Consider the following 111,576-nt stretch of genomic DNA (forward strand, 5'->3'; position numbering starts at 1 on the left):
GCCCGCGAAGAAGGCGACTGTGGGAAAGACGGCCGCCGAGAAGGCCGCCAAACCAGCGGCGAAGAAGGCCACCGCGCAGAAGACAGCGACCAAGTCCGCGACCAAGTCCGCGAACACGTCCCCGACGAAGAAGACGGCGACGGCGGGAAAGAGCGCCTCGGGCGGGCGGCCCTCACGCTCGTCCGCCTGAATCCGCCTGAGTCCGCCTGCCCGCCTGAGCGCGCAGCAACGGCCCCGATGGGGTGGCCCGCCCTGCCGCACCTTCGTACGGCGGGGCGGGGCCGTGGTGCGTCAGGCGATGTCCTCCGGGTCGATCGAGGGGAGGTCCAGCGAGGGCAAGTCGAGGCCGTACGGGTCGTCCTGCTCGACGACGTAGGTGCACGAGGTGTAGGTGTACCCGGGCTCGATCTTCGAACCGTCCGAGTAGCTGTCCACGGTCGAACTGGCCCCGGTCCCGTGCTTGTACAGGAAGTGGTAGTTGCCGGCGGGCAGCCGCAGCCGGGCCTTCGGGTAGCTCTTCCCGCTCGCCTTGCACGCCTGCCGGGACCCGGCGGTCGCGCTGCTGTACCGCTCGCAGTTCCCGCAGGCCTTCAGAGTGACGGTTCCGGTGACCGGGCCGGTGTAGAGCACCTCGACCCCGTTGGGGGCGTCGTTGCTGATGACCAGCTCCATCGTGGCCCCGCCCGGCCGCTTCGCCGGAGGCAGGTGGTCCCCGGCGGCGGGGCGGTCCTCGGCGATCTCGGAGGCTATCGAGATGTTCCGCGCCTGCCCACGCCGCTTGTCGTTCTTGTACGTGTCGGCGAACCCGGTCAGCGTGGAGCGTGCCTCGCTGAACTTCTTCTCCCGGAACTGGTCGACCCCGCAGGCGTACACCCCGTCCTGGACGCCCCGGTCCGCACGCGCTGCCGCGGCCTCGATGTCGTCCCCGGTCAGCGCGCCGACGGTCCCGCTCATGTTGCGCAGGGTCTCCGTCACCGTGCACGGTTCCTCACCGGCCAGCTTCCCGGTCTCCTCGGCGATCCGGGCGTCGACGGCCGGAGCCATCTTCCGCGCGGCGGCCGAGTCCGGGAACGTCCTCTGCAGCTCGCCCAGCTCGGCGCCGCCCGACGCGAGGTCCGCGCGGTACGTGCCCAGCTCCGAGATTCCGCACGCGTAGAGCGACTCGGCGAGCGGCTCGTCGGGCCAGTGCGCGAGGCTGCCCAGCAGCGCGGCGCCGGCGTCCTCCGGCAGGGTGCGCAGATAGCGCAGCGGCTCCAGCGCCACGCAGAACTCCTTCTTGGCGTACGGGGCGGAGACCGCCTCGTAGTAGGACTTCAGCCGGTCCGGCACCTGCTTGCCCGCGCGAGAGTCCGAGTGCTTCTCGCCGAGGTCGCGGTAGACGGCGAACGCCTTCGCGTACCCCGCCTTCGCCGTGGTGAAGGACTGTCCGGACGCCGTGGCGACCGCCTGGTCGGCGGTCTTCAGCCGGTCGAGCAGCACCTTCTGGACGGCCTCGTCGCGCGCGGAGCCGTAGAGCGCCACGCCGCCCACCGGGACGGCCAGCAGCACCAGTCCGAGCACGGCGGCCACCACCGGACGCCAGGAGCCGGCGACCGCCGTGCGCCGCGCGATCCTGGCCGCGTCGGCGGCGGCCACCACGAGCACCACGACGTACCCGACGAGGAGCCCGCCGGAGACCCCGTCGGGCTCGGCGGGCAGGACCGTGAACAGCAGCAGCCCGGTCGCCGCGAGGCAGAGGACGGCGCGGAGCGGACGGCGGACGAGGAGATGGCCGAGCCCGAGACCGCTGAGATTGAGCAGCCCCGCCGCGGCGGCGCGCAGCCCGGCACCCGGCGGCGGCGGGCCGACGGGAGCGGCGGGCGGCGGCTGCGCGGCGAACGGCGGCAGAGGAGGCTCGGGGGGAGGCGGGGGCGGCGGCACGACCGGCGGCCCCGGCGGGCGCGGCGGCAGCGGTGCGTCCACGGGCCCGCCCGGCCCGGCCATGACGCCCGGGCCGGAGCCCGAGGCGGCCGTCCAGCCGGGACCCGGTCCTGACTCCGGCCCAGGTCTCGGTCCCGGCGCCGATCCCGGCTCCTGGGTGCCGTCGTGCGGGTGCGCGCGTCCCTCGTCCGACTCCATACGGTCCCCCCACCGTCGAGCCATTTCTCAGTCACCCCCTCTCTTCCCTCATCCCACCTCATCCACGCATGAACCGGACGGTTCCTCATGGCCGGATGCCATCCGTCCCCTGCGGGAGGCGCGCAGGGCCGGATGCCCCGTCACTCGCGAGGTGGATGTCGCCGGGCGGAGCGCGTGAGCCGTTCGGCGAGAGCTTCGACGAGGGGGCGGAGCTCCTCCGGGCGTTCGATGACGAAGGGCCGGTCCAGCGAGGCGAGTACGGCAGGCAGCCAGTCGAGCCGGTCCACCCGCAGCTCGACGCGGAACCAGCGCTCGGCCGACGGATCCGAGCCGTCCGGCGACGTCAGTTCCTCCACGATCGCCACCCCGGCAGGGAGCCGGGTGCGGATGTGCGCGGCCGTGCCCTGAATCCGCAGGGTCACCTCGTGCCGGTACGGGGCCGTGGCGAGCCCTGTCAGAACGCGCTCGGCCGGGTCGGGCGCGGCGGGTGGTTCGAACGAGCCGGGCAGCGTCCTCACCCCGGTGATGCGATCCAACCGGAACGTCCGGTCCTGGCCGGACGCGAGATCCACGGCCGTCATGTACCACCGGCCCGAGTGGGCGACGAGCCCGTGCGGGTGCAGGGTCCGTTCGCTGCGCCGGCCGTCGGCGGCGGTGTACCGGATCGAGACCGGCCGGTGATGGTTCACCGCGTCGGCGATCGGGAGCAGAACCCCGGATTCCGGGGCGACCGTCTCGCCGGGCGGGGCCGTGAAGGCGAGGGATCCGAGCACGGCGTCGAGGGTGAGGCGCAGCCGCTCGGGCAGCACGCGCCGGATCTTGGCCGCCGCTGTCTCGCCCGCCGTTCCGGTGGCCGTGGTCAGGCCTGCTCGTCGGCCCGCGAGCAGACCGAGCAGCACGGCGAGCGCTTCGTCGTCGCTCAGCATGAGCGGAGGCATGCGGTAGCCGGGGGCGAGCCGGTAGCCGCCGTGGCGGCCGCGTACCGACTCGACCGGCACGTCGAGGTCGAGGAGGTGGCCGGCGTAGCGCCGCACGGTGCGTTCGTCGACGCCGAGCCGGTCGGCGAGTTCGGGCACGGTACGGATGCCGCCCGACTGGAGGAGTTCGAGCAGCGCGAGCACGCGGGCGACGGGGCGAGGCATGCCCAGAAGTTTCCCGCACATACCGGGCGGATACCGCCCGGTATTTTCTCTAGCGTGGGGTCAGAAGCACCGACCCGCACCGACCCCGCCAGGAGAGATCCCAGTGAACTTCGTCTCCGTCCGCATCATCACGGGCGACGTCGCCCGCCTCGTCGCCTTCTACGAGCGTGTCACCGGCGCGTCCGCCACCTGGTTCACCGAGGACTTCGCCGAACTCAGGACCGCCTCGACCACCCTCGCGATCGGCAGCACCCGTACCGTCGCCCTGTTCGCGCCGGGCTCCGCCCGGCCGGCCGACAACCACAGCGTCATCCTCGAGTTCCTCGTCGACGACGTGGACAGCGTGCACAAGAGCCTGACCGGCTTCGTGGAGGACTTCGTCAACGGGCCCACCACGATGCCCTGGGGGAATCGCTCGCTCATCTTCCGCGACCCCGACGGCAACCTCGTCAACTTCTTCACCCCGGTCACCCCGGCCGCCGTCGAGAAGTTCGCTCGCTGAGGGGCCCGCCCGCGCGGCGCCCGGCTTTTTCCCGGGCGCGCAGCGGGCCGAGCGGGTAACGTCCTGGGTGCCGCGACTGGCGTGCGCCCCCAGGGGCGTTGCGTGGAACCGACCACGAGGGAGCGGCGCGCTCCGGCCTGCCGGAGGACCACCGCCGGAGGGCCGTCCGCCTGGGCATCCGGGTCCATGCCGCTCGACGCGGCCGACCCGGGAGAGTCTCATGACCGCCCCCGCACACGCCCCTGCACCCGGTTCCGCCTGCGCTGCCGCAGCGCTCGGCGCCACCCGCCCCGCGCTCGCCGCCGCCGATCCCGTACTCGCCGGGCTGATCGAGGCGGAGGAGCGGCTCCAGGCCGACACCCTGCGGCTGATCCCCAGCGAGAACTACGTCTCGGCCGCCGTACTGGAGGCTTCCGGCACCGTTCTCCAGAACAAGTACTCCGAGGGTTATCCCGGACGCCGCTACTACGAGGGCCAGCAGGTCATCGACCAGGTCGAGACCCTGGCCGTGGAGCGCGCCAAGGCCGTCTTCTCCATGGAGCACGCCAATGTGCAGCCGTACTCGGGTTCCCCCGCCAACCTAGCCGTCTACCTGGCGTTCTGCGCACCCGGCGACACCGTGCTCGGCATGGGCCTGCCGATGGGCGGCCACCTCACCCACGGCTGGGGGGTCTCCGCCACGGGCACCTGGTTCCGCGGGGTGCGGTACGGCGTCCGCCGCGACACCGGGCGGGTCGACCTGGACGAGGTGCGCGACCTGGCCCTCGCCGAACGCCCGAAGGTGATCTTCTGCGGCGGTACGGCCGTGCCCCGCACCATCGACTTCGCGGGCTTCGCCGACATCGCCCGCGAGACCGGTGCCGTGCTGGTCGCCGACATCGCCCACATCGCCGGACTGATCGCCGGTGGTGCGCACCCCTCGCCGGCCCGGTACGCCGACGTCGTCTCCACCACCACGCACAAGACGCTGCGCGGACCGCGCGGTGCGATGCTGCTGAGCACGGCCGAGCACGCGCGCGCCCTCGACCGGGCGGTCTTCCCGGGGCTCCAGGGCGGTCCGCACAACCAGACCACCGCCGCGATCGCGGTCGCGCTCGGCGAGGCCGCTCGCCCCGACTTCTCCGACTACGCCCACCAAGTGGTCGCCAACGCCCGGCTCCTCGGCGAGGAACTGGCCGGGCGGGGCTTCGACCTGATCTCCGGCGGCACCGACAACCACCTCCTCCTGATCGACCTCACCGGCAAGGACGTGCCGGGCAAGGTCGCGGCCAAGGCCCTGGACCGGGCGGGCATCGTGGTGAACCACAACTCCGTGCCGTACGACACCCGCAAGCCCTTCGACCCGTCCGGCATCCGCATCGGCACCCCCGCCCTCACCACGCGCTCCATCCCCGCCTCCGCCATGGCGGACGTGGCGGCCTGGATCGACACCGTGGTCGACGCGGCCCGCACCGGCGACGAGACCGTCGTCGCCCGGGTCCGGTCCGAGGTCAAGGAGTTGATGGACGCCCACCCGGCACCGGGCCTGCCGCTCGCCTGACCATCGAGCGCGGAGGCGGTACGGGTTCCCGGGCGCCCCGTACCGCCTCCGTGGCACCTGCCGGAAAAATCGGTTCGCCCCTCCGCTTGCCGAAGAACCGTCTCTGCGGCCAATGTCCAGACAGGCACGAGCCGTCCAGGAAAGAGACACACCATGCACACGAACCACGGCGACGTCATCGTCGCCCCCCGCACCCCCTCCGAGCACGCCGCCGGCCCCGCCGCGCGCTGTCCGTTCCGGCTCGACCCCGCCGGTACGGACATCCAGGGCGAGGCCGCCCGCATCCGGGCCGCTGGATCGGCCACCCGGATCGAACTGCCGGAAGGCGTCCCCGCCTGGGCCGTCGCCGATCCGGCCGTCATCACCCGGCTGCTCACCTCCCCGGCCGTCTCCAAGGACGCCGCCCAGCACTGGCCCGCCTGGATCGACGGCGAGGTCGGGCCCGACTGGTCACTGGCCCTGTGGGTCTCCATACGCAGCATGTTCACGGCGTACGGCCCCGCCCACACCCGCCTGCGCAAGCTCGTCTCCGGTGCCTTCACCGCCCACCGCACCAAGGCCCTGGCCCCCGTCGTCTCCCGGATCGCGGAGGAACTGCTCGACGAGATCGAGGCGTTGCCCGAGGGCGAGCCGGTGGACCTGCGCGCCCGGTACGCCGGACCGCTGCCCGCCCGAGTCATCTGCGAGCTCTTCGGCGTGCCGCTGGCCAGCCGTGACCGGCTCTGCACCCTGTTCGACGCCCTGTTCAGCACGGCGACCCCGGCCGAGGAGGTACGCGCCCACGCCGGGGAACTCTACGGAATCCTCCACGAACTCGTCGCGATCAAGCGCGAGACCCCCGGCGACGACCTCACCAGCGCCCTGATCGCCATCCAGCGCGAGGGACTCGCCTCCGGCGCACCGGACCCCCTGGAGGACCAGGAACTCCTCGACACCCTCGTCCACTTCCTGTCGGCCGGGTACGAGACCACCATCAACCTCATCGACCACGCCGCGCACGCGCTGCTCACCCACCCCGGCCAGCTGGAACTGATCCGCACCGGCAAGGCCGCATGGGCCGACGCGATCGAGGAGACCCTGCGCTGGGAGCCGGCCGCCGCGAACCTCATGCTCCGCTACGCCGTCGAGGACATCGACCTCGGCGACGTGGTCGTCCCGAAGGGCGACGCCCTCGTGATGGCCGTCGCCGGGGCCGGCCGGGACGAGGGCCTGCACGGACCGGGCGCCGACCGGTTCGACCTCACCCGGTCGACCCGCCGCGACCATCTGGCCTTCGGACACGGCGTCCACCACTGCATCGGGGCGCCCCTCGCCCGGATGGAGGGCGTCACGGCCCTCTCCGCGCTCTTCGCCCGGTTCCCCGAACTGACCCTCGCCGTACCGTCGTCGTCCCTGCGCCCCGTCAGGTCCTTCATCTCCAACGGCCACCAGGAGCTCCCCGTCCTGCGGCACGGCCCCACGGCCGCGTAAGGGCCCTCCCGCGGGCCGGGAGGCCCGTGGCGGACGGGGCCCCGCGCGGCCCGTCCGCCACCGGCCCCGGAGAGCGGCTCACGCCTCCCTCACCCCCGTACGGCGACGGACGAGGCCACCCCCTCCACCACGCTCCGGAACGCGACCTTCCCGCGCTGCGTCCCCGTCACCTCCACAGCGATCCTGTCCCCGGCCTTTCCGCCCCGGGGCGGAAAGGCCGGGGGAATCTCGCGTGCGCCGATCCAGCACGGCACGTCGAACTCGACGTACCGGGAGGTGACCATGTCGGTGGAGAGCGGGCACCACGAACGGGTGCCCCTGCCCGCGACCGCGGCGTACGCCGCCTGTTGGCTCGCCTCCATGATCACGAGCCCCGGCACATGGTCGACCGGGTGGTCCATCAACGCCGGGTTCCCCGTGTCGGCGACCAGCACCCAGTGGTTCGGGTGGTCCGAGGCGCCGAGCACCACTTCGTCCGCCGCGCTCCGCCCGACCAGCGTCCTGCCGACGGGCGAGGGCATGACCCCGGGCCGAGCGGAGAGGAACGGACCGCGAAGTCGCCGGTAGACCCGGTCCGAGACCCAGGAGAATCCCGACTCGCTCGTGACGAAGACGGCCCCGTGCTGCTCCAGCGTGATCGCTATGTGGATGCCGCTGCGCCCCGTCCAGGTGCAGACCGCCTCGGCGCGGACCGGCGACCGGTCGGTCCGGCGACGGGGATCGGCGGAGTAGGACATGCCGCTCATCAGGAACTGGTGTGCTGAACTGATCTTGAACTCGGTGTGTGCGAGGCTGAGCCCGATCTGTCGCAGTGTCTGCGCGATCAGCATGTGGTGGTGCACACTGCCGAGTGCGGGTCCGAAGAAGACGTGACGGCCGGCCCAGTCGATGTCGAGCGTGTACGTGTCCTCCGTGAGTCGGTGATAGTCGCGGATCAGCACGTCGTCCGGCTGGACGCGGTGGGCGTCCGCCGGGCGGATCGCGGGCGCGTGGCCAGGTGCGTCGCCGGGTACGCCCGTCGCGGGCGCCCGGACCGGGCTGGTCGTGTCCGCCCCGATTGCCGGGACGGGCGGGGTGTGGTGGACCTTCACGATGTTGTGCATGTGCTCCCCCCAGGGATGAAATGCGCACGTGTGCGGTGGTGTTCGAGCGCGAATGCGGAGCAGGTCGCCAGGTCCTCGAAGAAGTGGACCCCGAGGGTCGACGAGGGCGGGGAGCGCGGCCGGGCACACGGTCGTCGGCGCCGTCTCAACGGGAGGCCGCCGCGAGCAGTGCCATAGAATACGGACCAGCCGGTTTCTTGAGGGGAACGTGCCGGAGACACTGAGCCCCGTCAGGCGCATCGTCAGGAGATCTCGAATGGCACGGCAGGAGCGCGCGATCAGGACGCGCAACGCAGTACTGACAGCCGCCGCAGCGGTCTTCGCGGAGCGCGGCTACGAGGCCGCGACGATCCAGGAGATCCTGGAACGGGCGGCGGTGACGAAGGGCGCGCTCTACTTCCACTTCCCCTCCAAGGAAGACTTGGCACGAGGCGTTCTGGACCACGCGGTGACCGAACCTCCGCCCGAACAACCGCTGAAGCTGCAGTCCTTCGTGGACATGGGGCTGATCCTCGCGCACCGACTGCCGAGAGAGCCACTGTTGAGGGGTGCCGCGCGCATCGCCGCCGACCAGAGCAACCAGCGCTTCTTCGGCAAGCCGTGGCACGACTGGACGCAGCTGACGAGTCAACAGATCGTCGCAGCTCAGGGACAGGGTGAGGTGTTGCCGCACGTCGACCCCGAGCGGACCGCCCAGACGATGGTCGGCTCCTTCACCGGAATCCAGCTGATGTCCCAAGCCGCCACCGAGATGGCCGACTTCGAGGAGCGCATCTCCCTCCTCTACGACCTCGTGCTGCCCAGCATCGCGGTACCCGGTGTCCTCGGCCGGCTCGACACCCGGCCCGAGCGCGGCGCCCGCGCCTTCGCGGAGGCCCGCGCCCGTGCCGAGGACCAGGAGCTCGAGGATTCCGGACAGCCGGGCACCTTCGGCGCCGGCCGGCCGGCGGCCCGTACGGCCTGACCCGGACGCCACCCGGCGGCCGCCACCCGCCGCAGGTTCACCTTCCGCTCTCCGCGCCGCGGTCGGAGGGCGGCCAGACGTACGGGAGATCGTCGGGCACCCCCGGGAAGAGCGGCCGGTAGTGGTCGGGGTCCTTGCGGACGAGTGCGGAGCGGTGGCTCAGGTGGAACCCCTCGTCACCGAGCCAGGGGGGCAGCTCACCCGCCTCCGCGAGACCCTCACCGTCCCGTACCCGTACCCGGGCGCGCCCCCGGAACGCGGCGAGGTCCACCAGCAACGTCGCCGCGCAGGTGTCCGCCCGGCCCGTCTCCGTCCACGCCTCGCAGACGTCGAGCCCGTACCGCACCAGCGCCTCCTCGTACCCGGCCCACATCCGGACGGCGGGATGGTGGCGCCAGCCGTAACCGGGCACGGTGAGCCCGCGCAACACCTGGATCACCTCCACCCGCTGCTTCCCGAGCCGGCGGGCGTCGAGGACACGGGCACTGCGGTGGAAATCCGGGTAGGGCAGAAACGTCTGCATGAAGAGCGTCTACCGCACCCGGAGCTCCGGGGACCCGTCACCGGGGCGTTTCATCCGACTGCGGGGCGACGGGGGCCCTGACCTGGCGACCTGACATCGGCGTCACCCTGACCGCCCAGCCGCACGTGGGCATCCTGGTGCCCCACCTCTCCTGCACCGTCACCGCGAAGAACAACGGCCCGGGAAGCGTCACGTCGGCCACCCTGCCCGGTGGGAAGGCCGCCACGAACCTCTCGGCCGGCTGCACGTCCAGCCCGGGAACGGTGACCTGCACCTACGCCTCCCTGGCCAACGGCGCCTCGGCCACGTCCACGTTCCGCCTGCCCATCGGCATCCTGAACATCGGCCACGTCGCGGTCACCGCCACCCGCACCGCCTCCGCACCCACCGACCCGAACCCGGCCAACGACTCCGCGACAGCGCAATGCACCGTCATCTCCATCATCCTCGCCACCTGCTGAAGACCCGGCTCCTCCCCACCCCCTGAGACACGCGTGACGGGCCGCCGCCGGGCAACCCGACCGGGCGGCGACCCTCGCCGTTCCAGCCTTCCGGACCAGTGCCGGAAGTGGAGCGGGCGACCTGCTTTTCGGCGCGGTCCCCCGTCGGCTCCACAGGATTCGCCCGGGGCGGCCCGGGTACCCGAAGTGGCGGGGCGTCCACGCTCCGGCAACCATGGGCACGTAGAACGGAGAACTCAGATGACCGACCGCAGGCCGGAAGGCCCCGCGTACACCGGCGCCAAGGGAAGCCCGCCGCCGATACCCGCCGACATGCCCGACCAGCAGGTGCAGGAGGGCGAGGACGCCCTGGACGTACCCGCGCCGCCCTGGGTGGAGCGAGCCGACGACGGCGCTGACGGTGTTGACGCCGGCGGCCCCGACGAGGCCGACCCGGACGAGGCAGGCGCGGGCACGCACGCCGCCCGCAACGCCGGCGTACACCCGGAGCACCCCACCCCGGACGAGTCGACGGACTGACGCTCCCGCGCGGCGCCCCGGCCTCTCTCGGCCGTCCGGCCGCCGCAGCCGGGGCCCGGACGTACGAGAAAGGGCCCGACCAGCATTTCTGCTGGTCAGACCCTCTGTCCGGAAGTGCCCCCGGCAGGATTCGAACCTGCGCACCCGGCTCCGGAGGCCGATGCTCTATCCCCTGAGCTACGGGGGCGTATCGCGGTGTTGCTCTGCGACGGGTGAAACACTACCAGCTCCCCAGGGGTGTCCGTGAACGGGTATTTCCGCGGCACTGGGCGATTCGCGTACGCGGAGAGGCGGCCCCCGGGGGCGGAAGTGGGCAAAACCCGGACGCGGCCCCGGGGGCGCACCTACTCTCGAAACGTGTCAGGGGCGTACGGCCGCGTGCTTGTTGTGGACGACAACAAGGTCATCCGGCATCTGATCAGGGTCAACCTGGAGCTTGAGGGCTTCGAGGTCGTGACCGCGGCCGACGGTGTCGAGTGCCTGGACGTCGTGCACCGCGTGCGGCCCGATGTGATCACCCTCGACGTCGTGATGCCCCGGCTCGACGGCCCCCGGACCGCCGCACGGCTGCGTGCGGACCCCCGTACCAGCGCCATTCCGCTCGCGATCATCAGCGCCTGCTCCCCGTACGAGGCGGACCAGGGCGTCGCCGCCGGGGTGGAGGCGTTCCTCGCGAAGCCGTTCGAGCCCAGTGAGCTGGTGCGTCTGGTGCGCCGCCTCGCGCTGCCCCGGGAGCCCGCCGCCGCGGACGGCGGCCTCGGCGCCGGACGGGCCGGCAGCGCCGCCCGCTGAGGCCCCGCCGCCCGCTCGGCACCGGCGGATGCCCGCATGGCGAAACGCGGTCGCGGAGGGCCCCCCTTCCTCCCCTAGGCTGGTCCCGTGACCCCCGCCGACCTCTCCATGACCGTGCTGCACGCCGTGCGCCGTGCGGTCGACGAGGACGCCCTGCGTGTGGCGGTGCCCCCGCGCGTACGGGTGGAGCGGACGCGGCCCGGCGGCAGCGGGGAGTACGCCTGCGCCGTCGCGCTCCAGCTGGCCGGTCCGGCTGAGCTGCCCGCGCGCGAGGTGGCCCGCATCCTGAAGGAGCGCATCGCTGCCGAGCCCGGCATCGGACGGGTCGACATCACCGGGCCCGGCTTCCTCTGCCTCACGCTCGACGCCGGTGCCGACGGGGCCGCACGGGTCGCCCTCGTACGAGAGGTGGCGGCGCGCGGGAACGAGTACGGCCACGGGACGGCGCTGCGCGGTGAGGCGCCCCTGCTGACGCACGCGGCCGAGGTCCGCGCCGCCGTCACCGCCGACGCCGTGGCCGCGCTGCTCCGGTCGCAGGGTGCCGCCCCCCGCACCGCCCCGACCGGACCCGTCGACCCGGCCTGGAGCGGCCTCGGGGTCGCCGCCACCGGTACGGCCTCCGGTCCGGCGACGGCCGGGACGGACGGCAGGGACGGCACGGCCGAAACGATCCGGCCGGTGCCCGCCGGTGCTGCGGCCGCCGACCTGCTCGTACGTCTAGGGTCCGACGCCGCCCGCTGGGGGCTGCTGCGGGCTGCGAACCACGACCGGGCGGCGCTCGGTGACGGTCTCCTCGTCCAGAGCGCCGGCAACCCGCTCTTCCTGGTCCGCTACGCCCGCGCCCGCGCCCACGCCGTCACCCGGTCCGCCCGCGCGCTCGGCGTCCACGAGGCGCCCGGACCGAACGGTGAGCCCGCCGCGTACGACAACGCCGCGTACGGCGAGCCCGCCGCCCTCGCGTTGGCCGCGCTCCTCGCGGACCACCCGGCGGTCCTCCTCGCCGCCGCCCGGCACCGCGCCCCCGACCGGCTCGCCCGTCATCTCGAAGCCGTCGCGCACGCCTTCTTCGACTTCCACGACGCCTGCCCTCCGCTCCCCGCCGGCGACGAGAAACCCTCGGCCGCCCACCGCTCCCGGCCGGCCCTCGCCGAAGCCACCGGGACGGTGCTGGCCGGCGGCCTGTCCCTGCTCGGTATCAGTGCACCGAAACACCTGTGAAAGACCCGAGAGACCCGAGAGAGCCGAACGATGAGCCGATCCGCCCACCCCGCCGGACCCCGTCACGCCGATGTCGTCCCCGAGGGGCACTACGCCGCCCCGCCCGCCGACCTGAACGTCCTCGACGAGAAGGTCTGGTCGCGCACCGTCACCCGTGACGCGGACGGCGCCCTCACCGTCGGCGGCATCGAAGTCGCGCGGCTCGCCGAGGAGTTCGGCACCCCCGCGTACTTCCTCGACGAGGCCGACTTCCGGGCCCGCTGCCGCGCCTGGGCCGATGCCTTCGGCACCGAAGCCGACGTCTACTACGCGGGCAAGGCGTTCCTCTCCCGCGCGATCGTGCGCTGGCTCCGCGAGGAGGGGCTCAACCTCGACGTCTGCTCCGGCGGCGAGCTGACCACCGCGCTGGACGCCGGGATGCCCGCCGAGCGCATCGCCTTCCACGGCAACAACAAGACGGACGACGAGATCGAGCGGGCCGTGTCGGTCGGTGTCGGCCGGATCGTCCTCGACTCCTTCCAGGAGATCGTCCGCGTCTCGCACGTCGCCCAGCGCCTCGGCAAGCGCCAGCGGGTGCAGATCCGGGTCACCGTCGGTGTGGAGGCACACACCCACGAGTTCATCGCCACCGCCCACGAGGACCAGAAGTTCGGCATCGCGCTGGCCGGCGGTCTGGCGGCCGAGGCGGTGCGCCGCGCCCTCACCCTGGACGGCCTGGAACTCACCGGCATCCACTCCCACATCGGTTCGCAGATCTTCGACATGGCCGGCTTCGAGGTCTCCGCCCGCCGTGTGGTCCAGCTCCTCGCCGAGGTCCGCGACGAGCACGGCGTCGAGCTCGCCGAGATCGACCTCGGTGGCGGTCTGGGCATCGCCTACACCTCCGACGACGACCCGCGCGAGCCGCACGAGATCGCCAAGGCGCTCGGCGACATCGTGACCCGCGAGTGCGAGGCCTCGGGTCTCGCCACTCCCCGTATCTCCGTCGAGCCGGGCCGCGCCATCGTCGGCCCCACCGCCTTCACCCTCTACGAGGTCGGCACGATCAAGCCGCTCGAAGGGCTCCGCACCTACGTCAGCGTCGACGGCGGGATGTCCGACAACATCCGCACCGCGCTCTACGACGCCGAGTACAGCGTCGCGCTCGTCTCGCGCAGCTCCGACGCCGAACCGATGCTGGTCCGGGTCGTCGGCAAGCACTGCGAGAGCGGTGACATCGTGGTGAAGGACGCGTTCCTGCCGGCCGACCTGGCGCCCGGCGACCTGATCGCCGTACCGGCCACCGGTGCGTACTGCCGGTCGATGGCGAGCAACTACAACCACGCACTCCGCCCGCCCGTCGTCGCCGTGCGCGACGGGGAGGCGCGCGTCATCGTCCGACGCGAGACGGAGGAAGATCTCCTGCGTCTCGATGTCGGCTGATGAAATAGATGTCTCAGAATCCGGACGGGTGACAGAATCGCCCGTCCGGTGAGTGAGACTGTTCCACACATCAAACGCAGGAGAAACGAGGTCGGATGATGCGTACGCGTCCGCTGAAGGTGGCGCTGCTGGGCTGCGGTGTGGTCGGCTCAGAGGTGGCGCGCATCATGACGACGCATGCCGACGACCTCGCCGCGCGCATCGGTGCGCCGGTGGAGCTCGTCGGCGTCGCCGTCCGCCGGCCCTCGAAGGTGCGCGAGGGGATCGACCCCGCGCTCATCACCACCGACGCCGCGGCCCTGGTCAAACGCGGTGACATCGACGTCGTCATCGAGGTCATCGGCGGTATCGAGCCGGCCCGCACCCTCATCACCGCCGCCTTCGAGCACGGCGCGAGCGTCGTCTCCGCCAACAAGGCCCTCCTCGCCGAGGACGGCTCGGCCCTGCACGCCGCCGCCGGCGAGCACGGCCGCGACCTCTACTACGAGGCCGCCGTCGCCGGGGCCATCCCGCTGGTGCGTCCGCTGCGCGAGTCCCTCGCCGGCGACAAGGTCAACCGGGTGCTCGGCATCGTCAACGGCACGACCAACTTCATCCTCGACAAGATGGACACCAGCGGCGCCGGCTACTCCGAGGCACTCGACGAGGCCACCGCCCTCGGCTACGCCGAAGCGGACCCGACCGCCGACGTGGAGGGCTTCGACGCCGCCGCGAAGGCCGCGATCCTCGCCGGTATCGCCTTCCACACCCGGGTGAAGATCGGCGAGGTGCACCGCGAGGGCATCACCGAGGTCACCGCCGCCGACATCGCCTCCGCCCGCCGCATGGGCTGTACCGTCAAGCTCCTCGCCATCTGCGAGCGGGCGGCGGACGGGCAGTCGGTCACCGCGCGCGTCCACCCCGCGATGATCCCCCTCAGCCACCCGCTGGCCTCCGTCCGCGAGGCGTACAACGCCGTCTTCGTCGAGGCCGAGGCGGCCGGGCAGCTGATGTTCTACGGCCCCGGCGCCGGCGGTTCACCGACCGCCTCGGCGGTCCTCGGCGACCTCGTCGCCGTCTGCCGGAACAAGCTCAACGGGGCCACCGGCCCCGGTGAGTCGGCCTACACGCGCCTTCCCGTCAGCCCGATGGGCGAGGTCGTGACGCGCTACCACATCAGCCTCGACGTCGCCGACAAACCGGGCGTTCTCGCCCAGGTTGCCACGGTCTTCGCCGAACAGGGTGTGTCGATCGATACCGTCCGTCAGCAAGGCCGGAATTCAGGCAGCGGTGACGATGTCGCCATCGAGCAGGGTGGCGCCGGGCGACGGGCGGGCGGTGGCGGCGAGGCTTCCCTCGTCGTCGTCACCCACCGTGCGCCCGACGCCGCCCTCTCGGCGACCGTCGAAGCGCTGCGCAAGCTCGACACCGTGCGCGGTGTCGCCAGCATCATGCGTGTTGAAGGGGAGTAAGGACCCATGACCAGCAAGGGCACCCACCAGTGGCGCGGCATCATCGAGGAGTACCGGGACCGTCTTCCGGTGACGAGCACGACGCCGATCGTCTCCCTCCGTGAGGGTGGCACGCCGCTCGTTCCGGCGCAGGTTCTCTCCGAGCGCACGGGCTGCGAGGTGCACCTCAAGGTCGAGGGCGCCAACCCGACCGGTTCGTTCAAGGACCGCGGCATGACCATGGCCATCACCCGGGCCAAGGAGGAGGGCGCGCAGGCCGTCATCTGCGCCTCCACCGGCAACACCTCCGCCTCCGCCGCGGCGTACGCGGTGCGCGCCGGGATGGTCTGCGCCGTCCTCGTACCGCGGGGCAAGATCGCACTCGGCAAGATGGGCCAGGCACTCGTGCACGGCGCCAAGATCCTCCAGGTCGACGGCAACTTCGACGACTGCCTGACGCTGGCCCGCTCGCTCTCGGACAACTACCCGGTGGCGCTGGTCAATTCGGTCAACCCGGTCCGTATCGAGGGCCAGAAGACCGCGGCGTTCGAGATCGTCGACGCGCTCGGCGACGCCCCGGACATCCATGTCCTGCCGGTCGGCAACGCGGGCAACATCACGGCCTACTGGAAGGGCTACTCCGAGTACGCCGGTGACGGCCTGGCCACCCACCGGCCGCGCATGTGGGGCTTCCAGGCCTCCGGTTCCGCGCCCATCGTGCGCGGCGAGATCGTGAAGGACCCGGCGACGATCGCCACCGCGATCCGGATCGGCAACCCGGCGTCCTGGAACTTCGCACTGGCCGCCCGGGACGAGTCCGGCGGCTTCATCGACGAGGTGACGGACCGTCAGATCCTGTCCGCCTATCGTCTGTTGGCGGCACAGGAGGGTGTCTTCGTGGAGCCCGCCTCGGCCGCTTCCGTGGCCGGCCTGCTCAAGGCCGCCGAAGAGGGCAAGGTCGACCCCGGTCAGCGGATCGTCTGCACCGTGACCGGCAACGGCCTCAAGGACCCCGACTGGGCCGTCGCGGGCGCGCCGCAGCCCGTCACCGTCCCGGTCGACGCCGCCACCGCCGCGGAGAAGCTCGGCCTCGCCTGAGCGAGTCCCAGGGCCGTGTCTGACACCGCCCGCCCGGCGGGAATGGTCAGAAACGGCCCAGCCCGTCCGGACCAGAGGGAACGGGTCGGGGCCGACGCACCCACACCGCACCGCTCGCGGGAGGAACATCCGCGGGCGGTGCGGTGCACATGGGGCGCGAGCGGCTCAACCACCCTTTCCCGGGCGGAGAGCGCAGGGGACCGCGCGCGACACGCATCGTGCGCCTCCCATGCGCCCTATGTCGCCACAGAACCTTCCTTCGATAAGCTGTACGTGACCGGCAGCGCCGTCAGGACCTGTATGGGCCCTGTCCTGGTCGCCGTGGGGTGGCCCCGGGGTCCACCATCGGAGCGCCGCCGTCCGGAAGCCGTGTCCCGGCCGACCGGAATCCCGTGTCACCACCCCGCCGCCGCAGAGCCACCCGCACGCACCGCATCCCCGCCCCAAGGAGTCCACCAGCCGATGGCCGGTCCCGCGTTCCGAGCCGCCGCCGTCAGGGTGCGCGTCCCCGCCACCAGCGCCAATCTGGGGCCGGGCTTCGACGCCCTCGGCCTCTCGCTGGGCCTCTACGACGACGTGGTCGTCCGGGTCGCCGACTCCGGTCTGCACATCGACATCGCCGGTGAGGGCGCCGACAACCTGCCCCGCGACGAGTCGCACCTGCTCGTACGCTCCCTGCGCACCGCCTTCGACCTGCTCGGCGGACAGCCGCGAGGGCTGGAGATCGTCTGCGCCAACCGCATCCCGCACGGCCGCGGCCTCGGCTCCTCCTCCGCCGCCATCTGCGCCGGCATCGTCGCCGCCCGCGCCGTGACGACCGGCGGTGAAGCCCGTCTGGACGACGCCGCGCTGCTGGAGCTGGCCACCGAGATCGAGGGCCACCCGGACAACGTCGCGGCCTGCCTCCTCGGCGGATTCACCCTGGCCTGGATGGACGGCGGAGCCGCCCGCGCGATCCGGATGGACCCGGCCGCCGCGGTCGTGCCGGTGGTCTTCGTACCGGGCAGGCCGGTGCTCACCGAGACCGCCCGCGGACTGCTGCCGCGCCAGGTCCCGCACGTCGACGCCGCCGCCAACGCCGGCCGCGCCGCGTTGCTCGTCGAGGCGCTCACCCGCCGCCCCGAGCTGCTGCTGGCCGCCACCGAGGACCGGCTCCACCAGGACTACCGGGGACCGGCGATGCCCGAGAGCCTCGAACTGGTCCACCGGCTGCGCGCCGACGGCGTTCCGGCCGTCATCTCCGGTGCCGGGCCCACGGTCCTGGCTCTCACCGAGGAGGGCGCCGCCGACAAGGTCGCCCGGCTCGCCGGTGAGGGATGGGCCGCCAACCGGCTCGCGCTCGACGGTCCCGGCGCCTGCGTGCTGCCGCTCGCACCGTAACCAGAGGGATTGCCGGTGACAGAGAGGGGGAATATTTGTTGGAGCCGGTAGTGTTAATCTCAAGTCGGCAATCGACGTCCCAGCGACGCGTTGCTTCGTGTCCCCTTCAGGGACCACCTTTCTTCCGGGAGCCTCCCCAACTGCCTGATCAGCCTGTCTGAGCAGTTTCGAGCACGCTCCGGAACCGGCACGACACCCCTCGTTCGTCCATGAGTGGGCCGAGCAGGGGGAGCTCGAGTCGGACCCCGCACGTTCCTCTCTCCGCCGCACCCGGCGGACCACCGCCCCGGCACGGTCCGCGATCGAAAATGATCACCTACCGAATGTCGGACAGCACAACCGGTCGCCGAGCCAGAAGGCCGACGTCCGCTCCAGGGAAGGACCCTTCGTGAGCGACACCACCGATCTGATGGGCGTGACTGCCGACAAGAGCGTCGACAGCGCCGCGCCCGCCGAAGGTGCTGCCACTGGCACCACCGCACGGCGCCGCCGCTCCGGCACCGGCCTTGACGGCATGGTCCTGGCCGAGCTGCAGCAGGTCGCGTCCGGCCTCGGCATCAGGGGCACCGCGCGCATGCGCAAGAGCCAGCTGATCGAGGTCATCAAGGAGGCGCAGGCCGGCAAGGCCCCCGCCACCAAGGCCGCCGCCAAGGCGCCCGCCGCCGGTACGGAAGCGGAGACCAAGCCCAAGCGTCGCGCCACCTCCAAGGCGCGTACGGGCGACGAGGCCGCCGCCCCGGCCGAGAAGCCGGCCGCCCAGCAGCAGATCGACATCCCCGGCCAGCCCGCCAGCGACGACCAGCCCGCGGGCGAGCGCCGCCGCCGCCGTGCCACCGCGCAGGCCGGTGCTCCCGAGGTGAAGGCCGAGCCGAAGCAGGACGAGCGCGCCGCCGAGAAGCAGGACGACCGCGCCGAGGCGAAGGCCGACGCCCGTGCCGAGTCGGCCGCCGACACCGCCGAGGGCCGTCGCGACCGGCAGGACCGTCAGCGCGGTGAGCGCGGTGAGCGCCGGGAGCGCCAGCGCGACCGCCGCGGCAAGGGCGAGGACCAGGGCCAGCAGCGCCAGGGGCAGAGCCAGTCGCAGCGTCAGGGCCAGGGCCAGAGCCAGGGGCAGGGCCAGAGTGGCGGCCAGGGCCAGGGCCAGGGTCAGGGCCAGCAGCACCGGGACAACGGTCCGCAGGACGACTTCGACGACGACGGTGGCCGTCGCGGCCGTCGCGGCCGCTACCGCGACCGCCGGGGCCGTCGTGGCCGCGAGGACTTCGCGAGCGACGTGCAGGTGGCCGACGACGACGTCCTGATCCCCGTCGCGGGCATCCTGGACATCCTCGACAACTACGCGTTCATCCGGACCTCCGGCTACCTCCCGGGACCGAACGACGTGTACGTCTCGCTCGCCCAGGTCCGCAAGAGCGGCCTGCGCAAGGGCGACCACGTCACCGGCGCCGTTCGCCAGCCCAAGGACGGCGAGCGCCGCGAGAAGTTCAACGCGCTCGTGCGTCTGGACACCGTCAACGGCATGGCGCCCGAATCGGGCCGCGGCCGTCCGGAGTTCCAGAAGCTGACGCCGCTGTACCCGCAGGACCGGCTCCGCCTGGAGACCGACTCCAACATCCTGACGACGCGGATCATCGACATGGTCGCGCCGATCGGCAAGGGCCAGCGCGGTCTGATCGTGGCCCCGCCGAAGACCGGTAAGACCATGATCCTCCAGGCCATCGCGAACGCGATCACGGTCAACAGCCCGGAGTGCCACCTGATGGTCGTCCTCGTGGACGAGCGTCCGGAGGAGGTCACCGACATGCAGCGGTCGGTGAAGGGCGAGGTCATCTCCTCGACCTTCGACCGTCCCGCCGAGGACCACACCACCGTCGCCGAGCTGGCCATCGAGCGTGCCAAGCGCCTCGTCGAGCTGGGGCACGACGTGGTCGTCCTGCTCGACTCGATCACCCGCCTGGGCCGCGCGTACAACCTCGCGGCGCCGGCCTCCGGCCGCATCCTGTCCGGTGGTGTCGACTCGACCGCGCTGTACCCGCCGAAGCGCTTCTTCGGTGCCGCGCGCAACATCGAGGACGGCGGCTCGCTGACCATCCTGGCGACCGCGCTCGTCGAGACCGGCTCGCGCATGGACGAGGTGATCTTCGAGGAGTTCAAGGGCACCGGCAACATGGAGCTCAAGCTCGACCGGAAGCTCTCGGACAAGCGCATCTTCCCGGCGGTCGACGTCGACGCGTCGAGCACCCGTAAGGAAGAGATCCTGCTGGGCAGCGACGAGCTGGCCGTCATCTGGAAGCTGCGACGGGTGCTGCACGCGCTCGACCAGCAGCAGGCGATCGAGCTCCTGCTGGACCGGATGAAGAAGACCTCGTCCAACGGCGAGTTCCTGCTCCAGATCCAGAAGACGACGCCGTCGCCGGGCAACAACGACTGACGTCCGTACGGCAGTTGCACGAAACCGCCCCCCTCGCGCCCGCGACGGGGGCGGTTTCGTCGTCTCCGAGACGTTCACCACACGCAGGGTGACCCTCCGGAGGGTCCGCAGAAGCGTGCACGAGGAACGAAACCGCAGGTGAGCGCCGTGTCACGGGGCGTTCTCCAGGTCCTGTCGCCACCCGTTCGGCCGTACGGTGGTCACAGGGCGTCGTGGCACCCTTCTTGGTGCTTCGGCGTCCATCCGAGAGACGACCCGACCGTGCCGGGACCACCCCGGCAGGGGGGAGCAGGGAGCAGCGGGGCCAGGGAACGAGGGCACACCCATGAGCGAACAGAGCAGAGGTACGGGCCGCATATCCGGCACCGGCGGCCGGCGCAGAAAGCCGCCCCGCCGACGCCGGGCGAAGACCGTGGTGGCCTGGACGGCGGCGGGGATCGTCGTCCTCGGCGGATCGGGCCTCGCGTACGCGTACTTCGCGCTCGACGGCAACCTCAAGGGCGTCGACATCAACGCCGCCCTCGGCACCGACCGCCCCGACGACGTCGACAACGGCTCCGAGGACATCCTCGTCCTCGGCTCGGACTCCCGCTCCGGCGCCAACTCCGCGTACGGCCAGGACCAGGGCACGGCCCGTTCGGACACCGCGATGGTCGTGCACGTCAACAAGGGCCACAAGTCCGCCTCCATCGTCTCGATCCCCCGCGACACCCTCGTGGACCGGCCCGCCTGCACCGACCCCGCCACCGGGCGGCAGACCGCCGCGACCACCGGCCAGATGTTCAACTCCGCCTACCAGGTGGGCGGTCCGGCCTGCGCGGTGAAGACCGTCGAAGCGATGTCCGGCATCCGCATGGACCACTACGTCGAGGTCGACTTCACCGGCTTCAAGAAGCTCGTCGACCAGCTGGGCGGTGTCGAGATCACCACCGACGAGGCGATCGACGACCCCGGCAGCCACCTCCACCTCGCCCCCGGCACGCACACCCTGGACGGCGAACAGTCCCTCGGCCTGGTGCGTACGCGCAAGAGCGTCGGAGACGGCAGCGACCTCGGCCGGATCCAGCTCCAGCAGGCGTTCGTGAAGGCGCTGATGGCACAGGTCAAGTCGGTGGGAGTGTTCACCAGCCCCACCAAGCTCTTCGGCATCGCGAACACCGCCACCAAGGCGATCACCACCGACTCCGACCTCGCCTCGGTGACCAAGCTCACCGGCTTCGCCAACGGGCTCAAGAACCTCGGCGCCGATGACGTCGACATGGTCACCCTGCCCGTCCGGTACGACCCGGCGGACCCCAACCGGGTGCTCCCGCTGGAGGAGGACGCGCAAGCGGTCTGGAAGGCCCTGCGCGCGGACGCCGCGATCCCGGCCGCCGCCACCGCGAACTCGGCCGGCGACAAGGGCCCCGCGGCCGCCGTCGTCGGCTGAGCGCGGTCCCGCCGGGAATAGACCGGCCCGTACCCCGGTTTTGGGAGATACGGCCGGTCCTGGCAGACTGGTACGTCGGCCCCGGTTCACGGCCGCGCAATCCGCGCGGACGACCCGGAGCCCTCCCGAAACTAGGAGACACCTTGAAGCGCGACATTCACCCCACGTACGTCGACACGCAGGTCAGCTGCACCTGTGGCGCGTCGTTCACCACCCGGAGCACCATCGACAACGGCACCATCCGTGCCGACGTCTGCTCCGAGTGCCACCCGTTCTACACGGGCAAGCAGAAGATCCTCGACACCGGCGGCCGCGTGGCCCGCTTCGAGGCCCGCTTCGGCAAGGGTGCAGGCTCCGCCGCCAAGTAGCGAGCCACAGCGCCGGTTCTCGGGCGCCCTCTCGGGGGCGCCGGGAACCGGCGTTTTTTCCGGTCGGGTCCTGGGGAGACCCGCGGACCCGACCGGCACCTCCCTCCAGCAGGCCCGTAGCAGTCACCCCCACCCAGGAGCCCGAAGATGTTCGAGGCGGTCGAGGAACTGATCGGTGAACACGCCGATCTCGAGAAGAAGCTCGCCGACCCGTCGGTCCACGCGGATCAGGCCAACGCGCGCAAGCTCAACAAGCGCTACGCGGAGCTGACCCCGATCGTCGCCACGTACCGCTCCTGGAAGCGCACGGGTGACGACATCGTCACCGCCCGCGAGTTCGCGGCCGACGACCCCGACTTCGTCGCCGAGGTCAAGGACCTGGAGAAGCAGCGCGAGGAGCTCACCGAGCGCCTGCGCCTCCTCCTCGTTCCGCGCGACCCGAGTGACGACAAGGACGTCCTGCTGGAGATCAAGGCGGGGGCGGGCGGCGACGAGTCGGCCCTCTTCGCCGGTGACCTGCTGCGCATGTACCTCCGCTACGCCGAGCGCATCGGGTGGAAGACCGAGATCATCGACTCCACCGAGTCCGAGCTCGGCGGCTACAAGGACGTCCAGGTCGCCGTGAAGACCAAGGGCGGCAACGGCGCCACCGAGCCCGGCCAGGGCGTCTGGGCCCGGATGAAGTACGAGGGCGGCGTGCACCGCGTGCAGCGCGTGCCCTCCACCGAGTCCCAGGGCCGCATCCACACCTCCGCCGCCGGCGTCCTCGTGACCCCCGAGGCCGAGGAGGTCGAGGTCGAGATCCACGCGAACGACCTGCGCATCGACGTGTACCGGTCCTCCGGCCCCGGCGGCCAGTCCGTCAACACGACCGACTCCGCCGTCCGCATCACGCACCTGCCGACCGGTGTCGTCGCCTCCTGCCAGAACGAGAAGAGCCAGCTCCAGAACAAGGAGCAGGCCATGCGCATCCTGCGGTCCCGGCTGCTCGCCGCCGCCCAGGAGGCCGCCGAGCAGGAAGCCTCCGACGTGCGCCGCAGCCAGGTGCGCACCGTCGACCGGTCCGAGAAGATCCGTACGTACAACTTCCCGGAAAACCGGATCTCGGACCACCGTGTCGGCTTCAAGGCGTACAACTTGGACCAGGTCCTCGACGGGGATCTCGACGCGGTGATCCAGGCCTGCGTCGACGCCGACTCCGCAGCCAAGCTCGCCAACGCCTGATCCCTTCCGCCCCGCCCGTGAACCCGTACGGAGATCCGCGATGAACCTGCTGCTCGCCGAGGTGGCCCAGGCCACCCAGCGGCTGGCCGACGCCGGTGTCCCCTCGCCGCGATTCGACGCCGAGGAGCTCGCGGCCTACGTCCACGGGGTCAAGCGGGGCGAGTTGCACCGGGTGCCGGACGCGGACTTCGACGCGCGCTACTGGGAGACCATCGCGCGCCGCGAGAACCGCGAACCGCTCCAGCACATCACCGGCCGCGCCTTCTTCCGCTACCTGGAGCTCCAGGTCGGCCCCGGGGTGTTCGTACCCCGCCCGGAGACCGAGTCGGTCGTCGGCTGGGCCATAGACGCGGTCCGCGCGATGGACGTCGTCGAGCCGCTGATCGTCGATCTCTGCACCGGCTCCGGCGCCATCGCCCTCGCCATGGCCCAGGAGGTGCCGCGCTCGCGCGTGCACGCCGTGGAGCTGTCCGAGGACGCGCTCACGTGGACGAGGAAGAACGCGGAGGGGTCCAGGGTCACCGTGCACCGCGGAGACGCCCTGAGCGCCCTCCCCGAGCTCGACGGCCAGGTCGACCTGGTGATCTCCAACCCGCCGTACATCCCGCTCACCGAGTGGGAGTACGTGGCGCCCGAGGCCCGCGACCACGACCCGCAGATGGCGCTCTTCTCCGGCGAGGACGGCCTCGACACCATCCGCGGCATCGAGCGCACCGCGCACCGCCTGCTCCGCCCCGGCGGTCTCGTCGTCATCGAGCACGCCGACACCCAGGGCGGCCAGGTCCCCTGGATCTTCACCGAGGAACGCGGCTGGGCCGACGCGGCCGACCACCCGGACCTCAACAACCGGCCGCGCTTCGCCACCGCCCGCAAGGCCATGCCGTGACCGGCGCAGCGGCCCCGTGCCCGCACCACCCGCATCATCCGTACCAGCCCTACCCGTACACGCTTGAGGAGGCCGGCTGATGGCACGGCGATACGACTGCAACGACGCGACCGACCGTACGACCGGGCTGCGTGAAGCCGCCTCGGCGGTACGTCGCGGCGAACTGGTCGTGCTGCCCACCGACACCGTGTACGGGATCGGTGCGGACGCCTTCTCCTCGGAAGCCGTCGCGGACCTGCTGGACGCCAAGGGCCGCGGGCGCAACATGCCCACCCCGGTCCTCATCGGCTCCCCGAACACGCTGCACGGCCTGGTCACCGACTTCTCCGAGCAGGCGTGGGAGCTCGTCGACGCCTTCTGGCCCGGCGCCCTCACCCTCGTCGCCAAGCACCAGCCGTCGCTCCAGTGGGACCTCGGTGACACCCGCGGCACCGTCGCCGTCCGGATGCCGCTGCACCCCGTCGCCATCGAGCTCCTCACCGAGGTCGGCCCGATGGCCGTCTCCAGCGCCAACCTCACCGGCCACCCGTCGCCGGAGACCTGCGACGCCGCCCAGGAGATGCTCGGGGACTCCGTCTCCGTCTACCTCGACGGCGGCCCCACCCCGGGCAACGTCCCGTCCTCCATCGTCGACGTCACCGGCAAGGTCCCGGTCCTGCTGCGCGCCGGCGCCCTCTCCGTCGAGGAACTGCGCAAGGTGGTACCCGACCTCGAGGTGGCCAATTGACCGCCCCTGAGGGGCGTGGCATAGCGGGGCAGACCGACCACTTCCGCATTCTCCACGTCAGCACCGGCAACGTCTGCCGCTCGCCCATCACCGAGCGGCTGACCCGCCATGCCCTGGTGGACCGCCTCGGCGATCCGCTCATCGGCGGTCTCATCGTGGAGAGCGCCGGCACCTGGGGGCACGAGGGCGCCCCCATGGAGGCGAACGCCGAGATCGTCCTCGCCGATTTCGGCGCCGACGCCACCGGCTTCGTCGGCCGCGAACTCCTCGACGAGCACGTCATCCGCGCCGACCTGGTGCTCACCGCGACCCGCGACCACCGTGCGCAGGTCATCTCGATGGGCCACTCCGCCGGCCTGCGCACCTTCACGCTCAAGGAGTTCACCCGGCTGGTGCGGGCCATAGACCCCGCCACCCTGCCGGACGCCCACGACGAGGGCGTGGTCGAACGTGCCCGCGCGCTGGTGCGCGCCGCCGCCGCGCTCCGCGGCTGGCTGCTGGCCCCGACCGCCGACGCCGACGAGGTCTACGACCCGTACGGCGCACCGATCACCTTCTTCCGCTCGATCGGGGACGAGATCAACCAGGCGCTCGACCCGGTCGTCACCGCGCTCACCGGCGTGCCTGCCCACCACTGAAATGCGCCCCGGCCGAGCCCCCGCAAGCGGTCACAGCTTTTCCGCCGACCGGCTCTTTCGCGCGGGCGCGGGACCGCGTTCCGGCCTACCTTTGATCTGACGCCCCACCCCGCACCCCTCAGGCCCGGAGCCGTCAGATGCCGGTCAGCACCCCCACCGCACCCCTGCCGCACGCCGCCCCGACGCAGGACCTCGGGCCGCTCTTCCGGACCGACCCGGAGATCGCCGAAGTGCTCAGGGCGGAGGCCCGCAGACAGGCCGGCTCGCTCCAGCTGATCGCCGCCGAGAACTTCACCTCGCCCGCGGTCAAGGCCGCGCTCGCCTCTCCGCTCGCCGACAAGTACGCCGAGGGCTATCCCGGCGCCCGCCACCACGGCGGCTGCGAGCAGGCCGACGCCGCCGAACGCATCGCCTGTTCCCGCGCCACCGCCCTCTTCGGCGCCGAACACGCCAATGTCCAGCCGCACTCCGGGTCCTCCGCCGTGCTCGCCGCCTACGCCGCGCTGCTGCGCCCCGGCGACGCCGTACTCGCCATGGGGCTCACCTCCGGCGGCCACCTCACGCACGGATCGCCGGGCAACTTCTCCGGACGCTGGTTCGACTTCACCGGCTACGGCGTCGACCCCGCCACCGGACTGATCGACTACGACCAGGTACGCGCCCTGGCCCGCGCCCGGCGGCCCAAGGCGATCGTCTGCGGCTCGATCTCCTACCCGCGCCACCCCGACTACGCCCTCTTCCGCGAGATCGCCGACGAGGCCGGTGCGCGCCTCATCGTCGACGCGGCGCACCCGATGGGGCTGATCGCCGGGGGAGCGGCGCCGAACCCGGTGCCGTACGCCGACGTGGTCTGCGCCACCACGCACAAGGTGCTGCGCGGACCGCGCGGCGGGATGCTGCTCTGCCGGGAGGAGCTGGCCGGACGGATCGACCGCGCCGTCTTCCCCTTCACCCAGGGCGGGGCGCAGATGCACACCATCGCCGCGAAGGCCGTCGCGTTCGGCGAGGCCGCGACCCCGGCGTACGCCATGTACGCGCACCGGGTCGTCGCCAACGCCCGGGTGCTCGCCGCCGCCCTGGAGGCGGAGGGGTTCGACGTGGCGACCGGCGGCACCGACACCCACCTGGTGCTCGCCGATCCGGAGCCCCTCGGCGTCGACGGACGTACCGCGCGCGACCGCCTCGCCGCAGCGGGAATGGTGCTGGACACCTGTGCCCTGCCGCACGCGGGAACCGCCGCCCTCACGGAGGGTCACGGCCGGGGCGTCCGGCTGGGCACGGCCGCGGTCACCACCCAGGGCATGGACGAGGCGGACATGGCACGGATCGCCGTCCTGCTCGCGGACGCGGTCCGGGACGGGGCCGACCATGATCGTATCCGCGATGAGGTGCGGGGATTCACCGAGCGGTATCCGCTGCCCCGGGGATAGGGACTTCTGCCCGGACGCCCCGTGCGGAACCTGTGGAACCGTCACCCGTTCCGTCGAGTCCTCACTCTTGGGGCTAGGGTGTGGGGCTGAGATGGCCGGCGAAATCTGTGGGGCAGCCCGTGCGTGATTACCTGCTGACGCTGTGTGTCGCGGCCGCAGTGACCTATCTGCTGACCGGACCGGTGCGGAAGTTCGCCATCGCGATCGGGGCCATGCCCGCGATCCGCGCGCGCGACGTGCACCGTGAACCGACACCGCGGCTCGGTGGCATCGCCATGTTCGGCGGACTGTGCGCGGGGCTGATCGTCGCCTCGCACCTGTTCAACCTCGGCGGAGTCTTCGAACTCTCCAACGAACCGAGGGCGCTGCTCTCCGGGGCGGCGCTGATCTGGCTGATCGGCGTCCTGGACGACAAGTTCGAGATCGACGCCCTGATCAAGCTCGGCGGCCAGATGATCGCCGCCGCCGTCATGGTCATCCAGGGCCTCACGATCCTCTGGCTGCCCATCCCCGGTGTCGGGACGGTGGCGCTCACCCCCTGGCAGGGCACCCTGCTCACGGTCGCGCTGGTCGTCATCACGATCAACGCGGTGAACTTCGTCGACGGCCTGGACGGTCTGGCCGCCGGCATGGTCTGCATCGCCGCCGCCGCGTTCTTCCTGTACACCTACCGCCTCTGGTACGGGTACGGCATCGAGGCCGCCGCCCCCGCCACCCTCTTCGCCGCGATCCTCATGGGCATGTGCCTGGGCTTCCTGCCGCACAACATGCACCCGGCCCGGATCTTCATGGGCGACTCCGGCTCCATGCTGATCGGCCTGGTGCTCGCCGCCGGCGCGATCTCGGTGACCGGGCAGGTCGACCCGGACGCGATGAAGCTCTTCGAGGGGAGCGAGCGGCAGGCCACCCACGCGATGCTGCCGGTCTTCATCCCGCTGCTGCTGCCGCTGACGATCATCGCGATCCCCGCCGCCGACCTCGTGCTCGCGATCGTGCGGCGCACCTGGAACGGCCAGTCTCCGTTCGCCGCGGACCGAGGCCACCTGCACCACCGCCTGCTGGAAATCGGCCACTCGCACAGCCGGTCCGTGCTGATCATGTACTTCTGGTCGGCGCTGATCGCGTTCGGCGCGGTCGGGTACTCGGTGCACTCGGCGTCGATGTGGATCGTCCTGGTGGTCGTCTTCCTCAGCGCCATCGGTCTGGTGCTGCTCCTGCTGCCGCGCTTCACGCCGCGCGCCCCCCGCTGGGCCAACTCCCTGGTGCCGCCCCGCTACCGCCGCCGCCGTCCGGTGGCGCTCACCGAGGAGTCGCCAGAGGAGCTGCCCGAGGAGGGGACGGTCGCCCCGGAGGCGCACGGCTCGCACCTCGCCGACGAGGACGCGGACACCCCGCCGGTCGCGGTGGGAGTCTCCGGCGTCAACGGAGCGACCGCGATCGGCACTCGTTCGCGGTTCTCCGATCGGCGGAGAGCCAACTCCTCGCGCTGACTTTTCGGACGCCGTCTCTCTTAGCAGACAAGTCGTCAGGTTTTGCGTCGCCACGCGGGCGACTAGTCCTTACGTGTGACAGTGGGCACACGTTTGAGGTAAAGACCTCATCAAATAGTTTGTGATACCGTTCACGAGACCCGGTGACAGAGCCGAAGGACCCCAGCACGTCGGTCCATTGGCCTCAGGCATCGACTCGGACCGGGCCTACGCTCGTCCGTGACGACACCTTTTGCCCACCCCAAGCAAGCGGAGCTGCCGCCATGCCGACCAACGACGCCCGGACCCTCCTCCAGACCGCCCTGCCCACCGCTGCCGCCGGCGCGATCGCCGTCGCCATCAGTGCCGGCGTGGCGGGCGGCAAGGGGGCCCTCGGCGCGCTCGTCGGGACGCTGGTCGTGATCCTCTTCATGGGGATCGGACTCGTCGTCCTGCAGCGGACCGCCCGGTCTCTCCCGCACCTGTTCCAGGCCATGGGGTTGATGCTGTACACCGCGCAGCTTCTGCTGGTGTTCATCTTCGTCGCCGTGTTCAAGAACACGACCGCGTTCAACCCGAAGGCGTTCGCGATCGCGCTGGTCGCGCTCACCCTCGTATGGATCGGTGCCCAGGCACGAGCGCATATGAAGGCCAAGATCCTCTACGTCGAACCCGAGTCCAGCAAGGCCCAAAAGCCCGAAAAGACCGGCTCCCCGACGTGAAGGGTAGGGGCGGAATAAATGCCCGTTCCGGACCCTGCTATCGTCCGGTTCCAACTGCGGCACTGCGGGCGCGGGCATGTGAGCTGACGCCTGCCCGATCGCGAGGCTCACATGCCTGACTGCCGCTCTCACATCCGAAACACCAGTCCAGTGCCGAACCGCGGCTGCGCGCCGCGCCGACACAACGAGGTTGCCGTACCTATGCGCCACGCTGAAGGAGCCCGCGGTGAGTGCTGACCCGACACAGGTGCTCGCCTTCGAGACCGATTGCCACATCTTCGACGGTTGTGGTTTCCCGGCACCCGGCCTGCACTCGTTCCTGTTCGAACCCCTCTGGGGCGACGCGGACAGCAACCTGTACTTCAACAAGCCGATGCTGCTGGCCCTGCTGGGCTCGGTCATCATCGTCGGTTTCTTCTGGGCAGCCTTCGCCAAGCCCAAGATCGTCCCCGGCAAGCTGCAGTCCGTCGCCGAGATGGGCTACGACTTCATCCGCCGCGGCGTCGTCCACGAGACCATCGGCAAGCGCGAGGGCGAGAAGTACGTCCCCCTCGTCGTCTCGCTCTTCTTCTTCGTGTGGATGATGAACCTCTGGTCGATCGTTCCGGTCGCCCAGTTCCCGGTGACGTCGATCATCTCGTACCCCCTCGTGCTCGCCCTGATCGTCTACGTGCTCTGGGTGAGTCTGACGTTCAAGAAGCACGGATTCGTCGGCGGCTGGAAGAACATCACCGGCTTCGACAAGTCGCTCGGCGGAGTCGCCTATCTGGCAGCCTTCATCGAGCTCTTCTCGAACCTGCTGGTCCGGCCGTTCACGCACGCGGTGCGACTCTTCGCGAACATGTTCGCGGGCCACACGCTGCTGCTGCTGTTCACGATCGCCAGCTGGTACCTGCTCAACGGCATCGGTATCGCCTACGCCGGCGTCTCGTTCGTGATGGTCATCGTGATGACCGCGTTCGAGCTCTTTGTCCAGGCGCTGCAGGCGTACGTCTTCGTACTCCTGACCTGCACCTTCATCCAGGGCGCGCTCGCCAAGCACCACTGAGCCTCACGCACCCGACCCTTATTCGTCCGATGGCCAACCCCCATCGGTCCTTGAAAGAGAAGGAAGACTGGCATGTCCCAGACCCTCGCCGCTGTCACTGGCGACCTGAAGGCTCTCGGCTCCATCGGTTACGGCCTCGCCGCCATCGGTCCCGGCGTCGGCGTCGGCATCATCTTCGGTAACGGCACCCAGGCTCTCGCCCGTCAGCCCGAGGCTGCCGGCCTGATCCGCGCCAACCAGATCCTCGGCTTCGCCTTCTGTGAGGCGCTCGCCCTCATCGGTCTGGTCATGCCGTTCGTCTACGGTTCCTGATCTTCAGGCCTGACGACCAGCAACCAAGACGAAAGGCACTGATGTGAACCCCCTGGTTCAGCTCGCGGCCGAAGAGACGGAAAACCCTCTCATCCCGCCGATCCCCGAGCTCGTCATCGGCCTCATCGCCTTCCTCATCGTCTTCGGTCTCCTCGCCAAGAAGCTCCTCCCGAACATCAACAAGGTTCTGGACGAGCGCCGCGAGGCCATCGAAGGCGGTATCGAAAAGGCCGATGCGGCCCAGACCGAGGCGCAGAGCGTTCTTGAGCAGTACAAGGCTCAGCTCGCCGAGGCGCGTCACGAGGCCGCTCGACTGCGCCAGGAGGCGCAGGAGCAGGGCGCCGTCATCATCCAGGAGATGAAGGCGGAAGGCCAGCGGCAGCGTGAGGAGATCATCGCTGCCGGTCACACCCAGATCGAGGCAGACCGCAAGGCCGCGGCCGCCGCGCTGCGTCAGGACGTGGGCAAGCTCGCCACCGACCTGGCCGGCAAGCTCGTCGGCGAGTCCCTCCAGGACCACGCCCGGCAGAGCGGCACCGTCGACCGGTTCCTCGACGAGCTCGAGGCGAAGGCCGAGGCCGTCCGATGAACCACGCGAGCCGCGAGGCCCTGGCTGCCGCGCGCGAGCGGCTCGACGCGCTGACCGACAACACGTCGGTCGACGCGGAGAAGCTCGCCGAGGAGCTGGCATCCGTCACCGCGCTGCTCGACCGTGAGGTCTCGCTGCGTCGGGTCCTCACCGACCCGGCGCAGAGCGGCGAGGCCAAGGCCGAGCTCGCGGGCCGGCTGCTCAGCGGTCAGGTGAGCGGCGAGGCCGTGGACCTGATCTCGGGCATGGTCCGCTCGCGCTGGTCCTTCTCGCGCGACCTCGTGGACGCGGTCGAGGAGCTGGCGGCCACCGCCGACCTCACCGCGGCCCAGCGTGCGGGTGCGCTCGACGACGTCGAGGACGAGGTGTTCCGGTTCGGCCGGATCGTCTCCTCCGACACGGCGCTGCGCTCCGCGCTCACCAGCCGGACCGCCGGCACCGCTGCCAAGGGTGCGCTGCTCCGCAGCCTCCTGGGCGGCAAGAGCCGGCCGGTCACCGAGCGTCTCGTGACGCGCCTCGTCACCCAGCCCCGTGGACGTAGCCTGGAGGCGGGACTCGAGTCCCTGTCCAAGCTCGCCGCGGAACGCCGGGACCGCACGGTCGCGATCGTCACCTCCGCGGTGCCGCTCAGCGATCTGCAGAAGCAGCGCCTCGGCGCGGCGCTGGCGAAGATCTACGGCCGGCAGATGCACCTGAACCTGGACGTGGACCCCGAGGTCCTCGGCGGAGTTTCGGTGCGCGTCGGTGACGAGGTCATCAACGGCACCATCGCGGACCGCCTCGACGAGGCGACCCGTCGCATGGCCGGCTGACGCCGGCCCGCCTTCGTACCAACTGAACGAGCAACACCTGCGGCCCGGTTGGGCCGTGCAGAAACTGCAGAAGATTCCTGGGGGTCGGCCCCCAGACCCCCTTAAGAAACTTCGGGCCCAACAAGGAGAGCAGGGAACCCAGATGGCGGAGCTCACGATCCGGCCGGAGGAGATCCGGGACGCACTGGAGAACTTCGTCCAGTCGTACCAGCCGGACGCGGCCTCGCGCGAGGAGGTCGGAACGGTCAGCGTTGCCGGCGACGGCATCGCGAAGGTGGAGGGTCTGCCCTCCGCCATGGCGAACGAGCTGCTGAAGTTCGAGGACGGCACCCTCGGTCTCGCCCTCAACCTCGAGGAGCGCGAGATCGGTGCGATCGTCCTCGGCGAGTTCAGCGGTATCGAGGAGGGCCAGCCGGTGCAGCGCACCGGTGAGGTGCTCTCGGTCGGCGTCGGCGAGGGCTACCTCGGCCGCGTCGTCGACCCGCTCGGCAACCCGATCGACGGTCTCGGCGAGATCGCGACCGACGGCCGGCGCGCCCTCGAGCTGCAGGCCCCGGGCGTCATGGTCCGTAAGTCGGTCCACGAGCCCATGCAGACCGGCTACAAGGCCGTCGACGCGATGGTGCCGATCGGCCGTGGCCAGCGTCAGCTGATCATCGGCGACCGTCAGACGGGTAAGACCGCTCTGGCCGTCGACACGATCATCAACCAGCGCGACAACTGGCGCTCGGGCGACGTGAACAAGCAGGTGCGCTGCATCTACGTCGCCATCGGTCAGAAGGGCTCCACCATCGCCTCGGTGCGCGGTGCCCTCGAAGAGGCCGGCGCGCTGGAGTACACGACCATCGTCGCCGCCCCGGCGTCCGACCCGGCCGGCTTCAAGTACCTGGCGCCGTACACCGGTTCGGCCATCGGCCAGCACTGGATGTACCAGGGCAAGCACGTCCTGATCGTCTTCGACGACCTTTCGAAGCAGGCCGACGCCTACCGCGCCGTGTCGCTTCTGCTGCGCCGTCCGCCGGGCCGCGAGGCCTACCCGGGCGACGTCTTCTACTTGCACTCGCGTCTGCTGGAGCGCTGCGCCAAGCTCTCCGACGAGATGGGTGCCGGTTCGATGACCGGTCTGCCGATCGTCGAGACCAAGGCGAACGACGTGTCGGCGTTCATCCCGACCAACGTCATCTCCATCACCGACGGCCAGTGCTTCCTGGAGTCCGACCTGTTCAACGCGGGTCAGCGTCCGGCGCTCAACGTCGGTATCTCGGTCTCCCGAGTCGGTGGCTCCGCCCAGCACAAGGCCATGAAGCAGGTCTCCGGCCGACTGCGCGTGGACCTCGCCCAGTACCGCGAGCTGGAGGCGTTCGCCGCCTTCGGTTCCGACCTGGACGCGGCCTCCAAGTCGTCGCTGGAGCGCGGTAAGCGCATGGTCGAGCTGCTGAAGCAGCCGCAGTACGCCCCGTACCCCGTCGAGGAGCAGGTCGTCTCCGTCTGGGCCGGCACCACCGGCAAGATGGACGACGTCCCGGTCGAGGACATCCGTCGCTTCGAGAGCGAGCTGCTGGACTACCTGCGCCGCGAGCGCAAGGACCTCCTCACCAGCATCGTCGAAGGCGGCAAGATGTCGGACGACACGCTGCAGTCGATCGCTGACGCCATTGCCGCGTTCAAGCAGCAGTTCGAGACCTCGGACGGCAAGCTTCTGGGCGAGGGCTGATCGATGGGCGCTCAGCTTCGCGTTTACAAGCGCCGCATCCAAGCCGTCACCGCGACCAAGAAGATCACCAAGGCGATGGAGATGATCGCCGCCTCGCGCATCGTCAAGGCGCAGCGCAAGGTGGCGGCGTCGCTGCCGTACGCCACCGAGCTCACCCGCGCGGTGACCGCGGTGGCGACCGGCTCCACCACCAAGCACCCGCTCACCACCGAGGTCGAGGCTCCGACCCGGGCCGCGGTCCTGCTCCTCACGAGCGACCGCGGTCTGGCCGGCGGCTACTCCTCCAACGCCATCAAGGCGGCGGAGCGCCTCCGGGAGCGTCTTGGCGCGGAGGGCAAGGAGGTCGACACCTACATCGTCGGCCGCAAGGGTCTCGCGTACTACGGCTTCCGTGAGCGCACGGTGGCGGAGTCCTGGACGGGCTTCACCGACAACCCGTCGTACGCGGACGCCAAGGCGATCGCCGCCCCCCTCATCGAGGCCATCACCAAGGACTCGGCCGAGGGCGGTGTCGACGAACTGCACATCGTCTTCACGGAATTCGTGTCGATGATGACGCAGAACGCCGTCGAAGGCCGGATGCTGCCGCTCTCCCTCGACCAGGTCGCGGAAGAGAACAGCACCAAGGGGGAGATCCTTCCCCTGTTCGACTTCGAGCCGTCGGCCGAAGACGTCCTCGACGCCCTTCTGCCGCGCTACGTCGAAAGCCGCATCTACAACGCACTGCTGCAGGCCGCTGCTTCCGAGCACGCTGCCCGCCGCCGCGCGATGAAGTCGGCCACCGACAACGCCGGGGATCTCATCAAGAGCCTCTCCCGGCTTGCCAACGCGGCCCGCCAGGCCGAAATCACCCAGGAAATCAGCGAGATCGTCGGCGGTGCCAGTGCGCTGGCCGACGCGACCGCGGGGAGTGACAAGTAATGACGACCACAGTTGAGACGGCCGTTGCCACGGGCCGCGTCGCCCGGGTGATCGGCCCGGTCGTCGACGTGGAGTTCCCCGTCGACGCGATGCCGGAGATCTACAACGCGCTGCACGTCGAGGTCGACGACCCGGCCGAGGCCGGCGCCCGTAAGACGCTGACCCTCGAAGTCGCCCAGCACCTGGGTGACGGCGTGGTCCGCGCGATCTCGATGCAGCCGACCGACGGCCTGGTCCGCCAGGCCCCGGTGACCGACACGGGTGCGGGCATCACCGTCCCCGTCGGCGACATCACCAAGGGCAAGGTCTTCAACACCCTCGGCCAGATCCTGAACCAGCCGGAGGCCGAGGCGCAGATCACCGAGCGCTGGCCGATCCACCGCAAGGCTCCGGCCTTCGACCAGCTCGAGTCCAAGACCGAGATGTTCGAGACCGGCCTGAAGGTCGTCGACCTGCTGACCCCGTACGTCAAGGGCGGCAAGATCGGTCTGTTCGGTGGTGCGGGCGTCGGCAAGACGGTCCTCATCCAGGAAATGATCATGCGTGTGGCGAAGCTGCACGACGGTGTGTCGGTGTTCGCCGGTGTCGGCGAGCGCACCCGTGAGGGCAACGACCTCATCGACGAGATGACCGACTCGGGCGTCCTGGACAAGACCGCGCTGGTCTTCGGCCAGATGGACGAGCCGCCGGGCACCCGTCTGCGGGTCGCGCTGTCCGCCCTGACCATGGCGGAGTACTTCCGCGATGTGCAGAAGCAGGACGTGCTGCTCTTCATCGACAACATCTTCCGCTTCACGCAGGCCGGTTCCGAGGTCTCCACGCTGCTCGGCCGCATGCCGTCCGCAGTGGGTTACCAGCCGACCCTGGCCGACGAGATGGGTGTGCTCCAGGAGCGCATCACCTCGACGCGTGGTCACTCGATCACCTCGATGCAGGCGATCTACGTTCCCGCGGACGACCTGACCGACCCGGCCCCGGCCACCACGTTCGCCCACCTCGACGCGACGACGGTTCTCTCCCGTCCGATCTCCGAGAAGGGCATCTACCCGGCCGTGGACCCGCTGGACTCCACGTCCCGCATCCTGGACCCGCGCTACATCGCGCAGGACCACTACGACACGGCCAGCCGCGTCAAGGGGATCCTGCAGAAGTACAAGGACCTCCAGGACATCATCGCGATCCTCGGTATCGACGAGCTGGGCGAAGAGGACAAGCTCGTCGTCCACCGTGCCCGTCGTGTCGAGCGCTTCCTGTCGCAGAACACCCACGCCGCCAAGCAGTTCACCGGCCTGGACGGTTCGGACGTGCCGCTCGACGAGTCGATCGCCGCGTTCAACTCGATCTGTGACGGGGAGTACGACCACTTCCCCGAGCAGGCGTTCTTCATGTGCGGTGGCATCGAGGACCTCAAGGCCAACGCCAAGGAGCTCGGCGTCTCCTGAGCCTCCGGCTCACCGAGGGGGGTGGGTGTGTCCCACCCCCCTCACCACGCCCCGTAGAATTGACCCAACACCCGGCAGCTGCTGCCGGGTGGTGACCCGAGGAGCCACCCATGGCTGCTGAGCTGCATGTCGAGCTGGTCGCCGCGGACCGCAGTGTCTGGTCCGGCGAGGCCACCCTGGTCGTCGCGCGCACCACGTCCGGCGACATCGGCGTCATGCCCGGTCACCAGCCGCTTCTCGGTGTGCTGGAATCGGGCCCGGTGACCATCCGCACGAGCGAGGGCGGCACCGTCGTCGCCGCCGTGCACGGCGGATTCATCTCGTTCGCGGACGACAAGCTGTCGCTGCTGGCCGAGATCGCCGAGCTTGCCGACGAGATCGATGTCCAGCGTGCCGAGCGCGCGCTGGAGCGAGCGAAGTCGGACACGGACGCCGGCGCGGAGCGTCGCGCGGACGTACGACTGCGCGCGGTGTCGGCGCACTAGTGCGGCGACCGGAAGTGTGACCCGGGAGGGGCGTCAAGGCGCCTCCCGGCAGAAGTTTTTACTCAGCCGCGGCCCGAGCTGGAATCATCCAGACCGTGTCGCGGCTGAGGCGATGCAGGTGCGGTTCGTTTTCTGGTTACTCGACGATGCGAGGAGGTCGGTGGAGATGGTCCTCGCGTTGTGGGTGGGCGGAGTCGTCCTCGTACTGATCCTGGTGGGACTCTTCGTCTTCGGTCTGCGCCGACGCCTCATCCAGCGCTCGGGCGGGACCTTCGACTGCAGTCTGCGCTGGGACGTTTCCACCGAACCCGACCCCACCGGCAAGGGCTGGGTCTACGGAGTCGCCCGTTACAGCGGTGACCGCGTCGACTGGTTCCGGGTGTTCTCCTACTCCCCGCGCCCGCGCCGCTCCCTGGAGCGCGGTGCCATCGAGGTGGTCGACCGCCGGCTTCCCGAGGGCGAGGAGGAGTTGGCACTGCTCTCCGACTCCGTCGTGCTCGGCTGCACCCTGCGGGGGATCCGTCTGGAGCTGGCGATGAGCGAGGATGCGCTGACGGGATTCCTCGCGTGGCTGGAGGCGGCGCCGCCCGGCCAGCGGGTGAACGTGGCGTAGTCGGTACGCCCGCGGGATCTCTCCCGCAGGCACGTGTGTCCCCGGGGCTCCTCCCGGGCAGGGCCGGTGATTCTTTCCCGGCCTTCTTCTCGTTCCCAGTCCCAGTCCCAGCGCGGGTGCGGGTGCGGGTGCGGGTGTCGGTGGCGGTGCTGTGGGCACTCGGTGGAGTCGTTCCTGCGGGCGCGGTGGTAGCCGGGGGTGCCCGCCCGGTGCTGCGAACCCCCGTCCTCTCCCACACGGCCCGTACAGCCCCGCCGTGGAGCTCCGCCGTACAGCCCCGCCGTGGAGCTCCGCCGTACGACGCCCCGAACATGCGAAAGACCGGGGAGACAGGGGGCGGACCTGTCTCCCCGGCGCTTTCGGGGGTGGTGCTGGGTGGTGCTGGTCAGAGGGGAGGGGCCCCTGCCGGCTTACTTGAGGCTGTTGCCCATCGCCTTCACGAGCTCACCGTTGCTGGTGTCGCCGCTGAACTCCCAGAAGAACGCGCCGCCCAGACCCTGGGTCTTCGCCCAGGCGATCTTGGAGGCGATGGTCGCCGGGGTGTCGTAGCTCCACCAGTTGGTGCCGCAGTGGGCGTAGGCCGTACCGGCGATGGTGCCGGTGACCGGGCAACTGGTCTTCAGGACCTTGTAGTCCTCGATGCCCGCCTCGTAGGTGCCGGGCGCCGCGCCGGTCGCGGTACCGCCGGGGGCGTCCTGCGTGACGCCGGTCCAGCCGCGGCCGTAGAAGCCGATGCCGAGGAGCAGCTTGGCCGCGGGCACGCCCTGGGCCTTGAGCTTGGCGATGGCGTCGGCGGTGGTGAAGCCGGCCTGCGGGATGCCGGAGTACGAGGTCAGCGGAGAGTGGGGGGCCGTCGGGCCCTTGTCCGCCCAAGCTCCGAAGAAGTCGTACGTCATGACGTTGTACCAGTTGAGGTTCGCCGAGGCGCCCGCGTAGTCGGTGGCCTCGATCTTGCCGCCGGCGGAGCCGTCCGCCGTGATGGCGGCGGTGACCAGGTTGGAGGTGCCGAACTTGGTGCGCAGCGCGGAGGTGAGGTTCTTCAGGGCCGCCGGGCCGCTGGTGTCACAGGTGAGACCGCAGGCGTTGGGGTACTCCCAGTCGATGTCGATGCCGTCGAAGACATCGGCCCACCGCGGGTCCTCGACCAGGTCGTAGCAGGACTGGGCGAACGCGGCCGGGTTCTTCGCCGCTTCACCGAAGCCACCGGACCAGGTCCAGCCGCCGAAGGACCAGAGGACCTTGATGTTCGGGTACTTGGCCTTCAGCTTGCGGAGCTGGTTGAAGTTGCCGCGCAGCGGCTGGTCCCAGGTGTCGGCGACCCCGTCGACGGCCTGGTCGGCGGTGTACGCCTTGTCGTAGTCGGCGTAGGAGTCACCGATGGCGCACTTGCCGCCGGTGACGTTGCCGAAGGCGTAGTTGATGTGGGTGATCTGCTCGGCGGAACCCGAGGTGACCAGGTTCTTCACGTGGTAGTTGCGTCCGTAGACGCCCCACTCGGTGAAGTAGCCGAGGTTGACCTTGCCGGCCGTGGGTGTGCCGGGATCGGTGGTGCCGCCGCCACCGGTGGTGGTGACCTTGACGGCGCCGGAGACCGGGCCCGTCACGTCGGAGGTGTCGCGCGCCTGCACGCTGTACGAGTACGCGGTACCGGCGGTCAGCGCGGTGTCGGTGTACGTCGTGGTGGTGACGGTGGCGACCTTCGCGCCGTCGCGCAGCACGTCGTAGTTCTTGATGCCCGAGTCGTCGGTGGCGGCGGTCCAGCTGAGCTTCGCCGAGGTGTTGGTGATGGCGCTCGCGGTCGGGGTACCCGGCGCGGAGGGGGCGCTGTTGCCCGGCACCGTGGTGCCGCCGTCACAGGAGGCGCCGTTCAGCTTGCAGCTGCTGGGAGAGCCGGTGCCCGAACCGTTGAAGCCGAAGCTGATGCTCGCGCCGGCGGCGAGGCTGCCGTTCCAGCCGAGGTTCTTGGCGGTCCAGTGGGTGCCGGAGTTGGTGACGGTGGCGTCCCAGGCGGAGGTGACCGAGGTACCTGCGGGGTAGTCCCACTCGATCGTCCACGAGGAGAGCGCGGTGGTGCCGGTGTTCTTCACCGTCCACTGGCCCTCGAAGCCGGTGCCCCAGTCGGACTTCTTGACGTACGCGGCGGTGGCCGAGGTGGCCGCCGACGCGGGAGAGGCGAGGCCGACCATCGCGGCGATCGGCAGCAGCAGTGCGGAGAGGCCCGCTATCGCTTTGGTCCTGCCGCTTCTTCTGAGCGTCCATCCGAATCTGGTCCGGCGTTGGGGGGTCTCGGTGCTCAACGGTGCTCCTCGGGTGAGGTCCGACAAACGGGGGGTGGTTCGTGGACTGCAGACCCTGCGCCGCCCTGAGTGCGCTTTGTCATGTGCGCGCTCATCGCAGTGTGTTGCGGTGAGACTAGGAAGGTCTGGACCAATCGTCAAGAGGTCTGGACCAGATGAAGTCGGCAGCGCCGGTGAGCGTGATCACGGGCTCAACTCCCGCGCGGGAAGCACCCGCTCGGGCCCGAAGTCGCCGACCCGCCCGGTCGGCAACCCGCTGACGTGCGGCTTCGCCGGCCGCGTCGCTCCTGGAGCGGGTCACGCCGCCCCAGGAGCGGGCCGCGCCGCGGGCGCCGCCGGAAGGGGCGCGCGACCGGGACGCTCTGTCTCTCCCGCGACCCACGGCTACGCTCGTCGCCATGCCGAACCGACTGCCCTTCGACGGAGCGCCGTTCTCCGGCGTGGGTGTCCCCGAGCGGGCCAAGCTCCTGGACAGCAGCCCCCGATCGCGGGTGTGGCGGGTGCGGCTGACCGACCGACGGCTGGTGGTCGTCAAACAGATCGTCGACGGCGGGGACGAGGGTGCCGACGCGGACACGCGCTTCGCGCGCGAGGTCACCGGGCTGCGCCTGGCGGCGCGGGCAGTCGGACCTGCCGTGGCCCCGGCGGTCCTCGCTGCCGACCCGCTCTCGCGCGTGATGGTCCTCGAACACCTGGAGGACCTCGGCAGGACGGACGACTGGTTGCCCGGGTACGCCGAGTCGCTCGCCCGCCTGCACGCGCAGACCGGGCCGGCCGACGCCGGCGCGCTCCCCGCCTGGTCGGGGCCCACGGCGACGGACGCGGAGTCCTTCCTCGCCCTGGCCGGGGCCCTCGACGTGTCCGTACCGTCCACGGCTCACGGCGAACTCGGTGATCTGCTCCAGCGGTTGGACCCCGCGCCGCACCACGCGCTGCTGCACGGCGACCCCTGCCCCGGCAATGATCTGCGTACCGCCGAGGGTGTCCGTTTCGTCGACTTCGAGCGGGCCTCACTCGGTAATGGGCTGGTGGAGCTCGCCTACGTCCGCATCGGATTCCCCACCTGCTGGTGTGCCATGTCGGTCACCGGCGCCCCGCTCGCGGAGGCCGAGTCGGTCTACCGGTCCACCTGGCGCGACCTCACCGGGAAGGATGTGCCGGGCGACCTCGCCGACGCGTGCGCGGGCTGGCTGATCCAGGGCGACGCACTCGTCGAGCGGGCCCACCGCGGCACAGCCGACCAGCTCGCCCGGGTGGCCGTCGAAGACTTCGACTGGGGTTACGTCTCCGCCCGCGAGCGGCTCGTCCACCGCCTGGGCGTGGTCGCCGAGATGACCCGCGACCACGATCACCTGCACGCGGTCGGCCGGCTCGGCTCCGCCATGGCCGACCGACTGCTCGCCCACCGGCCGGCACCGCGTCCGCTGCCCACCCAGGCCGTCAGGCCCTGGTAGTGGCCTGCGGGCAGCGGTCTTCGGGCGGCGATCCCGCGGTCTGCGGTCTGCGGGCAGCGCCCGACCGGCCCCGGCGGGACAGCCCTCAGCGGTCCCCGCCCGGCACCCAGAGCACGTCGCCGACCTCCTTGTTCGCCGTCCTGGCCAGGATGAACAGGAGGTCGGAGAGGCGGTTCAGATACGTGGCGGTCAGCGCGTTCATCACGTCCCCGTGCACCTCCAGCGCCGCCCAGGTGGAGCGCTCCGCGCGCCGGACGACCGTGCACGCCTGGTGGAGGAGCGCGGCGCCCGGGGTGCCACCCGGAAGGATGAAGCTCCTCAGCTTCTCCAAATCCTCCAGGAAGCGGTCGCAGTCGGCCTCCAGCTTGTCGACGTAACTCTGCTCCACCCGCAGCGGCGGGTACTTCGGGTTCTCCACCACGGGCGTCGACAGGTCGGCGCCCACGTCGAAGAGGTCGTTCTGTACCCGGACGAGGACCTTCACCACGTCCTCGGAGAGCCGGCCGAGCGCCACCGCCGTCCCGATGGCCGCGTTGGCCTCATTGGTGTCGGCGTACGCCGAGATCCGGAGATCGGTCTTGGCGGTACGGCTCATGTCACCGAGGGCGGTCGTGCCGGTGTCGCCGGTACGGGTGTAGATACGCGTCAGATTGACCATGCGGCCAGGCTATGCGGATCGCGGCGGCCCCGGACTCCGTTCCTCGCGTGGCCGTGGTCACGCGGCAACTGCCGCCCGGGCGCCGCCGCCTGACGCGAGGCGGTGTGATGTCCGTCATGTGAGACGTGACGCGCATCTCTTAGCGGTCACACCGCCCCTCACGAGTACTAATCTCCGCCGGAGAGCACATGAAGGACCGTCGGAAAGAGTGCGTCAGAACTGCCGCACGGGCGACGAGACAAAAGGGGTGTGACGTGGCCGGGAAGCTCGCCGTCATCGGGGCCGGACTCATGGGGTCCGGTATCGCGCAGGTCTCCGCCCAGGCCGGCTGGGACGTCGTGCTGCGGGACGTCACCAACCAGGCCCTGACTCGCGGGCTGGACTCCGTCAAGGCGTCGTACGAGAAGTTCGTCGCCAAGGGGAAGCTGACGGCGGACGACGCCGGGGCCGCGCTCGCCCGCATCAGCACGACCACCGATCTGGACGCCGTCGCCGACGCGGACATCGTGGTCGAGGCCGTGTTCGAGAAGCTGGAGGTCAAGCACGAGATCTTCCGCGCCCTCGACGAGGTCGTGCGGGAGGACACCGTCCTCGCCTCCAACACCTCCGCCATCCCGATCACCAAGATCGCGGCGGTGACGAAGCGCCCGGAACGGGTGGTCGGGGTGCACTTCTTCTCGCCCGTACCGATGATGCAGCTCTGCGAACTCGTCCGGGGCTACAAGACGAGCGACGAAACGCTCTCCGCGGCACGGCAGTTCGCCGAGTCGGTCGGCAAGACCTGCATCGTCGTCAACCGGGACGTGGCGGGCTTCGTCACCACCCGGCTGATCTCCGCGCTCGTGGTCGAGGCGGCGAAGCTCTACGAGTCGGGTGTTGCCACCGCCGAGGACATCGACACCGCCTGCAAGCTCGGCTTCGGCCACGCCATGGGCCCCCTCGCGACCGCCGACCTGACCGGCGTCGACATCCTCCTGCACGCCGCGTCCAACATCTACACGGAGTCGCAGGACGAGAAGTTCGCCGCCCCCGAGCTGATGCGCCGGATGGTCGACGCGGGTGACATCGGCCGCAAGAGCGGGCAGGGCTTCTACACCTACTGAGGAACCACCCCGCTTCCCCGGGGCCCGCGCCGCGCCGTCGGCCGGGTCCCGGGTGCCCGGGACACGGGGGCCGTGCCCGGCCCCGGAGGAAGCCGGACCGGAAACGGTGCCGGACCCGCGGACCGGGATCACCCCACAGGGTGAATTCGATCTCGGTTCGCTCACAGGCGGCAACTTCCCCGCTCCCGCCACAGTCACTTGTGGCAAGAGCGGGCAGCCACACGGACTCTTGTACGAAGCGATACGGGGAGCGCATATGCACATCAGGGGCGACCACGCCGAGCTGGTCGTCGGGGGCCGCCTCGACGTCCGGAGCGCGGCGGACGCCCGTACGGTTCTGCACGCCGCCGTCGACGACGGCGTCGGTGACCTCGTGCTCGATCTGTGCGAGCTGGACTCCTGGGACGCCACAGGACTCGGCGTGATCATGGGAGTGCACCGCAGGGCGGGCCGTGCCGGACGTCGTCTGGTGCTCCGCGGCGTACCTCCGCAGATGCAGCGCCTGCTGGTGGCGACCCGGTTGCACCGCATCCTAACCATCGAAGGCGGGATCGCCGCCGAATCCCTGCCGCGGGTCTGAGGGCCTGGCGGGCAGTGTCCGGCCGAGGCCCGGCATGACCAGCGACCGAACCGGGCAATACACCTGAGAACGGGATGTCCCGGGCGCCTTCCACCCCCGCCGACGCGACGGGACCAACGAAGGATTAGGGTTCGGCCCGTCCGCCGATCGACCGAACCCGCAGGCGGACACCACGAGCAACAGCGGCACGTGCGCGCCGGACGGGCAGCAGCGCGACGCGTCTGGGGGACTTGACGATGAACCCGACAGCACGGGACCCGGAGCAGTACGGCGGTCACGACAAGGACGGGAGCGGCGAGGCACCCGCCCGGCGCCGGCCGTCCCGCGACGTCCTGCCGACCGAGCTCGTACCCCAGGCGGGGGCCAAGGCCCGCGTCGTGCGACTCATATCCGGCGACCTCCTGATCACGGTCAACCCCGTGGACGGCAGCGAGGCCGAGCCCTGCCCGCCCGGTATGCGGCCGGAGGCCCCGCTCCGGCGCACCGCCGAGGAACGTGCCACCCGCGAGCGTGCGGCCGAGCCCCCCGTACCGCCGGGACCGCCCGCTCCGCAACTGCCGCTGCTGGAGCGCGAGGAGGAGCGCGGACGGCTCGTACGCCTGCTCGCCAGGGGCCGTTCGGTCCGTCTCAGCGGCCCGGCCGGCTCCGGTCGTACCGCCCTGCTGGACGCTGTGGCGGCGGACTGCGCCGAACTCGCGCCCGACGGTGTCGTCCGGCTCTCCGGCCACCGGCGCACCGCTCCCGACCTGCTGCACGCGCTCTACGAGGCCGTCTACGACGCCCCCCTGCGCCGTCCCGAGCGCGAGGAGCTCCTGAGCGCGCTCTCCGGGATCGGCGCGGTCGTCCTCGTGGACGACCTGGAGTTCGACGGTGCCGCCCTCGATGAGCTCCTCGACGCCACCCCCGAGTGCGCCTTCCTCTTCGGTACCACCCACGACGTGGCCGCGGAGGCCGGACTCGACGAGGTCTCCCTCGCCGGGCTGAGCCGTGCCGCCGCCACCGATCTGCTGAGCCGGGTGGCCGGACGGCCGCTCACCGACGAGGAGTCGAACTGGTCGGGCGACCTCTGGTTCGAGTCCGAGGGGCTCCCGCTGCGGTTCGTCCAGGCGGGCGCCCTGCTGCGCCAGCGCGACCAGCTCCGGGAGATCCCGGAGGACTTCGACGAGTACGGCGCGTTCGAGGAGCGGCCCGCGGGCGCCCCGCCCGTCCCCCTCCTTTCGGTCCCGGACGACGAGGTGCCGCTGCCCAGCATCGGCGAGGCCGCCGCGCCCGCCCTGCTGCTCGCCTCCCGTCTCAGCGAGGCCGCCCGGGAAGCCCTGCGGTTCGCCGTCGCGCTCGGCGGCGAGGTGCCGCACCAGGCACACCTCCCGGCGCTGATCGGACACACCCACGCCGATGCCGCGCTCGGCGAACTCGCCGGCGCCGGGCTCCTCTCCCCGGCCGGCTCCCGTTACCGGCTGGCCGCCGGAGTCCAGGTCCAGCTGGAGCTGGGCGGCTACGCGGAGGGCGCCGAGGAGCGCGCCCGTACCGTCGCCGACCACTACGCCTGGTGGGTCAAGCACCCCTCGGTGACCCCCGCCCGCACGGTCGCCGAAGCCGACGCCGTACTCGCGGCGATGACGGCCCTGCTCCCCGGCGACAGCCCGGAGGCGGCCCCGGCCGCCGTCCGGCTCGCCCGGAGCGCAGCCCCCGCGTTCGCCGCCGCCCTGCAGTGGGGCGCCTGGGAGAAGGCCCTGCGGGTCGGCCAGGAGGCGTCCCGGCTGGCCGGCGAAGTGGCCGAAGAAGCTTATTTCCACCACGAGTTGGGCGTCCTCGCGCTCTGCGCCGGGCATCTGGACCGGGCGCGGGCGGAGCTGGAGGCGTCGATCGGGCTGCGCGGCGCGCTCGCCGACCGGTCCGGTACCGTCGCCGGACGCCGCGCGCTCGCCCTGGTCACCGACCGTTCCGGCACGCTGCTGCCGGGAGCACTGCTGCCGGGGGTGATCCCGAGCGGGGCGGTCCCGAACCGGGCGGTGCCGAACGGGACCGCTGCGGGCGGCCGGGGCGACGGTGCCGCGACGGAGGTCCTGCCGGCCCTGCCCCCGCTGCCCGCTCTGCCGCGTCAGACGCTGGTGGTGGAGGAGCCGCCCGTGGTGACGCAGGCGGTGCCGGCACTCGGCAAGGCCGGGCGTCCCACCGGCGTGAAGGCCCTGGGCCGGACCGTCGTCCACGGGGCCCGGCGCAACCTCGTCGCCGTCGGCGCCGGCGCGCTGCTGGTCGCGGTGCTCGGTACCGTCGTGACGCTCGGCGCCACCGCGGGCAGCGAGGACACCGGCAACCGGAGCGTCACCCCGGGGCACTCCGCCGAGGAGGGCGACGAGGAGAGCTCGGCCCCGGACGGGGGCACCCCGGCCGACGGCGGGGGCACGGGCAGCTCCGTACCGACCGGCAGCGCCTCCGCCCAGCCCGGCGCGTCGGGTACGCCCACTCCGGAGAGCACCGGCACACCCACCCCCGGCAGCAGCGGTGCGGCGCAGAGCCCGACGCCGGACACCTCCGCGCCCACCCCGTCGCGCACCGGCGGTCCGGTGTCCTCGCCGCCGGCCGGCGGGACCGTGCCGACCTCGCCCACCGGCTCCACGAGCACCAGCCCCTCGCCCTCGCCGTCGAGCGCCACCCCGTCCCCCAGCAGCTCGACGCCCACGGCGCCACCCTCCACAGAGACTCCGGGGGGCGGGGGAGGCGACACAGGCGGTACCGGCGAAGGCGGTGAAGCCACGGCCACCGCGTCCGGCACCGCCGAAGCGAGCCCCTGGGGGAGCCCCGGGACCGCGACGGCCACTCCGGACGGCGCCTGAGCAGTCGATTTCCGGACGGCGCGACGTTTCCGAGACACTCGGCGCCGCCCGAAACATCGATAACCGGACGGCTTGTCGATCAGATCGTCAGGTTGTCCGGTCCCGGCGCGGGCCGGCGAGAAACTAGTGCCGCGCCCGGCAGTGTTTGCCCCATGAGGAGCGGTGGTCGGTGCGTGTGATCGCCGGGCGGGGGGGGGGGGGGGGGGGGGGGGGGGCGCGCCGCCCCCCCCCCCCCCCCCCCCCCCCCCCCCCCCCCCCCCCCCGCCGCATCGCCGTCCAGTCGGCCGGTGACCCCGTTACGGGGCCCCGGCCCGTGTTCGTGTCAACTCCGCGGAGGGGGGCGCGGCTCTGGATCAGGTGGCCTTGTGCCCGTCGGGAACCTCGGCGGACAGTTTCGCCTCCGCGCTGCAGCCCAACTCCTGGGCGAGGGCTCGGGACAGGGAGTTGAGTATGGTCAGTGCGTCCTTGGGTGTGCTGCCGCGACTGGTCTGCCCGTGGTCGGTGTACATCTCGCCGGTGACCAATCCGGCGCCCTTCACCCCGGGGCACGCGAAGTACAGGGAAGCCGCGAGTCTTCTGTCCGTGGATGCGAACGCGCCCAAAGGGTAGTAAAGGCTCCCGTTGGGTCATCGGTTTTCTCCGCGTCGGAGAGGTCGGTGGCGGCGGGCAGGGAGTCGAACCTGATGATGATCAGCGGCTTGTCGACGTCCTCCAGGTAGATCCTGCAGTCCCCTGCGGCGGCCCCCTCCCGGCGGAGGTCCTCGGCTGCCGACTTCAGGGAGAACTTGTACGGGTTCCCGTCCGGGTCGGAACTCCCTCCCCGCTCCCAGTACCGGTCGGTGTCGGCCATCTTCCGGAGTGTGGACGCGCCGGCCCCGGCGAGTGTCCCGTCGCAGATCTCGGACGACGACTCCGCGGGAGGGTTCTTTGCCGCAGAGCCGTCGTCGCCGCTGCCGCAGGCGGTGGCACCGGCCATGAGCAGCGCCCCGCACACGACCCAGCACTTCTTCTTCATCGGTTTCCTCGATCGCGATCCAGTGAACCTGTGGTTGTCGGTCGGCCACACGGCCTGGTACGGGGCGATTCCGCGGTAATCGTCCCGTCCGGCACCCGTGCCGTAGTAGCTGTATCCGAGCGCATCGGACCAGCGCTCGTTACGGGACTGTGCCGCCACGTTCGGATTGGCCCCGAGGTAGCTTTCGTACGCCGTTCCCAGCCGCTGTTCGCCCTGCTCGTAGAACTTGGTGCTGGTCATCCGGGACTTCTGGGAGGCGTCGGCTTCGGAGCCGTCGATGCTCTGGTCGACCTCGTGTCCTGGCCCAGCACGCTGAGGAAACTGATCGCGCCCTGCTCGCCGAATCGGGCCCGGCCCTGGTAGGCGGCGGGAAACGCGTCGTCCATCCTGTCGCTACCGCCGAGCCGCGCGTCGAGCCCGGAGAAGTTTCCGCAGCGGAGTGCGTCGAGGTCCATCAGCGGGCCTCCCTCTCGTCGAATCCCGCGTCGAGGGTGCTGATGCTGCTGAGGGTGCCGGCGACGAAGACCTCGTCGCCGGCGTGCGCGCCCTTGGCGTAGTCGAGGTGGTGGGATATGTGCGCCGTCGCGTCGAGCAGACTCTGCACCTGGGCGACCCACCGTGCGGACACGTGGTCCAGAGCGCCGCCGAGCGCGTACCCCTCGGACTTCAGGCCGGAGGCTGCCTTCTGGGAGGACCCCCGGCATGGCCGCTGCACCTGGCTAAATCCTGGTGCAGTGGGAAAGCCGCGTCGCCCACTGCGGCCATGTCGTGCTGATTGACCCTCAGATCGCCCTGGGTGCCGACCGGAGGCTCCGACGGCAGATGGTTCAACCGCATCCGCGTGGAGTGATCTTCGGCCGCCTCGATCTTCAGCCGCTCCCATTCGTCCCATGCCATCGGCGGGCCGCCTCCCCGTGATTCCGTCCTCCGGCTGGAGGCCGTTCGGCCAGAAAACCTACCAACCGGACGGGTTGCTCGTGTCGCTGAATCGAACGGATGGCGGAAATGGTCATCCGGGACGGTGAGAACCATGATTTTTTGTCACATGCTGTTAACGCTGGTTCACCACAGGTGGCCGTGGTGACGCTCCGCGTCGTACGACATGGACGCGCGTAGACGTCCGTTTTCCGGACGCTTCCGCGCTGACCGGCGGTTATGGGGCGGAGGATCGGCGAGGGACCGGATTCTGGACGAGGCCTTCCGCTCAGCGGACTGCATCGCTACTGTCCGTCCATATGTGAACGCCCCGTGGCAAAGCCGCCGCGGAGCGCAGCCGGTTTCAGGTCGTATCCGCGCACACCATGCCCCTTCGGGCGACTGGTGCACCTTTCGGACACGGCCCGGACCAGACCGGCGGCCTCTCCGTGCGTCGCCGCTGGGACCGGCGTCGTATGTGCGCGGAGGCGCTGTCGTCGCTCACCTTCGGAGGGGACGGGTTGTGACCGCGGAGACTTCCCAGACACTCGACAGAGGACTACGTGTCCTCAAACTGCTCGCCGACACCGACCACGGGCTGACCGTCACCGAGCTGTCCAACCGGCTCGGCGTCAACCGCACGGTCGTCTACCGCCTGCTCGCCACACTCGAACAGCACACCCTCGTGCGCCGGGATCTCGGCGGCCGGGCCAGGGTCGGACTCGGCGTGCTGCGCCTGGGCCGCCAGGTGCACCCCCTCGTACGGGAGGCGGCACTGCCCGCCCTCCGCTCGCTGGCCGAGGACATCGGGGCCACCGCCCACCTGACGCTGGTCGACGGTTCGGACGCGCTCGCCGTCGCCGTCGTCGAGCCGACCTGGACCGATTACCACGTGGCGTACCGGCCCGGCTTCCGCCACCCGCTGGACCAGGGCGCCGCGGGGCGGGCCATCCTCTCCGCCCGGCAGCGCACCCTGGTGGACCACCCCGGCTACACCCTCACCACGGGGGAGTTGGAGGCGGGCGCCAGTGGGGCCGCGGCACCGCTGGTCGGTGTCTCCGGAGTGGAGGGGAGCGTGGGTGTGGTCATGCTCGCGGACTCGATCCCCGACCGGGTCGGCCCCCGCGTCCTGGACGCGGCCCGCGAGGTCGCCGACGCCCTCCGCTGAACGGGAGCCGACGACCGCCTCTCACTGACAGGTTCACGATCCTTCGGCCCCGTACGGTCCGGAGGTGCGGCGCCCCGCCCGTCCCCGGCCACCGGGCCCGCCCGCCCCGCGCCGTCGGGCCCATGGGCCCGACGCCCGGGGCGGGGCTCACCGGCAGATAGATTGGGCGGGTGCCCCTTCGTCTCTCGCGCCCCCGCACCCTCGCCCTCTGCGCGTTGCCGGTACTCGCCCTGTTCGGGACCGCCGCCTTCGCCCCGCTGCCGTTCACCGTGGCCCAGCCCGGCACCACGGCGAACGTCCTCGGCTCGGCGGACGGGAGGCCGGTGATCACCATCACCGGCGCCCCCACCCGCACCACCGAGGGCCAGCTGCGGATGACGACGATCGTCGCGACCGGGCCCAAGGCGGAGGTGCGCGCCGGTGACGTGATCGACGGCTGGTTCCGTACGGACCGGGCGATCATGTCCCGCAACTCGGTCTACCCGACCGGAGGTTCCGAGAAGCAGATCGAGCAGCACAACCTGAACGACATGAAGGAGTCCCAGGACGTCGCCGTCGACGCGGCCCTGAACTACCTCCACCGCGAGCAGGGCTCGATGACGTTCTCCCTCGACCTCGGTGACATCGGCGGCCCGAGCGCCGGCCTCTTCCTCGCCCTCGGCATCATCGACAAGCTCGACGGCAACGGCTCCGGCGGCGACCTCACCGGCGGCCGCACCATCGCCGGTACGGGCACCATCGCGGCGGACGGCACGGTGGGCGCGGTCGGCGGGGTCTCCATGAAGACCCAGGCCGCCCGGCGGGACGGGGCGACCGTCTTCCTGGTGCCGAAGGACGAGTGCGGCGGGGCGGAGGCGGAACTCCCGAAGGGGCTGCGGCTGATCCCCGTCACCACCCTCAAGGGGGCGGTGTCCGCGCTCGACGCCCTGGACAAGGGCGGCAGCGTCCCCAGCTGCTGAGCCTCGCGCCCGGCCGGGAACGCGGCCGTCGCCCCCGACCGGCCCGACCGGCCCGAGCACCCGACCGACTACACCTCAGCCGTCCTTGATGAACCCCTCCTGGAGCAGCCACTCCAGCGCCACCTCGTGCGGGTCCGCGCCCTCCACGTCGACCTTGGCGTTGAGCTCCTGGGCGACCTCGGTCGTCAGCTTCGCGCTCACCGGGTCCAGCAGGTCCGCGATCACCGGGTACTTGTCGAAGGTCGCCGTGTGGATGACCGGCGCCGCGTTGTAGTTCGGGAAGAAGTGCTTGTTGTCGGCGAGCACGTCCAGGTTCATCGCCTTGATCCGGCCGTCCGTCGTGAAGACCTCGCCCAGCAGGCAGGAGTCCGACTTGGACACCTGGGTGTAGATGATCCCGGCGTCCATCTTGCGGATGTTCGAGGCCGGCACGGACATCCCGTACGCCTTCTCCATCCCGGGCAGACCGTCGTCGCGGGAGGCGAACTCGTTCTCCACGCAGATCGTCACCGCGGACGGGTCCCTCTTCGAGAGCGCCGCCACGTCGGACAGGTCCTTCAGCTTGTACTTCTCGTTCTTCTTACGGCTGATGGCGAGCGCGTAGGTGTTGTTGAGGGTGGACTGGGGGAGCCAGGTCACCCCGTTGCGCCGGTCGACGTCACGTACCGCCTTCCACTGCTCCTGCGGGTCGTCGATCGGCTCCGCGTTGCCGAGGTAGGTGATCCAGCCGGTGCCCGTGTACTCGTACATCGCGTCCGCGTCGCCCTGCACGATCGCCTCGCGGGCGCTGATCGAGCCGGGGAGGTTGGTGCGGTCCAGCACCTCGGCGCCGGCCGCCTGGAAGACCAGGCCGATCATCTGGCCGAGGATGATGTTCTCGCTGAAGTTCTTCGAGGTGACCGTCAGCGAGGCGCCCTTCAGGGGCTCGCCGGCGCCCACCGACCCCGGCGACACGTCGTCCACCATCACCGAGCCGCTCTTGAGTCCGCACCCGCCGAGCACCAGCACCAGCCCCACGGCCCCGGCCACCCCCGCCCGCACCCTGGCCGCACCCCTGCGCGCTCCCACCGCCCGCGTCCTCACGGTGCCTCCAGTCCGCGCGGCGTCAGCACCACTTCCACCAGCGAGGCCAGCCAGTCCACCAGCAGCGCCAGCACCACGGTCAGCACCGACCCCAGCACCAGCACCGGCATGCGCTGCGTCTGGATGCCCGAGGTGATCAGGTCGCCGAGCCCGCCACCGCCGCCGAACGTGGCCAGCGTCGCCGTCCCCACGTTCAGCACCAGGGCCGTCCGCACCCCCGCGAGGATCAGCGGGACGGCGAGCGGCAGCTCCACCTTCGCCAGCGTCCCCGTACCCGACATCCCGATGCCCCGCGCCGCCTCCACGAGCGTCGGATCGATCGACCTGAGCCCCGCCACCGTGTTCGAGAGCACCGGCAGCACCGCGTAGATCACCATGCCGGTGATCGCCGTCGACGGCCCGATGCCCAGCCAGATCACCAGCAGGGCCAGCAGCCCGATCGCCGGGGTGGCCTGACCGATGTTGGCGATCGCGGTGAAGAGGGGTGCGGATCGCGACAGCCCCCTGCGGGTCAGCGCGATGCCCAGCGGAATGGCGATGATCAGCACCCAGAACGTCGAGATCGCCGTCAGCCGGACGTGCTGCCACCAGCGCAGTTCGACCGTGTCGCCCGCGATCGAGTTCTCCGCGATCGAGTCCAGGGTGACGTTGTTGATCCAGAAGTACGTCGCGACCAGCACCGCCGCCAGCACCAGCGGCAGCACCACCAGCTTCTGCCAGGTGATCCGGCGCGGCTGACGCGCCGGGGCGGGGGGCGGCTCGCTCTCCTCGTCCCGGAACGCCTTCCCCTTCACGTCGTGCTCGCCCGGCGGCCGGGTCGGCGCCGCTTCCCGGCCGGACGGGTCGCGCCCCTGACGGCTGCTGGGGGTCATGCGCCGCCACCCCCCTCCAGCTCCTGCTCCGTCTGATGGCTGCGCAACTCCTCCAGCTCGTGCTGGTGCTCCATCGCCGTGAGCCGGTCCGCCTCCAGCAGCTCCTGCACGTTGTCCATCAGGGTGCGCATGTCCACCACCCCGACGAACTCCCCGCGCCGCCCGGTCACCGCGGCCCGTCCTCCGCTGTCGGTGAGCACCGCCTCCAGCGCGTCGTGCAGCGTGGCGTCCCGGGTCACCGTGTCGTGCACCAGCTGCCCGGCCCGTGCGAGCGAACCGCGCGCCCGCATCAGGTCGCCGCGCCGCAGCCACTTGTAGGGGCGGTTCTTGCGGTCCAGCATCAGCAGTTCGTTGTGCGGGCCGCTGCGCAGCTTGTTGAAGATGTCCTGGAGCGGGTCGTCGACGGTCACGGTGGGGAAGTCCGCGACGACCACGTCCCGGACCCGGGTGAGGTTGAGCCGCTTCAGCGCCGCGCCCGCCCCCACGAAGCCGGAGACGAAGTCGTCCGTCGGGTTGGTGAGGATCGCCTCCGGGGTGTCGAACTGCGCGATGTGCGAACGCTCCCGCAGCACCGCGATCCGGTCACCGAGCTTGATCGCCTCGTCGAAGTCGTGGGTGACGAACACGATCGTCTTGTGCAGCTCGTGCTGGAGCCGGATCAGCTCGTCCTGGAGGTGGTCGCGGGTGATCGGGTCGACGGCCCCGAACGGCTCGTCCATCAGCAGCACCGGCGGGTCGGCGGCGAGCGCCCGCGCCACCCCCACGCGCTGCTGCTGGCCGCCGGAGAGCTGCCGCGGGTACCGGCCGTGGAACTCCCGGGGGTCGAGCCCGACCAGGTCGAGCATCTCCTCGACCCGGTCCTTCACCTTCCGCTTCGACCAGCCGATCATCTTCGGCACGAGGGCGATGTTGTCGGCGACCGTCATGTGCGGGAAGAGCCCGGAGGACTGGATCGCGTACCCGATCTTCCGGCGCAGCTTCACCGGATCCATGTCGGTGACGTCCTCGTCGCCGATCCTGATCCGGCCGGACGACGGCTCGATCAGCCGGTTGATCATCTTCAGCGTGGTCGACTTCCCGCAGCCGGACGGGCCCACGAAGATCACCGTCTCGCCCGCCCTGATGTCCATCGAGACGTTCTCCACGGCCGGGTTCGGGTTGCCCGGGTACAGCTTGGTGAGGTTCTCCAACTGGATGGTCGCCCCGGAGGTCTCCGGCGCCGCCTCCGGCTCGGCCGGCTCGGCGGTGGTGTCGCTAGCGGTCTCAGGCACGAATCCCCCTGGGAATGGTCAGCCGGCCGAGCAGGACGTACGCGGCGTCGAAGAGAAGGGCGAGGATGACGATGCCGAGCGTCCCGGCGAGTACCTGGTTGATCGCGTTGGCGCTGCCCAGCGAGGCGATGCCCCGGAAGATCTCGTTGCCGAGCCCCGGCCCGGAGGCGTACGCGGCGATGGCGGCGATCCCCATCAGCATCTGGGTGGCGACCCGGATGCCGGTGAGGATCGGCGGCCAGGCGAGCGGCAGCTCCACCCGGCACAGCCGGGCGATCCGTGACATCCCGATGCCCTTCGCCGCGTCCACCAGGGACGGGTCCACCCCGCGCAGCCCGACGATGCAGTTACGGACGATGGGCAGCAGCCCGTACATCGTCAGAGTGATCACGGTGGGCGCCACCCCGAGCCCCACCAGCGGGATCAGCAGACCGATCGCGGCCAGCGAAGGAATGGTCAGGATCGTCGCCGTGGACGTGATGGCGAACGCGCCGCCCCAGCCGCTGCGGTAACTGACCACCCCGATCAGCACCCCCAGCACCGTCGCGATGACCATGCACTGGAAGACCGCGCTGACGTGCTGGAAGGCGTCGGTGAGCAGTTGCTGGTGCCGGGTCGTCACGTACTCCCAGAAGCTCAACGCGCACTCCCTCGGATCAGTCGGTGTCCCTGGCGGCCTGCTCGACGAGCGGGATGACGCGCAGCGGAACGGGGTTCTCCATGACGATCGCCGTGGAGGCCCGGACGATCCCATCAAATCCGACAACCCGGTCGATGACGCGCTGGAGATCGGCGTTCGACCGCGCCACCAGCCGGCACAGCATGTCCCCCTGCCCGGTCGTCGTGTGCAGCTCCAGCACCTCCGGCACACCCATCAAGTGCGCCCGGATCTGGACTCCTTGGCCCTGCTTGATCTCCAGCGTCGCGAAGGCGGTGACGGGGTACCCGAGCGCCGCCGGGTCCACTTCCGGCCCGAACCCCCGGATGACTCCATTCGACTGAAGACGGTCCAGCCGTGCCTGCACCGTCCCCCGCGCCACCCCCAGCCGCCGCGACGCCTCCAGCACCCCTATCCGGGGCTCCCGGGCCAGCAGCACGATCAGTTCCCCGTCCAGACGGTCGATCCCCACGGTGCGCCCCGGCCCTTCGGATGTGATGGTCATCATGTACAGACAGGCCGCCCATACTGGCGGAGCACTGAGCGGATTGTTCAGCGAAAACGCAAACTGTTGCGCACCTTGCCCCGCGGGGGGAGCCTCGGACCATGACAGAGACCCTGCACACCGCTCCCGACACCGCACGGCAGGCCGACCCCTTCCCGGTCAAGGGGATGGACGCGGTCGTCTTCGCCGTGGGCAACGCCAAGCAGGCCGCGCACTACTACTCGACGGCCTTCGGCATGAAGCTGGTCGCCTACTCCGGACCGGAGAACGGCAGCCGCGAGACCGCGAGTTACGTCCTCACCAACGGCTCAGCCCGCTTCGTCCTCACCTCCGTCGTCAAGGCGTCCACCGAGTGGGGCACCTTCCTGGAGGAGCACGTCGCGGCCCACGGCGACGGTGTGATCGACCTCGCCATCGAGGTCCCCGACGCCCGTGCCGCGTACGCCTACGCCGTCGCGCACGGCGCGAGCGGCATCACCGAGCCGCACGAGCTGAAGGACGAGCACGGCACGGTCGTGCTCGCCGCCATCGCCACGTACGGCACCACCCGCCACACCCTCGTCGAGCGCGGTGGCTACGACGGCCCCTACCTCCCGGGCTTCACCGCCGCCGAGCCGATCGTCCAGCCCCCGGCGAAGCGCACCTTCCAGGCCGTCGACCACTGCGTCGGCAACGTCGAACTCGGCCGGATGAACGAGTGGGTCGCCTTCTACAACAAGGTCATGGGCTTCACCAACATGAAGGAGTTCGTCGGCGACGACATCGCCACCGAGTACTCCGCCCTGATGTCGAAGGTCGTCGCGGACGGCACCCTGAAGGTCAAGTTCCCGATCAACGAACCGGCCGTCGCGAAGAAGAAGTCGCAGATCGACGAGTACCTGGAGTTCTACGGGAGCGCGGGTGTCCAGCACGTCGCGCTCGCCACCAACGACATCGTCGGCTCCGTCCGCGCGATGCGCGCCGCGGGGGTGCAGTTCCTGGACACCCCCGACTCCTACTACGACACCCTCGGCGAATGGGCCGGCGAGACCCGCGTCCCGGTGGAGACCCTGCGCGAACTCAAGATCCTGGTCGACCGCGACGAGGACGGCTACCTGCTCCAGATCTTCACCAAGCCGGTCCAGGACCGGCCGACCGTCTTCTTCGAGATGATCGAGCGGCACGGCTCGATGGGCTTCGGCAAGGGCAACTTCAAGGCGCTCTTCGAGGCCATCGAGCGCGAACAGGAGCGCCGCGGCAACCTCTGAGCGACTTCCGGGCACCCCCCGACCACGCCACGACGGCCCGCGCCCCACCTCCGGGGTCGCGGGCCGTCGTGTGTCATGGACAGCGCTCCCCGGGGAAGACGGCCCCCATGAACGCCACTTCCTCCCGCCGGGTACGCCGGCTGGCACCCCTGCTGGTGGTCCTCCCCCTCCTCGCGGCGTGCGGGGGACACGACGGGGACTTTCGTACGCGCCCCGAGGCCGGGGCGGCCCCTGAGCTCTCCGGGGACACCCGGCTGGTGATCACCACCGAGAACGGGGTGCGGCTGCGTCCGGCCGACGGCGAACACGCCGTCACCGACCGTCAGGTGCGCGCCGACTGGACGCACCGCGGCGACACCTGGGTGCTCGACCTGACCTGCCGCGACACGGACGGCGACGGCGACCGTGACGGCGACGGTGACGGTGAAGACGGCGTCCGGGACGGCGACCGGGCGTGTCCCCGGATGCCGGTCGTCGACGTGCCCGCCGTCTCCTCCGTCACGGTCACCGCGCGGAACGCGGGCATCGACGTGGCCGGGATCGGCTCCCCGCTGAACCTGACCACCGTCAACGGGGACGTCACCGTCGTCCGGTCCGGCCGGGACGGCGCCACCGTCCGCCTCGCCACCCGCAACGGGTCCGTACGCACCACCACCCTGCGCTCCGGCCGGCTGCACGCCGAGACGGTGAACGGGGACGTGACCCTCGGCAGCACCACCTCGCCGTCCCCGCTCTCCGCCGCCACCACCAACGGCTCGCTCCGGGTGTCGCTGCCGCACGCCGCCCCCGCCTACCGCGTCGCCGCCACCACCCACAACGGCACCACCTCGGTGACCGTGCCGACCACCACCGAGCCGGACGGTCCCGCCATGACCCTCACCACCGTCAACGGCGACGCCACCGCGACCCGCGACTGAGCACGCCCGCGACTGAGCGCGCCCGACCGCGCCACGTGCCCGGCCGCGTCAGGCGGCCGGCCCGGCGGCGGGCGCGGAAGGCGTCACGGGTGCGGGAGCGGGTGCGGGCGCGGCGGAGGCCTTCGGCGCCGGTGCGACGGGTGCGGCCGGAGCCGCAGGCGCCACCGCCGAAGGCCTCGCGGGCGCGGCCGACGCTTCGCGCTGCGGTTCGGGAGCCGCCTTTGCCGGGTCCGGGCCCGTCCGCAGGTCCTGCGGTCCGCCCCCGGCCGGCTCGCCCAGCCCGTCCAGCGCCGCCCGGGCCGCCGGGGCGTCCAGCGGCGAGAAGGCCGGGTCGGTGCGCAGGGCCTCCGCCAGATGCCGGCGGGCCGCCCCGACGTCGCCCACCTCCGCCTCCATCATGCCGAGGTGATAGGCGTACGAAGCGCTGCGCACTCCGCTGTCGGCCGCCTTCAGGGCGAACTCCATCCCCTCCTCCGACTTCCCGGCCCGGTGCAGGGCCCAGCCCAGTGCGTCCGCGACCTCCGCGCCGCGCCGCTGCCCGTCCCACGCGGCACGCAGCCGCTCCACCGCCGCCTCGGGTTCGCCGTGGTCGCTCTCGTAACGGCCCAGCGGCAGCGTCTCGTCCACCCCGTTCCGCTCCGCCGCCGAGGCCATCCCCAGGAACGTGCCGTACTCGCTGGCGGCGTCCCCGTCGAGATCCAGGGACTCGTACAGCTCGGCGAGTTCGAGGGCGTACTCGGGGCGCGGGAGACGTTGCAGCACCCTCTGGTACTCCGCCATCGCCTCCTCACCACGGCCCAGCGCGGTCAGCGCGCGGGCCCGGCCGACGAGTGAGGCGTGGTGGCCCCGGTCGACGCGGAGCGCCGCGTCGTACTGCGCCAGCGCCTCCCCGGCCTCGCCGCGCTCGCGGGCCAGGTCGCCGAGGCGGTGCAGCGCCTCCGCCTTCTGCGCGGGGGTGACGGAGCGGTCGGCCGCCTCCTGCGCGGTGGCCAGCGCGTCCTCGCGCCACCCCTGGTTGCGGTACATCTCCGCGGTACGCCCCAGCGAGGGGGCGCCCTTGCGCAGGGCGGCGAACTTCCCGGTGGCCGTGCCGGCCGCCGCGTAGTCGCCGAGCCCGTTGTACGCGTCGATCAGCGCCGGGTACACCGCCCAGGCCGCGGGGGAACGGTCACGGACCGTCTCGCCCCACTTCTTCGCCGCCAGGAAATCGTGGCGGGCGTCGGCGAGTTCGGCCAGCCCCACCCAGGCGGCGGTGTTGCCGCGCTCTCCCGGCTCCGCCGCCAGCGAGCGCTTCAGTGCCTGCTCGGCACGGGGGTAGTACCCGAAGTCCGCGGACCGCCGGGCCCACTCCACGTACGCCGAGCCGAGCGCCGCCCAGGCCGGGGCATCCGCCGGGTGGCGCCGCACCCAGCCCTGCCGGTCGCCGATCAGGGCCGTCAGGTCGGAGAGCGAGGCGGGTGCCCCGGCCGCCGCCGCCGACCGGGCCCGGTCCGCCGGTCCCGGCGCCGCGGTGGCGCCCGGGTCGTCCTCCGGCACGGCCACCAGCGCGCCCGCCACCAGCACCCCGGCGGCCACCGCCCCGACCGCGGCGCGCCGCAGCGACGTCCGCAGGGCGGGCGGCGGGGACTGTGCGTCGGACCCGGCGGGCGGCACGGCCGTCGCCCCGGAAGGGCCCCCCGCGCCGCCCGGGGGAGACTCGTCGGCCGGGTCGCCGGGCGGTCCGCCCCCGGGCGGCACCTCCCGGCCGGCCCCGACCTGCGGGGACGGCGGTGCGGACGGCATCGTGCGGGCATCCGGGTCCTGCTGCGGCATGACATCCATACGATCACTCTGCGCCAGTACGGAGAGCGCACCGCGCTCCGGAACAGCCGCCGCAGACGGGTTCACACCATTGGCCGTCGGGTGCCAGGCTGGAGGCATGGACCACCGGGACGATCTCCTCGCACGGCTTCGGGCGGGCCTGCCCCCCGAGGCACTCCTCACCGACCCCGACATCACGGCGTCGTACGCGCGCGACATGGCGAGCTTCTGCGACGCCGGAGCGCCCCTGGCGGTCGCGCTCCCGCGCACCGTCGAACAGGTCCAGCACGTCATGCGCACCGCCCACGCCCTGCGCGTACCAGTGGTGCCGCAGGGTGCCCGTACCGGCCTCTCCGGCGGCGCCAACGCCTCGGAGGGCTGCGTCGTGCTCTCCCTCGTGAAGATGGACCGCATTCTGGAGATCAGCGCGGTCGACCGGATCGCCGTGGTCGAACCCGGCGTCATCAACGCCGCCCTCTCCCGCGCCGTCGCCGAACACGGCCTCTCCTACCCGCCCGACCCCTCCAGCTGGGAGATGTGCACCATCGGCGGGAACATCGGCACCGCCTCGGGCGGACTGTGCTGCGTCAAGTACGGCGTCACGGCCGAGTACGTACTGGGCCTCGACGTCGTCCTCGCCGACGGGCGGCTGCTCACCACCGGCCGCCGCACCGCCAAGGGCGTCGCCGGATACGACCTCACCCGGCTCTTCGTCGGCTCCGAGGGCAGCCTGGGGATCGTCGTCAAGGCCGTCCTGGCGCTCCGCCCCAAACCGCCGCGCCAACTCGTCCTCGCGGCGGAGTTCCCCTCGGCGAAGGCCGCTTGCGACGCCGTCTGCCGGATCATGGAGCGGGGACACGCCCCGTCACTCCTCGAACTGATGGACCGTACGACGGTGCGCGCGGTGAACGCGCTGGCCCACATGGGCCTGCCCGAATCCACCGAGGCACTCCTCCTCTGCGCCTTCGACACGCCCGACGCCCCCGCCGATCTCGCCGCGGTCGGGGAGCTCTGCACGGAGGCCGGAGCCACCGGGGTGGTGCCGGCCGACGACGTCGCGGAGTCCGAACTCCTGCTCCAGGCGCGGCGGATGTCCCTCACCGCACTGGAGACCGTCAAGCCCGCCACGATGATCGACGACGTCTGCGTACCGCGCTCGCGGCTCGGCGCGATGATCGAGGGCACCGCCGCCATCGCGGAGAAGTACGGCCTCACCATCGGCGTCTGTGCCCACGCGGGCGACGGCAACACCCACCCCGTCGTCTGCTTCGACCCCGCCGACCCCGACGAGTCCCGAAGGGCGCGCGAGTCCTTCGACGCGATCATGGCGCTCGGTCTCGAACTGGGCGGCACCATCACCGGCGAACACGGCGTCGGCGTCCTCAAGAAGGAGTGGCTCGCCCGTGAACTCGGCCCGGTGGGGATCGAGTTGCAGCGCGGGATCAAAGCGGCCTTCGACCCGCTCGGCATCCTCAACCCGGGCAAGCTCTTCTGACCCGCCCGGTCCGCGGGCCGTCTCCCGCGCGCTCCCCTCACGCCTCGTCGGTGTCCTGGGGCGCGTCGTCGGGGCCGAACGGGTCGGCGAGCCACAGGTCGTCGGCGGCCAGCGGGGAGAGCAGCTCGGCGAGCTCCCGGTCGACCGACTCGCCCCAGGGGCCCTCGTTCTCCGTACCCGGCGGGACCATGCCGAGGGTCCGTTCCAGCCACGCCGACACCGAGGCGGACGGAACCTCCAGCAGGGCGTTGCCGTCGGGGGAGTTCAGCGCGACGCAGATGACGTCGCGCTGCCCGACCTTCGTCGGCCAGATCCGTACGTCCCCCTGCCCGCACGGCCGGAACACCCCCTCCATCAGCAACTCCCGCGCGAACGTCCAGTGCACCGGCGACTCGGACCCGATGTGGAAGACGATGTGCACCGCGTACGGGTCGTCCGCCCGGTACGTCAACCGCGCGGGTACGGGAATGGAGCGCTCGGGCGACAGGACCAGCTTCAGTTCCAGCTCACGTTCCACGACGTTGCGCATGGGATGCACGACCTTTCGATGCCCAGGGACCGGTCCCGCGACCGGCCCGCACAAGGAGAGAGCGCGCTCCCCGGCCGCGATGACGCGACTTGAAGAGAAAATCTCCGGCGGGACCTGAAAGTGGCCCAAACACCAGGACCGGCCCGGGGGAAGGCGGCGGTCTGATAGATGTTGACTCTTGTGTTGCGGCTACGAAGAGATACGGGACCCGCTGATGAGCGCGCCAACTCCGGCACCCGGTGACGACCGCCCCCGTGAGGGGTACTACCCCGATCCCTCCATCCCCGGCTACGTCCGCTACTGGAACGGCGCTTCCTGGGTTCCCGGGACGAGCCGCCCCGCACCGGGACAGGACGGGACGTCCTCCGCCGACCCGGCCTCCTCCGCCGACTCCGCCTCCGGAGCGGACGTGGAGAGCCACCACCGGAGCGCGGCCCCGGCCGCCGCGCCCGTGGAGGAGACCGGACCGGTCTTCTTCGACGAGGAGGAGGCGGCCGAGGAGGCTGCCGCGGCGGCCCGGTTCGACCCGTCCCAGCAGGCCCCGGTCCACCCGGGCGGCCTCCCCGTCGAGCGTGCCACCCACCCCGAGCCCGCCTCCGCGTGGCGGGCCGACACCTCCCGGCAGGCCGGCTTCGGCAACGACGCCGACCGCCGTGTCGCCTGGGGCGGCGGCCGTCCGGGCGAGGGCCAGGTGCCCGGGCAGGGCGCCCGCGGAGCCGATCCGCGCGTCCCGGCCGAGGCGGCCCCGGACCCGGGCCGCCCGGCGCTGCCGCACGGCGCCGCCGCTCCGGCCGCGCTGCCCGCCGGACGCGACGGTGGCCACGACGGCCCGGTCCCCGCAGCCCCCGACACCCGCTCCGCCGCCCCGTCCGCCGACGGGGCGGCCCTCCGCCCGGCGGGCCGGGACACGGCCGCTCCCGCCCCGTCCCCGTACCAGCCGCCCGCCGGCCCCCAGCGCCAGCAACCCGTACCGCAGCAGGGCCCCGCTCATGTACGCGAGCCCTTCCGCGCCCCGGGCGCGCAGGCCGGACCCGGACAGGGCGCCACCTCCTGGGCGCACCAGCAGCCGCAGCAGGCCCAACAGCCGCAGCACCCCCACCAGCTGCAACAACCCCACCAGCTGCAACAACCCCAGCAGTCGCAACAACCCCAGCAGTCGCAGCAGGCCCAGCTGCCACAGGGACAGCAGTCGCAGCAGGTCCGCCCGGCGCAGCGCCCCCCGCAGGCGTACCCGCCGCAGGCCGCCCAGCCGTCCCCGCAGGCGTACCAGCAGCCGCAGGCCGCCCAGCCGCAGGCCCTTGCCGGGCCTTACGGCGGCCCCGGACCGGCCGGGCCGCAGGGCGCGGAACAGCCGGTCGTGCCGTGGAAGCCGCCGGTGGACGACCCGTTCCAGCAGATGGCCCGCGCCCAGTCCTCGGGCCGGCCCGCCGGGCTCGGGCGGCGGTTCGTCGCCCGGGTCCTGGACACGGTGGTGCTGGGCGCGCTCGTCGGCGCGGCCGGGTTCCCGCTGGTCACCGGGGCGATCGACCACATGGACGCGAAGATCGAGACCGCGAAGCTCTCCGGCCGGACGGTGACGGTCCATCTGCTGGACTCCACCACCGCCGGACAGTTCGGTGGAGTCCTCGCCGCCTTCCTCGTCGTCGGATTCCTGCTGGAGGCCCTCCCCACCGCGAAGTGGGGCCGGACGCTCGGCAAGAAGCTCCTCGGCATCCAGGTGCGCGACGTCGAGTCCCAGGACGTGCCCACCCTGGGTGCCGCGCTGCGGCGCTGGCTCGTCCACGGTCTCCTCGGACTGCTGGTGGTCGGAGTGCTCGACGTCGCGTGGTGCCTCTTCGACCGCCCGTGGCGCCAGTGCTGGCACGACAAGGCGGCCCGTACCTACGTCGCGGGCTGACCGCCTGTCACGTACGGGCGGGTGGCGGACCGGGTGCGCCGGGCCGTCGGCCGCCCCGTCGGCTGACGACCCGTCACTCGAAAGCACCTGAGCCGTTGCGGGGCGGTGCGGGCCGGGGTGCACTGCCCGCATGAGCAACGACGCGCCGACGCCCGGCCAGCCGCCCGAGGACGACGATCCGTTCCTCAAGAAGCCCCAGGACCCCCCGCCGTCGTCGGGCTCGCCGTACGGCAGCGCGCCCCCGCCACCCCCGCCCCCGCCGCCCTACGACCCCGGGCCGTACGGCGGCGGCCCCTACGGCGGCGCGGACCCGCTCGCGGGGATGCCGCCGCTCGGCGCCCCCGGGGTGCGCATCCTGGCGCGGCTGATCGACTTCCTGATCATCTCGATCCCGCTCTACCTGATCTCGCTGCCCTTCGGCGGCGCGGTCGACGTCACCTCCGACAACGGCGACAGCGACGTGGGCAACGCCGTCACCAACACCTACAGCGGACACCAGTTCGTCTGGTCGCTGATCGCGCTGGTCTGCTACGTCGGGTACGACACCTACTTCACGCACAAGGACGGCCGCACCCCCGGCAAGAGGCTGCTGAAACTGCGCGTCGCGATGCTGAGCGACGGCAGCGTGCCCCCCACCAACGCCTCGCTGATGCGCGCAGTGGTGCTCTGGCTCCCGGCGCTCCTGTGCTGCCCGTGCCTGTGGTGGCTCATCAACATCGTGCTGATGTTCACCGACAAGCCGTACCGGCAGGGCCTGCAGGACAAGGCGGCCAAGACGGTCGTGGTCAGTGCCCGCTGAGCGGTGCGCCGCCCGTACGAGAGGGCCCGGCGCGCGGGGGTTCAGCGCCGCGCGTGGCCGCCGACGCGGTCCTCGGCCGCGGCGTCGTCCGCCCGGGTGGTGCGGGTGGGGGCACGGTACGAGCGGGGAGTGCCGGCCGGGACCGGACCCCGGGCCCGGCGGGGCGTGGGGGCGGTCACCGCCACCAGGACTCCCATCGCGAGCGCCGCGAGGCAGACGACGCCCACGGTGGCCGACGACGAGGCGCCGGACACCAGCAGCAGGGCGAGAGTGACGAGGACGACGGTGGCGCAACCGTAGGCGAGTTGTGCGGCAGTCGGACGCGGCATGGCGGTATCCGTCCTGGAGGTCGTCGGAGGGGGACCCGCCCGCGCATCGGGACGGCCCTACGACGGTGGATGCCCGGGAGGGACGCGAATAAGCACGACCTAACCCCCAACGCCGGTGCACGGGGGGCGCATCGGCTCACGACATGTGCCAAGACGGCTGATGGACGCGCCGGTTGCCCATACATCAGCTGTCCGGATAACGGAAGGCGGCTCCTGCATAGTGCACTTGGCCGGTACAAGTCAAGACCTGTCTTTTCTCCCGCAACTCCGATCGAATGTCGTCACTTGTGACGCGTCCACGCGCGCGCGGCCCCCAGTCACCCCCTGGCCGCGCACGCGAACGCCCGGGGAGGACATCAGGTGACCAGTAAGAGAAGCAGCCTCCGTGCTGCCGCAGTCGTCGTGGCCATGGCCACGAGCGCGGCAACCGCGTCGACGTTCTTCGTCGCGCAGGCGGCGCAGCCGACCGCACCGGCAGGCACGTCCATCACCGAGAGCCGTGACCCGGCTCCGGAGAGGGGCGAGGAACACAACCTCGAAGGCCCGTTCAGCGAGAAGCAGAACAGCGAGCGCCAGGCTGCTCTGGAGCAGGTCATCTCGGGCGACAAGAAGGTGACCGATCGCGGCGGTTCCAAGGTCGTCAAGCTCGACAACAAGAAGTACGTCGAACTCGGCCGCGAGAAGACTGACAAGATCTTCACCATCCTGGTCGAGTTCGGTGACCAGGTCGACAACTCGACCATGTACGACCCGGACGGCTCCGGCCCCCAGGCGCCGGTCGTCAAGTTCGGCGGCACGCCCGGTCCGGCGCACAACACGATCGCGAAGCCCGACCCGAAGAAGGACAACAGCACCGCCTGGCAGGCCGATTACAACCAGGCCCACTTCCAGGAGCTGTACTTCGGCACCAGCGCCACCTCCAACTCGCTGACCAAGTACTACGAGAAGACCTCGTCCGGCCGCTACTCGGTCAACGGTGAGGTCTCCGACTGGGTCAAGATCCCGTACAACGAGGCCCGTTACGGCTCCAACTACTGCGGCGCGAGCAGCTGCGCCAGCGTGTGGGACGCCGTCCGTGACGGTGTCAACGCGTGGGCCGCGGACCAGAAGGCCAAGGGCTCCACCCCGGAGCAGATCAAGGCCGACCTGGCCCAGTACGACCAGTGGGACCGTTACGACTACGACGCCGACGGCAACTTCAACGAGCCCGACGGCTACATCGACCACTTCCAGATGGTCCACGCCGGCGAGGACGAGTCCGCGGGTGGCGGTGTCCAGGGCGCCAGCGCCATCTGGGCGCACCGCTGGTACGCGTACGGCACCAACGCCGGGGCGACCGGCCCGGCCGGCAACAAGGCGGGTGGCGCGCAGATCGGCGACACCGGCATCTGGGTCGGCGACTACACCGTCCAGCCCGAGAACGGCGGACTGGGCGTCTTCGCCCACGAGTACGCCCACGACCTCGGTCTGCCGGACCTCTACGACACCTCCGGCGGCGGCGAGAACTCGGTCGGTTTCTGGTCCCTGATGTCGGCCGGCTCCTGGCTCGGCCGCGGCCAGGGCGAGATCGGCGACACCCCCGGCGACATGACCGCCTGGGACAAGCTGCAGCTCGGCTGGCTGAACTACGACACGGCGAAGGCCGCGACCAACTCCAGCCACAAGCTGGGCGTTTCGGAGTACAACACGGCCAACAAGCAGGCGCTGGTCGTGAACCTCCCCGACAAGGAGGTCACCACCGCGGTCGTGACGCCCGCCCAGGGCACCAAGCAGTGGTGGAGCGGCAGCGGTGACAACCTCTCCAACACGCTGACCCGTTCGGTCGACCTGACCGGCAAGACGTCCGCCTCGCTCGACCTCTCGGGCTGGTACGACATCGAGGCCGAGTACGACTACCTCTACACCGAGGTGTCCACCGACGGCGGCGCCAACTGGACCGCGATCGACGGCACGGCCGACGGCAAGGAGCTGCCGCGCGACGCCAGCGACAAGCCGGCCCTGACCGACGCGTCCGGCGTGTACAAGAAGCTCTCGTACCCGCTCGACGCCTACGCCGGCAAGAAGATCGACCTCCGCTTCCGCTACGCCTCCGACGGCGGAGTGGCCGGCAAGGGCTTCACCGCCGACGCCCTCACCATCAGCGCCGACGGTGCCGTCATCTTCTCGGACGACGCCGAGGGCGACGACAACGGCTGGACGTCGAAGGGCTTCTCGCGGATCGGCGGGTCGTTCACCAACGACTACCCGCAGTACTACATCGCCGAGAACCGCCAGTACACCTCGTACGACGAGACCCTCAAGGTCGGCCCGTACAACTTCGGCTTCTCCACCACCCGTCCGGACTGGGTCGAGCACTACGCGTACCAGAACGGCCTGATGGTCTGGCTCTGGGACACCTCGCAGGCCGACAACAACACCTCCGCCCACCCGGGCCAGGGCCTCATCCTGCCGGTGGACTCGCACGCCAAGCCGCTCAAGTGGACTGACGGAACGATCCTGCGGAACAAGATCCAGCCGTTCGACGCGCCGTTCAGCTGGTACCCCAACCAGGGCTTCACGCTGCACAACGCGGACGTGGCGCTGAAGATCAAGCCGACGCTCGGCGTCCCGCTCTTCGACGACCACAAGGGCACCTACTGGTACGCGGAGAACCCGACCGGAAGCGTCAAGGTCTCCGACACCAACACGCGCCTCACCATCGTCAACGAGCCGCTCAACGGCTCGACGATCACCGTGAAGGTCGGCCCCTCGACCAAGTAATTCGCATCACCGCAGTCAAACCATGATCGGTCGCCGTCCTCAGCACCACGGCAGCCAAGGTCCGCCCGTCGCGACGCCCGGCACCCACTCTCGCCGCGTCAGCCGGAAGCCCGAGTACATCCCGTACGAGGGCTTCCGGCCGACACCCCGAGAGCACGCACCGGACGCCGCTCCTTACGGGTAAACCTTGGCTGACCTGGCACTGGCGGACGGCGGCCGATCGTGTTTAGGTGCCTCTTGTTCCGATCCTTATTGACACGACGTCTCACGGGGGAGCGCGAAACATGGCAGGCGGAGGATTCAGCAGATTGCCGGACGGCTCGGTGGTGGTGGCACTCACCCTGGCCCGTCCGCCCTACGGAGCCGGTCCCGGCGCCCCCGTACGCGTACTCGTCCACGCGGCGAACCGGGCCCGCGCCCTCACCCGGCTGCGCAACCTCGGGCTGCGCGCCGTCTACCTCCGGGGCAACGCCCAGCCGCCCACGCCGGACGAGATCACCGCCGTGCTGCACCACCCGGACGGCCTGCTCTGGCGGACCGCCCCACAGGCGGCCCAGGAGCTCTGGCACCCCATACGCGCGCTGATGGGCCCGGCCGGACAACCCGCCCCGGCCAGGCCCGCCACCTAGGTCGCGTCCGGCGGTTCACTCCCGCCGTCTCACTCCCGCCGTCCCAGTCCGGCCGTCTCACTCCCGCCGTTTCAGTCCCGCCGTCTCACTCCGGCCGGGCGACGACCGGCTCGCCGGACAGCTCCACACCCGCCGCGCGGAGCTCCGCCAGGGCACGCACGGTGGTGGGCGCCGCGACACCCGCCGTCAGGTCGAGCAGGACATGGGTGGCGAAGCCCTCACGGACGGCGTCCAGCGCGGTCGCCCGCACACAGTGGTCGGTGGCGATGCCGACCACGTCGACCTCGGTGATCCCGTGGTCCCGGAGCCACTGGGCCAGCCCCACCTCGTTCTCGTCGAGCCCCTCGAAACCGCTGTACGCCGCCGCGTACGCCCCCTTGTCGAACACCGCGTCGATCGCCCCCGAGGCCACGGCGGGCGCGAAGTTCGGGTGGAAGCCCACCCCCTCCGTACCGGCGACGCAGTGCACCGGCCACGAGTGCTCGAAGTCGGGCGTCGCGGAGAAGTGGTCGCCCGGGTCGACGTGGTGGTCACGGGTGGCCACCACGTGGCGGTAACCGGCCTGGGCCTCACCGATCAGATCGGTGATCGCGGCGGCGACGTCGGCGCCGCCGGCCACGGCGAGGCTGCCGCCCTCACAGAAATCGTTCTGAACGTCCACGACGATCAACGCGCGGTGCATGGCGGGTGCCCTTCGGTGGGGGAGCGGATGACGGGCCGAGCCTAGTGCCGCGCCCGGCACTGGAGCCTCGCCGGACCGGGCCGTCAGACGTACTCGGTCGGCAGCACCGGCTCGCCCCGGGAGAGCTGCAGCGCGGACATCGGGAGCCCGCCACGTGCCGCGACGTGACGCTCGCGGGCCGCGTCCAGCGACTCCCGGGCCACCACCTCGCCGCCGCGCACCAGCTCCACCAGCAGCTGCCTGTCGGCCAGCTCCGCCGGTACCGGACCGGTACCGATCACCTCCGCCTCGGCGACACCCTGCGCGTCCACCCGGCGGGCCGCCCACTTGCGCCCACCCATCGACGACTTGGCGCCCAGCGACTTCTTCGCCACCGGCAGCAGCGGATCCGCCGGATCGGCGGACTCGGCACGCGCCACCAGCTTGTAGACCATCGAACACGTCGGCTGGCCGCTGCCGGTGACCAGCTGCGTACCCACCCCGTACGCGTCCACCGGGGCGGCGGCCAGCGAGGCGATGGCGTACTCGTCCAGGTCCGAGGTGACCACGATCCTGGTCTCCGTCGCACCCAGCTCGTCCAGCTGCTGCCGCACCCGGTGCGCGACCAGCAGCAGGTCCCCGGAGTCGATGCGCACGGCCCCCAGCTCGGGCCCGGCCACCTCCACGGCCGTACGGACCGCCTCGGTGACGTCGTAGGTGTCCACCAGCAGCGTGGTGCCCCGGCCCAGCGACTCCACCTGCGCCCGGAAGGCGTCCCGCTCGGTGTCGTGCAGCAGGGTGAAGGCGTGCGCACTGGTGCCCACGGTCGGGATGCCGTAGCGGAAGCCCGCCGCCAGGTCGGACGTGGTGTGGAAACCACCCACGTACGCGGCACGGGCGGACGCGACGGCCGACAGCTCGTGCGTCCGGCGCGCGCCCATCTCGATCAGGCGCCTGCCGCCGGCCGCGGCGGACATCCGGGACGCGGCGGCGGCGATGGCCGAGTCGTGGTTGAGGATCGACAGGACCACCGTCTCCAGCAACACGCACTCGGCGAAGGAGCCCTCCACCCGGAGCACCGGCGAGCCCGGGAAGTAGACCTCGCCCTCCGGGTAGCCCCAGATGTCGCCCCGGAAGCGGAAGGCGGCCAGCCAGTCGAGGGTCGGCTCGTCCACGATCTCCTGCTGGCGCAGGAAGGCGATCATCTCGTCGTCGAAGTGGAAGTTCTCCACCGCGTCCAGCACCCGGCCGGTCCCCGCGACGACGCCGTAGCGCCGCCCCTCGGGCAGCCGCCGGGTGAATGCCTCGAAGACGGAGCGCCGGTCGGCCGTCCCCGCCTTGAGGGCCGCCTGCACCATCGTGAGTTCGTACTGGTCGGTGAAGAGTGCGGTCGACGGCACACCGACCCGTCGCCCCAGGTCCGCTGAGTTCATGGCAGGGATGCTACTCCACATCTCGTCAGAGTGACGAGATGTGGGTCCCGTTTGTGCGCGGGGCCCCATCGAGTGGCAGCATGGGACGGGTGAGCGTCGCTTCCCCCGTAGAGATCGAACGTCCCGAGTCGGCCGAGGAGACCTTCGCCGTCCCCGAGCCCGACGTCCCCTGGGTGACGCTGGTGCACAACGACCCCGTCAACCTCATGAGCTACGTGACGTATGTCTTCCAGGCGTACTTCGGCTACTCCAAGGACAAGGCCCACAAGCTCATGCTCGACGTGCACCACAAGGGCCGTGCCGTCGTCTCCAGCGGAAGCCGCGAGGAGATGGAACGGGACGTCCAGGCCATGCACGGCTACGGACTCTGGGCCACACTCACCCAGGACCGCAACTGACCCCGCCGCACACCGGCCCGTCCACCGCCGGACCCGCCCGCCTCCCCGCCCCACCCACCATCGGAGACCCCATGGCCGGCCACTTCGAGGCCACCCCCGACGGCGGCGCGGCCGTCGCGCTCGACGAGGTGGAGATCTCCATCCTGCGCTCCCTCGCCGTGCAACTGCTGGAGCTCGTCGGGCCCGGCGACGAGGCCGCCGACGGAGCGGACCCGCTCGCGGCGCTCTTCGCCGAAGGCCCCAGCGAACCGCCCGCCGACCCCGCCCTCGCCCGCCTCTTCCCGGACGCCTACGGCGACGACGACAAGGAATTGCGTGAGGCGTCCTCGGAGTTCCGCCGCTTCACCGAGATCGACCTGCGCGCCCGCAAGCGCGAGGACGCCCTCGCCGTCGTCCGCTCCCTCGACTCCCTCTCCACCGAGGGCGACGAGGGCAGCGACGGCGGGGACGCCGACGCCGGCGCCAATGCCGACGAAAAGGGCGGCCGGGGTGGTGGCGGAGAGCTGCGGCTCACCGCGGACCAGGCGCGCCAGTGGCTCGGCACCCTCAACGACCTGCGCCTGACCATCGGCACCCGGCTGGAGGTCGGCGACGAGGACCAGGACCAAGGGGGCTCCCTCTACCGGCTGCCCGACAGCGACCCGCGCAAGCCGATGGTGCTCGCCTACCTCTGGCTCGGCGCCCTCCAGGAAACGCTCCTCGAAACACTGATGCGGTAGACCCCGCATCCGCCCGCCGGAAGGGCGGCCGCCCTTCACCGGCTCAGACGAGGCTCAAATCCGCATAACGATCCCGTCACCCGGGCGGCCGCATTTGTGGAGTCCGGAAACGCTTGTCCGCTTTTTCCTGTGGTCTGCGCCACAGAATGTCCCAGGGTGTCCCGACATGGCCGTGATAGATCTTCACGACCGCCGGGGGCACCATCCCTGTTCCCGGAGGCGCTGTCCGCCGGCCGACCGTCGGCGGGCACTCCATCCGATTCCGGGGGGAACAGGACACGGATCACGGCCCCGCACGGCCGCGGTCCGTCGTGGAGAAAGGCGCAGCCACATGACATCCGCAGAGGTCGACAGCGGGCAGCCCGAGCGGGATGCCGCGGACGCCCACGGGAACAGCGAGGGGTACCAGCGCGGCCTGGGCGCCCGCCAGATCCAGATGATCGCCATCGGCGGAGCCATCGGCACCGGGCTCTTCCTCGGCGCCGGCAAGGCCATCGCCAAAGCCGGCCCCAGCCTGATCCTGGCCTACGCCGTCGCAGGTCTGGTCATCTTCTTCATCATGCGGGCCCTCGGTGAACTCCTCATGTACCGGCCCGTGTCGGGCTCCTTCTCCGAGTACGCACGCGAATTCATCGGCCCCTTCACCGGATTCGTCACCGGCTGGACCTACTGGCTCTTCTGGGTCGTCACCGGAATCACCGAAGTGACCGCGGGCGCCCAGTACATGACGTACTGGTTCGACATTCCGCAGTGGGTGTCCGCGCTGCTCTTCACCCTCATTCTCTACGCCGTCAACCTCATCTCCGTGAAAGCCTTCGGAGAGCTCGAATTCTGGTTCTCGATGGTCAAGGTGACCGCCATCGTCGGCATGATCCTCATCTGCGCCGGAATTCTCACGCTGGGATTCTCCGACGCCGGTGACACCGCCTCCGTCACCCACCTCTGGTCCGACGGCGGCTTCTTCCCGCACGGCATCAGCGGCACGCTCATGACCCTCCAGATCGTCATGTTCGCCTTCCTCGCCGTCGAGTTGGTCGGCGTCACCGCGGGCGAGTCCAAGGACCCGAAGACCGTCCTGCCCAAGGCGATCAACACCGTGCCCTGGCGCATCGCCGTCTTCTACGTCGGCGCGCTGATCATGATCCTGTCGGTGGTGCCGTGGTCCGAATTCCAGCCCGGCGTCTCCCCGTTCGTCGCCGCCTTCGAGAAGATGGGCCTCGGCATCGGCGCCGGGATCGTCAACTTCGTCGTCCTCACCGCCGCCCTCTCGTCCTGCAACTCCGGGATGTACTCCACCGGGCGCATGCTCCGCGACCTCGCCCTCAACGGCCAGGGCCCCCGCGCGTTCACCCGACTCACCCGCAGCGGCACCCCCCTCGTCGGCACCACCGTCTCCGCCGCGCTGATGCTGGTCGGCGTCTGGATCAACTACCAGTGGCCCGGCAAGGCGTTCACCTACGTCGTCTCCTTCGCCACCATCTCCGGCATGTGGGCCTGGATCGTGATCCTCGTCTGCCAGCTCCGCTACCGGGCCCGCGCCGACCGGGGCGAACTCCCGCACTCCGCCTTCCGGGCCCCCGGCTCCCCGTACTCCAGCGTCTTCTCGCTCGCCTTCATCGGTCTGGTCGTCGTGATGATGGCCGTCGACAAGGACGCCCGGATCTCGCTCTACTGCGCCCCCTTCTGGGCACTCCTCCTCGGCGTCTCCTACCTGCTGCTCAGGTCGCGCGACCCGCAGAACGCGGCCTTCGCCAAACGCTGACCCCGCGTCCGGACGAGCCCCGGACCCTCTCCCCCGACCTCTCGACTCCCTCCCACGGACCGCCCGGCCGCCCCAACGGCCCCGGCGGCCGGCCGGCCGGGTCCCGGCCCACCGCACCTCGGTGGGCCGGGACCCGCCTGCTTATCCTGGGCGCCATGCTGACCCTCACCCAGGCCCTGTACGACCACATCGTCGCCCACGCCCGCGCCGACCACCCCGACGAGGCGTGCGGCGTGGTCGCGGGACCGGCCGGCACGGGCCGCGCCGAGCGCTTCATCCCCATGCTCAACGCCGCCCGCTCGCCCACGTTCTACGAGTTCGACTCGGGCGACCTCCTCAAGCTCTACCGCGAGATGGACGACCGCGACGAGGAACCGGTCGTCGTCTACCACTCGCACACCGCGACCGAGGCCTACCCCTCGCGCACCGACGTGACCTACGCCAACGAGCCGGAAGCCCACTACGTCCTGGTCTCCACCGCCGACACCGACGACGCCGGCCCGTTCCAGTTCCGCTCGTACCGCATCGTGGACGGCGTGATCACCGAGGAAGACGTGGAGATCGTCGCAGCGTACTGAGCCGGTGCGCAGGGGACGGTGCGCAGACCGCGTGCCGGAACGCATGGGGCGGCGGGGCCCGAAGGCTCCGCCGCCCTCGTGCGTCCGGCCCCCGACGGAGGCCCCGCAGAGCCGCGCAACAGTCCCAGTCCGCATGGTGGACGGTCGAGTTCCGCAATGTGGGATCGCACTCGGGTTTCCCGAGCGGGAATCGATACGATGAGCGCATGGTTTCCCATGACGTGAGCGAAATGACGCCGGGCGCACTGCTCGTCGCGCGGCTGCACGTCGACCTGTGCAGGCTCTCCAGCGCGATCTGTCCCGGTCGCACCCTGCCCACCGGGCCCACGGCCTGAGTCCCGGCCCAAAGCGCCCCACCCACGTACCACCACCCGCGCGGGTGCTGAAACGCGCGCCACGCCACCCCGCTTCCGACAGGAGCCCACGCCATGGCCATCGAGGTCCGCATCCCGACCATCCTTCGCACCTACACCGACGGCGCCAAGGCGGTCGAAGGCAGTGGCGAGACCCTCGCCGACCTCTTCAACGACCTGGAGAGCCGGCACCACGGCATCCGTGAGCGCATCGTCGACGGCGAGCAGCTCCGCCGGTTCGTGAACGTCTACCTCAACGACGAGGACGTCCGCTTCCTCGACGGCATCACGACCAAGCTCAGCGACGGCGACAACGTCACCATCCTCCCGGCCGTCGCCGGCGGCATGCGCTGATGCGGTACGACTCCGCACTGGCGGCCGTGGGCAACACCCCGCTGGTCCGCCTGCCGAGGCTGTCGCCCTCCGACGACGTCCGGATCTGGGCCAAGCTGGAGGACCGCAACCCCACCGGCTCGATCAAGGACCGCCCCGCGCTCCACATGGTCGAACAGGCGGAGAAGGACGGGCGTCTCCGGCCCGGCTGCACCATCCTGGAGCCGACCAGCGGCAACACCGGCATCTCGCTCGCCATGGCGGCCAAGCTCAAGGGCTACCGCATCGTCTGCGTCATGCCCGAGAACACCTCCTCGGAGCGACGCGACCTGCTCGCCATGTGGGGCGCCGAGATCATCTCCTCACCGGCGGCCGGCGGCTCCAACACGGCCGTCCGGGTCGCCAAGGAGCTCTCCGCGGAACACCCGGACTGGGTGATGCTCTACCAGTACGGCAACCCCGACAACGCCGGTGCCCACTACGCCACCACCGGACCCGAGATCCTCGCCGACCTCCCGTCCGTCACCCACTTCGTCGCGGGCCTCGGCACCACCGGCACCCTCATGGGCGTCGGCCGGTACCTCCGCGAGCAGAAGCCCGACGTCAAGATCGTCGCCGCCGAGCCCCGCTACGACGACATCGTGTACGGGCTCCGCAACCTCGACGAGGGCTTCGTGCCCGAGCTCTACGACGCCTCGGTGCTGACCACCCGCTTCTCGGTCGGCTCCGCCGACGCGGTCGCCCGCACCCGCGAACTCCTCCAGCAGGAAGGCATCTTCGCCGGTGTCTCCACCGGTGCCGCCCTCCACGCGGCCATCGGCGTCGGTCAGAAGGCCGTCAAGGCGGGGGAGAGCGCGGACATCGCCTTCGTCGTCGCCGACGGTGGCTGGAAGTACCTCTCGACCGGCGTCTACACGGCCCCGACCACGGAAGCCGCCATCGAGACGCTGCACGGCCAGCTCTGGGCCTGACCCACGGGGCCCACCGCCCGGAGCCGGTCCGCCACGGCCACCCGGTACGCGGCCCCACCCGCTCGACCCGCTCCACCGAACGCCGACGCCCGCACCCGGGCGCCGGCGTTCCGCGTACCGGCGTTCCGCGTACCGGCGTTCCGCGTACCTGCGTTCCCGGTGCCGTACGCGCCGCCCGCCGTCGGCCCTCAGCCCTTCAGGCCCCGCACCCGCCCCCACAGCTCCGCGTCCACCCGGCCCGCCCGTCGCCGGAAGTCCGCCAGCGGGACCTCCCGCAGCTCGTCCGTCTCCAGGAAGCTCCGCCGCCCCCGCGCGTCCTCCACCGTGCCGGCCGGCAGCGCGATCACCCCCGGCCGCTCCTCATGATGCTTGCTGGTGATCTTCGCGACGACCGCGCGGCCCTTCCGTACCGACAGCACCAGGCACGGCCGGTCCTTCGACCCCGGCCCGTCCTCGTACGGCACCTCGGCCCACCAGATCTCGCCCGGCTCCGGGACCCGACCCGCCCCACGGCCCCGCCCAGGCTCCGACGGACCGCCCGACGGACCGCCCGGCGGCCTCGTCCGACCACCCGGACGGCGCCCCGTACCCCGCCCGCCACCACGCTCGCCGCCACGGCGCCGCGCACCGCTCCGGCCCCGGCCGTCCACCACCGACGCCACCAGCGCCAGCACGACCAATACGGCCAGAATCACCCACCAGTACGTTTCCATCCCCCGACCGTACCGGCGCCCACCCCACGGCCGCAGGGCCCCGGCACCACCTCCCCCACGCACGCGCGCGGCCGAAGTCCCCCCGGCTTCCATCGAACCGGTGACACCACAGGTGAGTTCCCCCACAACGGCAGGCCGCAGAGGAGCGACCGGAAGATTCCCGCCTTACGCTCGACGGACCGCACCCCCGAACCCACCCGCCGCACCGTCGCCACGTCTCGGAGGTTCACGCTCCATGAAGCTCACTGTCGTCGGCTGCTCGGGCTCCTTCCCGTCCGCGGGATCGGCCTGTTCGAGCTACCTCGTAGAGGCCGACGGCTTCCGGCTGCTCCTCGACATGGGCAACGGTGCCCTCGGCGAGCTGCAGCGCCACGTCGGCCTGTACGACCTCGACGCCGTCTTCCTCAGCCACCTGCACGCCGACCACTGCATCGACATGTGCGCGTACTTCGTGGTGCGCTACTACCCGAACAACGGCACCCGCCCCGCCGCCCTCCCGGTGTACGGCCCCGAAGGCACCGAGCGCCGGCTGACCACCGCCCACGCCGACACCCCCTCCGAACGCGCCATGGGGGAGGTCTTCGACTTCCGCACGCTCAAGGCCGGCTGGTTCGAGATCGGCCCCTTCACCGTCCGTACGGAGAAGCTCTCCCACCCGGTGGACACCTTCGGCATCCGGATCGAGCACGGCGGCCGCTCCCTCACCTACTCCGGCGACACCGGAGCCTGCGACGCCCTGGACGAACTCGCCGAGGACGCCGACCTCTTCCTCTGCGAAGCATCGTTCATCCACGGCAAGGAGGACATCCCGGACCTCCACCTCAACGGCCGGGAGGCCGGGGAATGCGCCGCCCGCGCCCGCGCCGGACGGCTGGTACTCACCCACATCCCGCCCTGGACCGACGCCGAACGCAACATCGAGGACGCCCGCGAGGTCTACGCCGGCCCGGTCGAACTCGCCGTACCGGGCGCCGTCTACGAGATCTGAGCGAGGCCCGACCCCTGCCCGGACCCCCGTCCGACCCCCGGCCGCGATCCCCGGCCCGGAGTCCGGTCCGGAGTCAGGTCCGGCGGCCGCGGCCGCCCAGCGCCATCCTGTTCCAGGTGTGCCGGCGCCCCCGGATCGCCACGGAGTACGCGTACAACAGCTCCGGATCACCCATGCCCGGCAGGAACGCGTCCCCGATGTGATGGGCGTCGACCCCGATCTCCTTGGCGTTCAGGGCCAGCTGGGGCACCACGTCCGTGTGCGCGCCCTCCTGGCTCGTACCGATCGCCCCCATCACCACCGCCCCCGCGTCCTGCACCGCCGCCACCGCCTCGGCCGCCAGCTCCCTCGTCACCCCCGGCATCGTCCCCGGCAGCGGCAGCACCACCCCGTCCGCACCCGCGTCCACCAGCGCCGTCAGCCGCGCCACAGTCAGCCGCTCCGGACGGCCCGCGTGATGCATCTTGCCGCTCCAGAGCGCCACCTCGTCGCCGAGCCCGTTCCGCAGCTCCTCGGTCACCCGCGCCAGCCCCTCGTACGAACCGCCGGTTCCCGGATTCGCCGTCAGACAGAGCATCGCCGCACCCATACCGACCAGCCGCCGCGCGAACTCCGGCTCCGCCCGCCGGATCTCCGGCACGTCCCCCGGCTCCAGATTGATCCCGACCGGCCGCCCGACGCACCGGGCCAGCTCCGTGATCGACGTGAAGACGCCCAGCCCCGGCAGCACCAGACGCTCCCCGTCCCAGGCGCGCTCGATCATGTTCAGCACCACGATGTCCGCGCCGAAGGCCGCCATCAACTCCGCGTTGTGCACCCCGTGGTCACCGGGGTGGGCGGAGAGCACCGCCCGGTCCGCGAACACCTCCGCCACCATCGTCCGCCCCTCGGCGGCCGCCACCGAGGCGGTCAGCTTCCGCCCACGCAGGGCGGCGAGCTGCTCACGGTCCAGATCGAGGATGCGGGGCGTCGGAGAAGTCATGGAGCGAGCCTAGGGGCAAACCAGTCAAAATACTCGAAAGGGATACGGGTGAGTGGCTGCCGGTGCGAGTGGCTGCGGACGGACGGGAGAGGGCCCCGGACCACATGGTCCAAGGCCCTCCCGGTGCCGCGCACCGCTACTTCGTCATGTCCCGTTCGATGTCCTTCTCCACCTCCTCGGGCTCCCGCCCGGGTGTCTGGAGATTGAACTTGGTGATCGCGAACCGGAAGATCACGTAGTAGATCACCGCGAAGCAGAGTCCGATCGGAATCAGCAGCCAGGGCTTCGTATCCAGATGCCAGTTGACGACCAGGTCGATCAGGCCGGCCGAGAAACTGAAGCCCGCATGGACCCCGAGCGCCCAGGTCACACCCATCGACACACCGGTCAGGATCGCGTGCACGCCGTACAGCAGCGGTGCGACGAACATGAACGAGAACTCCAGCGGCTCCGTCACACCGGTCACGAACGAGGTCAGGGCCACCGACAGCATCAGGCCCGACACCTCCTTACGGCGTTCGGGCCGTGCGGTGTGCGCGATGGCCAGCGCCGCCGCCGGCAGACCGAACATCATGATCGGGAAGAAGCCCGAGGTGAACTGCCCCGCCGACGGGTCCTCCGCGAAGAACCGCGAAATGTCGCCCTGGACCGTGTGGCCGTCCGGATCGGTGAAGTCGCCCGCCTGGAACCAGAAGAAGGTGTTCAGGAACTGGTGCATACCGATCGGGATCAGCAAGCGGTTGGCGAAACCGAAGATGGCCGCACCCCACGCACCGAGATCGATCAACTGCTTGGCGAACCACGTCAGCGCGTCACCGACCGGCTGCCACAGCAGACCGAAGATCACACCGAGGATCACGCAGATGAACGCCATCAGGATCGGCACCAGCCGGCGCCCGTTGAAGAACCCGAGCCAGTCCACCAGCTTCGTGCGGTGGAACCGCACCCAGACCATCGCGGTGAGGAGACCGATGAGAATGCCGCCGAGCACGCCCGGGTTCTGCGGAACACCGTCCGGCGTCGCCTTCGTGATCGTGCCGTCCACCGGGAAGGCCCCCAGTACACCCCGGTAGACCAGGAAACCGACCACCGCCGCCAAGGCGGTCGAACCGTCCGCCTTCTTGGCGAAACCGATCGCCACGCCGATGCAGAAGAGCAGCGGCAGCCCGACCGTGCCGTCCAGGATCGCGTTACCGCCGTTGAGCAGGACCTTGGAGACCTTGTTCCAGAAGTCCCCGTGCAGGTACGAGTCGAACAGGTTGCCGAGGCTGACCAGCAAACCCGCCGCTGGGAGAACGGCCACCGGGAGCTGAAGACTCCGACCGATCTTCTGCAGGCCCGAAACCGGACCGTTCCACCACTTTGGCTGCGGACCCGCAGCCGCGGTCGTACTCATCGGCATCCTCCCGGAACACGGTCACGTTCGGCGGTCGTCGCACCCGAATCGGGCCAGGCGCGACGGACGGTGCGGAGCCCGCCCCGACGGCAGAGCGCCGGTGATCGTCATCTTTGGCGATGGTCCGACCGGGCGCCCGCGAAGTTGGGCCAACCGTGCGTTAGCGTGACAAAGCGGACCCATGGCGGGCCCGCACGCTGCGACAGGGAGAAGGACATGGCCAGCAAGGCTGAGAAGATCGTCGCCGGGCTCGGCGGTATCGAGAACATCGAAGAGGTCGAAGGCTGCATCACCCGCCTCCGCACCGAAGTCCACGACCCCAGCAAGGTCGACGAAGCCGCCCTCAAGGCCGCCGGAGCCCACGGCGTCGTCAAGATGGGCACCGCGATCCAGGTCGTCATCGGCACCGACGCCGACCCGATCGCCGCCGACATCGAAGACATGATGTGAGCGACGGCGAAAGGGGCCCCACCGTGGCAGCGGACGCGACCGGCACGGCGACCCGTGCAGCGACCGGCACGGCGACCCGTGCAGCGACCCGTGCAGCGACCGGTGCGACGACCGGCGCGACAGTCACCACCGGCCGCTGACCGCACGCCCCGTCACCCGCACCGCCCGCACGACCCGCACCGCCCGCCGGGTGCAGGTCCCGACCGGACCCGCACCCGGCAACCCGCGCCCGCCCCCACGCCCGGCGACCCCGCCCCCAACCCCGGCCCCCACCGCCACGCCACGCCGCGACGACACCCGAACGGCGCCCCACCGCACCCGAACGGACCCGCCCCCACCAACGGATAAAGTCGACGCCATGTCTCGCATCGACGGCCGCACCCCCGACCAGCTCCGCCCCGTCACCATCGAACGGGGATGGAGCAAGCACGCCGAAGGCTCCGTACTCGTCTCCTTCGGCGACACCAAAGTCCTCTGCACCGCCTCCGTCACCGAAGGCGTACCGCGCTGGCGCAAGGGCAGCGGCGAAGGCTGGGTCACCGCCGAGTACTCCATGCTCCCCCGCGCCACCAACACCCGCGGCGACCGCGAATCCGTACGCGGCAGGATCGGCGGACGCACCCACGAGATCAGCCGGCTGATCGGCCGCTCGCTCCGCGCCGTCATCGACTACAAGGCCCTCGGCGAGAACACCATCGTCCTCGACTGCGACGTCCTCCAGGCCGACGGAGGCACCCGCACCGCCGCCATCACCGGCGCCTACGTCGCCCTCGCCGACGCCATCACCTGGGCCCAGGGCAAGAAGATCATCAAGGCCGGCCGCAAGCCCCTCACCGGCACCGTCTCCGCCATCAGCGTCGGAATCGTCGACGGTACCCCCCTCCTCGACCTCCGCTACGAAGAGGACGTCCGCGCCGAAACCGACATGAACGTCGTCTGCACCGGCGACGGCCGCTTCGTCGAAGTCCAGGGCACCGCCGAAGCCACCCCCTTCGACCGCGCCGAACTCAACGCCCTCCTCGACCTCGCCACCGCCGGCTGCGCCGACCTCACCGCCATCCAGAACGAGGCACTCGCCCGCACCCTCGGCGCGTAACACCCACCTCTCCCCGGGTAAAGAAGCAACCAAGTACGCACCGCACGGCGTCATCACCCATACGGGCGCACGGGTCGAACCGTGCGCCCGTCCATGTGACGACCGTCCATGTGACGACCCCCGGGGAGGGACCGCACCATGGCTCTGCGCCACCGCCACCACCGCACCGCACTCGCCGTCGCCGCCGTAGCTCTGGCCCTGACCGCGGCGACCGGATGCGGCGCCGTCGACAAGGCCCTCGACTGCGTACGCACCGCCGACGCCATCGCCACCAGCGTCGGCAACCTCAAACAGGCCGTGTCCAACGCCTCCAACGACGTCACCCAGGCCTCCGAATCGCTCGACCGGATCGACCAGGAACTCGGCGACCTCAGGGACGCCACTGACAACGCCGACCTCGGCAAAGCCGTCGACCACCTCCAGGCCGGAGTCACCCAGGTCCGCGCCTCCATCGAAGCGGGCGACGCCACCCCCGACATCAGCCCGGTCACCGACGCCGCCGCAGAGATCGGCACGTTCTGCTCGTCCTGAGGCATGTGGGGCCTGTGGGGCCTGTGGGGCCTGTCGGACGGTCGGGCCGGAGACCGCCTCCCCGGCAGGCAGGGGTGACAATCGATCCATGACCCGCCTGATCCTCGCCACCCGCAACGCCGGGAAAATCACCGAACTCCACGCGATCCTCGCCGACGCCGGCCTCAGCCACGAACTCGTCGGCGCGGACGCGTACCCCGAGATCCCGGACGTCAAGGAGACCGGCGTCACCTTCGCCGAGAACGCCCTCCTGAAGGCCCACGCCCTCGCGCAGGCCACCGGCCACCCCGCCATCGCCGACGACTCCGGCCTCTGCGTCGACGTCCTCGGCGGCGCCCCCGGCATCTTCTCCGCCCGCTGGGCCGGCAAGCACGGCGACGACCGGGCCAACCTCGACCTGCTCCTCGCCCAGCTCGGCGACATCGACACCCCGCACCGCGCCGCCCACTTCGCCTGCGCCGCCGCCCTCGCCCTCCCGGACGGTACGGAACGCGTCGTCGAAGGCCGCATGCCCGGCACGCTTCGCTTCGCCCCCGCGGGCACCCACGGCTTCGGCTACGACCCGATCCTCCAGCCCGACGGCGAGACCCGTACTTGCGCGGAGCTCACCCCGGCGGAGAAGAACGCCATCAGCCACCGCGGCAAGGCGTTCCGGGCACTGGCACCGGTGGTGCGGGAGCTGGTGGGCTGAGACCGGGACAGCAGAAACGGCCTGCGCATCGATCCTTCGTTGCGCAGGCCGTTCAGGGTGCGGCGGAAGGGATTCGAACCCTCAAGCCGTTTCACGGGCCACAGATCCTAAGTCTGCTGTGTCGCCAGTTGCACCACCGCCGCCAGTCGCCCGTCATCGTACGGGCGCAGAGCGAGACCAGCTTACTTGGCCTGAACGGACGCTGGAGCCTGCCCCGGCGGGAACCAGGATGCGATCATGTGGCAGCCGACCGGGCGCCTCCTCGACACCATGTGCTGGTGATCGCGTGACAGTTGGGACAGAGCATCCGCAGGTTCTCGCGGCGATCGTCGTAGGGGTCGCCGTTGATGTGATCGATTTCCAGGGTCATCGGCTTTCCCAGCCAGACCGCTCCCGTGCCGCATCCGGCGCACTTCTGCGGCGTTCCCAGATCGAGCAGCGCCCGGCGCAGCTGGGTCGCACGGCTTCGCGGGCCCGTGTGGTGTACGAGAACCTCCTCTGCGCGCCTTTTGGGCATGTGCGAGGGTTTTGAGCGCTGATGGGCCTGTCCCAGGAAATGTGATGTGTCGATTCCCTGTTCGGATACCCATGTACGGAGCAGTGCGCGTTGGGCTCCGTTGTCGGGTCTTCCGAGGCGTCGCAGTGTCTCCGCGATGCTGACGGAGTGTGCGACCGCCTCGACGACCTGGTCGGGGTCGGGGCGTGGGCGCCTGCCCACGGACTGGAAGTGCGAGACGTCGATGGCGTAGTGGGTGAACCGCCCCATCAGGTAACGGCCGAGCCGTTCGTACGGAGGCGTGCCGAGGTGGGCGATGACTTCTTCGATGGTGTGGCATCTGGCGGCCGCGTCGGCGAGGGTCGCCCGGTCGTACGTGCGGGACGCGCTCACCGTGCTGCTGCCGACTTGCGCGAGGAAGTCCTGCGGTCGGCTCGGGAACGCTTGTTCCGGCCCCTGTACGTGTCAGTGGTGGAGTGACAGTTGGGGCAGAGCATCCGGAGGTTCTCCACCCGGTTGTTCCGCCAGTTTCCGTCGATGTGGTCGACCTCCAGCGGCAAGGGATGTCCCTGCCAGGTCCCCGCGGCACCGCACCCGGCGCAGCGCTCATCGGTTCCGAGGAGCATCAGGGCTCTCTTCAACCGGCTGCTCTGCTCACGGCGGGCCGTGGCAGGGTCCTGTTCGACGAGCAGCTCCTCCAGAGTGCGGTGCCGTCGGCCCTTCGATGAAGGGGGTGTGGAGGACTCGAAGTGGGAGGTGTCGATCCCCAGGGACCTGACTCGGCGACTGATGTGGGAGTGGTTTCCCCCCACCGCGTTCAGTCCCAGAAGGCGCAATACGCCCACCATGGTCGTCGAAGCGGCGACAGCGGGTTCAAGCACATCCTTGGTCCACCGGGTGCCCTCCCGCTCGAAATGCGAGGTGGCGATGCCCATCTTTCTCATGCGATCCAGAAGGTAGCGCCGGGAGCCGCTCCAAGGCTCCAGCCCCAGCCTGATCATGGCCTGGGACATGTTCCGTGACGATGCGGCTGCCTCCGACAGCATCTGATGCGTGTAGGGACTGTCCGGCATTGCTCTTCCTCCCCGTCCGGCCGCGCGTTCGCGGCCCCGTATGGAGTAACGAGCCGCTCAGCGGGGCGTCACGTCCGGAATGCGGCGAGATGTGGAACGGTTCGTACCGCTTCGGCGGGTGCCGTGAAGCGGTACGAACCGTTCCGTGGGGAGTGGGGAGCCGGGGCGGCCGTAGAGGCAGGAGAGGCCGGAGAGGCCGGAGAGGCCGGGGGGAACCGGGACCCGAGGTGTCAGAACTTCGGGTCGGGGCTCTGCGCGTGGACCAGTTCCGCCGCTTCCTCCGGGGTCTCCACCGAGGGCGGGGAGCCGTCGAGGGGCTTCTGGGCGGTCTCCTTCATGCAGGCCACGGAGATCACGCCGACCAGGGCGGCGGCCATCGCGTAGTACGCGGGCATCAGGTTCGTACCGCTCCAGCTGATCAGGGCCGTGATGACCAGCGGGGTCGTGCCGCCGAAGAGCGAGGCGGAGAGGTTGTAGCCGACCGAGAGGGAGCCGTACCGGACGTTCGTGGGGAAGAGGGCCGGGAGGGCGGCGGACATGGTGCCGAGCATGCAGACCAGGGAGAGGCCCAGCATCAGCATGCCGATGACGATGGCGGGAACGCTTCCCTGCCGGATCAGGAGGAACGAGGGGAGCGAGAGCACCAGGAAGCCGAGCATGCCCGCCATCAGCAGCGGCTTGCGGCCGAAGCGGTCGGAGAGCTTGCCGACCTGGCTGATGATCAGCATGAGGAAGACCATCACCGCGAGCAGGATCAGCAGCCCGTGGGTCTCGCTGTAGCCGAGTTCGTCGGAGAGGTACGTCGGCATGTAGGAGAGCAGCATGTAGTCGGCGATGTTGTACGCGCCGACCAGGCAGATGCAGAGGATCAGCGTCGGCCAGTAGGTGCGGAAGATCTTGGCGAGGTCGCCCTTGGTGGTGGTCTCGACGCTGTCGGCCGCCTCGGAGGCGTGGGCGGTGCCGCCCTCCAGTTTCTGGAAGGCGGGGGTCTCGTCGAGGCGGAGCCGGAGGTAGAGGCCGACCAGGCCGAGGGGGCCCGCGACGAGGAAGGGGATGCGCCAGCCCCAGTTCTCCATCTGGCCGGTGTCGAGGAGCGCGTAGAGCGCGGTGACCAGGCCGGCGGCGCCGACGTATCCGGCGAGGGTGCCGAATTCCAGGAAGCTGCCGAAGAAGCCGCGGCGCTTGTCGGGGGCGTACTCGGCGATGAAGGTGGAGGCGCCGCCGTACTCGCCGCCGGTGGAGAAGCCCTGGAGCATCCGGAAGAGGATCAGCAGGGCGGGTGCCCAGACGCCGATCGTGTCGTGGGAGGGGATGAGGCCGATGGCGAAGGTGCCGATCGCCATCATGATCATCGTGAGGGCGAGGATCTTCTTGCGGCCGATCCGGTCGCCCATCGGGCCGAAGAACATGCCTCCGAGCGGCCGGACGAGGAAGGCCACGGCGAAGGTGGCGAAGGAGGAGAGCAGCTGGGTGGTGTCGTTCCCGGAGGGGAAGAAGACGTGGCCCAGGGTGACGGCGAGGTAGGAGTAGATCCCGAAGTCGAACCACTCCATCGCGTTGCCGAGGGAGGCCGCCTTCACCGCGCGCTTGACGGCCTGGTCGTCGGTGACGGTGATGTCGGTGCGGCGGAGTCTTGGGTTCTGGCGTTTGCGGATCGCCCGGAAGAGCGTGGGGTGGCGCTTGACCGCGTCGGGGTCGGCCGCCCGGTGGGGGTCGGTGGCCGCCATGGCCGGGTCCTTTCCTCGGGGGATGTTCCAGGGAAGGGCTTCTGTGCGGTCATGGCGGTCGCAAACCGGATCGCGGGGGTATTGCGAGGTCCCTCACAGCATCCCCGCACAGCGTCACGAGAGGTGCGTTTCCGTTCCAGCGGCTGTTCCAGCGGCCGTTCTGGCGGCCGTTCCCGAGGGGCGGGGACGCACCTACGGTTTCCGGAGGCACCCCGGCCTCCGGCGGATCAGATCTTGAGGTCCTTGATGATCTTCGCGACGTGGCCGGTGGCCCGGACGTTGTAGAAGGCGTGCTCGATCAGGCCCGCCTCGTCGACGACGAAGGTCGACCGGATGGTGCCCGTCACCGTTTTGCCGTAGGACTGCTTCTCGCCGTACGCGCCGTACGCCGCGAGGACCTCCTTGGACGGGTCGCCGACCAGGGTGACCTTGAGGTTCTCCTGCTCGCGGAACTTCGCCAGCTGCTCCGGCTTGTCGGGTGAGACGCCGATGACGTCGTATCCGGCGCCGGCCAGCAGGTCGATGTTGTCGGTGAAGTCGCAGGCCTGCTTGGTGCAACCGGGGGTAAGGGCCTTGGGGTAGAAGTAGACGATGACCTTGCGGCCCTTGTGGTCCGCGAGCGACACGTCCTTGCCGTCGGCGTCCGGAAGGGTGAAGGCGGGGGCGGTGTCGCCGGGCTGGAGTCGCTCGCTCATGGTTCTCCTCGGATGGTGCGGGGGATGTACGCGACCGAGCGTAATAGGGGTGCCGCCGGGTGTGCGGGCGGTCGAGCTGACAGACTGTCGATGAAGGTTTACCGGACGACGACCACGGAGGCGGCGCAGTGTCGGATACGAGGACCCCTGCGCAGATCGAGGCGGACATCATCAGCAGGCGTGAGCAGCTGGCTGTCGTCCTCGACGAGATCGGGGTGCGGGTGCACCCGAAGACGATCATCGGTGACGCGAAGGCCATGGTGGCCGAGAAGGTGGACCGTACGGCGGGCCGCGCGTATGTCGCGGTGAACCGTTCGGTCTCGGACGTGAAAGCGCGGTTCGTGGCCGAGGACGGCTCGCCCCGGCTGGAGCGGGTGGTGCCGGTGGCGCTGCTGGCGGTCGGCGTGGTGGGTCTGCTGGTCGTCTCGTCGCGGCGCGGCAAGAGCGGTCGGGGCCGGCGCCGGAGGTAGTCGGTTCGGCGGCCCCGGAGCGGGCCGCCGCGCCGCCGTGGCGCGCGGAGGATACGCGGCGCGGCGCGGACGCGGGTGGACGTACCCCTACGACGTACGGGCGGTGGTCCGGCGGGTAGGTTGCGGGGCGTGAGCGACAACATCCAGGACGACAAGCTGCCCATCCGCATGTTGCACGACCGTGTGCTGGTCCGGTCCGATTCGCCGGAGGGCGAGCGGCGGTCCGGCGGCGGCATTCTGATTCCCGCGACGGCGGCGGTGGGCCGTCGTCTGGCGTGGGCCAGGGTGGTGGCGGTGGGCCAGAACGTGCGGACGGTCGAGCCCGGGGACCGGGTGCTGTACGACCCCGAGGACCGTGCGGAGGTCGAGGTGCGGAGCGTGGCGTACGTACTGATGCGGGAGCGGGATCTGCACGCGGTGGCGGCGGACCGGTTCGAGGGCTCGGTCGATTCGACGGGGCTGTATCTGTAGTTCTGTTCCGTTCTTTCGTACGGGGAGCCTGGTGACCGCAGTCACCGGGCTCTCTCGCGTTTGTTGCTACGGTGGGATCACCCGACGAGACGCGCCGTACCGGGCTGGCAAAGACGACGCGGTCCGTGTTGTTGTTCCGTGTCTCTCTCGTCGGAGGTGGCCGTCGTGGCCTGGGTTCTTTTGATCGTCGCCGGTCTGCTCGAAGTGGGCTGGTCGATCGGTATGAAGTACGCGGACGGGTTCACCCGGTTGTGGCCGAGTGTGTTCACCGTCCTCGGGATCGTGGCCAGCATGCTGCTGCTGGCGCAGGCGGCGAGGTCGCTGCCGATCGGTACGGCGTACGGCGTGTGGGTGGGGATCGGGGCCGCCGGTGCGGCGGTGCTGGGCATGGTGGTGCTGCACGAGCCGGTGACCGCCGCGCGGATCTTCTTCGTCTGTCTGCTGCTGGTGTCCGTGGTGGGGCTGAAGGCGACTTCGGGTCACTGAGGGGCTGTTGGGCGGCGTGCGGCGGCTTGCTGCGGCCTGTTCGGGAGGTCTGTGGCCGGTGTCGGCGCCGGGGTCTGCGCCGGCGTCAGCGCCAGGGGAACGGAAAGGCGGAGCCCCGGGCGCCTTCGACCGGGCCGCCGGCGGTGGTCCCGCCGGAGCCGCCGGTGTCGGGCGTGGTGCCGCCGGTCTCTCCGCCGGTGGTGGCGCCCGCGCTGCCCCCGCTCGCGTTGCCTCCGTTCCCGTTGCCTCCGCCGGTGGGGCCCTGGCCCCCGTTGCTACCGCCGCCTCCGTTGACCCCGCCGCCCGTGGTGCCGCCCGCGCCGGTGTCGGTCGGGCCGGGGGTGGCCGGGGTCGTGCCGGCGGGGGTGGTGGGGGTGGAGTCGCTCGGGGTGTCCGAGGGGGAGTCGGGGTCCTCGGACGTGTCCTCGTCGGTGGGTTCCTCGGGTTCCTCGCTGCCCTCCGCCACGTCCAGGTCGAACTCCCGGACCTCGGAGCCTTCGAGGGCGGCGGCGGTGTAGTCGGCCCAGGTCTCGGCGGGGGCACCGCCGCCGTTGACGCGGGACTGGCCGAGGGCCCCGTACAGGGACTCCTGGCTTCCGGTGTCCGGGTCCTGGCCCATGACGGCGACGACGGTCGCGAGGTCGGGGGTGTAGCCGGCGAACCACGCGGCCCTGTCCTCCTCGGCGGTGCCGGTCTTTCCGGCGGCGGGGCGGCCCGCGGCCCCGGCGGCGGTTCCGGTGCCACCCTCGACGACGCTCCTCAGGATCGCGGTGGTGGTGTCGGCGGCCTGCCTGCTGACGGCCTGCCGGGTGGTGCGGCCGGGCAGCGGGAGGTTCCGGCCGTCCTTGGAGACCTTCTCCACCAGGGTGTAGGTGCCGTGCCGCCCGTGGTTGGCGAGGGTCGCGTACGCCTCGGTCATGTCGAGCACGCTCGCGGTGGCCGGGCCGAGCGCGATGGACGGGGAGGCGGTCAGATCGGGCGTGTCCCCGGGGATGCCGAGGTCGATCGCGGTGTCCTTGACCTTCTCGGGGCCGACGTCCCCGGCCATCTGCGCGTACACCGCGTTGACGGACCTGTCGGTGGCCTCGCGGACGGTGATGGAGCCGTAGCTGACGTCGTCCTCGTTGGCGGGGGCGTAGCCGGTGTCCCCCTGACGTCCCTGCACCGGGCGCTTGTTGGTGCCGTCGTAGCGGGTGTTCGGGGTGATGGGCCGGCCGTCCTGGGTGGTGGAGTCGTGGGCGACGGCGGAGGTGAAGACGAAGGGTTTGAAGGTGGAACCGACCTGGTAGTCGCGGCGGGTCGCGTTGTTGACGTACTGGCGGGTGTAGTCGATGCCGCCGTAGAGGGCGACGACCTTGCCGGTGGCGGGATCGATGGAGGCACCGCCGACGCGGACGTTGCGGTCGGCTTCGTTCCCGTCGTCGGTCCGGGAGGTGACGTTCTTCTCCACGGCGGCCACGAAGGCGTCCTGTTTCTCCTTCTCCAGGGTGGTGGTGATCCGGTAGCCGCCGGTGGCGAGGGTCTCCTCGTCGACGATGTCGTGGCCGGTGAGGTAGTCCTTGACGGCGTTGACGAGGTAACCCCGTTGTCCGGAGAGGCCGGTGGAGGCCTTCGCCCCGTCCGGCGGCGGGAAGGTGAGCGCGGCGCGCGCGGCGGGGCCGAGCCACTTCTCCTTGACCATGCCGTCGAGCACGTAGTTCCAGCGGGCGAGGACGGCCGGCTTGTTCTCCGGGTGGGCGACGACGTCGTAGGCGCTGGGGGCGTTGAGGAGGGAGGCGAGGTACGCGCCCTCGGCGACGTCCACGTCGGTGATGTCCTTGCCGTAGTACGCCTGGGCCGCGGCCTGGATGCCGTAGGCGTTGCGGCCGAAGTAGCTGGTGTTGAGGTACCCCTCGAAGATCTGGTCCTTGGTCTGCTCGCGGTCCAGCTTGATCGCGATGAAGAATTCCTTGATCTTGCGGACGACCGTCTGTTCCTGGTCGAGGTAGTAGTTCTTGACGTACTGCTGGGTGATCGTCGAACCGCCCTGTCTGCCGCGGCCGGTGGCGGTGTTCCAGGCGGCGCGGACCATGGCGCTGAGGTCGACGGCGCGTTCGGAGTAGAAGTTGCGGTCCTCCGCGGCGAGTACGGCGTGCTGGACGTCCCTGGGGACCTGGGCGAGCTGGACGTTCTCCCGGTTGACGTCGCCGTCGCGGGCGATGACCGTCCCGTCGCGGTAGAGGTAGACGTTGCTCTGCGCGGTGGCGCTGGAGTTGGCGGCGGGGATGTCGACGAGCCGGTACCCGGCGATGAAGCCGCCGACCAGCAGTACGGCGATCAGCAGGACGGCGCCGAGGACCATCCGCCAGGTCGGGACGAGACGGCGCCATCCGGTGCGCCGGGGACGTCTCGTGCGGCCCTTGCGACCCCCGCTCCCCTTCTTCCCCTCCGTGCCGCCGCCTTCCGCCGCCCCTTCCCGCGGGTCGCTCTCCCCGGCGCGCGCGGCGTCCTCGTCACCGGGGACGTCGGCGGTGCCGGAGGGGTCCCGGGGGGCCCAGCGCTGTGGCTCGTCGCTCATGTCGGTGGAGCCTCCTCGGCCGCGGACAGTTCTCCCATACTGCCCGTTTCGCCCCGATAACCCTCGGAACGCACCTGGATGTGCTGCCGTACGCCCGCCTGGATGCCTCGCACGCCCCCGAAAACAGGTCGCGGGGTTCCGGACACCCGGACTAGAGTCGTGCGCTTTGGTGCCCGTGGGCGGGTACGCCCCGGTCGTCCCGGCCGGGCGGAGCACAGGGCGGAACACAGGGGGGAACGTGCGGGTCTATGCCGTGGTGGCGGCGGGCGGGTTCCGCCGGCATGCCACCTACCGGATGGCGACGGTGGCGGGGACCTTCACCAACACGGTCTTCGGTTTCATCGTCGCCTACACCTACACCGCGCTCTGGGCGGAGCGGCCGGACCTCGGCGGTTACGACACTTCGCAGGCGCTGACCTTCGTCTGGCTCGGCCAGGGGCTGCTGATGACGTGTTCGATGATGGGCGGCGGCTTCGAGAACGAACTGATGGAGCGCATCCGGACCGGCGACATCGCGATCGATCTCTACCGGCCGGCCGACCTCCAGCTCTGGTGGCTGGCGGGGGACCTGGGCCGGGCGGCCTTCTACCTCGTGGGGCGCGGCATCGTGCCCATGGGGATCGGCGCGCTCGCCTTCGATCTGACCGTGCCCGCCTCGCCGTGGACGTGGCTGGCGTTCCTGGTGTCGGTGTTCCTGGGGGTGGTGGTCAGTTTCGCCGTCCGGTTCCTCGTCGCGCTGGCCGCGTTCTGGATGCTGGACGGGGCGGGGGTGCTGCAGATCTCCTCGCTGACGGGGCTGTTCTTCTCGGGCCTGCTGCTGCCGCTGAACCTGTTCCCGGGGCTGCTGGGCGAGGTGGCGCGGGCCCTGCCGTGGTCGGCGTTCCTCCAGGTGCCCGCCGACGTGTTCCTCGGAGAGCGCGCCGGATGGGACCTGGTGGGGGCGTTCGCCTTCCAGGCCGGCTGGGCGGTGGCGCTGCTGCTGGCGGGCCGGCTCCTCCAGTCGGTCGCGACGAGGAGAGTGGTGGTGCAGGGTGGCTGACACGGTGCTCGCCCCGGGCGGCGGTACGGACGGGGACGGCTCGGGCGGCGGCGGTACGGGCGGGGAGGTGCGTGCGGGGGCGCGGACCGGTACGGACTGCTTCGCCCGGCCCGACCAGGGCCTTCGCTCGCCGCTGGTGGAGGGGCTCCGCGCCTACCGCCTCATCGGGGGGATGTGGATCCGCTCGACGATGGCGTACCGGGCGTCCTTCGCCATGACCACGCTCGGCAACTTCCTCGCGACGGTCTTCGACTTCGTCACGATCATGCTGATGTTCGGCCATGTCGACGCGCTCGGCGGCTACTCCCTGCCCGAGATCGCCCTGCTGTACGGGATGGCGGCCACCGCCTTCGGCCTGGCCGATCTGCTGCTGGGGTCGATGGACCGGATCGGCGCGCGGGTGCGGGACGGCACGCTCGACTCGCTGCTGGTGCGCCCGGTGCCGGTGCTGGTCCAGGTGGCGGCCGACCGGTTCGCGCTGCGCAGGATGGGCCGGATCATCCAGGGTCTGACGGTCCTGGGGTACGCCCTGGTGGTGCTGGACATCGAGTGGACGCCGCTCAAGGTGCTGCTGGTGCCGCTCGCGGTGGTGAGCGGCGGGGCGGTCTTCGGGGCGGTGTACGTCGGCGGGGCGGCCCTCCAGTTCTTCGCCCTGGACGCGGCGGAGGTGCAGAACTCCTTCACGTACGGCGGACAGACCCTGTTGCAGTACCCGCCCACGGTCTTCGCCCGGGAGCTGGTGCGCGGGGTGACGTTCGTGGTGCCCCTGGCCTTCGTGAGCTGGCTGCCCGCGCTGTACGTGCTGGGGCGGGAGTACCCGGTGGCGCTGCCCGAGTGGGTGGCGTTCCTGCCGCCGGTGGTGGCGGCCGGGTGCGGGCTGCTCGCGGGCCTGGCGTGGCGCCGGGGGCTGCGGGCGTACCGCAGTACGGGGAGTTGAGCGGGACGGGGCGCCACTCCACGGGGCGTTGTCCCCCGGGGGCGCCACTCCCCCGGAGGCGGGGACGGGATCGGGCACGGAGACGGAACGGAAGCGGGTACGGGTATGGCGGGGAACGCGGGTACGGGCATGGCGGGGAACGGGGGTACGGGGGTGCGCACGGCGGTGGAGGACGCTCGCGGCCCGGTGGCCGAGGACGCGTTCATCGAGGTGGACGGGGTGGAGAAGGTCTTCGAGGTGCGCCGCAGAACAGGCTTCCTGCGGCGCGAGCGGCGTGAGGTGCGCGCGGTGGACGGGATCAGCTTCCGGGTGGGGCGCGGGGAGATGGTCGGCTACATCGGTCCGAACGGCGCCGGCAAGTCGACGACGATCAAGATGCTGACGGGAATCCTGACCCCGAGCGGCGGCCGGCTGCGGGTCGCGGGTGTCGACCCGTCGCGGGAGCGCACCCGGCTGGCGCACCGTATCGGGGTGGTGTTCGGGCAGCGCACCACGCTCTGGTGGGACCTGCCGCTGAAGGACTCGTACCGGCTGATGCACCGCATGTACCGCATCCCGGACGCGCGTTACCGCGAGAACCTGGACCGTTGCGTCGAACTGCTCGACCTGGCTGACCTGTTGGACACTCCGGTGCGGCAACTCTCCCTCGGGCAGCGGATGCGCGGAGACATCGCGGCCGCGTTGCTGCACGATCCGGAGGTGCTGTACCTGGACGAGCCGACGATCGGGCTCGACATCATCTCCAAGACGAAGGTGCGGCAGTTCCTCAAGGACCTGAACGCGGAGCGGTCCACCACCGTCCTGCTCACCACCCACGACCTCACCGACATCGAGCAGTTGTGCCGCCGGGTGATGGTGATCGACCACGGCCGGCTGATGTATGACGGCGCGCTCGCCGGGCTGCACGAGGCGGGGGAGAGCGAGCGCGTCCTGGTGGTGGACCTGGAGCGTGAACTCCCGCCGATCGCAGTGGAGTCGCAGGGGCCGTCGCGGGCGCGGGTGCTCAGGACCGAGGGGCCGCGCCAGTGGCTGGCGCTCCCTGCGGACGCCTCCGTGGCACCCCTGGTGGCGCGGATCGCCGCTGAGTATCCGCTGAAGGACCTCTCGGTGCGGGAGCCGGACATCGAGGACGTGATCGCCCGGATGTACGCGGCGCGGCCGCACCCCGCGGCGTAGCCGGTGCCGGGCGGGGCCGCCCCGCGCGGGCCCTGGTCCGGTGGGGTGCGCGGTGCATAGGGTGGGCGCCATGACGAGTGAACTCCCCGACATGCGCGCCTCCGACGCCGAGCGGGAACGGATCGCCGAGATCCTGCGGGACGCCATGGCCGAAGGGCGCCTGGACATGGGGGAGTTCGAGCAGCGCCTGGAGGTGGCCTACGCGGCCCGCACGCGGGGGGAGCTGACCCCGCTCGTCCGTGATCTGCCGGTCTCCGGGACGCCGTTGCCGGACGTGGGCGGGGCGGCGGTGACGGGGTGGTCGGAGCGGATCGGCGGGGATCCGACGTCCAAGGGCGGCTTCGCGTTCTGGGGCGGCTTCAGCCGTAAGGGGCGCTGGACCGTGGGCCGGACGTTCACCTCGTTCGTGATGTGGGGCGGCGGGGCCGTCGATCTGCGCGAGGCCCGGTTCGCTGAGCGCGAGGTGACGATCCGCTGCTTCGCGATCATGGGCGGAGTGGGCGTCACCGTGCCGCCGGACGTCCATGTGCGGGTCAACGGGACGGGCTTCATGGGCGGGTTCGACCAGCGGGCCAAGGATGAGGGCGAACCCGGCCCGGACGCGCCGAGGGTGACCGTCACCGGCTTCGCACTGATGGGCGGCGTCGGCGTGGAACGCAAGTGGAGCAGGGCGGAACGCCGTCGCCGCAAGGAAGTCGAAGCGGAGGCGAAGGCGGAAGCGGTGGCCCGGGCGGAAGCACTCCGGGCGGTGGACGGGCCGGGTGAGGCGCGCGGACCGGGCGGACCGGGCGGCGGCAAGTTGCTGCGCTGAGGCAGGCGGGGAGAGCCGCGCCCGGCGCGGAGGGCCGCACCGAGGGCCGCACCGAGGGCCCGCACCGAAGGCTGCCCCGAAGGCCGCCCCCAAGGCCGCCCCGAGGGCCGCTTACGGTCCGGTACGGGCAGGGGCCCGGCCGGGTGCGCCTACTCCTTCGGGTGGCCGCCGGTCAGAAGGCCGAGGTCGATGCTGTCGGCGAGGGCCTGGTACCCCCGGTCGTTGAAGTGCAGATGGTCGCCGCTGTCGTAGTCCGCCCGGATGCGTTCCGGGACGGCGGGGTCGCGGACCACCTCGTCGAAGTCCACGTACGCGTCGAACACCCCGCCGGCCCGGATTTCTTCGTTGACCCGCTGCCGGATGGCCTCGCGGGAGGGCGTGAAGCTGCCGATGCCCTCGAAGGGGGTGAGGGTCACTCCGATCACCCGCACCCCACGGGCGTGGGCCTGTCCGGTCAGGCGGCGCAGGGCGTCCACGATCCGCTCGGGGTCGAGCCCCCGGCCGGCGGTCTGGGCGTCGTTGATGCCGAGCGCGACGATCACGGTGCGCACCCCGGTGACGCCCAGCACGTCCCGGTCGAAGCGGGTGGTGCCCGCGATACCGCCCCGGCCGTCCGACAGCAGACGGTTCCCCGAGATGCCCTGGTTCGCCACGCCCCAGCTGCCCTTCAGCCGGTCGGACAGGAGGTCCGGCCAGCGTCGGTCGGCGTCGGGGGTGGAGCCGCTGCCCGCCGTGAGGGAGTCGCCGAACGCGACGACCGTGCCCGACGCGGCCGTGCTGAAGACGTCCACGGCCGTCAGATAGCGCCACTCGTCGATGGGCCGGGTGGTGCGCGCGTCGACGAGGTACGAGGTCTGCAACGCGGCCGGGTGCTGGGTGATGTGGCCGCCGGTCAGCGGCGTACGGAAGGACACGACGAGGTCCGCGTCGGCCGCGATCCTCGTCCGTACGGTGTCGCTCACGACCTCTCCGCCCGCCGGGACGGTGACCTTGCCCGTGCCGCCGAACGTCACCGGGCGGGAGTTCACCCGCGCCCGGTCGACGACGAGCGCGCCGGTGCCGAAGAGGTTCGAGAGGGTGATGCGCGCCGCGCCGCCGCCGGTGCTGCTGTGCACGGAGTTGCGTACGGTCGTGCCTGCCGGGTCGTGCGTGAGGGCCGGGGCGGCGCGTACCGGCGCCCCGGTCCAGGTGGCGACCCACCGGCCGCCCGCTCCGGCGGACTCGCGGCCGGCCGGGTGCTCGCCGGACGCCCGCACGCTGGTGTCACGGGGGTCGGTGAGCATCGCCGTACTGAGGGCGAGTGCCGCGGCGATCACGGTGGTGCCGGCCAGGAGGGCCGGCAGCAGGGCGCGTCCGCGGCGCCCGGAACCCGCCCCGGAGCCGCGGCCGGGCGCGCGGGAGCCGAACGCGCGGGGGCCGGGTTCGTGAAGGCCGGGCTCTTGGGGACGGGGGCCGTCGGGGCCCGGGTCCGGTCCGGGCTGGTCACTACGGGCGACCCTGGACATGTGCGGTGCGTCTCCTCGTACTCGGCCCGGGGATGCCGGGAACAGGTCGTGCGACGGGCCGCCGGGAACTGGGCGGGCGGCCCGGGAGTAGGACAGTGGGAACAATGCGTACAGCGGGGGAAGACGTGTACGCGAACGGGTTGCGCGGTCGGAGGGACCGGGCGCACGGCGGACCGGTACACGGCAGGAAAGCGAGGCGGGACGCGGTGGATGGTAATGAACCGGGCGCGGGCAAAGGGCCGGAACACGGGAGAGAAGCCGAACCGGATCATGGCGGGAGGCCGGGAGCCCCGGCCGGTGTGACGGAGGACGGGGGCGCTCCGACGGGCCCCGGCTCCGACGGTACGGTACGGGCTCCGCGCGACGACGGACGGGCAGCCGCCCCGCCGGCCTCGTTCGCGTACACCGCCGCCGACGAGGAGAAACGGCAGGGGGTGCGCCGGATGAAGATCACCGCCACCGGTCTGCTGCTGCTGGTCGCGGTCGTCTACACGCTCGCCACCTGGGCGAAGAACTCCGGCGTGGGCGGCTGGCCCGGCTATGTCGCCGCAGCCGCCGAGGCGGGCATGGTGGGCGCGCTCGCCGACTGGTTCGCCGTGACGGCCCTCTTCCGCCGCCCGCTCGGCCTGCCCATCCCGCACACCGCGATCATCCCCACGAAGAAGGACCAGCTGGGGGAGTCGCTCGGCTCCTTCGTGGGGGAGAACTTCCTCTCCGCGGACGTGGTGCGCGGCCGCATCCACGCGCTGGGCATCGGCGGCCGGGTCGGTGCCTGGCTGGCCGAACCGGAGCACGCCGACCGGGTCACCGCCGAGCTGGCGACGGCGCTGCGCGGGGCGCTGACCGTGCTCCGGGACGCCGATGTGCAGGCCATCGTGGGCGAGGCGATCACCCGGCGGGCCGACGCGGTGGAAGTCGGACCCGGGCTCGGGAAGATGCTGGAGAAGGTGGTCGCCGACGGCAGTCACCGCAGGGTCGTGGACCTCGTCTGCGTCCGTGCGCACGACTGGCTGGTTCTCCACGGTGACGCGGTGATGGACGCGGTGCAGGGCGGGGCGCCCGGCTGGACGCCGAGGTTCGTCGACAAGCGCGTGGGGGAGCGGGTCTACAAGGAACTGCTGCGGTTCGTCGAGGAGATGCGGGACATGCCCGGCCACCCGGCGCGCGACTCCATCGACTCGTTCCTGACGGACTTCGCCGCCGAACTCCAGACGGATCCGGACACCCGGGGACGCGTGGAGCGGCTGAAGTCGGAGATCCTGGGGCGCCGTGAGGTGCAGGACGTGATCGCCTCGGCCTGGTCGTCGGTACGGACGATGATCATCACGGCGGCCGAGGACGAGCGGAGCGAACTCCGGCTGCGGGCACGGGCCTCGCTGATGTCACTGGGCGCCCGCCTCGCTTCGGACGAGCGACTTCAGGCCAAGCTGGAGGGCTGGCTGGAGGACGCGGCGGCCTACGTCGTCACCACGTACCGCACCGAGATCACCTCGCTGATCAGCGACACCGTCGCAGGCTGGGACGCCGACCAGACGTCGAGGAAGATCGAGGCCCACATCGGTCGCGACCTCCAGTTCATCCGGATCAACGGCACGGTGGTCGGCGCCCTTGCCGGACTCGCGATCTACACGGTGTCGCGGGCCCTGGGGGGTTAGGTGGCGGCCGGCGGATCATGACCGGCGCCACCACCTGCCCGACCTTGTTCCGCCGGCCACCACCCGGCCCTCACCGATCGACCTCCCCCTCCCGGACCCGGCCGCAGGAGCGGCCGGGTCCGGCTCCCTCTTCCGACGCTCGGCCGAACGGCACGGAGGCCGGTTTTGGACCGTGCCCGATTCGGTCTCCGGGGCGCCTGATGCCCGACATCCCGAAACCGGGCGCGGTCAGCAGTGGTGGAGCGGCACGTGCACCTGGGTCGCGGCCCTCTGCAGCATGCCGACCTTCTGCTGGAGGGGGCGCTGCTGTTCGCCGTGCAGGGCGTTCAGCACGACGATGGCCCCGGTGAGGGCCGGGATGGTCCACTGCATCAGCGCCAGCTGGCTACGGGCCTTGTCCAGGTCGACGGGGTGGCTCGCCGCTTTCTCAAGATCGGTCGGGTCGTCGGAGGTGGACAGTTCGAGCTTCTTGCCCAGCACCCGGCTGTACGCGGTCGCGGCCAGCGCCGCCCCGGTCAGCACGGCTTTGGCCAGGGTCGAGGCGGCGACACCCTGCTGGTTCTGGACGCGGGCGGCGTTGGCGGCCAGCAGGCCGGTGCCGCCGATCAGGTGGGCGCCGATCGCAACGGCGTTCACCGGTGTCCACTTCGCCCAGCCGACACTGGCGACCCTGGACGTCTCCGTCGCGGTCCGTCCCTCGCTCCCGGCTGCGCCGTTCAATCCGACGGCGCCCATCAAGGAGCCGCCGAACCAGGCTGCCAAGCCCAAGTCGTGGATGCTGCGCAAGGCGGTATTACGTTCAGTCACTGTTGCTCCCTGTCGCGAGAAGGCCCTCTGCCTTCCGGGCGACTCCCACGCTCGCCGCAGAGGATCCGAGGCACCACAGGGGCGACGCATCCGGAGTACGCGAACCCCGGCGGGGCGACCGACGAGGGGTTCGTCATCCGTACGTCGTGACCGAGGTCGTCCCGTTCGACCTCGTGTCCTCGTGTCCTCGTGTCCTCGTGTCCTCGTGTCCTCGTGTCCTCGTGTCCTCGTGCCCTCAGGCCCGGTCAGCCGACGAACCCTCACCCATGCCCCACCCGCCCCCTGCCGCACACCGTCCCGGTATCCAGCACCACGAGCGGCCCGGCGAAGGTCTCCGGTCACCGCGTGGGGAGTGCCGGGAAGCCCTGTCGGGGCAGGTGGCCCGGATGGGTCCCCTGCCCCGACAGAGCCCGGTCGGCCGGGCGGTGGGTCACCGGCGTACGGCAGAGGCCGGTGCCGTGTGCGGCGCTCCTCGGCTCAGCCGAAGTTCACGTCGCTGCACCACATGTAGGCCTGGTCGAGGTGCGAGGCCTGCCAGATCACGAACAGGACGTGGCGTCCGGTGTAGCCGGAGGTCTGGACGGGGAACGTGACGTCCTGCGCCGGGGCGAAGCGGCCCGTCTGCGTGAGGAAGTCGAGGTTGCCCCAGCCCAGGGTCTGGGTCACGGGGTTGAAGCCCTGCTTGCTCACGTAGACCTTGAAGTAGTCGGCACCGTGGGACGCCTGGTCGTGCAGGTGGACCGAGAAGTTGTTGCTGACGGTGGTGGTCTTCCACTGCCCGGGCTTGTCGAGACTGGCGTTCCTCGAAAGGTTGTTGCTGCAGAGCGTCCCGTCGGGGGTCTTCGCCTGGAACTGGCCACCGAGGCCGTCGCGGAGCGCGCTCATCCAGTTCCACATGGTGTCGGGGTTGGCCTGGAAGGCCTGCCAGCACATGGGGTCTTCGGTCTGCATGGCCGGGTTCGTGTGGTTGCTGCCCCACGTCTGCCAGCACTGGTAAGCGCGGGAGGCGGGGTCGACGATGGTGCCGTGAGCCTGGGCGGGGGCCGACCAGGTCAGCGCGCCGGCGACCACGGCGAACAGCATGGTGAGCGCCTGGAGAAGTCGGCGGACGGACGACCGCGGACGCCCGGCTAAGGGACGTTGTTTGCTCATGGGGGGACTCCTTTTGCAGTGTAAAGCTGTTGTGGGAGCGCTCCCAACGCTACGACTTCGGAGTGAAATGTCAACGAAACAAACGGAGTTGACTTCCGAGGCAGGCGACGAGCAGGGATTATGCCGTGCAGTCGGGAGTCAGAACCGGCCACGAAGACCGGAACGCTGCCGCTGACGTGGTCCGGACGGTCCGGGGCCGACCGCCGGACGGTCCGGGGCCGACCGCCGGACGGCCGGGAGACCCGGAACCGGTTGAGGTGAAAACGTGCAGGTCAGGTCAGCCCGGGACAGTCCAAGCCCTTCATCGGGCCAGTGGTGCCGGAATCGTCCCTTTCCGAAGCCCGGCTGCCGTCTGGCGGGTGGCCGCCGCGTGCTGATGAGCCCCGCAGGGCGTCGCACCGACGCCGGCCATTCGACCGGCCGATCCGGCCCGCCAGGTCCGCTGGTGACCTGATGCTCCGGAGTCCGGGGGCCCGGGTGCTCAGGCCGCGCGGCGGGTGACCGCCCAGGACGCCGCGGCGATCCCGCCGGCGACGGTGAAGACGGCGGGCCAGGCGCCGAGCTTCTTGGCGAGCACGTGCGAGCCGGCGAAGGCGGCGACGTACGCCGTGGTCAGGCCGGTGGCGGCACGGGGGCCGGCCGTCCGGTTCCACTCGTACGCGGCGACCGCCCCGGCGACCGCGAGCGCGGCGCCGCCCAGGGGCCGCTTCCGGGTCCACCGGGCCACCCCGTAGCCGCCGACGAGCCCGCTCGCCGCAACCGCCGCTGCCGGAATCTTCGCCATGGCAGGCACCTCCGCTTTCGTGTCGTCGATCCGGGCCCCGTCGCGAAGCGTCCCGCGTCCGGGATTCCGAGGCTAACGCGCCGGGTGCGTGCCCGAACCACACACCCCGGAGACAGGGGGGTGTACGGGCGTTTACCCTCAGGGTGAACGCCTGTGCACCCGTCGGGCGTGCCCGCCCACACCCGCCCTCACGGAGATCGCATGCCAGCGGACATACCCACCCCGCCCCCGGCGCCCGCCGCACCGTCTGGAGGCGGGGGCGGGGGCGCCGGAGTTGCGCCGTCCCCGAGCCTGGCGATGGGCATCCTGGCCTTCTGCGGTGTCGTCGTCGCGGTCATGCAGACGCTCGTCGTCCCGCTGCTGCCGCACGTCCCGGAACTCACCGGCGCCACCCCGGCCGCCGCGAGCTGGCTCGTCACCATCACCCTCCTGACCGGCGCGGTCTGCACCCCGGTCCTCGGCCGCGTCGGCGACATGTACGGCAAGCGGCGCGTCCTGCTCGCCTCGCTCTGCTCGCTCCTCGCCGGGTCGGTGCTCTGCGCGATCAGCTCGCACATAGGCGTCCTCATCACCGGCCGCGCGCTCCAGGGCGCCGCGCTCGCCGTCGTTCCGCTGGGCATCAGCATCCTGCGCGACGAACTCCTCCCGGAGCGCGTGCTGCCGGCGGTCGCCCTGATGAGCTCCACGCTCGGCATCGGCGCGGCCGTGGGTGTACCGGTCGCCGCGTTCGTCGTGGAGCACTTCGACTGGCACACCATGTTCTGGGTCTCCGGCGTGATCGCCCTGGTGGACATCGTGCTGGTCTTCCTCTTCGTACCGGAGTCACCGCTGCGCAGCCGCGGGCGCTTTGACGCCGTGGGAGGGCTCGGGCTCGCCGCCGTACTCGTCTGCCTGCTGCTCGCCGTCACCCAGGGCGGCGACTGGGGCTGGACCGCACCGCCCACCCTCGGCCTCCTGATGGCCGCCGTACTCGTCGGGCTGCTCTGGGGGGCGTACGAACTCCGGGTGTCCAGCCCGATGGTCGATCTCCGGGTCTCCGCCCGCCCCGCCGTCCTCTACGCCAACCTCGCGGCGCTGCTCATCGGGTTCGCCTTCTACGCCAACTCCCTGGTGACCGGGCAGATGGTGCAGGAGCCGAAAGTCACCGGGTACGGGCTCGGCGCCTCGATCGTCGTCAGCGGGCTGTGCCTGCTGCCCGGCGGCGTCACGATGGTGCTGCTGTCGCCCGTGTCGGCGCGCATCTCCGCCGCGTACGGGCCGAAGGTCAGCCTGGCGCTGGCGTCGGTGATCATCGCGGTCGGATACGGGGTCCGCTACTTCACCAGCCACAGCCTCTGGATGATCGTCGCCGGTGCCACCGTCGTCGCGGCGGGCACCGCCATCGCCTACTCCGCCCTCCCCGCCCTGGTGATGCGGGCGGTCCCCGTCAGCGAGACGGGCGCCGCGAACGGCCTCAACACCCTGATGCGCTCGGTCGGCCAGGCCTTCTGCAGCGCCGCCGTCGCCGCCGTGCTGAGCCATGTGACCTTCCGGATCGGCGGCCTCACCGCGCCGACGCTCCACGCGTACCAGCTGGTCTTCCTGATCGCCGGAGCCGCCGCCCTGCTCGCCCTGCTGGTCACCCTGCTGCTGCCGGGAGCGGGCGGCAGCGCGAAGACAGGTACGGTCGAAGGGAAGAAGAAGCGGGCGGACCGGAAGGCAGGTGCGCCGGCCACAGCCATTCAGGAGGGTGCATGACCGGCCGGGCCACAGCGCACGCCGTACCGCCGGGAGCGCACGGATCGCCGGGGCCGGCGGAGTCCTCCTCGGGGGCGGAGTCCCCCTCGGGGGCGGAGTCCCCCTCGGGGGTGCCGGAGCCCTCTTCGGGGGTGCCGGACGCCGGTAACGGCAAGGCGGCCATCCTGCTGGCGGCGCGGCGGGCGTTCATGCGCAACCCGTACGCCGAGGTCACCATCCGAGGCATCGCGGCCGACGCCGGAGTGAGCCCGTCCCTGGTGGTCAAGCACTTCGGCCGCAAGGAGGAGCTCTTCACCACCGTCGCCGACTTCGGTCCCGAGGCCGACGCGATCTTCGATGCGCCGCTCGACCGGCTGGGCCGCCACATGGTGCTCACCCTGGTCCGCCGCCGCCGGGCCTACGGCTCGGACCCGTTCCTGCGGGTGGTCTTCTCGCTCGGCAACCGCGACGAACGCGTCCTGCTGCGCCACCGCTTCCACGAGCAGGTCACCGGGCGGCTGGCTGCCCGGCTCCCCGGACCCGACGGCGCGCTCCGCGCCGAACTCGTCGCGGGCCAGCTGATCGGCCTCGGTGCCGCCCTGAGCCTGCACCCCGAGGGCGAGGGCTCCCGCGCCACCCCGGAACGGCTCGCTGACCTCTACGCGCCGGCGCTCCAGGCCCTGGTCACGGGGGTCGCCCCGGAGGTGGTGTCCGGGACCCGGAGCTCCCGCGCGTACCGGGATCAGGCCGGGTACGGGTCGTAACAGTCGGGCACCGGGTAGTACAGCGCCTCCCACGTCAGGGCGCCGATCACGCCGTCCTTGGGCAGGCCGTGGCACCCCTGGATCCACTTGATCTTGGTCTCGGTCGCGGCCCCGAACTCCCCGTCGACCTCGAGCTTCGGCACCAGCCCGCCCCACACGTTGCTCAGGCACTGCGCCTGCTTCACCGCGGCCCCGCTGCTGCCGGACCGGAGCACCGGCCGACTCGTCGCCGAGGTGTACGCGCACCCGCCGGGTACGGCGGCCACGGACGGAGCGGTACCGGCCGACGCGGCGGCCCCGGGCGCGACCGCGAAGGCCCCCAGGGTCAGCGCGGCGGCTCCCGCGAAGGCGACGACGCGGCGCCTGAAGGCGGAGGGAGCCGCGCCGGGAACGGACGAGGAGGCGGTACGGGAGACGGTCATGCCGGAACCTCCGGTTCGGGGTACGACGGGCTCCGACGGACCGGCCAGCGACCGGCCCGGTGGAGCGCGCACCACGATCCGGACCGGAGTTCCCCAGCGGAGCCCCGGCGGTCCGCGGTGCGTCCATCCACGTAACCACAGGTGAGCGCGGTGAGCAGGGCGTGCGGTGGGACGCGCGACGGGGCGTGTGGTGGGGCGGGGAGGGCGCGGGGCACGCGACGGGGTCGCTCCGGCGGCGCCGAGCGCCCCGAGCGCCCCGTTTTGGCCTCGGGCGCCCGGGGGCGCCGGTGCGCCCGAGGCAACCGACCGCTCGGCTCTACCTCAGACCAGGCTCTGGATCACGTCGCTGCGGTCGGCCGTGTGGACGACCCGGGTCAGAGCGCCGTTCACGAACGGCATGTGCGGGTACACATGGCCGCACTCGACATCGGCGACGATCGGGACGCCCAGCGTGCCGAGGGCGTCCAGCACCGCCTCGTGCTGGGTCATGGTGGCGTCGTCGGGAGCCGAAGTACGCGCTACGACAACGGCTTTGGCGTGGTCGAAGAAGCCGTTGATCCGCATTCCGTGGAGGTTGCGGCAGATGGTGAAGGCGTTGTCCTCGCACGCCTCGACATAGACGACGAGCCCCTCCGGCGCATGGGAGCGGGCGAAGCCGCGCACGTCCAGATACGGGCTCCCGGCCAGGTTGCAGAGCGTCTCGATGCATCCCCCGACGAGCCGCCCCGTTACGTCCACGTCCCCCGCGCCACCGTCGAGCCGGGTCCACCGGCCGTCCCGGTCGAGGCCGAGGTCCTGCTTCCCGGGACTCGCGGCCCAGTCGTCCCAGCCGGGGGACCGGTACCGTCCGGGTGAGGACTGGGTGAACCGGCTCCCGGTCTCCAGCTCCACGATGTCGAGCCAGGAGAGCAGCCCCTCAGGCGTCCGGTAGGGCGTGTCCATGAGGTTGTCGCCGTGGAGGGTCGCCGTCCCGGACAGCAGCGTCAGCGGGGTGATGAGCGTCGCCATGTCCGAGTACCCGACCACCCACGTCGGCTCGGCCGCGGCCACCTTCTCCCAGTCGATCAACGGCACCACGTCGATCGCCGTCTCCCCGCCCCACGGCGGCACCACCGCCCTGATCCCGGGATCGGTCAGGAACGCCTCGAACTCGGCCGCCCGTTCACCCGCCGGCGCGCTGACATGCCTAGCCCCGTCCATGCACGCCCCGACCACCACCTCGTACCCCCGCGCCTCCACCACCCGCACCGCGGCGTCGAGCCGCCCCCGGAGCCTCTCCGGAACACCGGACGAGGGAGAGGTGACGGCCACGCGGTCACCGGGGCGGAGGGGGCGGGGATATCGGATGGTCATGCGAGGAGCCTGGCACGCGGCTCACGGCTGTGGCCAGGGGGTTTGCGGTGGTCGGAGCTCGGCTTCCCGTCTCGATATATGTAATTCCGTTCAGTCTCGAGGTCATTCTCGACAATATGGCTGCATGGAGAAGCGATATAGGCCCGTCTTTGGGCACGTGAACGGGATAGAGCCGGGTGCTCTCTTTGCGTCACGAAAGGATGTTAAAGCGGCCAAACTGCACAAGGCTGAGGAGGATGGAATCTCCTGGGGGCGAGACATAGAGGGGCGATATGGGGCAGACGCAATTGTCCTCAATAACGGGTACGAGGATGATGTCGACGACTGGACCGAGATCACGTATACGGGAGTCGGTGGGCGGACGCGGGACTCGCAGCAGCAGGTCTCTGATCAAGACTGGGGCAAGCCGGGAAATGCGGGGCTCAGTGAGAGCTGTGCGGCAGGTCACCCTATCCGTGTCATCAGGGGCAGTTCGGGCGAAAAGGACTACTCGCCTCCGAAGGGCTATCGATATGATGGCTTGTATCAAATTGTAAAAAAGTGGGATGAAACCGGCAAAGCTGGTTTTCTGATCTGCCGTTTTCTGCTTCGGCGACTTCCTTCGGTTGAGCAGGAGCTGATTCCTCTGGAGGATCAGCTTCGGAGCATCCTGAAGGATGTCAACCGAGGAACTGGCGATGGGCGGCGACACAAAGAAGGCTCGGACGGCCCGGCTCCCAGGCGTACGACCACGGTTGAGAGGATTGTTCGCGACACTGAGGTGGCGCGGCGGGTGAAGAGGTGGCATAACTTCACCTGCCAGTTCTGCAGCGTTGCGCTAGCCGTGGGTGAAGGAGGCAGGAGCTACGCGGAAGGTGCTCACATACACGCTCTCGGCGGCCAGGATGGCGGACCTGACGTGGACGGCAACGTGCTGTGTTTGTGTCCTAATTGCCATGTTCGGTTTGATCGAGGCGCCCTTTATCTCACCGACAGCCTCCGTGTCATAGACCGATTCCCGGCAGCCGGTGCTCACCGTAGCGCTCCCCTCAGGCAGGTTCCTGAACATCGAGTGCGCGAGAGATTTGTCCGTGCGCACCGGCGTCGCTGGGGCATTGAGGACGAGGTCGTCGCAGAACGTATTTTCTAGTCGACATATATACCGGTAATCTCTGGCCGGTTCATGGTTTATTAGGGACGATCCGCGAGAGATTTTGGTGAATATTTAACCGGCCGCGATGGCCGAGTATGTCAGCACGTCGGCGGGAATTCCATGATGCAATTTCCATGTAATGCCCATGGGTTTGCTTCCGGCGTGCTCGACGTACTCTGCTGGCCCCAGTAGCATCCATGGTTGAGGTCCACCAATATCCGTCTTTTTGTAACGGCGCACAAAGATAAGGATTTGGCTTCCTTTTTCCCTGTGTGTTCGGTATCGAACGCCGGTAGGTGAGGCCTCGGATGTCTGGTTCTGAGACTCCCAATGGAACCGAAAGTCACTCAGTGCGTAGTCCTTATAGCGCGTCTCAGGTGAGAAATCTTTCTCATCTTTTTCGAGGGTGATGAATAGGGCATCGGTCGTGATGCTCTCGCACCACTTGACGCCTTCACGAAAGTTTCCGGGCATAAAGCCGCCCACTGTGGACTGTCCCAGAGCTGGCAGGATTTCTTCACGACTGTAAGAGGCGTGAATGGACATCGGAAGACTGGCGTGAGTTCCCAGGAGGGGAATCGGAACGTGATCGACTTTTTCGAGAACGTGTTTAATTACCTGTCCTGCTTCGTCACGAAACGCATGTTGTTCGCGGAGGGTGTCAAAACCCTCTTGGTAGCTCGCAAAGCCGCCACCCAACGGCCACAGTGAGAAGAAGAGCATGCGCGCAAATGCTTGCTCCTGCTCTGTCAGCTCGGCATACGCAGGCGGGTTCTCCATGAGCAGCTTTGAGTAGGCTTGGGCCCGCAGCGGGTCGTCGACATGCAGAAACGCTGTGACCCGCTTAAGTAGTGCAGCTTCACCTTCCGGTCCATTTGAGGGCAGGAGGTGAGCCTTGCGCAGAAGGCCCGTCCACGAGTTGCCGCTGCCGCGGTACAACTCCTTGATCTCGCGTCCGCTCGCACGTAGGTATCCCGCGAGGCGGAGATCGGCGTAGGAGGCCACCTCGCGTGCAAGTTGCGTGACGTTGACGGAAATCTGACTTCGGATGTTATCTATGATCAAGTTTTTGGCCTTGGGCTCCAGGATGATCTGACAGCCGGAAGGCAACTGCGGAAAGTCCTCCTCGATGTGATGCAGAAGTCTGTTTCGTGTCAAATTAGTGAGCGCCCTGAACTGTTCCTCGAATCGGAATTCCTTGCGATGCTGACCGATGAAGTCGAGAACGGTGAGTACGGCCTTGCCCTCCGTGCGTCGCAATCCGCGGCCCAGTTGTTGCAAGAAGACAGTTGCGCTCGAAGTGGGTCGCAATAGGATAAGGGTGTCGACGTCGGGGATGTCGAGCCCTTCGTTAAAGAGGTCCACAGAGAAAATGATTTGAAGTGAACCCGAACGCAGTTCATTGAGTGCCCTCTTGCGTTCTTCACGCGGCGTTTCTCCGGAGAGTGCCACCGCGTTGAGGCCTGCTCGCTTGAAGAAGTCAGCCATGAAGTGCGCATGCGCGACCGTTACGCAGAACCCAAGGGCACGCATATTCCTGGGATCGGTCACCTTATCCCGTACGGCTTGCACCACGAGTCGAGCGCGGGCCTCGTTGCCGGTGAACAGATCGCCGAGCGATGTTCGGTCGTATGCTCCGGCCTTCCATGCGACGGCTGTCATATCTGTGTTGTCGGTGATGCCGAAGTAGTGGAAAGGGCTGAGAAGATCGTTCTCCAGTGCCTCCCAGAGGCGCATCTCCGCCGCGATACGTCCATCGAAGAAGACGTCCTGGATGGTGAGGCCGTCCATGCGTTCGGGGGTGGCAGTCAAGCCGAGAAGTTCGCGTGGGGTGAAGTGGTCGAGGATCCGGCGGTAGGTGGGGGACGTGCCGTGGTGAAACTCATCGATGACGATGACATCGAAGTGAGCTGGGTCAAGTCCTTCAAGTACCCGTGGAGTCAGGGACTGGACGCTCGCGAAGACGTGCGTCCAATTCTCGGGAATCTCGCCGCTGAAGAAGAGCTCACCAAAATTGGCATCTACTAGCACATTTTGATAGACCCGCAGGGATTGCTCCAAGATTTCCTTGCGGTGAGCAATGAACAGGAGGCGCGGGTTATTTCCCAACCGCTGGCGCAGACGCTTGTAGTCGAGCGCAGCCATGACCGTCTTGCCTGTGCCGGTCGCGGCAACCAATAGGTTGCGGTGTCGATCGTGCACGGTGCGTTCGACTTCGAGGCGTTCGAGCATGTCTCGCTGGTGTGGGTACGCCCGTACTTCCAGCCCGGAGAGAGAGATGGTGTTGCGTGCGGGCTGGGTCGATCCACTGGCATGTGACAGTGCTTCGTCGAGTCGCTGTGCGTCGTTGTCAGGGTTGTAGGTCTCGAAGGAACGGTCACTCCAGTAGGCGTCAAAGGTCGCCTCAAACTTGCGAAGGACCGCGGGGGTTGCGACTGAGGAGAGACGTACGTTCCATTCGAGGCCTTCGAGTAGCGCCGCTTTAGAGAGGTTGGAGCTGCCGACGTAGGCCGTGTCGAATCCGCTGCTCCGCCGGAACAGCCAGGCCTTTGCATGCAGGCGAGTGGAGCGTAGCTCGTAGTTGACCTTCACTTCGGCGCCAAAGTCGCGCACCAGTCGGTCAAGCGCGCGTCGTTCGGTGGCGCCGATGTAGGTAGTCGTGAGAACGCGGATGGGTACTCCGCGCTGGTGGGCGGTGGAGAGCGCTTGTTCAAGGACGCGCAAGCCGTGCCACTTGACGAAGGCGCAGAGGAGATCGACACGATCCGCGGTGGCGAGTTCGGAGCGCAACTCGAAGCCGAGACTGGGATCTTCGGGCGCGTTAGTGATCAGCGCCGTGTCAGACAGGGGCGTTGCAGGCCGGATGGAGTAGACGCCCGGAGCCGTTTGCTCAGCAATAGCAAGTAGTTGCCGCGGCCCCTCCGTGATGAGGTCGATCCATGGGGTAGCGCCCTCAATGGAGTTGAGTGACTCCAGTATGTGGTTCGCTGCGATGACCTGTTCTGAGGGCGTCAGACCCTGGAGGACCTGCCGTACCGTCGTGGCGATATGCCGGGTGAGGACATGTGGGACAGACTCCTTCCCCACCTCCGCTTCAACAGAGCGATGTCCGGAGGCTTCTAGCTCCCCCATGCGCTGCTGGAGGCGTCTGGTGATGAGTGTCTCGTACAACCCCACTACCGGAGCTGCCTCCGAGAAATCCTTGGGCATGGCCGACTTCCCCCTGTCTCGTCGCTCACTACCGAAGTAGTTGTATCAAGCAGGGCAGACAACTTCTGTCGGTAGTCGCGTTGCCAGGGACGGCCGCGTGGTCCCGTACCCGAAAGGCGCGAGCCCCCTGTGCCGGGGCACCGCGCCTATCGTTGGTCCTGCGAGCATGCGTCGTTAGGGCTGGCAACCTCACCCCACCCCGTGGCACGCCCCATAAGCGTCCCCCGACCCGCACCAGCAGGCGCCCGACCGGGCCGGGGGCCAGGGGAGGGCTCGGCCTCGGGCGGCGAGGGTGGTGGCGTAGAGGGGGAGGAGGTTCGGGTCGGCGGGGGAGGTGGCCTCGGAGGCGGCGAAGGCCTCGTAGGAGGGGATGGTGCCGGTGACGATGCCGAGGTTCGCGGTGCCCGCCGCGTGGAGGTCGCGCAGGGCGGTCTCCACGGCGGTCAGGTGGGCCGCGTGGTCGGGGTACTCGGCGGCCAACGCCGGGTACGCGGTGAGCAGTTCGGCGAGCTCCGCCGCGGGCCAGTGCAGGACGGCGACCGGGAAGGGGCGGGAGAGGGCCGTGCGGTAGGCGCCCAGCTCCGCGCGGAGGCGGGTGATCTCCGCTTTCAGCTCGCCCGGGTCCGAGGAGCCGAGGGACCAGAGCCGCTTCGGGTCGTGGAGCTCGTCGAGGGGGACGTCGGCCGTGTGCAGGGTGTCGGCGAGCCGGTCCCAGTCGTCGTGGTCCATGCCGCGCAGCCGGCGGACGCGGTGGCGGCCGGTGAGCAGGGACTGCGTGGCGTACGGGACTTCGTCACCCGGCGTCAGCAGCAGCGTCAGCGCGGTCGAGAAGAAGTCGTGGGCGGCCTCCAGCTCGTCGTGCGCCTCCAGGGTCTCCGCGGCGATCGTCCACGGGGCCGCCGCGCGGGGGGCCGCGACGCGCAGGCCGTCGATGATCGCGCGGGCCTCGGCCTCGTGCCCGTACTCCCACAGGTTGGCGGCCTTCAGGGCCTTCACCAGGTGGGGGTCCTCGGCGGGGTCGCCGTCCGCGGTGAGCAGGTCGTCGTAGAGGGTCGCGGCGCGGGCGCGCTCGCCGGCGAGCTCCAGGTGGGCCGCGGCCTGGAGGAGCAGCGGCTCGCGGTCCTCCGGGTAGCGCACCGCGGTGCGCAGCAGTCGCTCGGCTTCGGTGATGTGCTCGGCAGGCGTGTCGGGGCGCATGTCCCACACGGTACTGCGCAGAGGTGGGCCCGCGGGAGAGACCGGCGAGAGGGGGCGAAGGGCGCCAGGACACAGGGCTGTGGGCCACAGGGGTGCAAGACACAGGTGGTACATGGGGGGTGCAGGACACAGGTGGTACATGGGGGGTGCAGGACACAGGTGGTACCGGACACAAGGGGTACAGGCCACGGGGGTGCAGGACACAGGGGGCGCAAGGCGCAGGCTGCGTACCCCGCACCCCGCGTGCGGCTCGTCCCCGCCCGTACGCGCCACGGCGCAGGCGCCCAGGGGCGTGCCGGACGGGGATAAAGTCCCTGAGTGCTGAGAAGACGTCCGCAGGTGCTGTGGTTGCTGGTTCCGTACGTGCTGTACCTGGGGGCCCTGCCGTGGGTGAACCGGGTGGAGCCCGTCGTGTTCGGGTTGCCGTTCCTCTTCGTCTGGATGCTCGGCGCGACCCTCTTGACGCCCGTCGCCGTCTGGCTGACCCGGCGGGGGGACCGCCGGTGAACGCCGTGGTCGCCACCTCCGTCTTCGCCGGCTTCATGGTGCTCACCGTCGCGCTCGGCCTGCTCGCCATGCGCGGACGCGGCGGCGGAGGGGGCGGGCTCGCCGAATGGTCCGTGGGCGGACGCAGCCTCGGCGCCGTCTTCATCTGGGTACTGATGGCCGGCGAGGGCTACACCAGCTTCAGCTACCTCGGCGCCGCCGGCTGGGGCTACAACTACGGCGCGCCCGTGCTGTACGTCGTCGCCTACATGTCCTGCGGGTACGCCCTCGGGTACCTGGTCGGCCCCACCCTCTGGGGGTACGCGCGCCGGCACGGCCTGGTCGGCATCACCGACATGGTCGCGCACCGCTTCCGGCGGCCCTGGCTCGGCGCGCTCGTCGCCGTCCTCGCCACCGTCTGTCTGCTGCCGTACATCCAGCTCCAGATCACCGGCATGGGCGTGGTCGTCTCGACGATCTCGTACGGTGCGATCAGCCTGAACTGGGCCTACTTCATCGCCTTCGCCGTCGCCACCGGCTTCGTCGTGGTCAGCGGGCTGCGCGGCAGCGCCTGGGTGTCGGTGCTGAAGGACGTCATGGTCATCGGGACCCTCGGCTTCCTCGCGTTCTACGTACCGGTCCACTACTTCGACGGGTACGGACCCTTCCTGGACCGGCTCGTCACCGAGAAGACCGACTGGCTGACGTTCCCCGGGCACGGCGACAGCGGGCTGGGCGAGGCGTGGTTCATCAGTACGTCGTTCCTGAACTCGCTCACCGTGGTGATCTTCCCCACCACCGTCGCCGGTTACCTCGGCGCGCGCAACGCGGACGTACTGCGGCGCAACGCCATGTGGCTGCCCGCCTACAACGTCCTGCTCTTCGTCCCGATGCTGCTCGGCATGGCCGCGCTCTTCGTCGTACCGGGGCTCGTCGGGGCGGACTCGAACCTCGCGCTCTTCAAGCTGGTCACCGACTCGCTGCCCGCCTGGGCTGTTGGCGTCATCGGGGTCGCCGCCGCGCTCTCCTCGATCGTGCCGATGGCCGTCTTCATGCTGGTCATCGGCACGATGTGGGGGCGCAGCGTGCTCTCCCTCGTACCTCGCTGGCGGCAGCGGCAGAAGGGGGCGGCGCAGATCGTGGTCGTGGTGGCCGGCGGGCTCGCGCTGCTCCTGACGTACACCGCGCCCAACACCCTCGTGCGGCTCTCGCTCATCTCGTACGAGGGGATGGCGCAACTGCTGCCGATGGTGCTGCTGGCCCTGGTGTGGCGGCGGCTGACCTTCGCGGGGGCGTTCAGCGGGCTCGTGGTCGGGGCGGTCGTGGTCTGCGTGCTCGTCTTCAACGGAAACGATCCGGTGTGGGGCGTGAACGCCGGGCTCGTCGCGCTGGCGGCCAACCTGGCGGTCGCGCTCGCGGTGACGTACGCCGGGCCGCGCGACCGGGACGACCGGCCGGACGAGGAGGTGCTCGCCCGCGACGAGATCGAGCCGGCGGCCGAGCGCGCCGCCGTGTGAGCGCCCCGCCCCCGGGCCGTCCGAGCGGTCCCGCCGCAGGGCCGGCGCGATCGGTCCCGCCGCCGGAGAGTGCCGTCGCGTCACGGCTCCTGCGGGCCCCCGGGCCGCCCTTCGGGCACCCGATGTGATCCGGGTCATCGTGTATAACGGCTGAAGAGGTCCGTCGCCGGAATCGAACGCGGAACAGGAGGAGCCATGAGCGAGGCGTACGCGCGCACGAACACGTACACCGGTCGTCTCGGCGGTTCCTTCGCGCGGCTGCTCCGGCCCGCGGGTCTGCTGCTCCTCTTCGTGACCGAGATCCTTCTCACCGAGGGCGGCAGCCTCTCCGCCGCCGTCGCGCTCGCCGCGACCGCCGCCGCGGGCTCCGCGCTCCTGGCCTGTTCGGTGATCAGCGCGCGCTGCGCCGTCACGGTGCCCCGGACACGGGTCCGCACCGCGCTTCGGGACCGCGAGCACCGCACGGCGTTCCTGCCGCAGCGAGATCCCGACGCCAAGGGGCGTACCCGCCCCCGCGCACCCGGGCGTGCCCCGACGACGGCCGCCGCGTAGGGCTCACCGCCCGCCGACACCTCCGCCGACCCAGGACCAGGCACCACGGCCGCGACACCCGCGGTCACCGGGCGCCCCCGCAGCCCGCCCGCGCCCGCGCGGGGAGCCGCCGCCGTCCTGTCGTCCTGTCCGGTCCCGTACGGAGTCCACGCGCCGTCCCGCCGTACCGCCCCGCGCCCGCGCATCCGCGGCGCGCGCGCCGCACTTCACCGGCACACCGGCACGACGAGACCCCTCGGAGGGTTCCCCATGTCCGCGTTCATGTCCGCCTTCGCGAGCCTGGTCGGCGCATTCGCCGACCTGCTCCACCCGCTGTTCCAGTCCGCGTCCGCCGCCGCGGCGATCGTTCTGTTCACCGCGCTCGTACGGCTCGCGGTACACCCCCTGTCGCGGGCCGCCGCGCGGGGCCAGAAGGCCCGTACCCGCCTCCAGCCGCAGATCGCCGAGCTGCGCAAGAAGCACGGCAAGAACCCCGAGCGCATGCAGAAGGCGCTCATGGAACTGCACAAGGAGGAGCAGGTCTCGCCGCTCTCCGGATGCCTGCCGAGCCTCTTCCAGATGCCCGCGTTCTTCCTGCTCTACCACCTCTTCTCCAGCGCCCGGATCGGCGGC

Annotated in this window: 108 protein-coding genes, 2 tRNA genes and 1 riboswitch (2 of these 111 running past the window's edge); of the genes, 72 read left to right on the top strand and 38 right to left on the bottom strand. The window is 70.7% G+C overall.

What is annotated here, in order from left to right:
• Positions 1-190, top strand: partial view of a Ku protein gene (locus ACFYPN_RS04850; protein WP_389296960.1) — the end only. 1,079 nt of this gene lie to the left of the window's left edge; the window shows 190 of its 1,269 coding nt (coding positions 1,080-1,269); the start codon falls outside the window, past its left edge; it ends in the stop codon at positions 188-190.
• Positions 191-291: 101 nt separating this feature from the next.
• On the opposite strand, the gene ACFYPN_RS04855 is transcribed toward ACFYPN_RS04850, so the two are convergent.
• Together ACFYPN_RS04855 and ACFYPN_RS04860 are read right to left on the bottom strand one after the other, a co-directional pair.
• The gene (locus tag ACFYPN_RS04855) at positions 292-1,983 is read right to left on the bottom strand and encodes a hypothetical protein (RefSeq protein WP_389296962.1); all 1,692 of its coding nucleotides are present in this window, start codon (positions 1,981-1,983) and stop codon (positions 292-294) included.
• 275 nt (positions 1,984-2,258) lie between these two features.
• Positions 2,259-3,260, bottom strand: a complete 1,002-nt coding sequence (locus ACFYPN_RS04860; RefSeq protein WP_389296710.1) for a helix-turn-helix transcriptional regulator — start codon at positions 3,258-3,260, stop codon at positions 2,259-2,261.
• 103 nt (positions 3,261-3,363) lie between these two features.
• Between ACFYPN_RS04860 and ACFYPN_RS04865 the strand changes: the two genes are divergently transcribed.
• The 3 genes from ACFYPN_RS04865 (at position 3,364) to ACFYPN_RS04875 (ending at position 6,772) form a co-directional block, all read left to right on the top strand.
• Positions 3,364-3,762, top strand: a complete 399-nt coding sequence (locus ACFYPN_RS04865; protein ID WP_389296712.1) for a VOC family protein — start codon at positions 3,364-3,366, stop codon at positions 3,760-3,762.
• Between the two features lie 220 nt (positions 3,763-3,982).
• On the top strand, positions 3,983-5,302 hold the full coding sequence (gene glyA / locus ACFYPN_RS04870) for a serine hydroxymethyltransferase (RefSeq protein ID WP_389296714.1): 1,320 nt from the start codon (positions 3,983-3,985) through the stop codon (positions 5,300-5,302).
• Between the two features lie 153 nt (positions 5,303-5,455).
• Positions 5,456-6,772: a cytochrome P450 gene (locus tag ACFYPN_RS04875; RefSeq protein ID WP_389296716.1), complete on the top strand. Its 1,317-nt coding sequence runs from the start codon at positions 5,456-5,458 to the stop codon at positions 6,770-6,772.
• 89 nt (positions 6,773-6,861) lie between these two features.
• Here the strand turns inward: ACFYPN_RS04875 and ACFYPN_RS04880 are convergent, their stop codons facing one another.
• Positions 6,862-7,875, bottom strand: coding sequence for a ScbA/BarX family gamma-butyrolactone biosynthesis protein (locus ACFYPN_RS04880; RefSeq protein WP_389296718.1), 1,014 nt, complete (start codon positions 7,873-7,875; stop codon positions 6,862-6,864).
• Positions 7,876-8,131: 256 nt separating this feature from the next.
• On the opposite strand from ACFYPN_RS04880, the gene ACFYPN_RS04885 reads away from it, so the two are divergent.
• Entirely contained in the window at positions 8,132-8,839 is a 708-nt protein-coding gene (locus ACFYPN_RS04885) for a ScbR family autoregulator-binding transcription factor (RefSeq protein ID WP_389296720.1), read from the top strand.
• Between the two features lie 37 nt (positions 8,840-8,876).
• On the opposite strand, the gene ACFYPN_RS04890 is transcribed toward ACFYPN_RS04885, so the two are convergent.
• Entirely contained in the window at positions 8,877-9,362 is a 486-nt protein-coding gene (locus ACFYPN_RS04890; protein ID WP_389296722.1) for an MSMEG_6728 family protein, read from the bottom strand.
• Positions 9,363-9,457: 95 nt separating this feature from the next.
• On the opposite strand from ACFYPN_RS04890, the gene ACFYPN_RS04895 reads away from it, so the two are divergent.
• A complete protein-coding gene (locus tag ACFYPN_RS04895) occupies positions 9,458-9,823 on the top strand; it encodes a hypothetical protein (protein ID WP_389296964.1) in 366 nt (121 codons plus the stop codon).
• A gap of 240 nt (positions 9,824-10,063) precedes the next feature.
• Entirely contained in the window at positions 10,064-10,342 is a 279-nt protein-coding gene (locus tag ACFYPN_RS04900) for a hypothetical protein (RefSeq protein WP_358760672.1), read from the top strand.
• Positions 10,343-10,457: 115 nt separating this feature from the next.
• Here ACFYPN_RS04900 and ACFYPN_RS04905 read toward each other — a convergent pair.
• Positions 10,458-10,529, bottom strand: a tRNA-Arg gene (locus ACFYPN_RS04905).
• Positions 10,530-10,651: 122 nt separating this feature from the next.
• On the opposite strand from ACFYPN_RS04905, the gene ACFYPN_RS04910 reads away from it, so the two are divergent.
• From ACFYPN_RS04910 to ACFYPN_RS05030, 25 genes are all read left to right on the top strand, one after another.
• Entirely contained in the window at positions 10,652-11,134 is a 483-nt protein-coding gene (locus ACFYPN_RS04910; RefSeq protein ID WP_358760673.1) for a response regulator, read from the top strand.
• An 87-nt stretch (positions 11,135-11,221) separates the two neighbouring features.
• Positions 11,222-12,352 carry an ArgS-related anticodon-binding protein NrtL gene (gene nrtL, locus ACFYPN_RS04915; RefSeq protein WP_389296724.1) on the top strand — a complete coding sequence of 377 codons (1,131 nt, stop codon included), beginning with the start codon at positions 11,222-11,224 and terminating at the stop codon, positions 12,350-12,352.
• A 30-nt stretch (positions 12,353-12,382) separates the two neighbouring features.
• Positions 12,383-13,774 (top strand): diaminopimelate decarboxylase, encoded by a 1,392-nt coding sequence (lysA, locus tag ACFYPN_RS04920; RefSeq protein WP_358760675.1) that lies wholly within the window; start codon positions 12,383-12,385, stop codon positions 13,772-13,774.
• Positions 13,775-13,869: 95 nt separating this feature from the next.
• Positions 13,870-15,225 (top strand): homoserine dehydrogenase, encoded by a 1,356-nt coding sequence (locus ACFYPN_RS04925; protein WP_358760676.1) that lies wholly within the window; start codon positions 13,870-13,872, stop codon positions 15,223-15,225.
• 6 nt (positions 15,226-15,231) lie between these two features.
• Positions 15,232-16,302, top strand: a complete 1,071-nt coding sequence (thrC, locus tag ACFYPN_RS04930) for a threonine synthase (RefSeq protein ID WP_358760677.1) — start codon at positions 15,232-15,234, stop codon at positions 16,300-16,302.
• 462 nt (positions 16,303-16,764) lie between these two features.
• On the top strand, positions 16,765-17,682 hold the full coding sequence (gene thrB, locus ACFYPN_RS04935; protein WP_389296727.1) for a homoserine kinase: 918 nt from the start codon (positions 16,765-16,767) through the stop codon (positions 17,680-17,682).
• 388 nt (positions 17,683-18,070) lie between these two features.
• Positions 18,071-20,113 (top strand): transcription termination factor Rho, encoded by a 2,043-nt coding sequence (gene rho, locus ACFYPN_RS04940; protein ID WP_389296729.1) that lies wholly within the window; start codon positions 18,071-18,073, stop codon positions 20,111-20,113.
• 325 nt (positions 20,114-20,438) lie between these two features.
• Positions 20,439-21,542, top strand: coding sequence for an LCP family protein (locus ACFYPN_RS04945; RefSeq protein ID WP_389296731.1), 1,104 nt, complete (start codon positions 20,439-20,441; stop codon positions 21,540-21,542).
• Between the two features lie 143 nt (positions 21,543-21,685).
• The gene (rpmE, locus tag ACFYPN_RS04950; protein WP_266709126.1) at positions 21,686-21,910 is read left to right on the top strand and encodes a 50S ribosomal protein L31; all 225 of its coding nucleotides are present in this window, start codon (positions 21,686-21,688) and stop codon (positions 21,908-21,910) included.
• 147 nt (positions 21,911-22,057) lie between these two features.
• Positions 22,058-23,134, top strand: a complete 1,077-nt coding sequence (prfA, locus tag ACFYPN_RS04955; protein WP_358760681.1) for a peptide chain release factor 1 — start codon at positions 22,058-22,060, stop codon at positions 23,132-23,134.
• 40 nt (positions 23,135-23,174) lie between these two features.
• Positions 23,175-24,020 (top strand): peptide chain release factor N(5)-glutamine methyltransferase, encoded by an 846-nt coding sequence (gene prmC, locus ACFYPN_RS04960; protein WP_358760682.1) that lies wholly within the window; start codon positions 23,175-23,177, stop codon positions 24,018-24,020.
• A 79-nt stretch (positions 24,021-24,099) separates the two neighbouring features.
• Positions 24,100-24,747: an L-threonylcarbamoyladenylate synthase gene (locus tag ACFYPN_RS04965; protein ID WP_328719409.1), complete on the top strand. Its 648-nt coding sequence runs from the start codon at positions 24,100-24,102 to the stop codon at positions 24,745-24,747.
• The gene (locus tag ACFYPN_RS04970; RefSeq protein WP_358760683.1) at positions 24,744-25,385 is read left to right on the top strand and encodes a protein-tyrosine-phosphatase; all 642 of its coding nucleotides are present in this window, start codon (positions 24,744-24,746) and stop codon (positions 25,383-25,385) included. The genes ACFYPN_RS04965 and ACFYPN_RS04970 overlap by 4 nt, the downstream gene beginning before the upstream one ends.
• A gap of 137 nt (positions 25,386-25,522) precedes the next feature.
• Positions 25,523-26,815, top strand: coding sequence for a serine hydroxymethyltransferase (glyA, locus tag ACFYPN_RS04975; RefSeq protein ID WP_389296734.1), 1,293 nt, complete (start codon positions 25,523-25,525; stop codon positions 26,813-26,815).
• Positions 26,816-26,922: 107 nt separating this feature from the next.
• Positions 26,923-28,305 carry an MraY family glycosyltransferase gene (locus ACFYPN_RS04980; protein WP_389296736.1) on the top strand — a complete coding sequence of 461 codons (1,383 nt, stop codon included), beginning with the start codon at positions 26,923-26,925 and terminating at the stop codon, positions 28,303-28,305.
• Positions 28,306-28,568: 263 nt separating this feature from the next.
• Positions 28,569-29,006: a hypothetical protein gene (locus ACFYPN_RS04985; RefSeq protein ID WP_358760686.1), complete on the top strand. Its 438-nt coding sequence runs from the start codon at positions 28,569-28,571 to the stop codon at positions 29,004-29,006.
• 226 nt (positions 29,007-29,232) lie between these two features.
• A complete protein-coding gene (atpB, locus tag ACFYPN_RS04990; RefSeq protein WP_358760687.1) occupies positions 29,233-30,054 on the top strand; it encodes a F0F1 ATP synthase subunit A in 822 nt (273 codons plus the stop codon).
• Positions 30,055-30,126: 72 nt separating this feature from the next.
• Positions 30,127-30,366 (top strand): ATP synthase subunit C, encoded by a 240-nt coding sequence (locus tag ACFYPN_RS04995; protein WP_005311859.1) that lies wholly within the window; start codon positions 30,127-30,129, stop codon positions 30,364-30,366.
• A 43-nt stretch (positions 30,367-30,409) separates the two neighbouring features.
• Complete coding sequence (locus ACFYPN_RS05000; protein ID WP_358760688.1) at positions 30,410-30,955, top strand: F0F1 ATP synthase subunit B; 546 nt, start codon at positions 30,410-30,412, stop codon at positions 30,953-30,955.
• The gene (locus tag ACFYPN_RS05005) at positions 30,952-31,767 is read left to right on the top strand and encodes a F0F1 ATP synthase subunit delta (protein WP_389296738.1); all 816 of its coding nucleotides are present in this window, start codon (positions 30,952-30,954) and stop codon (positions 31,765-31,767) included. Before ACFYPN_RS05000 ends, ACFYPN_RS05005 begins: the two co-directional genes overlap by 4 nt.
• A gap of 142 nt (positions 31,768-31,909) precedes the next feature.
• Positions 31,910-33,481 carry a F0F1 ATP synthase subunit alpha gene (gene atpA / locus ACFYPN_RS05010; protein ID WP_358760690.1) on the top strand — a complete coding sequence of 524 codons (1,572 nt, stop codon included), beginning with the start codon at positions 31,910-31,912 and terminating at the stop codon, positions 33,479-33,481.
• A 3-nt stretch (positions 33,482-33,484) separates the two neighbouring features.
• Entirely contained in the window at positions 33,485-34,402 is a 918-nt protein-coding gene (locus ACFYPN_RS05015; protein ID WP_358760691.1) for a F0F1 ATP synthase subunit gamma, read from the top strand.
• Complete coding sequence (gene atpD, locus ACFYPN_RS05020) at positions 34,402-35,844, top strand: F0F1 ATP synthase subunit beta (RefSeq protein ID WP_358760692.1); 1,443 nt, start codon at positions 34,402-34,404, stop codon at positions 35,842-35,844. Before ACFYPN_RS05015 ends, atpD begins: the two co-directional genes overlap by 1 nt.
• A 110-nt stretch (positions 35,845-35,954) precedes the next feature.
• On the top strand, positions 35,955-36,329 hold the full coding sequence (locus ACFYPN_RS05025; RefSeq protein ID WP_358760693.1) for a F0F1 ATP synthase subunit epsilon: 375 nt from the start codon (positions 35,955-35,957) through the stop codon (positions 36,327-36,329).
• Between the two features lie 166 nt (positions 36,330-36,495).
• The gene (locus ACFYPN_RS05030) at positions 36,496-36,942 is read left to right on the top strand and encodes a DUF2550 domain-containing protein (protein ID WP_358760745.1); all 447 of its coding nucleotides are present in this window, start codon (positions 36,496-36,498) and stop codon (positions 36,940-36,942) included.
• 410 nt (positions 36,943-37,352) lie between these two features.
• Here the strand turns inward: ACFYPN_RS05030 and ACFYPN_RS05035 are convergent, their stop codons facing one another.
• Positions 37,353-39,239: a glycoside hydrolase family 18 chitinase gene (locus ACFYPN_RS05035; protein WP_358760694.1), complete on the bottom strand. Its 1,887-nt coding sequence runs from the start codon at positions 39,237-39,239 to the stop codon at positions 37,353-37,355.
• A gap of 398 nt (positions 39,240-39,637) precedes the next feature.
• Between ACFYPN_RS05035 and ACFYPN_RS05040 the strand changes: the two genes are divergently transcribed.
• Positions 39,638-40,693: a phosphotransferase gene (locus tag ACFYPN_RS05040; protein ID WP_358760695.1), complete on the top strand. Its 1,056-nt coding sequence runs from the start codon at positions 39,638-39,640 to the stop codon at positions 40,691-40,693.
• An 85-nt stretch (positions 40,694-40,778) separates the two neighbouring features.
• On the opposite strand, the gene ACFYPN_RS05045 is transcribed toward ACFYPN_RS05040, so the two are convergent.
• On the bottom strand, positions 40,779-41,351 hold the full coding sequence (locus tag ACFYPN_RS05045; RefSeq protein WP_358760696.1) for a cob(I)yrinic acid a,c-diamide adenosyltransferase: 573 nt from the start codon (positions 41,349-41,351) through the stop codon (positions 40,779-40,781).
• Positions 41,352-41,605: 254 nt separating this feature from the next.
• On the opposite strand from ACFYPN_RS05045, the gene ACFYPN_RS05050 reads away from it, so the two are divergent.
• From ACFYPN_RS05050 to ACFYPN_RS05060, 3 genes are all read left to right on the top strand, one after another.
• Positions 41,606-42,454 carry a 3-hydroxyacyl-CoA dehydrogenase family protein gene (locus ACFYPN_RS05050; RefSeq protein WP_389296741.1) on the top strand — a complete coding sequence of 283 codons (849 nt, stop codon included), beginning with the start codon at positions 41,606-41,608 and terminating at the stop codon, positions 42,452-42,454.
• 256 nt (positions 42,455-42,710) lie between these two features.
• On the top strand, positions 42,711-43,034 hold the full coding sequence (locus tag ACFYPN_RS05055; RefSeq protein WP_358760698.1) for an STAS domain-containing protein: 324 nt from the start codon (positions 42,711-42,713) through the stop codon (positions 43,032-43,034).
• 236 nt (positions 43,035-43,270) lie between these two features.
• On the top strand, positions 43,271-45,871 hold the full coding sequence (locus ACFYPN_RS05060; protein ID WP_389296742.1) for an ATP-binding protein: 2,601 nt from the start codon (positions 43,271-43,273) through the stop codon (positions 45,869-45,871).
• Positions 45,872-46,224: 353 nt separating this feature from the next.
• Here ACFYPN_RS05060 and ACFYPN_RS05065 read toward each other — a convergent pair whose 3' ends face one another.
• The 4 genes from ACFYPN_RS05065 to ACFYPN_RS05080 are packed head-to-tail and all read right to left on the bottom strand — an operon-like array spanning position 46,225 to position 47,601.
• The gene (locus tag ACFYPN_RS05065; RefSeq protein WP_389296744.1) at positions 46,225-46,410 is read right to left on the bottom strand and encodes a hypothetical protein; all 186 of its coding nucleotides are present in this window, start codon (positions 46,408-46,410) and stop codon (positions 46,225-46,227) included.
• The gene (locus ACFYPN_RS05070) at positions 46,407-47,126 is read right to left on the bottom strand and encodes a hypothetical protein (RefSeq protein ID WP_389296745.1); all 720 of its coding nucleotides are present in this window, start codon (positions 47,124-47,126) and stop codon (positions 46,407-46,409) included. Before ACFYPN_RS05070 ends, ACFYPN_RS05065 begins: the two co-directional genes overlap by 4 nt.
• The gene (locus ACFYPN_RS05075; protein ID WP_389296747.1) at positions 47,123-47,341 is read right to left on the bottom strand and encodes a hypothetical protein; all 219 of its coding nucleotides are present in this window, start codon (positions 47,339-47,341) and stop codon (positions 47,123-47,125) included. Before ACFYPN_RS05075 ends, ACFYPN_RS05070 begins: the two co-directional genes overlap by 4 nt.
• Positions 47,341-47,601: a hypothetical protein gene (locus ACFYPN_RS05080; protein WP_389296749.1), complete on the bottom strand. Its 261-nt coding sequence runs from the start codon at positions 47,599-47,601 to the stop codon at positions 47,341-47,343. Before ACFYPN_RS05080 ends, ACFYPN_RS05075 begins: the two co-directional genes overlap by 1 nt.
• Before the next feature lie 723 nt (positions 47,602-48,324).
• On the opposite strand from ACFYPN_RS05080, the gene ACFYPN_RS05085 reads away from it, so the two are divergent.
• Positions 48,325-48,969 carry a helix-turn-helix domain-containing protein gene (locus ACFYPN_RS05085; protein WP_358760400.1) on the top strand — a complete coding sequence of 215 codons (645 nt, stop codon included), beginning with the start codon at positions 48,325-48,327 and terminating at the stop codon, positions 48,967-48,969.
• 170 nt (positions 48,970-49,139) lie between these two features.
• Entirely contained in the window at positions 49,140-49,928 is a 789-nt protein-coding gene (locus tag ACFYPN_RS05090) for a S16 family serine protease (protein WP_358760402.1), read from the top strand.
• Positions 49,929-50,003: 75 nt separating this feature from the next.
• Here ACFYPN_RS05090 and ACFYPN_RS05095 read toward each other — a convergent pair whose 3' ends face one another.
• Genes ACFYPN_RS05095 through ACFYPN_RS05115 form a run of 5 tightly spaced genes read right to left on the bottom strand, consistent with a single transcriptional unit; the run spans position 50,004 to position 54,284 of the window.
• Entirely contained in the window at positions 50,004-50,969 is a 966-nt protein-coding gene (locus ACFYPN_RS05095) for a glycine betaine ABC transporter substrate-binding protein (RefSeq protein WP_389296966.1), read from the bottom strand.
• Between the two features lie 38 nt (positions 50,970-51,007).
• Complete coding sequence (locus tag ACFYPN_RS05100; protein ID WP_389296751.1) at positions 51,008-51,883, bottom strand: ABC transporter permease; 876 nt, start codon at positions 51,881-51,883, stop codon at positions 51,008-51,010.
• A complete protein-coding gene (locus ACFYPN_RS05105; protein WP_358760406.1) occupies positions 51,880-53,154 on the bottom strand; it encodes a betaine/proline/choline family ABC transporter ATP-binding protein in 1,275 nt (424 codons plus the stop codon). Before ACFYPN_RS05105 ends, ACFYPN_RS05100 begins: the two co-directional genes overlap by 4 nt.
• A complete protein-coding gene (locus ACFYPN_RS05110; protein ID WP_358760408.1) occupies positions 53,147-53,794 on the bottom strand; it encodes an ABC transporter permease in 648 nt (215 codons plus the stop codon). Before ACFYPN_RS05110 ends, ACFYPN_RS05105 begins: the two co-directional genes overlap by 8 nt.
• A gap of 16 nt (positions 53,795-53,810) precedes the next feature.
• Positions 53,811-54,284, bottom strand: a complete 474-nt coding sequence (locus ACFYPN_RS05115) for an Lrp/AsnC family transcriptional regulator (protein ID WP_389296968.1) — start codon at positions 54,282-54,284, stop codon at positions 53,811-53,813.
• 134 nt (positions 54,285-54,418) lie between these two features.
• Between ACFYPN_RS05115 and hppD the strand changes: the two genes are divergently transcribed.
• Complete coding sequence (gene hppD, locus ACFYPN_RS05120; RefSeq protein WP_358760410.1) at positions 54,419-55,564, top strand: 4-hydroxyphenylpyruvate dioxygenase; 1,146 nt, start codon at positions 54,419-54,421, stop codon at positions 55,562-55,564.
• Between the two features lie 107 nt (positions 55,565-55,671).
• On the top strand, positions 55,672-56,481 hold the full coding sequence (locus ACFYPN_RS05125; RefSeq protein WP_389296754.1) for a DUF4097 family beta strand repeat-containing protein: 810 nt from the start codon (positions 55,672-55,674) through the stop codon (positions 56,479-56,481).
• A 48-nt stretch (positions 56,482-56,529) separates the two neighbouring features.
• Here ACFYPN_RS05125 and ACFYPN_RS05130 read toward each other — a convergent pair whose 3' ends face one another.
• The gene (locus ACFYPN_RS05130; protein WP_389296755.1) at positions 56,530-58,302 is read right to left on the bottom strand and encodes a tetratricopeptide repeat protein; all 1,773 of its coding nucleotides are present in this window, start codon (positions 58,300-58,302) and stop codon (positions 56,530-56,532) included.
• A 97-nt stretch (positions 58,303-58,399) separates the two neighbouring features.
• On the opposite strand from ACFYPN_RS05130, the gene ACFYPN_RS05135 reads away from it, so the two are divergent.
• Complete coding sequence (locus tag ACFYPN_RS05135) at positions 58,400-59,776, top strand: FAD-linked oxidase C-terminal domain-containing protein (protein ID WP_358765978.1); 1,377 nt, start codon at positions 58,400-58,402, stop codon at positions 59,774-59,776.
• A gap of 37 nt (positions 59,777-59,813) precedes the next feature.
• On the opposite strand, the gene ACFYPN_RS05140 is transcribed toward ACFYPN_RS05135, so the two are convergent.
• A complete protein-coding gene (locus tag ACFYPN_RS05140; RefSeq protein WP_358765980.1) occupies positions 59,814-60,305 on the bottom strand; it encodes an SsgA family sporulation/cell division regulator in 492 nt (163 codons plus the stop codon).
• 214 nt (positions 60,306-60,519) lie between these two features.
• On the opposite strand from ACFYPN_RS05140, the gene ACFYPN_RS05145 reads away from it, so the two are divergent.
• Both ACFYPN_RS05145 and ACFYPN_RS05150 read left to right on the top strand, forming a co-directional pair.
• Positions 60,520-62,202, top strand: a complete 1,683-nt coding sequence (locus ACFYPN_RS05145) for an RDD family protein (RefSeq protein WP_389296757.1) — start codon at positions 60,520-60,522, stop codon at positions 62,200-62,202.
• Between the two features lie 130 nt (positions 62,203-62,332).
• Positions 62,333-63,001: an RDD family protein gene (locus ACFYPN_RS05150; protein WP_389296759.1), complete on the top strand. Its 669-nt coding sequence runs from the start codon at positions 62,333-62,335 to the stop codon at positions 62,999-63,001.
• A 41-nt stretch (positions 63,002-63,042) separates the two neighbouring features.
• Here ACFYPN_RS05150 and ACFYPN_RS05155 read toward each other — a convergent pair whose 3' ends face one another.
• Complete coding sequence (locus tag ACFYPN_RS05155; protein ID WP_389296761.1) at positions 63,043-63,330, bottom strand: hypothetical protein; 288 nt, start codon at positions 63,328-63,330, stop codon at positions 63,043-63,045.
• Positions 63,331-63,738: 408 nt separating this feature from the next.
• Between ACFYPN_RS05155 and ACFYPN_RS05160 the strand changes: the two genes are divergently transcribed.
• Both ACFYPN_RS05160 and ACFYPN_RS05165 read left to right on the top strand, forming a co-directional pair.
• Complete coding sequence (locus tag ACFYPN_RS05160; protein ID WP_389296970.1) at positions 63,739-66,090, top strand: immune inhibitor A domain-containing protein; 2,352 nt, start codon at positions 63,739-63,741, stop codon at positions 66,088-66,090.
• A 284-nt stretch (positions 66,091-66,374) separates the two neighbouring features.
• Positions 66,375-66,719, top strand: a complete 345-nt coding sequence (locus ACFYPN_RS05165; RefSeq protein ID WP_389296763.1) for a hypothetical protein — start codon at positions 66,375-66,377, stop codon at positions 66,717-66,719.
• An 85-nt stretch (positions 66,720-66,804) separates the two neighbouring features.
• On the opposite strand, the gene ACFYPN_RS05170 is transcribed toward ACFYPN_RS05165, so the two are convergent.
• Both ACFYPN_RS05170 and ACFYPN_RS05175 read right to left on the bottom strand, forming a co-directional pair.
• Entirely contained in the window at positions 66,805-67,401 is a 597-nt protein-coding gene (locus tag ACFYPN_RS05170) for an isochorismatase family protein (RefSeq protein WP_358765992.1), read from the bottom strand.
• A gap of 83 nt (positions 67,402-67,484) precedes the next feature.
• The gene (locus tag ACFYPN_RS05175) at positions 67,485-68,813 is read right to left on the bottom strand and encodes a nicotinate phosphoribosyltransferase (RefSeq protein ID WP_389296764.1); all 1,329 of its coding nucleotides are present in this window, start codon (positions 68,811-68,813) and stop codon (positions 67,485-67,487) included.
• An 80-nt stretch (positions 68,814-68,893) separates the two neighbouring features.
• On the opposite strand from ACFYPN_RS05175, the gene clpS reads away from it, so the two are divergent.
• The 7 genes from clpS (at position 68,894) to ACFYPN_RS05210 (ending at position 73,927) form a co-directional block, all read left to right on the top strand.
• The gene (gene clpS, locus ACFYPN_RS05180; protein WP_327269406.1) at positions 68,894-69,211 is read left to right on the top strand and encodes an ATP-dependent Clp protease adapter ClpS; all 318 of its coding nucleotides are present in this window, start codon (positions 68,894-68,896) and stop codon (positions 69,209-69,211) included.
• A gap of 71 nt (positions 69,212-69,282) precedes the next feature.
• Positions 69,283-69,930 carry a DUF2017 domain-containing protein gene (locus ACFYPN_RS05185; protein WP_358765997.1) on the top strand — a complete coding sequence of 216 codons (648 nt, stop codon included), beginning with the start codon at positions 69,283-69,285 and terminating at the stop codon, positions 69,928-69,930.
• 331 nt (positions 69,931-70,261) lie between these two features.
• The gene (locus ACFYPN_RS05190) at positions 70,262-71,692 is read left to right on the top strand and encodes an amino acid permease (protein WP_358765999.1); all 1,431 of its coding nucleotides are present in this window, start codon (positions 70,262-70,264) and stop codon (positions 71,690-71,692) included.
• Positions 71,693-71,847: 155 nt separating this feature from the next.
• Entirely contained in the window at positions 71,848-72,270 is a 423-nt protein-coding gene (locus tag ACFYPN_RS05195) for a Mov34/MPN/PAD-1 family protein (RefSeq protein ID WP_389296766.1), read from the top strand.
• Positions 72,271-72,476: 206 nt separating this feature from the next.
• Positions 72,477-72,605 carry a putative leader peptide gene (locus ACFYPN_RS05200; RefSeq protein WP_358757361.1) on the top strand — a complete coding sequence of 43 codons (129 nt, stop codon included), beginning with the start codon at positions 72,477-72,479 and terminating at the stop codon, positions 72,603-72,605.
• 93 nt (positions 72,606-72,698) lie between these two features.
• On the top strand, positions 72,699-72,977 hold the full coding sequence (locus ACFYPN_RS05205) for a MoaD/ThiS family protein (protein WP_358757360.1): 279 nt from the start codon (positions 72,699-72,701) through the stop codon (positions 72,975-72,977).
• Positions 72,977-73,927, top strand: coding sequence for a cysteine synthase (locus ACFYPN_RS05210; protein WP_358757358.1), 951 nt, complete (start codon positions 72,977-72,979; stop codon positions 73,925-73,927). Before ACFYPN_RS05205 ends, ACFYPN_RS05210 begins: the two co-directional genes overlap by 1 nt.
• 188 nt (positions 73,928-74,115) lie before the next feature.
• Here the strand turns inward: ACFYPN_RS05210 and ACFYPN_RS05215 are convergent, their stop codons facing one another.
• The gene (locus ACFYPN_RS05215; RefSeq protein WP_358757356.1) at positions 74,116-74,640 is read right to left on the bottom strand and encodes a type II toxin-antitoxin system PemK/MazF family toxin; all 525 of its coding nucleotides are present in this window, start codon (positions 74,638-74,640) and stop codon (positions 74,116-74,118) included.
• Positions 74,641-74,875: 235 nt separating this feature from the next.
• On the opposite strand from ACFYPN_RS05215, the gene ACFYPN_RS05220 reads away from it, so the two are divergent.
• The gene (locus ACFYPN_RS05220; RefSeq protein WP_358757354.1) at positions 74,876-75,628 is read left to right on the top strand and encodes an MBL fold metallo-hydrolase; all 753 of its coding nucleotides are present in this window, start codon (positions 74,876-74,878) and stop codon (positions 75,626-75,628) included.
• A gap of 73 nt (positions 75,629-75,701) precedes the next feature.
• On the opposite strand, the gene ACFYPN_RS05225 is transcribed toward ACFYPN_RS05220, so the two are convergent.
• Both ACFYPN_RS05225 and ACFYPN_RS05230 read right to left on the bottom strand, forming a co-directional pair.
• On the bottom strand, positions 75,702-76,610 hold the full coding sequence (locus tag ACFYPN_RS05225) for a hypothetical protein (protein ID WP_358757352.1): 909 nt from the start codon (positions 76,608-76,610) through the stop codon (positions 75,702-75,704).
• 136 nt (positions 76,611-76,746) lie between these two features.
• On the bottom strand, positions 76,747-78,006 hold the full coding sequence (locus ACFYPN_RS05230) for a PTS transporter subunit EIIC (protein ID WP_358757351.1): 1,260 nt from the start codon (positions 78,004-78,006) through the stop codon (positions 76,747-76,749).
• A gap of 216 nt (positions 78,007-78,222) precedes the next feature.
• Between ACFYPN_RS05230 and ACFYPN_RS05235 the strand changes: the two genes are divergently transcribed.
• The 4 genes from ACFYPN_RS05235 (at position 78,223) to rdgB (ending at position 80,774) form a co-directional block, all read left to right on the top strand.
• Positions 78,223-78,456, top strand: a complete 234-nt coding sequence (locus ACFYPN_RS05235; RefSeq protein WP_358757350.1) for a PTS glucose/sucrose transporter subunit IIB — start codon at positions 78,223-78,225, stop codon at positions 78,454-78,456.
• Between the two features lie 358 nt (positions 78,457-78,814).
• A complete protein-coding gene (gene rph / locus ACFYPN_RS05240; protein ID WP_358757348.1) occupies positions 78,815-79,552 on the top strand; it encodes a ribonuclease PH in 738 nt (245 codons plus the stop codon).
• Positions 79,553-79,690: 138 nt separating this feature from the next.
• Positions 79,691-80,083: a hypothetical protein gene (locus ACFYPN_RS05245; protein WP_358757346.1), complete on the top strand. Its 393-nt coding sequence runs from the start codon at positions 79,691-79,693 to the stop codon at positions 80,081-80,083.
• Positions 80,084-80,171: 88 nt separating this feature from the next.
• Positions 80,172-80,774 (top strand): RdgB/HAM1 family non-canonical purine NTP pyrophosphatase, encoded by a 603-nt coding sequence (gene rdgB, locus ACFYPN_RS05250; RefSeq protein WP_358757344.1) that lies wholly within the window; start codon positions 80,172-80,174, stop codon positions 80,772-80,774.
• 58 nt (positions 80,775-80,832) lie between these two features.
• Here the strand turns inward: rdgB and ACFYPN_RS05255 are convergent.
• The 5 genes from ACFYPN_RS05255 to bcp all read right to left on the bottom strand — a co-directional run bounded on the left by ACFYPN_RS05255 (position 80,833) and on the right by bcp (position 84,765).
• Positions 80,833-80,917: transfer RNA gene (locus ACFYPN_RS05255), tRNA-Leu, on the bottom strand.
• Positions 80,918-81,009: 92 nt separating this feature from the next.
• Complete coding sequence (locus tag ACFYPN_RS05260; protein ID WP_358757342.1) at positions 81,010-81,663, bottom strand: HNH endonuclease; 654 nt, start codon at positions 81,661-81,663, stop codon at positions 81,010-81,012.
• Entirely contained in the window at positions 81,660-82,343 is a 684-nt protein-coding gene (locus ACFYPN_RS05265; RefSeq protein WP_358757340.1) for an HNH endonuclease signature motif containing protein, read from the bottom strand. Before ACFYPN_RS05265 ends, ACFYPN_RS05260 begins: the two co-directional genes overlap by 4 nt.
• 230 nt (positions 82,344-82,573) lie before the next feature.
• Entirely contained in the window at positions 82,574-84,070 is a 1,497-nt protein-coding gene (proP, locus tag ACFYPN_RS05270) for a glycine betaine/L-proline transporter ProP (protein WP_389296770.1), read from the bottom strand.
• A 227-nt stretch (positions 84,071-84,297) separates the two neighbouring features.
• Positions 84,298-84,765, bottom strand: coding sequence for a thioredoxin-dependent thiol peroxidase (bcp, locus tag ACFYPN_RS05275; protein ID WP_358757336.1), 468 nt, complete (start codon positions 84,763-84,765; stop codon positions 84,298-84,300).
• A 128-nt stretch (positions 84,766-84,893) separates the two neighbouring features.
• Here bcp and ACFYPN_RS05280 point away from each other — a divergent pair, with 128 nt between their 5' ends.
• From ACFYPN_RS05280 to ACFYPN_RS05290, 3 genes are all read left to right on the top strand, one after another.
• The gene (locus ACFYPN_RS05280) at positions 84,894-85,235 is read left to right on the top strand and encodes a DUF3618 domain-containing protein (protein WP_358757334.1); all 342 of its coding nucleotides are present in this window, start codon (positions 84,894-84,896) and stop codon (positions 85,233-85,235) included.
• A gap of 168 nt (positions 85,236-85,403) precedes the next feature.
• Positions 85,404-85,706 (top strand): GroES family chaperonin, encoded by a 303-nt coding sequence (locus tag ACFYPN_RS05285; RefSeq protein ID WP_389296972.1) that lies wholly within the window; start codon positions 85,404-85,406, stop codon positions 85,704-85,706.
• Between the two features lie 57 nt (positions 85,707-85,763).
• Positions 85,764-85,829: riboswitch (guanidine-III (ykkC-III) riboswitch) on the top strand.
• A 42-nt stretch (positions 85,830-85,871) separates the two neighbouring features.
• A complete protein-coding gene (locus ACFYPN_RS05290; protein ID WP_358757330.1) occupies positions 85,872-86,192 on the top strand; it encodes a multidrug efflux SMR transporter in 321 nt (106 codons plus the stop codon).
• 85 nt (positions 86,193-86,277) lie between these two features.
• On the opposite strand, the gene ACFYPN_RS05295 is transcribed toward ACFYPN_RS05290, so the two are convergent.
• Positions 86,278-88,749 carry a transglycosylase domain-containing protein gene (locus ACFYPN_RS05295; protein WP_389296772.1) on the bottom strand — a complete coding sequence of 824 codons (2,472 nt, stop codon included), beginning with the start codon at positions 88,747-88,749 and terminating at the stop codon, positions 86,278-86,280.
• A 238-nt stretch (positions 88,750-88,987) separates the two neighbouring features.
• Between ACFYPN_RS05295 and ACFYPN_RS05300 the strand changes: the two genes are divergently transcribed.
• The 4 genes from ACFYPN_RS05300 (at position 88,988) to ACFYPN_RS05315 (ending at position 92,712) form a co-directional block, all read left to right on the top strand.
• Positions 88,988-89,788 carry an ABC-2 family transporter protein gene (locus ACFYPN_RS05300; protein ID WP_358757326.1) on the top strand — a complete coding sequence of 267 codons (801 nt, stop codon included), beginning with the start codon at positions 88,988-88,990 and terminating at the stop codon, positions 89,786-89,788.
• A gap of 133 nt (positions 89,789-89,921) precedes the next feature.
• A complete protein-coding gene (locus ACFYPN_RS05305; protein WP_358757383.1) occupies positions 89,922-90,725 on the top strand; it encodes an ABC transporter permease in 804 nt (267 codons plus the stop codon).
• A 129-nt stretch (positions 90,726-90,854) separates the two neighbouring features.
• Positions 90,855-91,901 carry an ATP-binding cassette domain-containing protein gene (locus ACFYPN_RS05310; protein WP_358757324.1) on the top strand — a complete coding sequence of 349 codons (1,047 nt, stop codon included), beginning with the start codon at positions 90,855-90,857 and terminating at the stop codon, positions 91,899-91,901.
• A gap of 91 nt (positions 91,902-91,992) precedes the next feature.
• Positions 91,993-92,712 carry a DUF1707 domain-containing protein gene (locus tag ACFYPN_RS05315; protein ID WP_358757381.1) on the top strand — a complete coding sequence of 240 codons (720 nt, stop codon included), beginning with the start codon at positions 91,993-91,995 and terminating at the stop codon, positions 92,710-92,712.
• Positions 92,713-92,861: 149 nt separating this feature from the next.
• Here ACFYPN_RS05315 and ACFYPN_RS05320 read toward each other — a convergent pair whose 3' ends face one another.
• Positions 92,862-94,043 carry an SGNH/GDSL hydrolase family protein gene (locus ACFYPN_RS05320; RefSeq protein WP_358757379.1) on the bottom strand — a complete coding sequence of 394 codons (1,182 nt, stop codon included), beginning with the start codon at positions 94,041-94,043 and terminating at the stop codon, positions 92,862-92,864.
• Between the two features lie 206 nt (positions 94,044-94,249).
• On the opposite strand from ACFYPN_RS05320, the gene ACFYPN_RS05325 reads away from it, so the two are divergent.
• On the top strand, positions 94,250-95,872 hold the full coding sequence (locus tag ACFYPN_RS05325; protein WP_389296975.1) for a DUF445 domain-containing protein: 1,623 nt from the start codon (positions 94,250-94,252) through the stop codon (positions 95,870-95,872).
• Positions 95,873-96,100: 228 nt separating this feature from the next.
• Here ACFYPN_RS05325 and ACFYPN_RS05330 read toward each other — a convergent pair whose 3' ends face one another.
• The 3 genes from ACFYPN_RS05330 to ACFYPN_RS05340 form a co-directional block, all read right to left on the bottom strand.
• Positions 96,101-96,679: a hypothetical protein gene (locus ACFYPN_RS05330; RefSeq protein ID WP_358757320.1), complete on the bottom strand. Its 579-nt coding sequence runs from the start codon at positions 96,677-96,679 to the stop codon at positions 96,101-96,103.
• Positions 96,680-97,156: 477 nt separating this feature from the next.
• The gene (locus ACFYPN_RS05335) at positions 97,157-97,762 is read right to left on the bottom strand and encodes a lytic polysaccharide monooxygenase (RefSeq protein WP_358757318.1); all 606 of its coding nucleotides are present in this window, start codon (positions 97,760-97,762) and stop codon (positions 97,157-97,159) included.
• 550 nt (positions 97,763-98,312) lie between these two features.
• Positions 98,313-98,615 carry a hypothetical protein gene (locus ACFYPN_RS05340; RefSeq protein WP_389296774.1) on the bottom strand — a complete coding sequence of 101 codons (303 nt, stop codon included), beginning with the start codon at positions 98,613-98,615 and terminating at the stop codon, positions 98,313-98,315.
• Between the two features lie 201 nt (positions 98,616-98,816).
• Between ACFYPN_RS05340 and ACFYPN_RS05345 the strand changes: the two genes are divergently transcribed.
• Together ACFYPN_RS05345 and ACFYPN_RS05350 are read left to right on the top strand one after the other, a co-directional pair.
• Complete coding sequence (locus ACFYPN_RS05345; protein ID WP_358757314.1) at positions 98,817-100,352, top strand: MFS transporter; 1,536 nt, start codon at positions 98,817-98,819, stop codon at positions 100,350-100,352.
• Positions 100,349-101,095 carry a TetR family transcriptional regulator gene (locus ACFYPN_RS05350; protein ID WP_389296776.1) on the top strand — a complete coding sequence of 249 codons (747 nt, stop codon included), beginning with the start codon at positions 100,349-100,351 and terminating at the stop codon, positions 101,093-101,095. The genes ACFYPN_RS05345 and ACFYPN_RS05350 overlap by 4 nt, the downstream gene beginning before the upstream one ends.
• Here the strand turns inward: ACFYPN_RS05350 and ACFYPN_RS05355 are convergent.
• Positions 101,074-101,517, bottom strand: coding sequence for a peptidoglycan-binding domain-containing protein (locus ACFYPN_RS05355; protein WP_358757310.1), 444 nt, complete (start codon positions 101,515-101,517; stop codon positions 101,074-101,076). The two genes, ACFYPN_RS05350 and ACFYPN_RS05355, sit on opposite strands and share 22 nt — an antisense overlap.
• 321 nt (positions 101,518-101,838) lie before the next feature.
• Positions 101,839-102,870, bottom strand: a complete 1,032-nt coding sequence (locus tag ACFYPN_RS05360; protein WP_358757308.1) for a S66 peptidase family protein — start codon at positions 102,868-102,870, stop codon at positions 101,839-101,841.
• 124 nt (positions 102,871-102,994) lie between these two features.
• On the opposite strand from ACFYPN_RS05360, the gene ACFYPN_RS05365 reads away from it, so the two are divergent.
• Positions 102,995-103,999, top strand: coding sequence for a YDG/SRA domain-containing protein (locus ACFYPN_RS05365; protein ID WP_358757306.1), 1,005 nt, complete (start codon positions 102,995-102,997; stop codon positions 103,997-103,999).
• A gap of 75 nt (positions 104,000-104,074) precedes the next feature.
• Here ACFYPN_RS05365 and ACFYPN_RS05370 read toward each other — a convergent pair whose 3' ends face one another.
• Both ACFYPN_RS05370 and ACFYPN_RS05375 read right to left on the bottom strand, forming a co-directional pair.
• Positions 104,075-107,212: a DUF3427 domain-containing protein gene (locus ACFYPN_RS05370; protein WP_358757304.1), complete on the bottom strand. Its 3,138-nt coding sequence runs from the start codon at positions 107,210-107,212 to the stop codon at positions 104,075-104,077.
• 189 nt (positions 107,213-107,401) lie between these two features.
• Positions 107,402-108,409, bottom strand: coding sequence for an SEC-C domain-containing protein (locus tag ACFYPN_RS05375; RefSeq protein WP_358757302.1), 1,008 nt, complete (start codon positions 108,407-108,409; stop codon positions 107,402-107,404).
• A 348-nt stretch (positions 108,410-108,757) separates the two neighbouring features.
• Here ACFYPN_RS05375 and ACFYPN_RS05380 point away from each other — a divergent pair, with 348 nt between their 5' ends.
• The 4 genes from ACFYPN_RS05380 to ACFYPN_RS05395 all read left to right on the top strand — a co-directional run.
• Positions 108,758-108,916 carry a DUF3311 domain-containing protein gene (locus ACFYPN_RS05380; protein ID WP_323180469.1) on the top strand — a complete coding sequence of 53 codons (159 nt, stop codon included), beginning with the start codon at positions 108,758-108,760 and terminating at the stop codon, positions 108,914-108,916.
• Positions 108,913-110,412, top strand: coding sequence for a sodium:solute symporter family protein (locus ACFYPN_RS05385; RefSeq protein ID WP_358757300.1), 1,500 nt, complete (start codon positions 108,913-108,915; stop codon positions 110,410-110,412). The genes ACFYPN_RS05380 and ACFYPN_RS05385 overlap by 4 nt, the downstream gene beginning before the upstream one ends.
• A gap of 195 nt (positions 110,413-110,607) precedes the next feature.
• Entirely contained in the window at positions 110,608-110,964 is a 357-nt protein-coding gene (locus ACFYPN_RS05390) for a DUF6412 domain-containing protein (protein WP_358757298.1), read from the top strand.
• 249 nt (positions 110,965-111,213) lie between these two features.
• Positions 111,214-111,576: the 5' portion of a YidC/Oxa1 family membrane protein insertase gene (locus ACFYPN_RS05395; protein ID WP_358757296.1), read on the top strand. It continues 408 nt past the right edge of the window; only the first 363 of its 771 coding nucleotides appear in the window; its start codon is at positions 111,214-111,216; its stop codon lies off the right edge, out of view.

It is taken from the genome of Streptomyces sp. NPDC005576, from assembly GCF_042871745.1.
Classification (GTDB): domain Bacteria; phylum Actinomycetota; class Actinomycetes; order Streptomycetales; family Streptomycetaceae; genus Streptomyces.

Coding starts and splice junctions, on each gene's coding strand:
- ACFYPN_RS04855 (WP_389296962.1), bottom strand. CDS start 1,983: ATGGCCGGGCCGGGCGGGCCCGTGGACGCACCGCTGCCGCCGCGCCCG.
- ACFYPN_RS04860 (WP_389296710.1), bottom strand. CDS start 3,260: ATGCCTCGCCCCGTCGCCCGCGTGCTCGCGCTGCTCGAACTCCTCCAG.
- glyA (WP_389296714.1), top strand. CDS start 3,983: ATGACCGCCCCCGCACACGCCCCTGCACCCGGTTCCGCCTGCGCTGCC.
- ACFYPN_RS04875 (WP_389296716.1), top strand. CDS start 5,456: ATGCACACGAACCACGGCGACGTCATCGTCGCCCCCCGCACCCCCTCC.
- ACFYPN_RS04880 (WP_389296718.1), bottom strand. CDS start 7,875: ATGCACAACATCGTGAAGGTCCACCACACCCCGCCCGTCCCGGCAATC.
- ACFYPN_RS04885 (WP_389296720.1), top strand. CDS start 8,132: ATGGCACGGCAGGAGCGCGCGATCAGGACGCGCAACGCAGTACTGACA.
- ACFYPN_RS04890 (WP_389296722.1), bottom strand. CDS start 9,362: ATGCAGACGTTTCTGCCCTACCCGGATTTCCACCGCAGTGCCCGTGTC.
- ACFYPN_RS04900 (WP_358760672.1), top strand. CDS start 10,064: ATGACCGACCGCAGGCCGGAAGGCCCCGCGTACACCGGCGCCAAGGGA.
- lysA (WP_358760675.1), top strand. CDS start 12,383: ATGAGCCGATCCGCCCACCCCGCCGGACCCCGTCACGCCGATGTCGTC.
- ACFYPN_RS04925 (WP_358760676.1), top strand. CDS start 13,870: ATGATGCGTACGCGTCCGCTGAAGGTGGCGCTGCTGGGCTGCGGTGTG.
- thrC (WP_358760677.1), top strand. CDS start 15,232: ATGACCAGCAAGGGCACCCACCAGTGGCGCGGCATCATCGAGGAGTAC.
- thrB (WP_389296727.1), top strand. CDS start 16,765: ATGGCCGGTCCCGCGTTCCGAGCCGCCGCCGTCAGGGTGCGCGTCCCC.
- ACFYPN_RS04945 (WP_389296731.1), top strand. CDS start 20,439: ATGAGCGAACAGAGCAGAGGTACGGGCCGCATATCCGGCACCGGCGGC.
- prfA (WP_358760681.1), top strand. CDS start 22,058: ATGTTCGAGGCGGTCGAGGAACTGATCGGTGAACACGCCGATCTCGAG.
- prmC (WP_358760682.1), top strand. CDS start 23,175: ATGAACCTGCTGCTCGCCGAGGTGGCCCAGGCCACCCAGCGGCTGGCC.
- ACFYPN_RS04965 (WP_328719409.1), top strand. CDS start 24,100: ATGGCACGGCGATACGACTGCAACGACGCGACCGACCGTACGACCGGG.
- glyA (WP_389296734.1), top strand. CDS start 25,523: ATGCCGGTCAGCACCCCCACCGCACCCCTGCCGCACGCCGCCCCGACG.
- ACFYPN_RS04985 (WP_358760686.1), top strand. CDS start 28,569: ATGCCGACCAACGACGCCCGGACCCTCCTCCAGACCGCCCTGCCCACC.
- ACFYPN_RS04995 (WP_005311859.1), top strand. CDS start 30,127: ATGTCCCAGACCCTCGCCGCTGTCACTGGCGACCTGAAGGCTCTCGGC.
- ACFYPN_RS05005 (WP_389296738.1), top strand. CDS start 30,952: ATGAACCACGCGAGCCGCGAGGCCCTGGCTGCCGCGCGCGAGCGGCTC.
- atpA (WP_358760690.1), top strand. CDS start 31,910: ATGGCGGAGCTCACGATCCGGCCGGAGGAGATCCGGGACGCACTGGAG.
- ACFYPN_RS05015 (WP_358760691.1), top strand. CDS start 33,485: ATGGGCGCTCAGCTTCGCGTTTACAAGCGCCGCATCCAAGCCGTCACC.
- atpD (WP_358760692.1), top strand. CDS start 34,402: ATGACGACCACAGTTGAGACGGCCGTTGCCACGGGCCGCGTCGCCCGG.
- ACFYPN_RS05025 (WP_358760693.1), top strand. CDS start 35,955: ATGGCTGCTGAGCTGCATGTCGAGCTGGTCGCCGCGGACCGCAGTGTC.
- ACFYPN_RS05030 (WP_358760745.1), top strand. CDS start 36,496: ATGGTCCTCGCGTTGTGGGTGGGCGGAGTCGTCCTCGTACTGATCCTG.
- ACFYPN_RS05040 (WP_358760695.1), top strand. CDS start 39,638: ATGCCGAACCGACTGCCCTTCGACGGAGCGCCGTTCTCCGGCGTGGGT.
- ACFYPN_RS05045 (WP_358760696.1), bottom strand. CDS start 41,351: ATGGTCAATCTGACGCGTATCTACACCCGTACCGGCGACACCGGCACG.
- ACFYPN_RS05055 (WP_358760698.1), top strand. CDS start 42,711: ATGCACATCAGGGGCGACCACGCCGAGCTGGTCGTCGGGGGCCGCCTC.
- ACFYPN_RS05060 (WP_389296742.1), top strand. CDS start 43,271: ATGAACCCGACAGCACGGGACCCGGAGCAGTACGGCGGTCACGACAAG.
- ACFYPN_RS05070 (WP_389296745.1), bottom strand. CDS start 47,126: ATGACCAGCACCAAGTTCTACGAGCAGGGCGAACAGCGGCTGGGAACG.
- ACFYPN_RS05075 (WP_389296747.1), bottom strand. CDS start 47,341: ATGGACCTCGACGCACTCCGCTGCGGAAACTTCTCCGGGCTCGACGCG.
- ACFYPN_RS05100 (WP_389296751.1), bottom strand. CDS start 51,883: ATGACCCCCAGCAGCCGTCAGGGGCGCGACCCGTCCGGCCGGGAAGCG.
- hppD (WP_358760410.1), top strand. CDS start 54,419: ATGACAGAGACCCTGCACACCGCTCCCGACACCGCACGGCAGGCCGAC.
- ACFYPN_RS05125 (WP_389296754.1), top strand. CDS start 55,672: ATGAACGCCACTTCCTCCCGCCGGGTACGCCGGCTGGCACCCCTGCTG.
- ACFYPN_RS05130 (WP_389296755.1), bottom strand. CDS start 58,302: ATGGATGTCATGCCGCAGCAGGACCCGGATGCCCGCACGATGCCGTCC.
- ACFYPN_RS05135 (WP_358765978.1), top strand. CDS start 58,400: ATGGACCACCGGGACGATCTCCTCGCACGGCTTCGGGCGGGCCTGCCC.
- ACFYPN_RS05140 (WP_358765980.1), bottom strand. CDS start 60,305: ATGCGCAACGTCGTGGAACGTGAGCTGGAACTGAAGCTGGTCCTGTCG.
- ACFYPN_RS05145 (WP_389296757.1), top strand. CDS start 60,520: ATGAGCGCGCCAACTCCGGCACCCGGTGACGACCGCCCCCGTGAGGGG.
- ACFYPN_RS05150 (WP_389296759.1), top strand. CDS start 62,333: ATGAGCAACGACGCGCCGACGCCCGGCCAGCCGCCCGAGGACGACGAT.
- ACFYPN_RS05155 (WP_389296761.1), bottom strand. CDS start 63,330: ATGCCGCGTCCGACTGCCGCACAACTCGCCTACGGTTGCGCCACCGTC.
- ACFYPN_RS05160 (WP_389296970.1), top strand. CDS start 63,739: ATGGCCACGAGCGCGGCAACCGCGTCGACGTTCTTCGTCGCGCAGGCG.
- ACFYPN_RS05165 (WP_389296763.1), top strand. CDS start 66,375: ATGGCAGGCGGAGGATTCAGCAGATTGCCGGACGGCTCGGTGGTGGTG.
- ACFYPN_RS05170 (WP_358765992.1), bottom strand. CDS start 67,401: ATGCACCGCGCGTTGATCGTCGTGGACGTTCAGAACGATTTCTGTGAG.
- ACFYPN_RS05175 (WP_389296764.1), bottom strand. CDS start 68,813: ATGAACTCAGCGGACCTGGGGCGACGGGTCGGTGTGCCGTCGACCGCA.
- clpS (WP_327269406.1), top strand. CDS start 68,894: ATGGGACGGGTGAGCGTCGCTTCCCCCGTAGAGATCGAACGTCCCGAG.
- ACFYPN_RS05185 (WP_358765997.1), top strand. CDS start 69,283: ATGGCCGGCCACTTCGAGGCCACCCCCGACGGCGGCGCGGCCGTCGCG.
- ACFYPN_RS05190 (WP_358765999.1), top strand. CDS start 70,262: ATGACATCCGCAGAGGTCGACAGCGGGCAGCCCGAGCGGGATGCCGCG.
- ACFYPN_RS05195 (WP_389296766.1), top strand. CDS start 71,848: ATGCTGACCCTCACCCAGGCCCTGTACGACCACATCGTCGCCCACGCC.
- ACFYPN_RS05200 (WP_358757361.1), top strand. CDS start 72,477: ATGGTTTCCCATGACGTGAGCGAAATGACGCCGGGCGCACTGCTCGTC.
- ACFYPN_RS05205 (WP_358757360.1), top strand. CDS start 72,699: ATGGCCATCGAGGTCCGCATCCCGACCATCCTTCGCACCTACACCGAC.
- ACFYPN_RS05210 (WP_358757358.1), top strand. CDS start 72,977: ATGCGGTACGACTCCGCACTGGCGGCCGTGGGCAACACCCCGCTGGTC.
- ACFYPN_RS05215 (WP_358757356.1), bottom strand. CDS start 74,640: ATGGAAACGTACTGGTGGGTGATTCTGGCCGTATTGGTCGTGCTGGCG.
- ACFYPN_RS05220 (WP_358757354.1), top strand. CDS start 74,876: ATGAAGCTCACTGTCGTCGGCTGCTCGGGCTCCTTCCCGTCCGCGGGA.
- ACFYPN_RS05225 (WP_358757352.1), bottom strand. CDS start 76,610: ATGACTTCTCCGACGCCCCGCATCCTCGATCTGGACCGTGAGCAGCTC.
- ACFYPN_RS05230 (WP_358757351.1), bottom strand. CDS start 78,006: ATGAGTACGACCGCGGCTGCGGGTCCGCAGCCAAAGTGGTGGAACGGT.
- ACFYPN_RS05235 (WP_358757350.1), top strand. CDS start 78,223: ATGGCCAGCAAGGCTGAGAAGATCGTCGCCGGGCTCGGCGGTATCGAG.
- rph (WP_358757348.1), top strand. CDS start 78,815: ATGTCTCGCATCGACGGCCGCACCCCCGACCAGCTCCGCCCCGTCACC.
- ACFYPN_RS05245 (WP_358757346.1), top strand. CDS start 79,691: ATGGCTCTGCGCCACCGCCACCACCGCACCGCACTCGCCGTCGCCGCC.
- rdgB (WP_358757344.1), top strand. CDS start 80,172: ATGACCCGCCTGATCCTCGCCACCCGCAACGCCGGGAAAATCACCGAA.
- ACFYPN_RS05265 (WP_358757340.1), bottom strand. CDS start 82,343: ATGCCGGACAGTCCCTACACGCATCAGATGCTGTCGGAGGCAGCCGCA.
- proP (WP_389296770.1), bottom strand. CDS start 84,070: ATGGCGGCCACCGACCCCCACCGGGCGGCCGACCCCGACGCGGTCAAG.
- bcp (WP_358757336.1), bottom strand. CDS start 84,765: ATGAGCGAGCGACTCCAGCCCGGCGACACCGCCCCCGCCTTCACCCTT.
- ACFYPN_RS05285 (WP_389296972.1), top strand. CDS start 85,404: ATGTTGCACGACCGTGTGCTGGTCCGGTCCGATTCGCCGGAGGGCGAG.
- ACFYPN_RS05295 (WP_389296772.1), bottom strand. CDS start 88,749: ATGAGCGACGAGCCACAGCGCTGGGCCCCCCGGGACCCCTCCGGCACC.
- ACFYPN_RS05310 (WP_358757324.1), top strand. CDS start 90,855: ATGGCGGGGAACGGGGGTACGGGGGTGCGCACGGCGGTGGAGGACGCT.
- ACFYPN_RS05315 (WP_358757381.1), top strand. CDS start 91,993: ATGCGCGCCTCCGACGCCGAGCGGGAACGGATCGCCGAGATCCTGCGG.
- ACFYPN_RS05325 (WP_389296975.1), top strand. CDS start 94,250: ATGCCGGGAACAGGTCGTGCGACGGGCCGCCGGGAACTGGGCGGGCGG.
- ACFYPN_RS05335 (WP_358757318.1), bottom strand. CDS start 97,762: ATGCTGTTCGCCGTGGTCGCCGGCGCGCTGACCTGGTCGGCCCCCGCC.
- ACFYPN_RS05340 (WP_389296774.1), bottom strand. CDS start 98,615: ATGGCGAAGATTCCGGCAGCGGCGGTTGCGGCGAGCGGGCTCGTCGGC.
- ACFYPN_RS05345 (WP_358757314.1), top strand. CDS start 98,817: ATGCCAGCGGACATACCCACCCCGCCCCCGGCGCCCGCCGCACCGTCT.
- ACFYPN_RS05350 (WP_389296776.1), top strand. CDS start 100,349: ATGACCGGCCGGGCCACAGCGCACGCCGTACCGCCGGGAGCGCACGGA.
- ACFYPN_RS05355 (WP_358757310.1), bottom strand. CDS start 101,517: ATGACCGTCTCCCGTACCGCCTCCTCGTCCGTTCCCGGCGCGGCTCCC.
- ACFYPN_RS05360 (WP_358757308.1), bottom strand. CDS start 102,870: ATGACCATCCGATATCCCCGCCCCCTCCGCCCCGGTGACCGCGTGGCC.
- ACFYPN_RS05365 (WP_358757306.1), top strand. CDS start 102,995: ATGGAGAAGCGATATAGGCCCGTCTTTGGGCACGTGAACGGGATAGAG.
- ACFYPN_RS05370 (WP_358757304.1), bottom strand. CDS start 107,212: ATGCCCAAGGATTTCTCGGAGGCAGCTCCGGTAGTGGGGTTGTACGAG.
- ACFYPN_RS05375 (WP_358757302.1), bottom strand. CDS start 108,409: ATGCGCCCCGACACGCCTGCCGAGCACATCACCGAAGCCGAGCGACTG.
- ACFYPN_RS05390 (WP_358757298.1), top strand. CDS start 110,608: ATGAGCGAGGCGTACGCGCGCACGAACACGTACACCGGTCGTCTCGGC.